Below are 115343 nucleotides of genomic sequence, written 5' to 3' on the forward strand. Positions count from 1 at the left end.
GTCGCAGGAGGAGCCATAAAGTCAACCCGATTGGCTGTACTGTCTTGTGCTTTCAGCTGGAAAAATCCGAGGGCGACACAGAATAGAGATAAGACGATGGTTCTCATTTTACTTTAATGGTCTTTATGACCGGTGACTGATATTTCAATAACCGTACCTACTAACCATTAAAATTCTTTCTACCTTTAAAACGTTCTTAAAATTTTGGTCCAAAGAACCGGAAGCCGGAGCGATTGAAAAGGAAAATGTATATGAACAAAGCGTGTAAAATTGCAATTATAGGTTTAGGGTATGTGGGATTGCCACTCGCTATTGAATTCGCCAAGAAGTATAGGGTACTTGGCTTCGACATTGATGAAGTCCGGATTCAAGAGCTTTCCAATGGAGAAGACCGAACCAGAGAGGCCGATTTGGAAGAATTGCAGCAAGTACTGCAATCACAAACGCTAAATGAAGGCTTGTCACCCAGCTCCGGATTGCAGTTTTCTTACGATCCCACAGATTTGACCTCTTGTCAGATTTACATTGTTACCGTTCCTACGCCTATCAACCGCTTTAAAGCACCAGATTTGCAACCTTTACTGAAAGCCTCCGCCATGATTGCTGCGGTGTTAAAAAAAGGTGACATTGTAATTTATGAATCCACCGTTTATCCCGGATGTACAGAAGAAGATTGTGTACCTGTGCTGGAGCAATATTCTGGACTGAAGTTCAATGAAGATTTCTTCTGTGGTTACTCTCCGGAAAGGATCAATCCCGGCGACCGCATCAATACCTTAACCAAGATAAAAAAGGTGACTTCAGGATCTACACCAGAAATAGCGGAACAAATAGATCAGCTATATGGACAGATCATCACTGCCGGTACACATAAAGCACCAAGTATCAAAGTAGCTGAAGCGTCGAAAGCCATAGAAAATGCACAAAGGGATGTCAACATCTCTTTTGTCAATGAGCTGGCCCTGATTTTCGACCGCATCGGGATTGACACCACAGATGTGATCGAAGCTGCAGGGACAAAATGGAACTTCCTGAAATATAAGCCAGGATTGGTAGGCGGCCATTGTATCGGGGTAGATCCCTATTATCTGGCCCATAAAGCAGAATCACTAGGTTATCATCCGCAAGTCATCCTGTCGGGGAGAAGGGTAAACGACAACATGGGCATGTTTGTGGCCAATAAAGTAGTCAAACTGATGATCGCTAAAGGCTACCCGGTAAAAGGAGAGAAGGTGCTGATACTCGGTTTTGCATTTAAAGAGAATTGTCCGGATGTCAGAAATACAAGAGTGATCGATATTTATCAGGAATTACAGCAGTTCGGGATGGAGATTAATGTCTATGATCCATGGGCAGATCCTCAGCTGGTGAAACAGGAATATGGTTTTCATCTTGATAAAACCTTAATAGATAAAAACTATAAGGCCATTATTGTGGCCGTTTCCCATCAGGAGTTTTTAGCTTTCGATTATGGAAAATACCAGCAGGATGGAGCGATTATTTTTGATACGAAATCATTTATTGACCGCAAATTTACTGATGCGCGACTTTAGTGAAAAACAAAATAACAATTCTTATATTGTGGCACGTTTTTAGTTAACTAGAATCAAAATAGATTATTCTTCAATGTTTTACCATGCGCTCCGGCCGTTTTTCCTTTCGGAAAACGTTTCTTCTAAATCATTAGTCAAGGGGTCATGCTCAGATTCCCGGAATAACGAAATCAATTTTTTATTTATTGCTTATCCTAAATATTGCTGTATTTTTATAGCTCAATTAAAATCCGTGGGGGAAAATTAATGAAAAAACACTTACTCATTTTAGTCCTGTTATTATCTGGAGGAACCGCGTTTTCTCAGATGAATGCAGACTACAATTACTCGATCACCTTAAGAGGTTATGGGTCAATGCAAATGCCGAAGCTCTTTAATGAGACTGATCCTGTTAAATATATCAATACCTATTTCTCGGGAATCACGGTGAAATTTAACGACAACCAGATCAATTACCGATTGAGTGGAAGTTACATTAAACAAGGGAAAAGCTTCCATAATAACTGTAACAATTGTGAGATTGTTTCCGGTGATGTGACCGATTATATGTTTAAAGTAGGTTTTGAAAAGAACATGAACTTCTCCAGAGTTCAGCCCTATATAGGTGCAGACATTGGCTATAGAGCCAATAGATTTGTTGGAACTTCAACGAATGCGAATCCTTTAAAAGCACAGGTTGTTGCAGACGCAACCCTATATCCTAATAAAATGGAAACCTCGAAAAATGGATTCCTGCTGTCTCCGGTAGTAGGTATTAAGTTTCATCCGGCTCCGCAGTTTACCATATTTGTAGAAAGCAGTCTCGACTTCTTCTATTCTTATGAAAGACAAGAAGCGGTAACGGAAGATGTAAATAATACCCGCTCTTTTACCAGAACTAATAAATCAGAATTTTTGCTGAATCCTGTTTCCGTTGGCCTAAGCTTTCATTTAGGAAGTAATAAATAGAATTAATTTTATACTTTTGCGCTTTATTTAGATTAATTTCAAATAGGGTGTTGGGGATGATAAAAAGAGTTTTACTACTGAGCCTATTGGTTTTGCCAATCGGTGTTTTTGCACAAAGCGTGGTTAAAGGACAAGTGACGAACCAAAAAGGTACGCCAGTTTCCAACATAATTATAACCCTTCAGGGGAAAAATAAAACCAGTCAGACAGACCTGACTGGTTTTTATGCATTTAATGGTTTAGACAGTGGAAAGTATAAATTAACTGCTTCCGGTGTCGGCTATCAGCCAGTCTCTAAATCTTTAGTGTTGAATGGTAATGAGGAGCAGATCGTTAATTTTTCCATCTTAAGCGATGCCGGCGATCTGAATGAGGTGATCGTAACCGCCTCCAGAACTGCAGAAACTTTAAAAGATGTGCCCTCTTCTGTAAAGATCTTAAACTCAAAACAGATCGAGATGCAAAGAGGAATCTCTACCGATCTGAACCAGATTTTAACCTATAATATTCCCGCATTAACCTTAGGGACCAATACCGTGGTGAACAAAGGGCAAACGCTAAGAGGTAGAAATGCCTTAGTGATGATCGATGGGATTCCACAATCCACACCGCTTAGAAATGGGGAGCGCGATTTCAGAAGTATCGATCCTTTTGTGATCGATAAGATAGAGGTGATTGAAGGTTCTACCGCCATTTATGGCAACGGTGCTGACGGCGGGATCATTAACTATATCACCAAAAAGGCTGATACCAGTAAAAAATTCAGCTCCCTTTCGGAACTTTCTTCGACAGGTTCCTTGGTCAGTCCAAGACATTCTTTTGGCACCCGTTTCTCGCAGTTATTTACGGGAAAAGTCAACAAATTAGACTATGTGCTGAGCGGAACCTATGAGCATACTGGAGTCAATAAAGACGCGGATGGAAAAGTGGTTTCTCCTTTTCAGTCGCTAAGTGAAACCAATAGTAAGAATATTTATGCCAAATTAGGCTATAACATCAACCCGAAGAACCGCATCGAGGTGATGTATAATTATTACCATACGCTGCAAAATAGTAGCTATGTGGATTCTGCGGGTATTTATGGTGAGCGCCCGATTACCGGAAAACCAGGTACACCCATTGGTGATAAACAAGGTACTCCTTACAACCACAATGCCTATATTCAGTACACCAATTCCGAAATTTTTAAAGGTACTTCCCTGAATGTGAACCTATACCTGCAGGATTTCTACTCTATTTTTGAGTACTCTGATTTTTATAAGCCAGCAGGAAATTCGGCAATCGCCTCCAGGAAAAAAGGGGCAAGGTTTAATTTCAATACCCAATACCATATCGTAGATCAGGTAAAAGGGGATGTGACTTATGGTTTAGATGTGTTGAACGACATCACCAAGCAAAACCTAACCGATGGGAGGGAGTTTGTGCCGGAGATGAACATGAAAAATTTTGCGCCTTATGCGCAGCTGCGGACTTTCCTATTCGAAAACCTCGTATTTAAAGCAGGAGCACGCTATGAAAATATCACACTCGGTGTACCTGATTATACCACCATTCCATTCGGAAATTATAAAGGTGGTGTAGCGGTTAAAGGAGCCGATTTAAGTTACCATACTTTAGTGTATAATGCAGGACTGAGATATAGTAAATGGAATTTGTTTAATCCTTTTGTGAGTTTCTCTCAAAGTTTTTCTCTGTACGACCTGGGCAGAACACTTCGCCTAAGTGCAGTGGATGATGTGAGCAAAATTGAAACAAAAGCGATCATCACCAATAATTATGAGGTAGGTTTTAGCAGCAGCTGGAAGCAACTAAATGTAACTGCTGCTTATTATGTGAGCACTTCCGCTTTAGGCTCCAGCTTAAAAGATGTGAACGGTGTGGCTGTTCCTGAAAGGGCACCAGAACGGGTAACAGGCTTTGAAGCTACTGCAAACTATACCTTCCTGCCAAACCTTTCTATGTCTGTGGGTTATTCTCATTTGGAGGGTACAAAGGAAGTAAATGGTAAGAAATTACCCTTACCTACCACTAGAATAGGTCCTGATAAATTTACCAGCAGTGTCAGCTATTCGCCTTTAAAAGCATGGGACCTGAGTGTGTTCTGGATCTACTCCGGTTCAAGAAAAGAATTTTTACCGGATGCCAAAGGGAATTATGCGCTTGGTGAAGGACCAGTAAATTCATTCAATTTCTTCAACCTATATACCGCTTATCATTTTACACCTAAAGCGACGCTGAAATTGGGAATTGATAATGTGTTGAACGCAGATTATTATCCGATATTGTCGCAAGGGAAGGTGCGTACAGAATCTTATATCAAAGCGAATGGCGCACGCTATAACCTAACCATGGCTTATGCTTTTTAAACGTTTCGCCGCTTTTATACACCTTTGGGGAGGTTTGTTAATCGGTTCCCTGATTGTGGTGATTTCGATCACCGGCTGTATCACCGTGTTCAGTGAGGAGTTGTTTGCTATTTTTCACAAGGAGTTGGTTTCGGTAAAATCAGCAGGTAAACCGCCTTTAAGCTTGTCAGTGCTTACAGAAAAAGCAGCTGCGGTATTGCCTGAAGGAAATAAGATCAGTAAAATCGAAATTCCAGCAGGAGAGAAAAGTTATGTGTTCATCGCACAGGAAGCGAAAAAGAAGGCGAAAGGCCTGACGTATTTTGACCAGGTCAAATATTTTAAAAAGGTATACGTAAATCCTTATACGGGTGCTGTACTCGGACAGCTGGACATGAAGTATGAGTTTTTTAATATGGTGTTACAGCTGCACAGATATCTGCTGCTGAAGAAGGATATTGGCAGCCTGATTACCGGAATTACCGTACTGATATTTCTGCTGATGCTGATCAGCGGTGTGGTCATCTGGCTTCCTAAAAAGTTCAAAAACGTAAGTAAAAAGCTGAAAATCGACTTTAAAGGTAAGTTCAAAAAGCTGAACCATCAGCTGCATACAGTTTTAGGGATGTATGTACTGCCTGTTGCGCTGGTCATTGTTTTTACCGGACTCAGCTGGTCATTTAAATGGTGGGAGTCTGGGATGCTGAAAGCGATGGGTGGCAACAAACGGGTGCTTCTGGCCAATGTACAGCCTACACCAGCTGCGGTACCATTACATGGCGCAGCATTAGATCAGGCTTTTTTTGCTTTGCAGCAACACGCGAGTGGGAATTATGAAATGATTGGTTTCACCATTCCTGCAGAAACAAAAAAATCTGCCTCCGGGTATATTACCATGCACGATAGCGGGGATGCCTGGCTGGGCATGAGCTATTTCTCTATCGACCACAATTCCGGAGCAATCTTTGACCAGATCATCCATAAAGATAAAGGTACGGCCATGAAATGGCGGAACTCTAACGAAGCAATTCATACCGGGAAAATATACGGCTGGCCAACGCAAGCGCTCGCGTTTTTTGCCAGCCTGATCTGTGCGACTTTGCCGGTAAGCGGGTTTTTAATCTGGCTTCGGAAAAGGAAAAAACAAAAGGTTCGGGTATCAACTTGATACTTCTTCCATAACTTCTTTTAGTATTTGTTCTAAGTCCCTTAATGGGGTAAAGATTTTTAACTGGTTTATATATTTATCAAGCGTAAGCTCTTCAGTTACGATTTCTTTAATTTCCAGGATTAGCGCTCTTATGACCTCTTTTGGATTTACAGCCGATAAATCTGCCAGCACAGCCAGCAATTTCATCTCGATCACCTCATGGTATAAAAAGAGCCTGTAATCTATCGTACTGATCGTTCTTACTTCATATTTAAACTTAAAATTTGTACTTTCAATACTGGTAGGCATGTTTAACCTTTCCTGCCCCAGATAGATCCTATACTGACTAACCGGAAGCCTATATTTCCTTTGCAGCATAATACCATACTCTGCCATTCGATAGGCCATATTCCGATCATTACTGCGTTGATATTCGATGTGTAAAATGAAAACCTGACCATTTTCATCCTGTACCTTTTTCAGCAGATCCGGCTTTCGTTCTTTCGTATGCTGCAAATCATCAGGCAGTTCTTCGGTAATGAAGATTTTCATGCTCAGTACCTGTTCAACAATCCCTTCCAGGTTGGCCTCCATATTCTCTTTAAATATCTTATCATATTCACTTCCCTGCCTTGGGTTTTTGAACTCCATATCTTTTATAGCTTATCTATCGAATATATATATCAATAAATTAACTAAAACAATACTTTGTGGTTTAATTGTTTCTTTTAGTGATTTTAAAATCAGGTTTTAAGTTTTGTCCTTCCTGCTTTTAAATCCGCTGCTGCGATGCGTTTCGGCTCATTTAATCTGTTATTATGATTTTATTTCAGTTTTATCAAGCCTAACTACTGCATTTTAATCCTAAATAACCAACGCTCTGCTCAAAATTATTTTACCAGTAATTAATATAACGAGCAGGGGATGTGATGCGGAACTAGTTGTCTCGTATTTGCGAATTTTTGAATCGATTTTCAGACAGATGTAACGTATTTCTATAGACAGATATTTTTATTAGGAATTTGATAATTATAAACGATTATTTGTATTGGCAATAATTTATTTATTAAGTTACTTAAATCATCATTATGATAAAGCATAATTTTCAAGACAGCTGGTCCATGAGTTTGAAGTCAGGTCTTAATCCAATTAAGGAAATCAGTTACGAACAGTTGATTGACCTGATTGCACAGGAGTATGGCAGAGAAAACTATCCAGATGATTTCATGATGCCTTCTGTGAGAAAACTGTCCATGTTTCTAGGCGTGAAACGGCATTTTGTGGAGCGTGCATATCGCCATTGGGTTAAAAGAGAGGAGATTCTTTATACTCAGAATCGGGTGGGTACATTTATGTTTGAACCTTCGATCAGTCTTCCTGTTGCCGATGTGGCTCGCCTCGCAGGATTTTCCTTCAACAAGAAATTAACTGGTTACTCAAAAACTATTGAACCTCAACCGATGAACATCCTCAGTCTGGGCAGCGCTTATCCTGTACAACTGGTAAATGTGATGGATTTAAGAGGGAACAGCAGGTCTGGAAATTCCAATGCTGCTGCACTGAATTCTGGGGATTGGGTTGCTAAAGATGCTTTAAGGGTGCTCAGAAGTAAAAAACTGATCAACAATCAATGGCAGTTTTGCATGATCCCAGATGGCAAGGCCGTGTATAAAGTGTTGAAAACGATGACTAGTCCGGGGGATGTGCTGGTCATCAACTCCAGAAACGATGCCGCATTGCTGGAAACGGCCGGAAAACTTCGGCTAAAGGTTGATTTCAGCGGTGCGGATGAACAGGGAATGTCGGTAGGAAAGCTGGAAGAAATTTGTATGCAGAAAATGGTAAAAGTGGTATTTGTACGTTTGGAAGCCGGTTTTCCTGTCCCACTCCGCATGGAGGAAAAACGATGGAATCAACTGATGCATTTATCGGAGCGATTTGGGTTTTGCCTCATCGTGCTGGATGACGACTATGAATTTCGCGACAAAGAAACTGCCGGACCAGGGCTTTCCTTAAGCGGCGGAAACTTGATTTATATTGCGCCATACAGCAAAGTTTATCCTATTCTTCATAAAACCAATATGGTTGCCGGACCTGAAAATTTCATTGCCGAACTTAAAGAACAGATAAAGAAGATCATTATTCGCTGGAACCACTCGACTGAAAAAGCATTAATGGCCGCCTTGTCTGCCTCCGAATTGAAAACCCAGTTGGAAAAAAGTAATCAATCTTGTCGAAAAGCTGCATTTATCCTGAAGGTAATGTTCGACAATTACCTCTCCGAATATGCCTCGCTGATCTTGCCAGGTGCAGGAACCTATGGCTTTATAAAGTTTAAAAAGCCGCTTATAGAATTGCGGGCCTCTAAATTCCTCCGTCACTCTTTATACCAGGAGCAGGAAAATTTCTCCTTTAATCCAAATGAACCGATCGATGGTTTCCGAATTAGTCTCTTTATCGGCGACTGGGTTTCCCTTGAAAATTCTATGAAAATGATTTCAGGAATATTGGGGAGAAAAAAGCGAGGAATTGGTCAGGTTGTGGTCGGGAAGTGTTCGGAAAGAGAAGGGCCTTATAATAGAGAGCGGGAGGGGTTCCGATAGGGGTCGCTTAGGTTTGAAATAGTCCTTGCTATTTATACCCCTACCGAACTCCTTCCTCCGGCTAAAAGCAAGCAGGTTTCTTCCCGACGAGTTGTAATCCCTTATACAATGCAAATTATTTATAAACAATTAATATACAATTATGGCAACATTTAAAAACGGTTACTGGTATGGTAAGCTAGGAAAAACGACCACTTACCCATTAAACGGCGTATTAGTTACACGGTTGATTGGTAAATCGACTAAACCTCCCACTGAATTGCAGAAAGCAGTTCGATTACGGACAAAATTGGTCTCCGCATTGCTCTTTCCGGTTAAGGAATTTATCGAGGTGGGCTATGAACGCGAGGCTCGGCGATTGAAGCTGGTCCCTCAAAATCCTGCTTTTTCTTATAACTGGAAGCATGCTGTTATTGGAAAGTTTCCGAAGTTGAAAATAGATTTTACAAAGCTGCGTCTTAGCTATGGCAATATGCCGCCACCGGTAAACCTGGAAGTTGTTGCCTCAGACAAAGGACTGGTCTTTAATTGGGGACCACAAGAAGGAGTGATGGGTACGCATTGGTCAGATCAGGTGATGTTGCTGGCCTATTTTCCGAAATTGAGAAAGTCTGCTTATATGACTGCTGGGGCTTCCCGTTATAAAGGGACAGATCTTCTGCTGGTATTTGATATTGAACATGGCCAGTTTGCCGAAACTTATATCGCCTTTGTTTCTAATGATAGAAAAAGCATTTCTGACAGTGTGTATGTCGGTAAAGTTCGCTGGTGATGAAAGAGGAATTAATGATTTTGAAAATACTGCGCCAGCTTTTGAAAGTACAGACCGATCAATTGCTTGCTTTATTGAAAATGCTGCCTGCGGATCTTCCAGTAAAAGAAGAAGAGATCTGGCTGCATACCAATGAGGTGATGCTGATCTTTCAGAAAACCCGGAAAACAATTTATAACTGGCGAAAATCAGGACACCTCAGGTTTAGGGTCAATGGTGGTACTTGCTATTATTTGAAGAAAGATGTATATGCCATCATGAAAGAAGAGCCTGGAGGCTGAAGGTAATCTGGTGTAATCTGAAAGTAAAGGCGAGTAAAGCTGGGTATAATGAGGCTGTTAATTAGTTGCTGGTGTTTTTTGAGGATACATTCGTTCAACAAATCCAAAGTACCGGTATACAGTTGATTTGAATTCACAGAATAATTAACCTTTTAAATTTTAAAATTATGGGAACCTATAAACCAGGTGCTTTTGGCCCCTTCAATGGGAGAATCGGCGATGTAGTCGCTGCAAGATGGAAGGAAATCAATGTCGTAAAAAATCGTCCGGCAAAATCGAGCAAGCCGGCAACAGCAACGCAGCTGGACCAGCGTTCAAGGTTTGGTCTGGTGACAGGCTTCGCAGGGAAAGTAGCCGAGATGATCGCTGTTGGATTTAGACAGATGAGCGGGAATTTTACCCCAACAAATGTGCTGACAAAGGCGATGATGAAAAATGCCATCATTGGCACTTATCCGGATTACAAACTGGATTACGCCAATATCAGTCTGAGTAAAGATGGAAATCTTGATCTGGGCAAAAATTTAACTGTTCAGGTGCTTCCGGGACAAACTGTTCAGGTGAGCTGGGTGCTGGATACGATGCCAGGCAAATTGCCGGAAGTGACAGACAAAGCCTATATCCTGCTTTACAATTCGGATAAGCATAAGGTCATTAAATCATGGGATGGCTTAGTGAGAGGTGATACGCCGATTACGATGTATGTACCGGGTGCTTTTGTTGGCGATGAAGTGCATTGCTGGCTATTTTTTGCCTCGGTAAAAAGCAAAGAAGTTTCTCCTACAGCCTACCTGGGCGTAGTGACGATTCTGGCCTAATTTCAAATTCCCCGGCAGGGTTTATGAGGCCCTGCCGGGTTTATTTAATCTTTAAAACCAAAAATAAGATGAATACAAAAAGAATAAAACTGTCGGTTTTCCGATGGGAGGAGCCTGTGCGGATTTTTGTGCTGCTCCTGCTGCTCTGGACTTTCGGTCCAATAGCGATTCGCTGGATGGATGATACTGCTGGAAGTGTGGATCAAAGTATCTGGCTGTTGATTTTACTCAGTTTAATTGGCTTTCTGCTGGTCACTGCCTTGAGCTGGTGGATCTTAAAGGTTTTCTGGCTGAATATGGGGCTTCCCCCAATTTTTATCATGGTTTCACGATTTAACAACTTAGAAATATGGCATCAAGTACTCTTTTTTCAGCTCTCCTTTGGCTTGCTTTTATTGGCAGCTACTGGCTGCCTGATCGCCCTTTGTTAAAATCTTTCAGGCATAATGGGCTTAAGGAACAGCAAGATGACTTTAAGTACCGCTTATTGCTGGTGAAAATCGCAAAGGGGGAATTGGGCTTAAGGGAAAAAACCGGTCGCAATGACGGGAAAAGAATTGGGGAGTTTTTAATCACGGTTGGCTTAAAGAAGCCTGAGCCCTGGTGTGCCGCTTTTATCAGCTGGGTATTTGCCGAAGCAGGTTTTGACCAGCCGAGGTCGGGATGGTCGCCAGACTTGTTTCCGGTTTCGCGATTGGCGAGGTCGGCATTGCCGGGAAATGTGATTGGAATTTATTTTCCGGAGAAGAAACGGATCGCTCATGTTGGATTGATCGAAAAGGAGGATGGTGATTGGTTGATTTCCTTAGAAGGCAATACCAATCTCACAGGAAGCATGGAGGGAGATGGGGTTTATCGGAAACGGAGACATCGGAAATCAATTGATAAGATTTCGGATTGGGTCAGTAAGGGGAGGAGGACGCCATGAACAACTTTTCCCTCTTGTTTTTATTGACTTTCATCTGCTTTATCACTAGCTGTGCGCTATTTAAAGACACGACGAAAAGCGCAAGTGAGGTATATGCAGATGCTAAGGTGATTCGCTTTTATAGTGATTCCAGCGGTTATGAAAAGGAGGTCCTGATCTGGCCGAAAGGTAATTTTAGTTATTCGCCAGGGACGGGTTTTTTTGGAGCGGCAGAAAAACTGCAGCTCAAAGAAAAAGGAGCAAGTAGAGTTGGAGGCTTAGAAATGAAATCTAAACAGTATTCAGCGGCAGAGAAAACGGTAGTTAGGGAATCCACGCTGGATGGGCTGCTATGGGTTTTGATTGCTGGAGCAGGTATTTATTTATCTTTTAAAATTTATAAAAAATGGCAATTCTGAAAAAAGGAATTTATAGCGAGATATCCGGAACACTCGGAGATTTTGTGTATTCTTCTCGAAAAGGGAGAACAGTGGTTAGCGCTAAGCCTGATCCTTTGGCTCCAAAAAAGCCTGCTACAGTAGCTCAGCAGGCTCAGCGGGAGAAATTTAAATTGATTACCCAGTTGCTGAAACCGTTTGGACCTGTTCTGGATGCAGGTTTTAAGCAGTATAAAGCTAAAATTGGCACAACAGCCAAAGCATTTAAGGAGAACTACAGTACCCTACTCAGCGGTGTTTATCCAAATCTAATCATCAACTACAAAGATTTACGGTTAAGTGCAGGAAATGCTTCCACTTTACATGATTTGAAAATAGAAGATCAGGGTGGAGGGCTTTATGCGCTCAGCTGGAAGTACTGCGCTGATGCACATAGGCGGGACGATCAGCTGGTGCTGGTGCTTTATGAAGAAGGGCAGAATAGGGTGGTTTTTACAATGGACTTGGCGAATGTTGGTCGGCAGCAAGCAGAATTTGAGGTCTGCAGCAGTCCTGGATGCAAGGTGCATGTCTATGTATTTACGCTGGGACAAAGCAAAGGAGGTAATTCTGAAAGTCGGTATTTGGGGCTGGTAGCCTAAATTTTATTTTTTAAATCGTATAAAAATGATAGCATCAAAGAATACATTGGTACGAAATAAGTTCATTTCTTGTCCGCCTTGTCCGCCGAAGAAAACGATGACAGCAAGGCAAATTGCCCATAGGAATAAGTTGAGGGCTGTAACCGCATCATTAAAAATCAGGAAGTCAGGACAGGAGAATAATATGGAGAACAAGGGGATTCAAACGGAAGCTGTTGAAATTAATCCTCCCAGGTTCTTTTCTGACCTGGATTCGAATCGGAAAATGAATTTTGAGGATGTTCAGCTGGTTGATGGATGTTCAGCCAAACTGGAAAATCTGCAATTGGAAGACAAAGGAGCTGGGCTTTTTGGTTTAAGCTGGGATGGATATGATCATCCCCTATGTAGGTATCATAATGTAGCACTAGTCTTGTTTGAGGAGGTCCGACAGCAGTTCTTTTATGAACTTGAATTTTCAAATACATGGGATCGAAAGGCGGAGTTCAGATTAGATATGTTAGCAGGATCCAAGGTGCATGTACATGTTTTTACGGTCAGATTGAAGTGGGGACGCAAAACTTCGAATTCGCCAAGTCAGTATTTGGGCGTGATTGTTTGATGTAGGAAACCATGGCGATTTAAGGGGCGCCATGGTTAATTTTTTAATTATAGGTTTTCAAGTTCTGCAATTGGAAGACCCGTTGTTTTGCAAATGATGTCTATAGGAATGTGTTCTTGAATCATGTTTTTTGCAATGCTGATGCTTTTCTTGATTGCGCCTGTAAATGCCGCATATTCTATGGTATTTTCATAGTCATTGTATGCTTTCCAATTGGAGTTATAAATCTCGCGTTCTGCTTTTGACATTTTGTTCAGTTCTGCCTGTTGAAAAACCCTAAAGAAAACTCCTTCCTGGAAGCTGACCGGTAATTGTGTTAGTTTACCCATGTTTTTAATTATATATAACCATTTATCTAAATCTGTATCTAATTCTTCTTCCTTCTTATTAAAGCAGGGTAATTCAATGGATTTAAATCCAAGCTTAATATAGAATAGCTTTCCAGTCTGCTTGTTCATTAGGGCAATGTCTTGCAGATAGGATTCCGGTTCGCTATCTGCTAGCTTAAAGTCAAGCAGTGAGATGATATATACCGATCCTAGCGGCTCTTGCCAGCGTTTGCCATTTACGATTTGTTCGTTGATCGATCTTGATAAGTAAAACACACATCTATCTCTGAAATACTTTGGCTTTTCCTGTTGCATCTCGATGATGAAATGCTCCCCATCGTCAGTTGTACATGCAATATCAAAAAAAAACCTTTTTAAAAATCTGGTGATTTCCAGCGTATTCTGTAGCGCCATATTTGACATTGATAATTTTCTTCTCTCCTTTAAAAAGCGCATTCAGGAAGGAAATCAATAATTCTGTGTTTCCATTGGTAGCAAATAGATGCTTAAAACCGAAATCAGTCAAAGGGTCTAGGAAAGGATTCGCAGCAGCAGGAGTCGTCATATACAAAAGGTTCTGGTCTAACTTCTGTATTTAAACTTCAAACAACCACTAAAAGTGAAATTATTTTTTTTTAAATTAACTTAAAGCCTGTATATGCTTTTGAAGAGGGGAATGAGCAGTGTTGTTTGTAAAGGAGGGTTGCTTAGAATAGCAATAAGAGATGAACTGGCAAATACAGTTTAAAAAGAAACGCCTATCGGAATACTGAAATCCGACAGGCGCTTTAAATTTCAAGGTTAATAACCTGGATTTTGTGCAATCAGATAATTATATTTTAATTCATCGAAGGGAAAAGGAAGTAACGTTTTATAGGCAGGGATGCCTAAAATGGTTTCTGCTTTTCCAAAACGCTTCAATGCCGAAAAGTATACACCTTCCATGCCCAAGTCTTCTTTATATTCTTCTAATATGAATTTGATGAGTTCTTCTTTGGTGCTTTGGGCAATATTGCTTTTGCCATTTCTTACCCTCACTTTGTTTAGGTAGCTGACTGCAGCTGTCAGATTACCCAATTGCATTTCTACTTCTGCTTGCAGCAGTACGACCTCGGTGGCGCGCATAATAGATGGATATACTCCTTTCTTTGCAATTGCAACAAAGGCAGAGCTGGCGAAAGCAGGTCCTGAATTGGTGTCGTATCCGGCAAGTGTTTCATTGTCTGTAGAATTGACGAATTTGTTTCCTGGCAGGGCTAGTTTGAACAAGCCTGCATTCTCCAATTTGGCTAAATGCTGTTTGGCGGAAGCATACTGGCCAGTCAGTATTTCATACTTGGCTAGCAGAGCAAAGCCTAATGCAGTCATGTTTCCTAAGGTACTCTTCAGCGGGTTAGAGAGGCTTTCCGGTGCCAACAACGCACTCAGGGCAGCCATATTTTCGGTACGAGTCTCTTCTTTAGCTTGTGGCTTTGGGATAGGCTCTAATATCATGTCAAATTTTGGGACTGGTACGTTACCCCAGGTATCGGTCAGTAAGTAATAAACATGCGCGCGTAAAATAGTCATACCTTTTCTCAGCTCCTGGACTTTAGCATTGCTCTGATTTTCGGATTTCTTCATTACTTCGTTTAGGGCAGCAAGTGTTTGGTAAGCTTGTACCCAAAGGTTATATACCTCAAGGTTTTGCACGCCGACACTGTGGTTGTAGAATTGAGTAAAACTAGGGCTTAGGTTTGTATGTGTTTTATTGGGCGCATATAAGGCATCGTAAAGGTCATATTTCTCTATGAACAGCGCATATCTGTTTAGCACCACAGTTGCAAAAGTGATAATTTCTGCTTCATTCAGTTCTGGTACAATCACTGGAACATCAATTGCGCCAATAATGCTTTTGAGGTCGTCCAATACATTCACTTCCTTTCCTAATGTTTTATAGCGGGCAATCAAGTTGGCCTTGATCCTTTCCGGGTCGATACGGGAAGCATAGGATTTGAAAGTGGTTTTGGTGCTTTCATCTAAAGTGCCTGTGTTTTCCAACTGTGTACTGATTTTACTCAGGTATTCTGACAGACTCGCATCTGTATGGACTGGATTATTGAGCATTACTGCCGAGATGGCCATTAGTACTGCTGCATCTTTAGTTCCATCAGTCAGGCTCAATTCGTCTGTTTCCTTAGTCAGGTTTTGTTTGATGTCTAATCCGGCCAATAATTCAGTAGTTGCTTGTTTTTTCGCTGCAGCGAAATCTAACTTGTCAGTTTTAACAAGTTTCACAATCCTATTGCTTTCCAAGTGTGTCAAGAGGTTGACGTTTACCTTTGCAATTTCGCCGATTTTTGCGATGGAAGTCAGGATGATTCTTGAAGTAGACAGTGTGTTTCTTACTTCATCAAAATAGAAACCGTCAATTGAAAACTTCGCATAATCAGAGCTGAGTACGATGTCTTTGAATTCGAAAGCACCCATGTCGTTGGTAGTGGTGGTTTCGTAGGTTTTTCCGGTTGGAGCAAGGTTATTGTCTAATTCTATCAAAGTTACTTTTGAACCTTGTAGAAACGGTCCTTTTTCGACAAAACCAGTTACCTGATGTTTTTTTTGAGGAGTTGGCTCTGGGTTTGGCTCGACTTTGCTTTTGCTGCAGCCTAAAATGAGGAGGGAGAGGATAATCAGTAAATATTTATTCATAATTTTAAAAATATTCGGCGTTTTTTCAAATTTGTACATTTTTTTTACGAGAACAAAATTCTGACAGCTAATGTACTGTCCATTAACGTATGAATTTCTCGACTTCCATTGTCACGAAAGTCTAACAATTCAAATATATTCCTATATATTTGCTATTTAAACCAAGACTATACTAATACTGAATGAAAGTTGCATTAATCACAGGCGTTACAGGACAAGATGGAGCATATCTTGCCGAGTTTTTATTGAAAAAAGGATATTTTGTCCATGGATTGAAAAGACGCTCTTCTTCTTTTAATACGGAACGTATAGACCATTTATACCAGGATCAGCATGAGAAAAATCTGAACTTTAAATTGCATTATGGCGATTTAACGGATTCTACTAATTTGATTAGGATCATTCAGGAGGTTCAGCCAGATGAGATTTATAATCTTGCGGCAATGAGCCATGTGAAAGTAAGTTTTGAAACACCTGAATATACAGCGAATGCCGATGGTATTGGTCCACTAAGATTACTGGAAGCCATCAGAATTTTAGGACTTGTAGAGAAAACTAAGATTTACCAGGCTTCGACCTCTGAATTATATGGATTAGTTCAGGCCGTTCCACAAAGTGAAACCACGCCTTTCTACCCTCGTTCCCCTTATGCAGTCGCAAAAATGTATGGTTATTGGATCACTGTAAATTACAGAGAGGCGTATCACATGTATGCTTGTAACGGGATTTTATTTAACCATGAGAGTCCAGTAAGAGGGGAAACTTTTGTAACACGTAAGATTACACGTGCCGCTTGTAAGATTGCTTTAGGCTTGCAAAGTTGCTTATATCTCGGTAACTTATCTGCTCAGAGAGATTGGGGACATGCGAAAGATTACGTTGAGGCCATGTGGTTGATCCTTCAACAGGAAAAACCTGAAGATTATGTGATCGCAACTGGCGTGACGACTACCGTTCGTGATTTTGTGAAAATGAGTTTTGCAGAGTTGGGAATAGAGGTCGAATTTAGCGGAAAAGATCAGTATGAACGCGGTGTGATCATTGATGTTGATCAGGATGTTATAAAAAAATTAGGATTAAACGACGAATTTTTAAAACCGGGTACGGTTGTTGTTCAGGTGGACGAAAAATACTTCAGACCAACAGAGGTTGATTTGCTGTTAGGAGATCCAACAAAGGCGAATACGCAATTGGGATGGATCCCGAAATATGATTTACCTGCATTGGTTCAGGATATGGTTCAGTCAGATCTTCATTTGATGAAGAAAGATGAATACCTGAAGCAAGGGGGTTTAAGACCTTGAATTATTTTGAATAGAATATAAAATTACAATATAATATTAAAGGGGGCGGCTTCCGCTCCTTAGTAAAAGTTCTGAGATGATCGGAACGGGGGCCACAAATTTTACTATATGAACGTTAGAAATATCTTTACCGCTGTTCTTTTTTTTGTTACGGTGTTAGTTGCACAAAGTGCGTTTTCGCAAACTAATTATGCGGATGTTAAGGTTGATGATTTGACTGATGCACAGATTAGACAGATGATTCAACGTGCCGAATCGGTTGGGTATAGTGAAGCTCAATTAGAGCAAATGGCCGCTGCACAAGGAATGAAGCCAGCTGAAGCTCAAAAATTACGTGCCAGAGTGGATAAATTAAAAGGTGCTTCTGGAGCCACAGTTACTGATGAATCTACTGATAGGCAGGCAGATATCAATACCAGTAAAATAACTAAAAACAAGAGTGTGCCTAGCACGAAAACTACAAAAGTAGATTTGGATGCTGGACCGAAAATATTTGGAGCAGAACTGTTTGCAAATAGCAGTATTTCCTTTGAGCCTAATTTAAGAATGGCTACCCCTAAAAATTATGTAATTGGTCCCGATGATGAGTTGTTAATCGATTTGAGTGGAGACAATGAGGCCAGCTATAAGTTAAAGGTAAATCCGGAGGGAGTTATTACCTTACAGTATGTAGGCCCTGTTGCTGTTGGCGGCTTATCAATTGAGCAAGCAAGTTCAAAAATTAGAGCTAAAATGGCTGGAACCTATCCAGCTCTGAGAAGTGGAAGAACTAATCTTTCACTTAACCTTGGAAATATTAGAAGTATTAAAATTACCTTATTAGGTGAGGTGGTTAAACCAGGTTCCTATACATTGTCTTCTCTATCTACAGTATTCAATGCCTTAAATGCATCTGGAGGACCTAATTTTAACGGTTCCTTCCGTCAAATACAAGTAATTAGAGGGAATAAGGTGATTTCAACTATTGATGTGTATGACTTTTTATTAAATGGGATCCAAAAAAATAACATCAGATTACAAGACCAGGATGTAATTAATATTCCAGTTTATCAAAGTCGTGTGGAGATGTCAGGAGAAGTAAAACGCCCTGCTCTATTTGAGGTACTGAGTAATGAAAGTCTAGAAGATGTGATCAGATTTGCTGGTGGTTTCTCTAATAAAGCCTATACTGCGCAGATCAAAGTATTACAAAACACGAATAAGGAACGTAAGATTACCGATGTAAGGGCAGAACAGTTTGCTACTTATGGCCCATTAAATGGGGATAAATATATTGTAGAAGGCATTCTTGATCGTTTTGAAAACAGAGTCGAAATTGCTGGAGCTGTTTTTCGTCCTGGACAGTTTGAATTGGATAAAGGATTAACCTTAAAAGGATTAATTGCTAAAGCAGATGGAATTACTGAAGACGCATTCTTGAATAGAGGATATATCTCCCGGTTGAACCCAGATAATAGTCTTTCTTTAATATCATTTGATTTAGGTAAACTAATGGACGGTACTCAAGACGACCTACCATTATTTAGAGAAGATAAAGTAACCATTTCATCAATTTTTGCCTTACGAGATGAGTATAAGGTGACTATCCAAGGTGAAGTGAGAGCCCCAGGCGTATTTGATTATGCAGATAATATGAAGCTGGAAGATGTGATTCAAATGGCAGGAGGTTTTAAAGAAGGTGCTACTCCAAACCGTATTGAGATCTCCAGAAGGATAAAGAATAGCGATGCAATGTCTGCTTCCGCATTAACGGCTGAAGTTTTTAATCTAAGTGTGGATCCGAATCTTAAGATCGTAGATACAGATTTCGTATTAAAGCCTTTTGATGTGGTTTCAATTCGAAGTTCAGAAGGGTATCAGATTCAGAAGCAGGTGAAATTAGAGGGAGAAGTTTTGTATCCTGGTACTTATACTATTATGCAAAAAAATGAAAGGATATCTGATATCATTAAGAGAGCTGGTGGTTTAACCCATACTGCTTATCCTGATGGTGCCTCGCTGAAAAGACCAGGTGCAGAGAAAGTAAATTCTAATGATAAAAATGCGATTAACAACAAGGAAGAAGACGATAAGAAATTATTAAACTTGAAACGTGCCCAGGAAGTGGGTACAAAGGATACTATTAAAACTGATATTGAACAGAAATTAATTCAATCAGATTTAGTGGGAATTGATTTAATGCAAATCTTGAAGAAGCCTCAGTCAAGATATGATTTAATCGTGGAGGATGGGGATATTATCCGTGTACCTAGGCAGTTGCAAATTGTTAAAGTTACTGGAGAAGTACTTAATCCTAATGGAATTGTTTACTTGCCAAGCAAAAATTTCAAACAATATATTAATGGTGCCGGAGGCTTTACAGCTTATGCCCATAAAAAAGGTGCTTATATTAAATATGCTAATGGTTCAGTAGAGGCAGCAAGGAAGTTTTTATTTTTTAATAACTATCCGAAAGTGAAACCTGGGGCAGAGATTTTGGTGCCAAAAAAGGCAGAACGTGAAAGAATGACTGCACAAAGTTGGATAGGATTGGGCACTGCTCTAGCTTCTATGGGGGCCATAATTGTATCATTACTAAGATAAAATTTATTTTACCACGTTTTTAACAGAAATGGATTCAAAAAATATAAATCAAGATTTACCTCCGTCTGATGAAATGTCATTAAAAGAACTTGTTCTAAAAATTATAGAATGGTGGCGTTTCCTATTGTCCAAGTGGATAATAATACTAATTTTAGGGATTATTGGGGGAACATTAGGGTTCTATTATGCCAAGTCAAAAAAAAAATCATATACAGCAGTGACTACTTTTGTATTACAGGAGGAAGGTTCTGGAAATGGGATGGGTTCTTTAGCAAGCATTGCCTCAATAGCTGGTGTTGACATCGGAGGAGGAGGAGGGGGGATTTTTCAAGGAGATAATATTATCGAATTGTATAAATCTAGAACCATGATTGAAAAGACTTTGTTGACCAAGGTTAATTTTAATGGTAAGGATCAACTTTTGTTAGATCATTATATAGATTTCAATAAACTGAGAGATATCTGGGCAGATAACCCGGATTTAAAAAAGCTCAAGTTTTCGACAGATGGAACAACTCTCCCCGTAAAGGACTTACGTCTTAGGGATAGTGTGTTGGGGACTATAGTTGCTGATATTAATACAAACTACCTTATAGTTGGTAAGCTTGATAAAAAATTAAGCCTTATTAAGGCTGAAGTTAAAGCAACGGACGAGTATTTTGCCAAAGTTTTTAATGAACAAATTGTGAAAAATGTAAATGATTTTTACACTCAAACAAAGACAAAGAAGACACAAGATAATATAACGATACTACAGCATAAGACTGATTCTGTTCGCTCGGTGATGAATGGGGCGATCTATGCAGCGGCCGTAGTTGCCGATGCAACACCTAATCTTAACCCAGTTCGTCAAGTTCAAAGAGCCGCGCCAATTCAGCGTTCCCAGTTCTCGGCGGAAACAAATAAAGCAATGTTAAGTACTTTGGTGCAAAACCTTGAAATGTCTAAGATGTCATTATTAAAAGAAACACCATTAATTCAAGTTATTGACATACCTGTGTATCCTTTGGCAATGGAGCGCCCAAGTAAATTAAAGGGAATAATAATTGGAGGTTTTATAAGTGTTGTTTTGTGCTGTCTTTATTTAGTTGTAAAGAGATTTTTTAAAATTATTTTAAGTTAAAGGATGAATATTTTAAAATTAATAGGTCGAAAAAATGAGCTATTTGAAGTTGATATAAAGAATTATACTGAACAATTATATCAAGCTGTCTCTAAATCAAGTTTCCTAGTTATCGGTGGAGCTGGGTCTATAGGCCAGGCGGTGGTCAAAGAAATTTTTAGGAGAAGCCCCTTGAAGTTACATGTTGTTGATATTAGTGAGAACAATATGGTAGAATTGGTTCGTGATATTAGAAGTTCTTTCGGATATATAGATGGAGATTTTCAGACGTTTGCGCTAGATATTGGTTCGATTGAATATGATGCATTTATTGAGGCAGATGGAAAGTATGATTATGTATTAAATCTTTCCGCATTGAAACATGTAAGGAGTGAAAAGGATCCTTTTACATTAATGAGGATGATTGATGTAAATATTTTTAATACCATAAAGACCATTAATCAAGCGATTAGTAAAGGAAGTAAGAAATATTTTTGTGTTTCTACTGATAAGGCAGCTAATCCTGTGAATATGATGGGTGCATCAAAAAGGATTATGGAGATGTTTTTAATGCGAAAAAGTGAAGAAATTAGTATTTCAACTGCACGTTTTGCAAATGTTGCATTTTCAGATGGGTCATTATTATACGGATTTAATCAACGAATTCAAAAATTACAACCTATTGTAGCTCCAAACGATATTAAAAGATATTTTGTCATCCCGAAAGAATCGGGTGAACTTTGCTTGATGTCCTGTATTTTTGGTGAAAATAGAGACGTGTTTTTTCCAAAATTAAGTGAGGAGCTACATTTAGTTACTTTCGCTGCCATTGCTGAAAAATACTTAGAAGAATTGGGGTATGAATCCCACCTTTGCGAAACTGAAGATGAAGCACGATCATTGATGAACTTATTACCTCCAGCGCACAAATGGCCATGCCTTTTCACCGCAAGTGATACTACAGGTGAAAAAGATTTTGAAGAATTTTTTACCGATAATGAAGTTCTGGATATGGAAAGGTTTCAAAATTTAGGTGTCATCAAAAATGAGGCTAATTATGATGATGAGAAATTGGATTTTTTCAGCTCCTCTATCTCTGCACTTAAATCAAATAGAAAATGGGATAAGGAAGATATTGTGAGACTTTTTCATACAATGATTCCAGATTTCGGACATAAAGAAACAGGAAAGTACTTAGATGCCAAAATGTAAATCCCAATGGTAGAAAAATTTCAAAAAACAGTTGACTTTGTTAAAAGTCAGTATCCGGATAAAAATTTTATTGCACTTCATGAACCAGCTTTCTTTGGGAATGAGCGTAATTATGTATTGGATGCTATAGATTCTACATTTGTCTCTTCTGTTGGAGCTTATGTGAACCGATTTGAAGAAATGATGGCTGAACTCACAGGAGCCAAATATGCGATTGCAATAGTAAATGGTACAAATGCTTTACATATAGGTTTAGTCCTTGCAGGAGTAAAATCTAATGAAGAGGTTCTGTCTCAGGCATTGACATTTATAGCTACAGCAAATGCCATCAGCTATATCAATGCTATCCCTGTTTTTGTTGATGTAGATCAGGAGACTTTAGGAATGTCTCCTCAGTCTTTAAGAGATTTCTTAGTTCATCATGCCGAAAAAAGAGCGGATGGGGTTTATAATAAAACTAGCGGTAGAAGAATTGCTGCTTGTGTGCCTATGCATACTTTTGGTTTGCCATGTAAAATAGACGAAATAGCTGCGATATGTGAGGAATGGGGTATCTTTTTAGTGGAGGATGCTGCTGAATCTTTAGGTAGTTATTATAAAGATAAACATACAGGTGTATTTGGAAAGATAGGTGTATTCAGCTTTAATGGAAATAAGACTGTAACCTGTGGTGGTGGTGGCGCGTTAATTACTGATGATGAAGAAATTGCTAAAAGAGCTAAGCATTTAACCACCCAAGCTAAAGTACCGCATAAATGGGAATTTGTCCATGACGAAATTGGTTATAACTACAGAATGCCAAATCTTAACGCAGCGTTAGCATGTGCACAATTGGAACAACTTCCTTTGTTTATTGAGAACAAAAGAGTACTTGCAGAGAGATATCTTGATTTTTTTAGCAAGATGGGCATTCAATTTATGCATGAACCGCAAAGCTCAAGATCTAATTATTGGCTAAATGCTTTAATAATGGACGATCTAGAAGAAAGGAATGCTCTTTTAACGTTTACAAATGATAATGGTGTAATGACCCGACCAGTATGGGAGCTCATGAATAGATTGCCTATGTTTAAGCATTGCCAGACAGATGGGTTAGAGAATAGCATATGGTTAGCAGATCGAATTGTTAATATTCCTAGTGGATTTAGACCATAATTTATGAAAAGGAAAAAATTGATTTTAATTGGAGGTGGTGGTCATTGTAAATCATGCATTGACGTGATCGAACAAAATAATCAATTTGATATTATGGGCATTTTAGATCATGAAAATTTATTTGGAACTGATGTTCTAGGCTATAAAGTTATCGGATCGGATATAGATATCCCTAAATACGTGAATCTTTCCTATTCCTTTATGATTGCTGTTGGACAGATCAGATCTTCCACTGTTCGACAAAGGGTATTTAATGAATTATCAAAATATAATGCTGATATAGCGACAATTGTCTCCCCAAGAGCATATGTGTCAAAACATGCCGTAATAGGGCGAGGTACAATAATTATGCATAATGTAATCGTAAACTCCAGTGCTATTGTTGGTGCTAACTGTATCTTAAATACTGGGTCCAATATTGAGCATGATACAGTAATTGGTAATCATAGCCATATCTCTACTTTTGCCGTAATTAATGGAGATTGTAAAATAGGGGAAGGTGTTTTTATTGGCAGTAATGCCACAATTTCTAATAATATTCATCTTGGGAACAATATTGTAATTGGAACTGGATCAGTTGTAGTAAAAAATATAAAAGCCCAAGGGGTTTATGTAGGAAATCCTGCATTAAAATTAAAAATATGAAGTCAACAATTATTATTGCAGAGGCAGGAGTAAACCATAATGGCGTTTTGGATAATGCAATTAAACTTGTTGACGTTGCTGTAGCAGCAGGAGTTGATTATGTGAAATTTCAGACTTTTAAAGCAGATAAGCTAGTTTCGAATAAGGCTAAAAAGGCTGATTATCAAGTAGAGAATACAGCCGATAAGGTCGAATCTCAGCTTGATATGCTCAAGAAGCTTGAGCTTTCTAAAGAAGATCATGAAGTTATAATTGCATACTGCAAATCTAAAGATATCAAATTTTTCTCTACGGCTTTCGACTTGGAATCATTAGATTATCTTGCATCAATAGGTTTAGATATGGTTAAAATTCCATCTGGAGAAATTACTAATCTTCCCTATTTGAGAAAAGCAGCAATGTTATTTTCTAAGGTGATTCTTTCTACTGGTATGGCTACTATGAAAGAGATAAAAGCTGCACTTGATGTTTTTACCTATCATGGAATTGAACTATCAAGTATTTCAATATTACATTGTAATACCGAGTATCCAACACCGATGCATGATGTGAACTTAACAGCAATGCTACATATTGGAAGTACTTTTCATACAACTATTGGTTATTCAGATCATACCCTAGGTATTGAAGTTCCAATCGCAGCAGTTGCTTTAGGGGCTAAAATCATAGAAAAACACTATACCTTGGATCGCAGTATGCCTGGACCTGACCATGCGGCTTCACTTGAACCATTTGAATTAAAGGCGATGGTAAGTGCCATAAGAAATATAGAAAGCGCAATTTCGGGGTCTGGACAAAAAGAACCATCAGCCTCAGAGATGAAAAATATTAGTATAGCTAGAAAAAGTCTTCATTTGGCTGTTGATAAAAAAAGCGGTGAAACCTTAAGTGCTGAGGATTTGATGATGCTAAGACCTGGTGATGGTATTTCACCAATGCAGATGGATGAATTCCTTGGGAGGGTGCTAAGTCAAAATTTAGAAGCCGGACATAAACTGTCATTAACAGACTTTAAGGTATGAGGATAGGTGTTTTAACGAGCTCAAGAGCCGATTTCGGGATTTACCTTCCGCTATTAAAGGCATTAAAGAGTGATGTTTTTTTTGAATTGAAAATTATTGTTTTTGGGACACATCTATCTTCTTTCCATGGGGAAACGGTAAACCAAATTATAAATGAAGGGTTTGAAGTAAATTTTAGGATAGAGTCATTGCTTTTAAATGATAGCGCTGAATCTATTTCTACAGCGATTGGGTTGACTACTATTAAATTCGGTAATTTCTGGGAAACACACCGTTCTGAATTTGATCTTGTATTTTGTTTAGGAGATCGATACGAAATGTTTGCTGCAGTTACTGCAGGAATAGCTTTCAATATTCCTTTTGCCCATTTACATGGAGGAGAGACCACACTTGGTGCTATAGACAATGTTTTCCGACATGCAATTACTTTAGCTTCAAAATATCATTTTGTTTCAACTGAAGCTTATGCACAAAGAGTAAAAGAGGTAACAGGTTCGAATGAAAATATTTACTACGTTGGGGCATTGAGTTTGGATAATTTAAAAGGACTGAATCTTTTGACAATCGAACAGTTTCGAGAGAAATGGAACATTGACTTGTCAAACAAGACTGTGTTAGTAACCTTTCATCCTGAAACTATTATGGCTGAGGAGAATATTCACCATACCGAACAGTTGGTAAAAGTTATTCTTGAGCATCCTGATTTCCAATATTTGATTACCATGCCTAATGCAGACACTAGCGGGAATGCAATAAGAAAGATCCTCGAGAATAAATTAAGCGCTCTTGAATATGTATATTTAATTGAAAACTTAGGCTCTCAAAGTTATTTTACTGCAATGAAGTATTGTAGCTTCCTATTGGGGAACACTTCCAGTGGAATCATTGAAGCAGCTTCTTTTGGAAAGTACGTAATTAATTTAGGAGATCGCCAAAAAGGCCGTGCCTCTGGTGGGAATGTAATACATGTTCCTATAGATCATCTAGCCATACGAAATGTGATAAATACATTATCAATAGATACTTCTTTTAAAGGAGGTAACATTTATTTCAAGGACAATACTGCGGAGCAGATTATAGAAAAATTGAAGCAAATCGAATATTATGCAAGGTAATAACCAACATATTGTTAATGAAAATCAGCAAGCGCGAGTAGCATTAAAGGCTATTGACGTACTTGAAGAATATGCTAGTCGAACGTTATTTGTTATAAATGATGAAAATAGGTTAGTGGGCTCATTAACTGATGGAGATATCCGTAGAGGGCTACTAAATGGTCTGGAGATTTCAGAGCCCATTGAAGTCTTTATGAATACTCAGTTTAAGTTTCTAAAACAATCTGAAAATAATCTAATTTTGATTAAGGAGTATGGCAATGCAGGTATTAACTTAATTCCTCTATTAGATGATAATTTTCAATTATTAGAGATTCTAGATTTAAAAAAAACACGGACTAAACTGCCAGTAATTGCCTTAATCATGGCGGGTGGAAGAGGAGAACGCTTGCGGCCTTTAACTGAAGTGACGCCAAAACCAATGTTAAAAGTAGGTGGAAAGCCTATTATTGAACATAATATTGATAGATTAATTAATTATGGAATAAAGGACATTTATATTAGTGTCAAATATCTTAAGGAACAAATAATTGCTCATTTCGGAAATGGTGAATCGAAAGGAGTTAATATTTCTTATATTGAAGAAGACGAAGCTTTAGGGACAATTGGTGCGTTAGGCTTTATTGATGAAGATCAATACGATGATATACTCGTTATGAATTCTGATTTACTGACTAATATAGATTTTGAAGATTTTTATAACTTCTATAAGGAGAATGATGCAAATATGGCACTCGCAAGTGTTCCGTATCATGTAAACATTCCTTACGCTGTTTTACAAACAACGGGTCATCTTATCTCTTCTTTTTCTGAAAAACCAAGCTATACTTATTACTCTAACGGTGGTATCTATTTAATGAAGTTAGCCCTAAAGCACTTTTTTGAGAAAGGAGCTTTTTTCAATGCTACGGACCTTATGGATAAAGTAATTGCTAATAATGATACGAGTTTAATTCATTATCCTTTACTGGGTTACTGGTTGGATATTGGTAAACATCAAGATTTTTTGAAAGCCCAGGAAGATATAAAACATATTAATTTTTAGCATGAAAACACTATATCTTATTCCTGCTCGTGGAGGTTCAAAGGGGGTGCCAAAAAAAAACATTAAAAATTTAAACGGAAAACCTTTAATTAACTACACTATTGATGTAGCTAGGTTATTAGCTCAAGATAATGATATATGTGTTTCAACTGATTGCGATGAAATCATTTCTTTTGTAAATGATTATGGTTTAGTTGTACCATTTAAACGACCTGAATATTTATCTGATGATAAATCAGGGACATATGAAGTACTATTGCATGCTGTTAATTATTTTGCGGACAGAGGAAAGTATTATGATAATATAATGTTATTACAACCAACATCTCCTTTTAGAACGGAACAACACTTAAAAGATGTTTTCTCAGCATATACTTCTGACTTAGATATGGTGGTTTCAGTTAGCCAGTCTCATCAGAATCCTTATTTCAATCTTTTTGAAGAAAACTTGTCGGGTTTCTTGGAAAAATCAAAGGATGGATATTTTGAAAGCCGACAAGAAGCTCCAAAAGTTTATGCTTATAATGGCTCTATGTACCTCATTAATGTCAATTCACTAATTTTAAGGCCCCTGCATAAGTTTGAAAAGATTAAAAAATATGTCATGGATGATATTCATTCTTTAGATATAGACACGCCACTAGATTGGGCGATTTGTGAAACAATAATAAGAGAAGGTTATATAAAACATGAAAACAGTTAGAATTATACCAAGGCTTGATGTTAAAGGCCCAAACCTTGTTAAAGGTATTCATTTGGAAGGATTGAGAGTATTAGGGAAGCCTTCCGACTTTGCAAAGTATTACTATGAGCAGGGGGCAGATGAAGTTATGTTTATGGATGTCGTAGCGTCTCTATATGAGCGAAATAGTTTACATGACATTATTTCTGAAACCGCTAAAAGTATTTTTATCCCGATTACTGTAGGAGGAGGCCTTAGGTCAATATCTGATATTAAAGCAGTATTAAGGGCTGGGGCAGATAAAGTTTGCCTTAATACCGCTGCCATTAATAATCATCAGTTGATTAAAGATGCAACAAGGATGTTTGGATCATCCACTATAGTGGTCGCTATTGAAGCAATTAAGGAGACCAATGGGACTTACTTAGCCTATACTGACAATGGTAGAGAGTATACCGGTGTTGACGTTTTTGAATGGGCCCAAAAATTAGAGGAGCTTCGTGTAGGTGAAATAGTGATTACTTCAGTTGATAAAGAAGGTACTGGAGAGGGATTTGATCTAGAGCTGATTTCTAAAATCAGTGCTTTGGTTTCTGTTCCTGTTATTGCTCATGGAGGAGCTGGACAAAAAGAGCACCTTCCTGCAGTCTTTAATGATGCGAAAGCAGATGCAGTGGCGCTGGGTTCTTTGTTGCATTATCAATTTATTAAAGATAATGAATCAGTTAATTCTAAAGAAGAAGGTAACACGGAATTTTTAAAGCAGAAAAGAGATTTTCATACTTTTAAGCCTTGTAGAATTAAGGATGTTAAAGAGTATCTAGTTGAAAACGGGATTGAGTGTAGATTATAATAGGAATTATGCAAAAAAAGGTTGTTATAATAGATTACAATTTAGGAAATCTATTTAGTGTTAAGCAAGCATGTGATACTGTTGGGATTAATTCGAAAATTAGTTCTAGTAAATCCGAAATAGAAGATGCTGACGCATTGATTTTACCTGGAGTCGGTGCATTTATTGAAGCAATGCAAAATCTTGAAAATTTAGATCTTGTAGATACAATAAAAAGAAATGTTATAGATGGTAAACCAATATTTGGAGTTTGTTTGGGCTTGCAATTACTATTTAGTAAAAGCGAGGAGTTTGGTTCTGGTGAAGGACTAAATCTGATTCCCGGAGTTATCAGAAGGTTTCCTAGCTCGGTTGATGATAGAAAAATAAAGGTTCCTCAGATTGCTTGGAATAAGATATACTCACATAACCAGGATTGGGCTAATACTCCTTTATCGGGTCTTTCAGAAGAGGATTACATGTATTTTGTACATTCTTATTATGTCGATCCAGCAGATGAATTCTGTATTTTAACTAAAACTAATTATGAAGGGTTGGAATATTGTTCTGGGGTTTTAAAAGATAATATTTTTGCTACCCAATTTCATCCTGAAAAAAGTGCACAAAAAGGTGTTTCAATTTATAAGAACTGGGCTACTTTAAATAATTTAATATAATGTCTGAAAAAAAATTAGAGGCCTATTATGGCTTACCTGAGGAGGTTAAATTCTGTACTAAATGTGTAATGTCAAATCAGCGACCGGCGTCTGCAGTAGAGTTTAAGCATACTAAAGATAGCAAGAAGGTTACTATGCAATTTGATGAAAATGGCGTTTGCGATGCTTGTCGAACTGCAGAAGTTAAAAACAACATCAATTGGGGGATGCGTGAAGAAGAATTGATCGCACTACTCGATAAGCATAGGAAAAATGATGGCTCTTATGATTGTTTAGTACCCGGAAGCGGAGGAAAAGATAGTGCCTATCAGGCCCATGTTTTGAAGTATAAATATGGTATGAACCCCCTGACGGTTACTTGGCCTCCTATTTTATATACTGATTATGGTTTGAAAAACTGGAAAAATTGGCTTGATGCTGGTTTTGATAACATTTCTTTTTACAGAAATGGAAAAGTAATGAAGTTATTGACAAAATTATCAATTGAGAACTTACTTCATCCTTTCCAGACTTTTATTCTTGGACAAAAGAACTTAGCGCCTAAAATTGCTGCTGCTCATGGTATTAACCTGATTTTTTATGGGGAAAATGAAGCGGAATATGGCAATCCTATTGCGGATAATATGACTTCTTTAAGAGATAAATCTTACTATAGTTTTGAACATCTTAATGAAATCTATTTAGGTGGAGTTTCAGTACCGGAATTGATAGAAAAATATGATGTGAGGTTATCTGATATCATGGCATTTTTACCACCTAAGGCTGAAGAATTAGAAAAGGCGAATATAGAAGTCCATTATTTAGGGTATTATTTAAAATGGACTCCTCAAGAAGTTTATTATTATGCTGTTGAAAATACGGGGTTTAAGGCAAGACCATTTAGAACACAGGGTACTTATAGTAAGTACAGTGGCATAGATGATAAAATTGATGATTTACATTTCTACACTACTTTTATTAAATTTGGAATAGGCAGAGCATCGTATGATGCTTCGCAAGAAATTAGAAATATGCACCTAACAAGGGAAGAAGGAGTTGCATTGGTTAGACGTTTTGATGGAGAGTTTCCTGACCGTTATTTCAATGATGTAATGGAATATATTGGGATGGAACCATCGCAATTCCATGAACTCTGCGATAAATTTAGATCGCCGCATTTATGGGCCAAAGATGAAAATAATAATTGGAAGTTAAGGCATGATGTTGCTGGTACCGGACTTGACGATAAATAGTTCATATATGACTTGTTTTTGTACCTATATACTCGAATATATAAAAAAGGATTTTGATTTAAATCAAATTAAGGCATCTAAGGATGCCTTAATTTTAATTTCGAATACTTTAACTGAGGTGTTTCCTGTTTTCATGACAGACGTGAAATCTAAATATCCTGGCATGGATGAAAAAATAGATGATGATAGTTTAATTAAGCTTGTTCAATCCGATTGTACATTAATCGCTTGCCTGTTATATAGGGTTGAACGAAGATTATTTCTAGAAGATTCTTCTTCCCCCATTCTTTCTAATCTCGCGAATTTGATGAGAACGAGAACTGGAATTGAATTATATTATAGTACAGAAATAGGACCGGGATTGAATATACAACATGGTAGTGGTATAGTAGTCGGGCCTAGATATTTTATAGGTAAAAATTTCATGATTCACCAAGGTGTAACCTTAGGTCAGAGGAAGGCGCCTACTGAAACTATAATTATTGGAGATAATGTGAAAATATTTGCAGGAGCAAAGGTGTTGGGAAATATTACTATAGGAGATAATGTTAAAATTGCAGCAAATGCTGTTTTATTAACGGACGCGTTGAGTGATTCAACTTACATAGGTATTCCCGCAAAGCGGCTGGAAATAACACAATTATGATAGCGATAAAAAAGTACCTTTTTAGAAAGGAAGTCCTTAATTTTGTTAACTATTATATTTTTACTATTATAAACGCTGGAATTGCAATTATTTCGATTTCCTATTTAACTAAACACATCCCTCCAGAGGATTACGGAAGAATAGGTATTTTTTCTAGTATACTTTTTTTTATGCCATCATTAGTCGCATTCTGTGCGAATGGTTTACAGGCAATTGAAATTGTTGATCTGGGACAAGAAGAATATTTGAAATTTAGAAATCAGTACATTTCTTTTGTATTGTTAAATACATTGTTTTTTAGTGCACTTGCGGGATTGTTATCTTTTCTTATTCCAGAGTTTAGTTTTGTGATTATTACAGCGACCTTAATGGGGCTGGTACAAACGTTTTCCAATGTACATAACACTGAGTTGTTCCAGCATTCTCAAGCGACTCGCTTTGGTTTAATATCAAGCGCAACAGTTTTGTTAAGTTTTTTATTGACGTTTATTTTTATTTCTGGCTTTAAATTAGACTGGAAATATAGGATTCTTGCATTACTTTTTTCAGAATTTATAATTGTTATATTTCGATTTTACGGACTTAGTTCAATAGGGGCAAACTTTAAATTCAGTTTAAATAAATCTCAGTTTAAATATTTTTTATACTACGGTGCTCCACTGATCTTTTCCATGTTTGCTGGTTGGGTAATAAATCAATCCGATCGTTTTTTTCTATTACATTTTTTTAGTTTGAGAGAAGTAGGTATTTATGCCGCTGCTGCGAGTATTGCATCTTTTATAGCACTTATAAACGGTAATATGTCGAAAGTTATTTATCCTGTCGTTTTTCAAAAGTTGAATAAGAGAGAGGGTAAACGATTTATTCTAAAGATAACTTTTTTGTATTCTATAATCATCCTCGTAATCACAGCTTTCTTTTGTTTAGGTATACATCTATTTGGGGGCCTTTTTTTAGGTAAGAAATATGTGGATGCTTTTCCAATCATATATATCATGTGTTTTGGTCAAGCCTTCTTTGGCATCTATACGACAACAGGAATGGTAATAGATTATTTCAAGAAGACAAAACTTAAAACAATGCTAATTACGATTGGTGCTGTTTTAATAATTATATTGTCATTTGTGATGACACCTATAATAGGGATTTCTGGTCCAGCACTTGCTGCGCTGATCTCTTTTATCTTTTTAGCCTTTGGATCTTTCGTTATTACAAGAAACTTATTTAACACGTATAAAGTAATCTAATCTATGAGGATTTTTATTTTGAAATTGATTCTTTTGCTAAGAATAGACCTGATTATTAACTCTTTTAGAAACTTCATCAATTTAGCTGGAATAGAGCGATTACGGAAGAAAACAGGCCTTCAAGTGAATTATGTTATGCAAGGAGGAGAGGGGATTGTAGTCACTAGCATGAGCGGAAACTTATCTGGTTTTTTTATTGATGATACAAGTCATCTTAAAAGTGGAACATTTATTGATTGTACCGGGGGAGTAAGAATTGGGAGGTATATGCATCCAGGTAGAAATCTAACTATTTTTTCTGCAAACCATAATTATTTAAATCCTAATAAGATTCCATACGATGAAAAAGTTTTACTTAGACCCGTTGTTATAGAGGATTTTGTTTGGATAGGGGCTAATGTAACGATTTCCCCGGGAGTAACTATTGGAGAGGGGAGTATTATTGCTACAGGAGCAGTAGTTACGAAAGACGTTCCTTTCTGTGCTGTGGTAGGAGGAAATCCTGCTAAAATTATAAAATATAGAGATCAGGGTGAGTTCATTAAGTTAAAAAATGAGAATGCTTTTTATTAGAATCATAAATAAAATTGGGTCTATTTATAGAAGATTAAATAATAGATATCTTTTTTCTAAAGTTAACTCTAATATCGATACCCTAATTATTGGGCCAGATGTAGACAGTGATTTTCTTTTAAATCACCCTGAGAAGATTACGATTGGGGATCACGTTGCTATTAATGGGAATTGTTATATAAATGCTGAAGGAGGCGTAGAAATAATGAGGTATTGCCATATCGGTAAAGGATTGACCATATTCTCCTCAAACCACAATTATATGAGCGATAAATTCATCCCATACGATGATGAAATCATTTTAAAGCCGGTATTGATAAAAGAATTCGTCTGGATTGGTTCAAATGTAACAATTATTCCAGGTGTTACAGTTGGGGAAGGTGCAGTTATTGGTAGTGGCTCAGTGGTTACTAAAGACGTACCGAATTTTGCAGTTGTTGGTGGAAACCCAGCCCGAGTGATTAAACTAAGAGATGTGGAAACTTTTTTAAGACTAAAAGGAGAGTGCAAATTTAAATAAGATGACTAATAAACATGAGCGTGTGGTGATATTCTGCCAGGCTCCTTCCGATATCCCTTTTTTTTTAGCGTTATATGAAAAATTTAAGGCTTCTAAGACTATAGTTGTTTATGTTATTAATGTATACAATAATTATAAATTCTTAGAAAGTTTAAATTTGGATTTAGGGGGCTTATTTTTTATTCCTTACGAATATGCTTCGTTAAGTAAACCCTGGACATTATTTAAAGAGAGAAAAAGGATATCATCATTGAATGCCAAGCATTTTCTTTCCTTAAAGGATGCGACCGTTTATTTTTGTTCTTGTTTTGAAGATTGGCTGACTGCATATTTTGTTAGTAGTTTAGCAAAAAATAACAATGTTTATTATCTTGGAAATTATGACTTTATTGAAGGTGATTATAGTGAGCGTAAAAGCTTAAACTTTAGGAGATTTTTACTCAAATCGGTTTATTTGTTTTTGACAGGCATAAATTTCAAGGTGGAAATAGTTGAGAAAATTCCCGAATTTCCTTATCAAAAATTTAGAATTGAAAAAGCAGATCTTAAGGTGGATAATTCTATTTTTGTTAAATACGGTCTTAAACTATCCGATTCATTTAATAATAAGCCTGTAGCCCTGTTTTTTGTTACTCCTTGTCAAGGTAATATCTTCTGTGAGGAGAGCTATGATATCAATCAACTCAAGGTAATAAAATTCCTTAAATCATGTGGTTGGTGTATAATTGTAAAAGGTCATCCAAGACTAGGAATACCAGAGAATATTTTAAGCTTAGTTGATCTGGAGATTCCACAACATATTCCTGCAGAGTTTATACAAAATGATAATATCTCGATTTGTTTAGGGATTGTTACTACTGCAATCGTTTCTTTTGCAAAAGGAACTAATATTCCAACATATTCATTAATAAATTTATTTGAATTTGTTGAATCGAGTCTGCCAGATCAATTCAAGGATTATCTTGCCGGTTATTCCGATAACAAGGTGAAGTATTTCTCTGATTTTGAGCAGTTTAATGAAGTAATAGTTAATTATGATCAAAAAAAAGACTAGCCAAGTTAGTGTTATAACTGTAGTTTATAATGGGGCTGAAATAATTGAAGGAACTATTCTAAGTGTACTGGGACAAACCTACAAAGATGTAGAATACATAATCATTGATGGTGGATCAAGTGATAGTACCTTCGAAATTCTAGACCGTTATAATGATAAGCTATCTCATTGGGTTTCTGAACCAGATAAAGGGATTTATGATGCAATGAATAAAGGGGTGGCCATATGTTCGGGTGAATGGGTGATTTTTATGAATGCTGGGGATAGTTTTTATGATGAGAATGTCCTTTCAAATATATTTGATTACAATCATGAGAATTCAGATGTTATATATGGGGCAGTAAATTGTTTTGATAAGTTTAAAGAGGTTATAATCAAACCAGATAATCTACTAAAAATAACTCATAAAATGATTTTTTGCCACCAGTCTTCGTTGGTGAGAAGAGAACTATTGCTAAATAATAGATTTGATATGAGGTATAAAATTGCAGCGGACTATAATTTGTTTTATAACTTATATGCCAATGGGTTCAAATTTGTTGAAATGCCTGTTTGTATTGCGAATTATGAGGTTGGAACAGGTTTGTCTTCAAAAAATGGATATCAGGGGGCGAAAGATAATTTAATGATTAATAAAAATTGGGGTAAGCCATCGCACATGGTTGGCTTTTACTATGGTTGTTTGTCTTTCTATACAAGGTTTTATTTAAAAAAGATCCTCCCATACCGACTGGTTAGGAAATTACTTTTAATTAAATATAATAAAGTAAAGACTTCTTGATAGCCTCTTTTTAATATGATATATCTATTACTAGGGATTTTAATTTCTATGTTAGCATACATAGAAGTAATAGTGAAGGATAAAGAATTTTCCAGAAATTCTTTATCCTTTGTTTGCATAGTAATGTGGCTTTTGGCAGGCTTAAGGTATAAAGTTGGCGCGGATTGGAATTCATATTTCGAATTTTATCAAGAGACGACTGATGCAGTTGAGATAGGGTATGCTACATTAAATAATGTATTTAGTAAACTGTCAGTTCCATATAATGTGTTTCTGCTATTTATTAACGGAATTTCATTAATTTTAATGTACATCTTTCTGCGAAAGCATTCCCTTGTATTAGTTATAGGAATGTTAATTTTTTACTCGGATTTATTTTTGTATTTTAATTTAAGTGGAATACGTCAGGCAATAGCAACGGCTATAACGTGTTATAGTATCACTTATGCAATTAATAGACAATTCGTAAAATTTTCTCTCCTTGTAGTATTAGCCAGTTGCTTTCATCTTACTGCCCTTGTTTTTTTTGCTGCGTATTTTTTACCAAGGAAAAAGTTCAGTACATTTCAACTCTTATTTTTTGCCGGCGGATTTTTGTCATTCTCATTTTTTATTAACTATTTCTCTGAATTGATTACTCTTTATACTATGAAAAATGCAGAATTCTATTTGACCCAACAGGTTAAATCAGAGAATTTATTGGGTTTGTTTTACGTGGGTATAGCTAAAAGATTAATTATTGTTGGGCTAATCTTTGGATTTGGGAGAAAGATCATAAACAATGGTAACTTCCGTTATTTTTTTAATATCTATCTATTTGGATTGGCGATTTACTTGACTTCTTACATGATTTCTCCTGATATTGGTGTGAGGTTGAGTAGTTACTTTATCACATTTGAAATGGTGATAGCTGGTAATCTGCTTTATTTCACTAAAAGCAGGAATACTCGACTTTTAATTGTAACTATCTTTTTTGCAGTAGTCATGTATAAACTTTTAGGTTATTCTAAGGATGAAACATATGTTTATCATTCGATAATTGATCTATTTTAAACGTAATTAAGAATGAAAATACTATTTTATTTCAATTCAATGGGACCAGCTGGAGGGATTGAAAGGGTCATTTCTAAGCATATAAAATTTTTGGAGAGTCAACACGAAGTTGTTCTTATAACTAAGGATTCAGCACCATCATTTTATCCACTTCCAAAATCAGTAGTCCATCAGTCGCTGAATATGAATGTTCAGCTTGATATGAGCTCTAAGTTGAAGCGAATATTTCAAATAGTTTCAACATTTTACAAAACGACTATTGAATTAAAAAAGAAAAAGGCTATTTATAAGCCTGATCTAATCTATGTTGCCTCACCATTGGGGCTTCTGGAAGTTTTCATTTCACAATGGAACTGTAAGAATATTATGGTGACGGAACATTCCTCATTTTCCGCCTATAATCGAGTTTACAAGACTATAGCAAGACTGCTTTATAAAAAAGTCACACTGCTAACAGTACCAACTACTGATGATTCTAAATTTTATTCATCTATTGGAATTATTAATACCTACCTCCCAAATCCCTTATCTTTTTTTCCTGACCAACCTTCAGCTTTAACCAATAAAATTGTTTTAAATGTTGGTAGGCTTACAAATGATAAAAGGCATGATTTGTTAATTAAATTATGGTCACGCACAGCATTTAAAAATAACGGCTGGAAACTTCACATAATTGGAGAAGGAGAGAATGAACCTCAGTTAAAAACATTAATACGAAATCTTGGATTGGGTGAGAGCGTTTTAATGCTGCCGAAGACTAAAGAAATTGCCCATGAATTCTGTAAGGCCTCAATTTTTGTACTTACATCAAGTGCCGAAGGATTTGGGCTTGTTTTAGCTGAGGCCATGGCAAGTGGTGTACCATGTGTTGCGTTTAATTGCCCAAGTGGGCCTAAAGATATAATATCAGACGCCCAAAGTGGATTTCTGGTAAAGGAAGGCGATCATGACTCTTATATTAAACATCTTAACCACTTAATGAGCGATTTCGAATTGAGAAAAGCTCTGGGCACCCAGGCACGTCTTGATGTGCAAAAATTTAATGAAGATGTTATCGGCGAAAAAATGAAAAAGCTTGTTAATGAGCAGTTTAAAAGTGGGGGTATATAGGAGATGAATAAAGTTACAGTAATAATACCAGTTTACAATGCTGAAAAAACAATAGGCCGAGCTTTGGCTTCGGTTTTAAATCAAACAATTGCTCCCTATGAAATCATTATAATAGATGATGGAAGCCACGATAATTCTAGTCTAATTGTGCAAGAGCATATTGATCTAAACCCAATGTTTAAATTTCATTTGATTAAGAAGTCAAATGGTGGTGTCTCTTCTGCTCGAAATGTTGGATTGAAAAAAGCAACAGGTAATTATATTGCATTTTTGGATAGTGATGATGAGTGGTTTTTAGATAAACTCGAAAAACAACTAACCATTTTTGATGGATTCACTAATTTTGGTTTTATCGGAGGATTAATTTATAGGCCAAAGGAAAATATTCAAGGTAGCTTATTAGAAATTAGCCTATCGGATTTAATTTTCAAAAACTATTTTCAACCATCGACAGTGCTTTTCAAAAAGAGATCGTTGATTTGGTCGGTTTTTTTGATGAAACACAGCGATATGCAGAAGAAGGTAATTTTTTTATGAGGATTGCCAATAAATTCAAATGTGGGCTATTAATGGAGCAAGTAGTTTTATATGATCAGGGGAAGAACGGATTTGGTGAAAGTGGTTTGAGCTCGAATCTAGAGGAAATGGAGAAAGGAGAATTAAAAAATCTAAAATTCGCCTATAATGAAAAATATATTACACCGGTTAAATATGGTTTTGCCGTGGTTTTTTCAATTCTCAAATATTTTAGAAGAGTACTAATCGTTAAAGGGCGCAGGTTATGATCTCAAAATATGGATTAATCGGCAGTTTTAAATTATTTCTGTCTTTTTTTTATACTAAGTTATTTCATCCCAAATCCAGGATAATTAGACTCCCATTTGATATTAGGAATAAGAAATATATCAACTTAGGTCGTAATTTAACCACTGGAGTTGGGTGTCGATTGGAGGCATATCCTATTGATAATAGCGTTACCTTGCATTTTGGTGATAATGTTCAAGTTAATGACTATGTCCATATAACAGCTATGGAACATGTTTATATCGGAAATAATGTGCTTTTAGCAAGTAAAATTTATATTTCTGATTGTTCACACGGGAGTTATATTGGTGATACAAATGATAGTAATCCTAATACGCTACCGGTAGATAGAAAATTAATAGCTAAGCCAGTAATAATTGAAGATAATGTTTGGATTGGTGAATTTGTCAGCGTTCTCCCCGGCGTCACAATTGGTAAAGGAACAATTGTTGGTGCAAATTCAGTAGTTACAAAAAGCTTACCGCCTTATGTAATCGCTGTTGGTAGCCCTGCAATACCAATGAAAGAATTTAATTTTATAACAGGAAGGTGGGAAAAAATAAAAACATAAGGATTATGAAAAATATATTAATAACTGGAGGAGCAGGTTTTATCGGTTCTAATCTATCATTGAAATTGATAGAAAAGGGGTACAGTGTTACTGTACTTGATAACTTGTCACCTCAAATACATGGGGATAACCCAGTGGAGACTTCACCCCTTTATAAAAGTATAAAAGATAAAGTGAAGTTTATTTTTGGAACAGTTACCTCTAAAGAAGATTGGAAAAGAGCATTAGACGGCCAAAATGTCATCGTTCATTATGCTGCTGAAACAGGTACAGGACAATCTATGTATGAAATTCAAAAGTATGTAGATGTTAATATTAATGGCACTGCAATATTATTAGATATTTTAGCTAATGAATCTCATCAAATTGAGAAAGTTATTGTAGCCTCGTCCAGATCTATTTATGGTGAAGGAAAATACAAAAATGAAGAATTTGGCTTTGTATACCCAGAACATAGAACTTCTGCTAAAATGGATAATGGGGATTTTGAAGTGAAATATTCTGGATGTAATAAACCTTTAACTCTAGTTGGAACAGACGAAGAATCAAAAATCCATCCATCATCTGTTTATGGAATAACTAAACAGAACCAGGAACAAATGATTATGACCGTGTGTCCTACCTTGGGTATAGAGCCGGTTGCCTTTCGTTACCAAAATGTATATGGCCCCGGCCAATCTTTAAAGAATCCTTATACTGGAATCCTGTCTATATTCTCAACCCAAATTAAAAATGGAAATGCAATTAACATTTTTGAAGATGGCAAGGAATCAAGAGACTTTGTATTTATTGATGATGTAGTAGATGCAACAATACTAGGAATTGAAAAGGCAGAAAGTAATGGTGAGATTTTTAATGTTGGTTCAGGAATTGCTACAGATGTATTAACTGTTGCAGAATCCTTAGTTAATAGTTATAATATATCTGTACCAATTACAATTAGTGGAAATTACAGGTTAGGTGATATTAGACATAATTTTGCCGATCTGACTAAAATTAAAGAAAAACTTGGTTTTGAACCAAAAGTTTCTTTTGAAGAGGGAATATATCTTTTTGCTAAATGGGTTGATAGTCAGGAGGTTGAAAGTGATATGTACGAGAGATCAATAGAAGAGTTAAAAGTAAGAGGTTTATATAAGTAATAATGGCTGACCTAACTGGAAAAAATGTACTTTTTTTTTCCCCAAGATTTTTCAATTATGAAGTTGAAATTCAGAATGCCTTAATTCAGGCAGGAGCGAATGTAATGTGGTTTGATGAAAGACCTTCAAATAGTTTTACAACAAAAGTAATTATCCGTCTGTACAAGAAGCTTATTAAGCAGAAGATTGCCCGCTATTTTGAGTCAGTCTTAAAGCAAGTGCTCGATTCTGGAGTGTGTATAGATTTCATATTAATTATTAGTCCAGAAACCATAACTCCAAAGCAATTGAAGGATTTTAAAATGAAATTTAAAAATGCAAAGATCATTTTATATATGTGGGATTCCCTTAAGAATAAAGGAGCAATAGATCTACTCTCTATAGTAGACTCTGCTATAACTTTTGACCCTAGGGATGCAGAAAAATTCAATTTAAAATTACATCCACTTTTTTACATTGATCAGTATAAGTTTAAAAATTGTGAGCAGTACTATGAGTTACTATTTATAGGTACTGCTCACAGTGACAGATATAATTTTGTGAAAGGGATAACTGCAAATTTGCCTGATTCAAAAACGAAGTTGTTCTTTTTTTTGAGTAGTAAAAAGCTTTATTGGAGCAAAAGGTTTTTCGATAAGGATTTTAAGAACGTGAAGTTGGAGGATATTTCTTTTGATTCTTTAACACATATTGAAACAGTAGAATTGATGCAAAGGTCTCAAGTGATTTTAGATGTAAATCATCCTGAACAAATTGGATTGACTATGAGAACCTTTGAAACCTTAGGTGCGCAAAAGAAGTTGATTACAACAAATCAAGATATTGTTAGGTATGATTTTTATGATGAGAATAATATTATGGTTATTGATAGAGTAAAGCCATTCATCTGCTCAGAGTTTATTATGAAGCCATTTAAACCATCTAGTAAAGATATTTTAGAAAAATACAGTATCCATGGATGGCTAAATGAATTATTTAAGGGTAGTTAAAAAGACTTTATTTCGCAGTAATAATCTGCTTATTGAAGATAATAGAACATTAAAGAGAAAAAATATAAAATGAAAAAAGCACTTATTACGGGTATTACAGGACAAGACGGTGCATATCTGGCTGATTTGTTATTAAAAAAAGGTTACGAAGTTCATGGGATTAAACGACGTAGTTCGCTATTTAATACAGACCGTATTGATCATCTATATCAAGATCCTCATGATACCAATGTGCGATTCAAATTGCATTACGGTGATTTAAGTGACTCCACAAATTTGATAAGGATTGTTCAAGAAGTCCAACCCGATGAAATTTACAACTTAGGGGCAATGAGCCATGTTAAGGTGAGCTTTGATACACCTGAGTATACTGCAAATGCAGATGGTATTGGAACATTACGTCTATTGGAAGCTTTGAGAATTCTTGGTTTAGAGAAAAAAACCAGGATTTATCAGGCTTCTACATCGGAACTTTATGGATTAGTACAAGCAGTCCCTCAGTCTGAAACCACGCCATTCTATCCAAGATCTCCTTACGCTGTGGCAAAAATGTATGCCTATTGGATTACGGTTAACTACAGAGAAGCTTATGGGATGTTTGCCTGCAATGGAATATTATTTAACCATGAAAGTCCACTTCGCGGGGAAACTTTTGTAACCCGTAAAATAACCAGAGGGGTTTCAAAAATCGCCCTTGGTTTACAAGATAAGTTATACTTAGGAAATCTAGATGCTAGAAGGGATTGGGGGCACGCTAAAGACTATGTAGAAGCGATGTGGTTGATTCTACAACAGGATACACCAGAAGATTATGTAATTGCGACTGGAGTTACCACCACTGTTCGCGATTTCGTAAAGATGTCTTTTGCGGAAGTAGGGGTGGAAATTGAATTTAAGGGAGAAGGAGCAGAAGAGAAGGGCTATATTAAATCATGTTCGAATGTAGATTTCAATATTGAAATTGGAAAAGAAGTCGTTTCTGTTGACCCTGCTTATTTTAGACCAACTGAGGTGGACTTGTTAATCGGTGACCCTACCAAATCTAAAACCAAATTAGGTTGGAAGCCACAATATGACCTAACTGCATTAGTAAAAGAAATGATGGAGTCTGATGTTGATCATTTCCGTAAAGAATTGATGTTAAAAGCTGCAGGTTATAAGGTCAAAAATCAATTTGAATAATGAATAAAGAAGACAAAATTTATGTGGCTGGTCATCGTGGAATGGTTGGATCTGCAATTCTGCGTCAACTGAAATTAGAAGGATTTCACAATTTAATTCATAGGAGCTCCTCAGATTTAGATTTACGCGAAAGTAATGCAGTTGGAGATTTTTTTTTGGCTGAAAAACCCGACTATATCTTTCTAGCTGCAGCAAAAGTTGGGGGGATCGTTGCTAATAATACTTATAAGGCGGACTTTATATATGAAAATCTGATGATTCAAAATCATGTGATTCATCAGTCTTATTTACATGGGGTCAAAAAACTAATGTTTCTTGGATCTTCATGTATCTATCCTAAGTTAGCGACACAACCACTTAAAGAAGAATATCTATTGACTGGTGAGTTAGAACCTACTAATGAACCTTATGCTATTGCTAAGATTGCAGGTATAAAAATGTGTGATGCATATCGTGCACAATATGGATGTAATTTTATTTCGGTAATGCCAACAAATTTGTATGGACCAAATGATAATTATGATCTAAATAACTCACATGTTCTTCCAGCCATGTTGAGGAAGTTTATTACAGCCAAGCGAAATGGAGATAAATCGGTCACCATTTGGGGAACAGGTAGTCCAAAACGTGAATTCTTGCATGCCGATGATTTAGCTGAGGCCTGTGTTTATTTGATGAATACCTTTGACGAACCTGGTTTGGTGAACATTGGAGTAGGTGAGGATATTTCTATACTCGAATTGGCAATTTTGGTGAAAAGAATTACGGGATTTGCAGGAGAGATTTTAACTGATACGAGCAAACCAAATGGCACACCCCGGAAATTGATGGATGTGACTAAATTGAATGGTTTAGGATGGCGTGCTAAAATTTCCCTAGAAGAAGGAATTGAAAAAGTTTATAACGAAATAAAAGATTCAGATTGGAACTAGAAATACATAAAAACAATTATGTCTTGATCATGGCTGGCGGAGTTGGTTCTCGCTTTTGGCCCAAAAGCCGTAATCATTTTCCTAAGCAGTTTATTGATGTTCTAGGTGTTGGAAAATCACTGTTGCAATTAACCTATGATCGTTTTTTAAAGATCTGTCCAGCGGAAAATATCTACATCCTAACTAATGAGCAATATAGTGAATTGGTTAAAATACAAATTCCTGCTCTCTCTGATGATCAGGTTTTACTTGAACCTAGTCGTAATAATACGGCGCCTTGCATTGCTTATGCTAGTTATAAAATCTTACAGAATAATAAGGATGCTAATATTGTGGTTGCACCCTCAGATCATTTGATCTTAAAGGAACAAGAATTTCTGAATAAAATAGATCAGGCATTGAGTTTTACCTCCTCAAATAATGCGTTATTAACCTTAGGAATCAATCCAACAAGACCTGATACTGGTTATGGTTATATTAATTTTAAGAGCGAAGCAAAAAGTGAAATCTGCCCTGTACTACGTTTTATGGAGAAACCAGATGTTGAAGTAGCTAAAGGCTTTCTGAAAACCGGCAGGTACCTTTGGAATGCTGGTATTTTTATTTGGTCAGCCCAATCTATAACTGAGGCTTTTCAGAAACATGCAACCGAAATCCATGAGTTATTTAGTGCTGGCAATGCTTTCTATAATACGGATCAGGAAGCGCAATTTATAACAGATAATTACCCTTCTACACCGAATATTTCAATCGACTACGCAATTTTGGAAAAAGCAGATAATGTATTTACTATTCCAGCAGATATAGGTTGGTCTGATTTGGGTACTTGGGCCTCATTACATGCTGTTGCTGAAAAGGATGTGCATCAAAATGTTGTGAATTGTAAAGCTGCTAGTCTTGAAGATACCAATAATTGTATGATACATTTACCTGATGGTAAGGCTGCAGTTATTAAAGGATTGAAAAACTTTATTGTGGTAGATGATGGAAAAGTTCTTTTAATTTATCCTAAGTCAGATGAACAAGAGATTAAACGTGTAGCAGGGGTGATGGTTGAAAAATTCGGTCCGAATTACTTATAGGATACCTACTGATTCTGCATTATTATTTTTATTAAAAGAAGAAGATGAAAAATAAAATTCTCGTATTTGGTGGCATTGGTCAATTGGGAACTTGCATAGAAAAAGTGAGCATGGAAAGGGGCTTGAGCTCCTTATTATATCTGGATGAAATTCATGGTAACATATTAGACCTTGATTTACTACATCAATTATTTCAGAAAGAATCCCCTCAGTTTGTAATTAACTGCGCCGCTTATACGGCTGTAGATAAGGCTGAAGATGATTTCCAACTTTGTAAAAAGATAAATCAAGATGGTGCCGAGAACTTAGCTGGTCTTTGTGCTGAATATAATGCTACGCTTATCCATGTTTCAACAGACTTCGTTTTTGAAGGCAATCTGCCGAAGCTGTTGAATGAACAGGATATTGCTAATCCAATAAATGTTTATGGTATAACTAAGCTGGATGGGGAACTGGGAATAGCTAGGCTTTTAGAGGCACATTATATCATAAGAACCAGTTGGTTATATTCAGAGTTTGCAAGTAATTTTGTAAAAACCATGCGTAAGCTAGGAACTGATCGTGATGAACTTGGTGTTATCGTTGATCAGGTTGGTACGCCAACTTATGCAATTGATTTAGCAGGTGTCATCTTGGATATTATAACCATTGATAATGAAAAGTATGGAACCTATCATTATAGCAATGAGGGGGTAACATCCTGGTACGATTTTGCTAAAGGTATTTTTGATATAAGCGAGATTGAGGTTAAATTAAATCCGATTCCCGGATCAGCCTATCCGACTAAAGCGGTAAGACCTGCATTCTCGGTAATGGATAAATCAAAAATTAAAACCACATTTGGTATTGTTATCCCGTATTGGAGAGATAGTTTGGTGAAATGTATAAATGAATTGAATAAATAAGGAATGCTATACCTCGTAATGTTGCCGCTTTTTTTTATAGGAATGCTCTTTTACTTCAAAGTTGCAGACCATTTTAACATTATTGATCATCCGAATGAGCGTAGTTCTCATTCGGAGATTACCATTCGTGGAGGTGGAATTATCTATCTTTTCGCAGCCTTGGTAGCATTAGTCTTACATCCTGAGTTCTGGATGCCAATACTGGGATTATTCATTATTGGTATTATTAGTTTTGTGGACGACCGGATTACCTTATCAGGCAAGATTCGCATTGTTTTTCATCTGGCCGCAGTTACACTACTTTTTCTTTCCTTAGGGATTTTTCAATTGTTACCCTTCTGGGCCAGTATTCTTCTTTATATTTTGGTCATCGGTGTGATCAATGCCTATAACTTCATGGATGGAATTAATGGGATTACAGGTGCCTATAGCATTGTTGTTCTTGCTGGATTACAATATGTAAACTACGAAGTGGTTAATTTTATCCAGCCCGATCTGATTTGGTTGTCTATTTTAGCTTCTTTGGTTTTCTTGTTTTTTAATTTTAGAAAGAGAGCAAAGTGTTTTGCTGGTGATGTAGGGAGTGTAACCGTCGCTTTTTGGATTATATTCCTATTGTTAAAATTGATTCTATTGACTCAAAACTATTCGTTTATATTGTTCTTAGCAGTTTATGGCATAGACACTGTCTTAACAATTATACATCGTTTAAAATTAAAACAAAATATCTTCGATGCACATCGTCTACACTTTTATCAGATTTTAGCCAATGAACAAAAGTGGCCACATTTAATTGTATCATCTGTATATGCCTTATTACAATTGGGCATTATTGTTGCTGTGATTTTTTTACCGTGGAGCTTTGTGTATGTTTTTTTGATTACAACGGTCCCCTTGGTTTTGATCTATTGCTTGATTAAACCTCGAATAATTGTGGTAACGGAAATGTAATTTATAGCTTGGATTATCCATTACTTTATGGTTTATTTTTTATTAAATTTGGCAAGAAGTATTAATTATGCTCTATGTTCACTAAACTTGAAATTGTATCCCGTTGGATCATATTTACCATTGATATTTGTTTAAGCTTACTTGCTTTACTGTTTGCTGTTATTTTACAGCACAACTTTATCATTGATAAAATTAATTTTATCGGATTCTATAAGTCAGTACTGCTCGTAATCGCAGTGAATACTATGGTCTTCTATAGTGTGAAAACCTTTGCTGGAATAGTAAGATATACTTCCGCTCAGGATTCTTTCCGAATTTTATTTTCCGTTATTTTAAGTTCTTTAGTTATTTTCTTTACGAATGCGGTCATCATTGTCGGCACAGGGTCCTCAGTAGTAAGTAATGTTGCCATTGTAATATACACGCTGTTTAGCTTCTTAATGCTGATTACCTATAGAATTATTGTGAAATACTTCTTTATGTACTTAAAGAATGCCAAGCTCGATAAGATTAGAGTGATTATTTATGGCGCTGGTGAAGCTGGAGTAGCAACAAAAAGAACTTTTGATCATGATGCTAAAGTAAATAAGACAATTATTGCTTTTGTAGATGATGATTTAAGAAAAGTAGGAAAAACAATTGATGGAGTAAAGATTTTAGACGCTTCTCAATTGGAGCACCTAATTATAAAACATGAAGTTGATGAAATCATCTTTGCTTCTTATACGATTCCTACCGATAGGAAAAATCAGGTAGTAGATGTATGTTTAGAACATAATGTCAAAATACTGAACATTCCTTCTCCAGATGTATGGGCAAGAGGACAGGTAACTACTGCTCAAATTCAAAACCTGAATATCGAGGACCTTTTAAATAGGAAGGCAATTGAAATTGATATTGAAGGGATCCAAAATCAGTTAAAAGACAAAAGGATTCTCATTACAGGTGCTGCGGGATCTATAGGAAGTGAAATCGTTAGACAACTATTGAAGTTCGAAACAGGATTAATTATTCTTTGTGATCAGAGTGAAACAGCCCTGCACAATATCTATTTAGAATTAGAGGAAACTCATGCCAATACTAATTTCCATGCTTTTATAGGAGATGTAAAAGATGAGAAGCGGATGGAGTTTCTTTTCGAGACTTATAAGCCACACTATGTTTATCATGCTGCAGCATATAAGCATGTTCCTTTAATGGAAGATAACCCTGCAGAGGCCATTAAAACAAACGTAATGGGTACTAAAATGATTGCTGATAAATCAGTGAAGCATGGTGTTCAGAAATTTGTAATGATTTCTACAGATAAAGCAGTAAATCCTACTAATGTAATGGGGGCTTCTAAAAGAATTGCCGAAATCTATGTGCAATCTTTGAATAATTCATTGCACCATACCAATCATATCTTTAGTAACGGGCTAAGTTATATCAATGATTTAAATGCTAAACCGATTACTAAATTCATTACTACGCGTTTTGGAAATGTTCTAGGTTCTAACGGATCAGTAATCCCTCGTTTCAAACAACAGATCGAGAGGGGGGGGCCTGTTACTGTAACCCATCCTGAAATTACACGTTATTTTATGACCATCCCGGAGGCATGCCGTTTGGTATTAGAAGCAGGTTGTATGGGAAAAGGAGGAGAGATCTTTGTTTTTGACATGGGTAAATCTGTTAAGATTGTTGAACTGGCTAAAAAGATGATTCGATTAGCTGGCTTAGTGCCAAATGAAGATATAAAAATTGCTTTTTCGGGATTACGCCCTGGTGAAAAGTTATTTGAAGAGTTATTAAACGATAATGAAAATACTATGCCTACCCACCATGAAAAAATCATGATCGGTAAAGTAAGAGAATATGATTTTAATGAGGTGCAAATGCAATTGGTTAAACTGGCAGGTTATGCTGTAACAGACCATACCACTAAAGTAGTTCAGCAAATGAAAGTCATTGTTCCAGAATTTAAAAGTAAAAATTCCATCTTTGAAGAGTTAGATGTGGAACGCCAGGAAGCTCCTGGAATACCTCAGAACTAGAGCCCCCTACATGAATTTTAAAATCAAACACATCTCCTGGATAGGAGCCTTAGTTTTCGGCAGTTTTACTGCTCAAGCACAAACGCCGAATGTCAATATCCCATATTCTTACCAATTCTATCAAAAACTGAATAAGTCTGTTTACGATGTAGAAAATCGTTCACATTCTTCCATCAAAGGATATTATGCCGACGATTCATTATTGGTTCATCGTTATAATGAATTGATGAAGATGGGAACAGATTCTTTAAACCACCGTTCATGGGTAAGAAGAAAGATCACAGAAGAGCATTTACTGAATTTTAAAGGAGAGGACTATGAGGTTTACGCCGATTTTCTGCCAGACTTTCAGATTGGAAGAGAGTTTTCTGAAGGTAAGACAACTTGGATCAATACAAGAGGTGTTCAAGTTGGAGGAAAAGTAGGTAAGGAGTTTTCTTTCTATACTAATGTTTATGAGAATCAGGGTGTGTTTGCCAATTACCTGACAGACTTCATTAACACCAATCAAGTCGTACCAAGTCAGATGTCTGGTAAATTATCCGGTACAACCAAAGACTGGTCTTACGCAACAGCATTACTCTCTTATACACCAAATAAGCATTTAAACCTTGCAGTAGGTTATGATAAAAACTTTATTGGAGATGGATATCGTTCCATGTTACTTTCCGACGTAGCAGCAAACTATTCTTTTGTAAGATTACGGGCGAGTCTAGGTAATGTACAATACCAAACGATTTTTGGTTATATGCTGGATCCTGGAGCACAAAAGCTGACTGCCGATAGACGTTTAGGAGATCGTGGGAAATGGGCAGCAATGCATTATGTAGATTGGAACGCCACAAAACGTTTTTCTATTGGATTCTTCCAGGCAGTAACCTGGGCTGATGCAGAGCCTGAAGGCAAAAGAGGTTTTGATTTTAATTACATCCATCCTTTCATCTTCCTTCGTTCTGTGGAAGGTGCCAATACCACTTCACCAGATAAGATGCGTTTAGGTATCAATACTAAATACGAGATCTTAGATAAAACAACGGTTTATGGTCAGTTTATGATTGATGAGTTCACCGCTAAAGAATTTTTTAGTAATAAAGGATATTGGGCAAATAAATGGGCTTTACAAATTGGCTTCAGGGGTTCTGACCTGTTCAAAGTAGAGGGCTTAAACTATCTTGCGGAGTTCAACACTGCAAGACCTTATACTTATGCTCACTTTGATAGGGTATCAAATTATGCAGCAATGAATCAGCCTTTAGCGCACCCACTAGGTGCGAACTTTAGAGAAGTCTTGGGATTGATGAACTATACTTATAAACGATTCGACTTTCAAGGGCAGTTAATGTATGCGAGATACGGTCTGGATCCAGAAGGAAAGAATTATGGGAAAGACATTTTTAAAAGCTATACGACCGTTAATTCTATTTATGGCAATTACATCGGCCAAGGTATTAAAACTAACTTATACTTCGCCGAAGGACGCGTAGCCTACCTTTTAAATCCAAAGTATAACCTTCGCCTGGAAGTAGGAGGAGTTTATAGAAAAGAAAGTAATAGCCTTGGTAATAAAAACACTGGCTTAATCACTTTTGGACTGAGAAGTACATTCAGAAACTTATATCAGGATATGTAATTCTGTTCAAATAAATATTTACCACGGAGGTCAGCGACAAAAACGCTGGCCTTTTTTTGTTTCTATTTAGCTCTGTATAAGTGCTTTCTTGTTACGGATGTAGTTTCTGTTTTATGAATTAAATAGATTCCATTTAGTATTTACTTAAGGTCTACTTTATAAATTACATAGGTTCCATTTTGGAATTACATAAAAAACACTCTTTTCTCCTTTTCCCGTTTCTTCATTTTTTACATAATAAACCCTACTTTTGCCTTTAATTGGATTTCTTCTAAATAAGAGGAGCGAAATACTGGCAATCATTCTCCAGGATAGATTGCGCTTTAAAATTTTATAATGAACAGAATATTTATCATCCTTTCTTTTCTTTTGATCTTCGTGGTCGGATCCGCTTTTTACGCAGAAGATGAACAGGATTCATTAAGAGCACAATACAGTAAACCGGTAAGTCAATGGCCAAAGCCTACAATTGATAGTGGTTTAAAATGGACGGAAATGAGTTCCTTGCCAGCTATCGACAGCAATTATTTTAAGATAATGGCGGAACCAAAAGTGATGCTGGGACAACTCTTGTTTTTTGATCCATTACTTTCTGGTTCCAATCAGGTTTCCTGCAGCAGCTGTCACGACCCGGAAATCTCCTGGGGGGATAAACGTGCGGTAGCACTTGGAAACGATCATTTACAGGGAAATAGGAATACACCTTCGCTGCTCAATGTAGCGGAACGCAAAACCTTGTTCTGGGATGGCAGAGCGGCAACATTAGAGTCTCAGGTAGATGGCCCGATTACGGCGCACCATGAGATGAATATGAAACCTGAGGCTTTGCCTAAGAAATTAGGAAAGATCAAAGGTTATAGAGAACTTTTTGTAAAAGCTTATGGAAAAGATAAGATCACTTACCCACAGATTGTAGAATCTTTAGGTGCCTTTGAAAGAACCATTAGAAGCAGAAGAAGTAAGTTTGACCGTTTCCTGGATGGAGAAACTAAAGTTTTAGACGATCAGGAGCTTCAAGGACTGCACCTTTTCCGCACTAAAGCGAGGTGTATGAATTGTCACAATGGAAAGTACCTGACGGATGAAGAGTTTCATAATATCGGCTTGACTTACTACAAACGTAAGTATCAGGATTTGGGAAGACATCTGATCACTGGCAAAAAGGAAGATGTAGGGAAATTTAGAACACCTTCATTAAGAGATGTGATGCATACCGGTCCATGGATGCACAATGGTATGTTCGACAGCATTACCGGAGTGGTTAATATCTATAATAGCGGCATGCACATGATCGATCCAACAGAAGCTCAAGCCAAAGCAGATCCTTTATATCCGAAAACCGATCCACTGTTGAAACCATTGAAATTAACCAGTGCAGAGGTGAAGGCTGTAGTTGCGTTTATGAACGCCATTACCGCAACACAATACCACATGAGAAGACCGGAATTGCCAAGGTAATTTCTTCATTTCAGGCTTTTTCCTCAAAAAAATTAGCGGCAATCCTCCTGGATTTCTCGCAAGCTGTCTGATAGACAGTTCTTTCTATTGTCCTCATCCAGAGCTTTTAGGAGCTCTGGAATGCCAGGAATTCAATAGCTTAATTCTTTAAAATATCAGCGCAAAATGGCCCTTTAGGTAGGATTTTGCGTACTTTTGCGGTCTTTTTAACTTATGCCGATGATAGACAGCGCCAGGATTCTTGAAGTACTCAATAGCTCAGCAAGTGTGAATTTGCTGAAGCTGAGGAACAGGGATATTGTGATAGAATTTCTAATCAATACTTTTATAAATGAGGAAGCTACCGTTTCCTCTGATCATGTTCATTCTTTATTGGCTGACTTCCTGGAGCTTAAACAGGTAGACAATGATGAGGAGTATGAAATTGAAAGTTTTGACTCCTATGAGGTAAAGGCCAGAAAATATGTGAGGAAGTGGACGGACAGCGGTTTTTTAACCAATTACCAGGACGACCAGGGGGAGATATTTTACGAGATTTCTGCACATTCCAGTAAAACCATCGACTGGTTACTGAGCCTTCAGAAAAAAGAATTTGTAGGTACAGAATCCAGGTTCAAAGATATTTTCAATCAATTGAAAGACTTGGTGGAGTTCACCAATGGTGATCGCGACAATCGTCTGGCCATTTTAGAAGAGAAACGCCTGGAAATTGAACACCAGATCGAACAGCTGAAAGCCGGTAAAAAGGTGAAGATCTACCAGGACTATGAGGTGATTCCACGTTATAACCAATTGACACAAGCGGCAAAAGAACTGTTGTCGGACTTTAAAGAGGTGGAAGATAACTTTAAAGACATCACCAGACAAATTTACCAGAAACATGCAGAAGGGAGCTTAACGAAAGACCATATCCTGGAATTTACGTTCGATGCCCTGGATCAGATTAAAGACAGTCAGCAGGGCAAGAGTTTTTACGCCTTCTGGTCTTTCCTGCTTGATCCGGTTTTACAAGAGGAATGGACCACGCTGAGCAATACGCTATTCGAAAGATTAGACGAAAGAGAGATTGTAGTCGGCGATTTTTTCCTGAAAGGAATGAAGAAATACCTGCATGCCTCCGGTCAGAAAGTATATAAGGCAAATGATAAGATGGCGGAGAAGTTGGGCCGTATCATTAGAGAATCTGAAGGTTCTAAAATCCAGGTGACACACAACGTAATCCAGGAGATTAAAACGATGCTGATCGAAGTAGGTAAGCAGGAAAACCGTCCGGATATCGGATTGGTATTAGAATCAAGTCTGGAGATTTATCCGTTTTTTGAACAGCGCTTAATGCTGGAGCAGCCGGAAGAACTGCTTTACAATACAAGGCCTAAGTTAGCAGACAAAGACATCTTAAGTTCGAGGCAGCTTGGTAAGTTATTCGGTCAGACGAAGATCGATAAAGAAGTGCTGCGGAAGAAGATCAGAACGGTATTGTCAGGGAGAGCCCGCGTTTCCCTATTTGAAATCATTGAAGCCGATGGTGGTATCGCGGATGGTCTTCCAGAGCTGTTTGGGTATTTATCCGTGGCCAAAGAGTTCAAGCATACCATCAACCCAGAAAACACACAGCGTATTTTATTTGATGCCCAAGGGCAGAAGTCAATCAACGTACCTGAAGTAATCCTATTAAAGAATGAGTAATTTTGAAGATAAAACAAAGCCTTATTCCAAGGCCATCATCAGGCTGCTGAAAGGCCCGGTGTACTCCCAATCCAGTGTTTGGGAAGATATTATTCATTACCAGCGAGAGATTCAACACTATCTGAATGTGATTGGTCTGGAGCTGATCTTGAAAAAAGAAGAAGGTCTGGCTTTCTTTAAACAGTTTGAAAATAATGAAGGCCATACGATGGGATTGATCTCCCGTCGCCAGATTGGCTTTGAAACCTCTATCGTGCTGGTGATTTTGCGCCAGATGCTCGAAGATTTCGACAACAATCCTACGTTAATCGATGGCAATGAGAAATTTATCAGCCATAAAGAGATCCGTGAAGAGATTGAACTGTTCCTGCCAGAAAAATATAACCGCGTGAAATTCCTGAAAGAACTGGACAGCTATATCCGCAAAGTTGTGGAGCTGGGCTATTTGAAAGAGCAGCAGGAAACCGATGCAGAGCCGATTTACAAGATTCAACGCATCATTAAGGAAAAAGTAACATTGGATGTTTTAAAAGATTTTAAACTGAAACTGGAGGAATATGTATAGTTTATTTAGCACGAGTTCCGACAAAGCAGGCTACCGTCTGCAATACATGGAAGTGTACAATTGGGGAACATTTGATGGGGAGATTTTCAAGATTTCGCCTAAAGGAAACAATTCCCTGCTGACAGGTGCAAATGCCTCCGGTAAAAGTACATTTATTGATGCTTTGCTCACTTTGCTGGTTCCAGTGAAAGGAGATCGATTTTATAACCAAAGTTCTGGAGTAGAGAAAAAAGGAGATAGGACGGAAGAGACCTATGTATATGGTCATTATGGTAATATTCAGAACGAAGGGGAGCTAAAAGCAACGACTCAAAAGCTGAGAGACCATACCGCTTACTCCGTATTATTAGCCTCATTTGAAAATACAGAAGGACAGGTGATCACGCTGTTCCAGGTGCGCTGGTTTAGCAATGGAGAGCTGAAAAGAAGTTTCGGAATTGCCCATGTGCCCCTGGAAATTGAAAAAGACTTTGGCCAGTTTGATGGTAAAGGGATTTGGAAGAGACGCCTGGATAAAATATACAACTATGCGGTTTCTAAAAAGCGGGTAGAGTTTTTGGATGGACCAACGAAGTATGCGGAGAGATTGGCATACTTGTTCGGAATGCGTTCCGTAAATGCCTTAAGCCTGTTCAATCAGGTGGTAGGGGTGAAGGTGCTGGAAGACCTGGATGAATTTATCCGCATGAACATGCTGGAATATCAGGATGCAGAAGCGGAATTTATCCAGCTGAAAGAGAGTTTTATCACCCTGATGGATGCGAAAACAAACATCGAAAAGGCGAAAGAACAGATTGCACAATTGATACCAATAAATGACATGGCTACTCAGCTTGCTGAAATTGAAGCCAAACTGGAAGTGCTGCAGAAAGACAAGGATACTGCGGTATTCTGGTTCGCCGGAAAAGGAGTAGAGCTGATCACTGCCAAGCTGGATAAAAACAAAGAGGTGCTGCAGCAATTAAAAGCAGACCTGATCCAGCTGAAGGAAAAGGATGAAGCTGCAAGGAAGCAGGAAAGAGCGCTTTCTATGTCCATTGAAAATGAAGAGGTTTGGAAACAAATTGAAAAGATTGAAGAGGAGATCAAGCAGGCGGAGAAACTAAGGAACCACCGTCAGCATAAACTAGAAAGCTACAACCGTTTGGTGGCAGCGCTAGATCTCCCTCAAAATCCAGATGCAATTGTATTTGCCGATTCCAGAGCTTTAACACAAGAAAAGCGATCGGAAGGTGATGCACAGCGCGAACTGGAAGAAGAAAAGAAAAGACAAATTAAGAATGAGATCGACCGTCTGCAGGAAGAAGTAGATAACTTGCTGGCAGTAGTAGGTTCTCTTCAAAAAAATAAAAACAACATCTCCGGTAGAGAAGCAGACATCAGGGAGGATATCCTGGCTCATGTAGGCGCTACTAAAGACGAATTGCCATTTATTGGGGAGTTGATTCGCGTAAGGGAAGAAGACCTGGAATGGGAGCCAGCGATAGAAAAAGTGCTCCATAATTTCGCTTTGAGGCTGATTGTTCCTGAAAAGTATTACAATGAGGTCAATGCGTATGTGAATCGTACGAACTTGAAAGGGCGGATTACTTACCAGCGCTACAAAGGATTTACTTCGATGGGCAGCCTGAAAAGAAGGTCTTATGAGGGAGACTTATTGGTCAACAAACTGGAATTTAAAGATGGTTCTGTGTATGCAGAATGGTTAGAAGATGCGATTGCCGGACAATACAATTACAGCTGTGCCGAAAGTCTGGAAGAATTTAACCGCTATGAAGAAAAAGCACTGACGAAAGAAGGACTGATCAATGCGGTAAAAGGAAAACATGAAAAAGACGACCGTCCGCATATTGCCAGAAGAGAGAACTTTGTACTCGGATGGGACAATAAGGATAAAATCAACCTCCTGAAACAGGAGTTGTCAGTTTTCCAGGAAAAGCAAAAAGAAAATCAGCAGCAGCTGGAATTCATCAACCAATCCATCAAAAAGATCGATGAGCTGAAAGAGAAATTCTACCAGCTGTATTCTGATTATGCGGTGTTTGAAGACCTGAACTGGGCGGTTTATGCCACAGAAATTGAAGAGAAAAAGACGGTAAAAGAAAGCCTGGAGAAAACTAATGATAAGGTTAGGGAGCTGCAGAAACAACTGGAAATCGTAAAAGGGCAGTTAGATGCCATTGATAAGGAAAAAGAGCGCAGCGTGAAGCTAAAGCACGATACGGAATGGATGAAGCAGAGCCTGGAGAAGGAACTGACCGCGAACAAGGAAACTCTGGTCTTGTTTGAAGGACACCATCCGGAAGTGGCCGAATTTGAAGCGACTCATGAACATTTATTGAACATTCAGCATGTCAACTTTAAGGCAGTACAGGATACTTTCAGGGAGCAGAATATGAACCTTGGAAATGACCTTCGCTCTGAAAAGCATAAGAAAGAAAATGCGGCGAGAATTAAAATCAATAACTTCAAGCAGCCCAGTGAACAGCTGACCCAGAAGTTTAAAGATTGGCGTTCTGATGTGAATGGATTGCCGGATTCTACGAACCTGGAGTTTATTGCGGAGTATCAAAAACGTTTGCAGCAGCTCAAAGAAGACAATCTGCCGAAATATGAGCAGAAGTTTGAAGCTTACCTGCAGGAAACCATCATCAATAAGATTGGTGATTTCAGGATGTTCTTCGAAAACTGGGCGGAATCCATCAAGGAAAACGTAAAAGTATTGAACGAAGCGCTATTCGAGATTGATTTTAAAAGCACGCCGAAAACCTATATTCAGTTGGTCGCCCCAGATCGGATTTATGAAGATGTGAAAACTTTTAGAGCACTGCTAAATAACGCAATTCCTAACGGACAAGAAGGGGAAGATTTGATTGAAGGTAAGAAGTTGCATTTCGACAGACATATTGAGCCGCTAATTGAGAAGTTAGAAAAAGAAGAATGGCGCAAAAAAGTGATGGACGTGCGTTCCTGGTATAGCTATAAAGCAGAAGAGTTTTATAAAGAAACCGGCCAGAAGTATAAGACTTATGAAAACATGGGCCAGCTTTCTGGTGGAGAAAAAGCACAGCTGACCTATACGATTTTGGGTTCTGCGATTGCCTACCAATTCGGACTCACGAAAGAAGGATTGCAAAATAATTCCTTCCGTTTTATCGCCATCGATGAAGCTTTTAAAGCCCAGGATGAGGATAAAGCACGTTATCTGATCACTTTATGCAGACAGCTTCATTTACAGCTGCTGGTGGTAACGCCTAGTGATAACATCCATATTGTGGAAAATGACATCTCATTTGTCCACTTCGTGGAGCGTAAAGATGAAAGACATTCCTGGTTGTATGACATGCCAATTGAACAGTTTAAAGCAGAAAGAGCGCATTTTGTGAAAGATTAGCTCCAATGCATATTTGCAGTACAATTTGTAATTGGCTACATTAAAGCTGATTACAAATTGCTTGCTGCTCATGAAAATCGGCCTCCAAAAGGTTAAGCCCAGCTCGATAAAAGATACTTTAAGAAAAGACCTGTATCGGTATGGAGGAAGATCCGGCTTTTGGGGATTCCTGTCCGGTTTAAAAATTTCTGGCTTCCGCTATACTTATTTTCTCAGAAAAGCAGGTCTTGCTCCTAAATACTCATGCTCTGGTCTCTTTTACCGGTTGATGCTCCGCAGATATACCTATAAATATGGGATTCAAATCCCAATCGATACGCAGATAGACGATGGTTTTATATTGGCCATTTCGGCAATATTGTAGTCAACAAAGCGGCAAAGATTGGTCGTAATTGTAACCTGGCGCAGGGCGTTACCATCGGTCAGGTAAACAGAGGTGCGTTATCCGGTTGCCCGGTAATTGGGGATAACGTGTGAGATAGGGGCTAATGCAGTGATTGTTGGTGCCATTCACATCGGAAATGATGTCCTGATTGCGCATAATTCTTTTGTGAATTTTGATGTGCCCGCGAATTCTTTTTGATCAGCAATAAGTGTGAATGTAAAGCTATGAAAACCCAACTGCTGGTTATATCAATAATGTGATGAGATATGAGTAATACACTCGTTTGCTAAAATGGAACAGTCAAACTATTTAATGAGTTTTGTTAAAAATATATTAATTTGTTTATTATTGTATTAATTAATCATATTATTATTTTTAATGTCATTAAAGTATTTATATGTTTGTGTTATGAGAATTAATTAGAAGGTCAGTAGTCCATTTAGGTGTGGGAAAGGCATTGTTAATAGAATGACTAGATAAGAATATTTTCTATGGGTTATGCCCGAATTTGATGATAAAGTTCAATTAGTATCATATGATCAAGGAAATCAATGCTCAATTATTTTCATCAATAAATGAATTAATTGAACTTAGTAAACAACAAATAGCAATATCGGTAAATTCTACAATGACGATGTTGTACTGGCAAATCGGTAAAATCATTAATGATGAATTGCTGCAACATAAGAGGGCTGAATATGGTAAGCAAATCGTCGCTACGCTGTCGCGACAATTACAAGTAGAATATGGAAGCTCATTTTCAGAAAAGAATATACGCAGAATGCTACAATTTAGGATAGTTTTCCCTGAAAATGAAATTGTCGCTACACTGTCGCGACAATTGAGCTGGTCACATATTAAAGAGCTTATTCCAATTGATGAACTTCTAAAAAGAATTCTACACTCAAATATGCATTCACGAAAATTGGAGTGTACGTGTTTTTAGAGAACGTATACAATCAATGTTATATGAACGTACTGCCATTAGTAAAAAACCTGAGGAAATAATTCAGAATGATTTGGAGAAACTACGGGCTGAACAAACAATTAGCCCTGATCTGGTTTTTAGAGATCCCTACTTTCTTGATTTTTTGGGTCTGACCGACACCTATTCCGAAAAGGATTTAGAGGCATCTATAATTGCAGAATTACAGAGTTCATTGCAGAAATGGGAAGTGACTTCGCTTTTCTTGCCCGACAAAAGCGAATCACAATAGATAATCGGGATTATTACATTGATTTACTCTTTTATCATAGAAGATTGAAATGTTTGGTGGTGATCGATTTGAAGATGGGAGAATTTGAAGCAAGTTACAAAGGGCAGATGGAATTATATTTACGCTATCTGGAAAAGTATGAAAAAGTAGATGGTGAGAATACACCAATAGGCTTAATTCTATGCACAGGTAAAAATGAAGAGCATATTGAGTTAATGCAATTAGATCATAGTAATATTAGAGTAGCTGATTATTTGACAGCATTGCCATCTCAAAAAGTATTGCAGGAAAAACTTCATAGGGCAGTTGAAATTGCAAAAAGAAAAATTGCAGGGAAAACAGGAATCCCTAAGAATTAATTGGGGAAAATAAAGAGCCTCCTATCGGGATCGAACCAATGACCTACTGATTACAAGTCAGTTGCTCTACCAGCTGAGCTAAGGAGGCTTTTATTATGGATCAAGAGTCAATAAATGCCCTTGATTTCCTGGTGAGGCCACAAAAGTAGGGTTTTCTTTCATTTTGCCAAATTATTTCACCCGGTTTTTATTTAAATCGCTAAAAATCAGGAATTTTAATTTCCGCCTTTTTTGAGGGATCACTTTTCAGAAGTTTAAAAATCAAAAAAGGCGGAGAAATTTGAATTAGGGAAGCTGGTAAGTAGCCATGACAGGAAGGTGGTCCGAAGCATCGATATTTGGGAATACCTGATGCGAAATGACTTTTATCTTAGTTCCTTTTTTCAACAGGATAAAGTCGATCTCTTCTTTAGGGTCGTCCTGAGGAATGGTTGGCGCACAATTGTCTGTACAGCTGCGGGTAAAATATTGTTCCAATAGTTTCATTGCCGGGGTGCTGGAAGTCAGGTTTAAATCTCCTGCTAGGATGACATCAGCTTTCTTTCTACCGATGAGGTTATTGATTTCCTTGATCTGTAACATTCGATGTTCATTATTCAAATCCAGGTGGGTACAGGCAAAATGTAAGCCTTCACCATTTGGGAGCGTGACATGGATGACTGCCAGGCTGCGCGCTTCGGCTTCTATTCCTGCTTTAGAAGGTAAAGGATAACGGTTTGAGCTGTTGATCGGATATTTAGAAAGGATGCCCACCCCATATTCACCACCTTCAAAATCTATCCCTTTTGAAAAGAAATAAAACATTCCGGTAAGTTCTGCCAGTTGTTTCAATTGATCCACTTGTCCGGTTCTTTTGGTGATCTTATCTACTTCCTGTAAGGCCACCAGGTCTGGAGTATGTTGTTTAATAACCGCTGCAATAGCAGGAAGGTCAATGACTCCGGGACGCTCCGGCGGATTTCCATGATGAATGTTGTAGGTCATCACTTTGATGGTTTTAGGTTTGGATTGTGCCATGCTGGTTATGCTCAGTAGGTTGCAGAGGAGGAAAATGGTGCTAAAAGCTGAGAGAAAATGAAAAGTTCTTTTTTGCATACGATTTGAGGTTTGATTTGTGGTTGTTATTGAGTTTAATTTGAATTTTTATTGGTGTTAAACGTCAGATTTTGAGCTGTGATACCTATTCGCTATTGACTGCTGCTTAATGTTGGATTTCAGTTTTATAACAGAATCGCTGCTGGCATGAAATATCAAACGTTTGCGCAGTACCTCCTTAAAATTAACAGGGAATGTCTGTTATATTCGGACTAAGATATTTAATTAAACGACATGGAAAGAAGGAAATTTTTAGCTGCGGTATCGCTGGTTGGAGTAGCTGGAGCAGTACAGCCAGCTAAACTTTTAGCAACAGAAAAACAAGTGATTTCTGCAGGAAATAAACCTAAAAATGATCGGGAATACTGGTGGAAACTGTTGTATAAAATTGCCAATCCCGTAACGGAAAATCTTGCCAATGGTACCTTAAAGCAAAACATGCTGGTAGAGAAATCTCCTAAATTTGACAACAGGTCTATCCAGGTGACTTATCTGGAGGCGGTAGGCAGAACCTTTGCTGGTATCGCCCCTTGGCTATCCCTGCCTGATGATGCGTCGGAGGAGAGCACTTTCAGAAAAAAGATGAGAAATGAGGTGCTGCAAGGATTGACGCGTTGTTTTGACCCTTCCAGTCCGGATTTACTGAACTTTACCACCGATCACCAGCCGATTGTGGATGCTGCTTATCTTGCACAAACTTTCATCAGGGCACCAAAAGCAATATGGGAGCCCCTGGATGCGACAACCAAAACACGAATCATTGCTTCATTTAAATCTTTAAGAAACCGCAAGCCTTTCAACAGCAACTGGCTGTTATTTGGTGCCATCACAGAAGCATTCTTATTATCTGTAGGGGAAGAGCCTGACAGCGAGAGACTAAATAAAGGGCCCAAGAAATTAAATGAATGGTATAAAGGTGATGGTTGTTATGGTGACGGACCGAACTTCGCTTTTGATTACTATAATTCTTTTGTGATCCACCCGATGATGGTTGACACCATGAAAATCATGATGGATAAAGGTTTGGTTACGCAAAAAGAATATGAATTGGCTTTGTCGAGGATGGTTAGGTATGCGGTTGGACAGGAGCGGATGATTTCCCCGGAAGGCACGTTTCCACCCATCGGCCGATCGATCACCTATCGTACCGGTGCTTTTCAAGCCTTGGCTCAGGTGGCCTTAATAGGAAAACTACCTGAAACAATTGAGCCCTCGCAGGTGCGTGCTGCACTTTCACTAGTTAAAAAGAACATGTATGAGGCCCCTGGAACCTTCGATAAAAACGGCTGGTTGTTACTCGGTTTTGTAGGTCATGACCCTAATATCGCTGATTATTATACTTCTACCGGAAGTTTATACATGGCCACGCTTTCTTTCCTGCCTTTGGGTTTACCTGCGGAAAACGAGTTCTGGTCGGCACCAGCAGCAGATTGGACGGCTAAAAAGGCCTGGAGCAGTCAGAAATTCCCTAAAGATTATCATGTAGATTATTAAGATTATCATTTAGATTACGGATCTTCCGCTCTTTTCATTTATAAAATTCTGATATTTAGAATTCCCTAATGAAAAGCTTATGTTCAAGAGTGTTATCTGCTGCTTATCGTTGTTATTTTACTTGTGCTGCTCCAGTAGCAACCAGGTATTTGCTCAAGAGAAAAGTAAAGATGGCAGTCGGCCGAAAATCGGTTTGGCGCTAAGCGGAGGTGGCGCAAAGGGAATGGCGCATATCGGTTTATTGAAATTAATTGACTCCTTAGGAATAAAGATCGACTACATTTCGGGAACCAGTGCCGGAGGGATTTTCGGAGGTTTATATGCGATCGGCTACCACCCTGATACCTTAAAAAAGATTGCCTTGAGGATCAATTGGCGCCGCGTATTGAGTAATAAAGTGCCTTTACGACAAATCAATATCGAGGAAAAAGACGAGTACGACAATTATATGATCGAGTTTCCGGTATTGGGCGGCAGGCCAAGGTTACCCGGAGCCCTGATCGAAGGACAATACATATCAGAAGTCCTGAATACTTTAACATACTCTGCTAAACACATCAATGATTTTAATAAACTCCCGATTCCGATCACCATTACCTCCTCAGACATTGTAAACGGTGGACTGGTTTTGCAGCATAAAGGATCTTTGCCTTTAGCAATACGGGCTACATTGGCTATTCCGGCAGCTTTTGCGCCTGTTTACATCGATGGACATTTATTGGTAGATGGTGGTTTGGACCGCAATTTTCCGGTGCAGGAAGTCAAGGATATGGGTGCTGATATCGTGATCGGAGGGTATACAGGCTTTCGTCTGTTCACGGAGAAAGAAATTGAGAACCCAATGAAACTCATCTATCAGACTCATGCCTTCCGTTCTGTGGAAGATTCGAAAAAACAGGAGGCATTGGCAGATGTAGTCGTAGATTTCACCCAGGCGCTCAGTGATTTTTCTGCGGCTGATTTTTATAGAAATAAGCGGATTATAGAGATTGGAGAGCAGGAAGCTCGAAAATACCTGCCTCAGCTGATCAAAATCGCGGAAGACCAGAAAAAATATAAACTGGACACGACCTCCAGAAAGGTGAAAGATCCTAATCTGCCCGTGACTAAAATCTCCTTCCAAAATGACAAAGGCCTTCCTTTGGACTTGCCGGTTATGGAACAGTTTGCCAATTCTCGCCTCGGATTGAAAACCGGACGCCCAATAAAAGTAAAAGCCTTAAATGATGGCATAGCAGATATTTTCGGCACTCAGTTTTTTGATAAGGTATATTATACTTTTGAAAACAACGCCGATACCGGATTGACACTCAATGTGAGGTTGAAACAAGGAAAACCTGGTGTTTTTAAAGCCGCAGTTCATTATGATACGGAACAGAGTGCTGGTTTGATCATTAATTATACCTACCGGAACATCTTTCTGCGAAAATCGAGGTTATTGGCTACCGTAGATCTTTCAGAGCGATTTAAAGCACGTTTCGATTATTATAAATTCATTAACAGCAACAACAGATTGTGGCTGAAAGCATCCTTCAACTACCAGGCATTACAGAACAATTCCATCCTCTATCGCTTGATTTCCGATGAAAACTATTTCAATAACACGCTGAACTCAGAACTCGCATTGGGCTATAGTCTTGGCCGTTCAAGTTCGATCGCTTTGAGTCTTAGCAATGAAAATGAAACGATCAAAAGAGGGCCAAATCTTTTCAAAAGACTATTTGGAGAAGGAAATGATATTCGTACCCTATACCGCCATAGCAATGAAGCGATTGCGCTGTTGTTCAGGCAGCATACCTTAGACAACTTATATTTCCCCAAACGAGGAAATGCCCTTACCGTCCAGACAAAATACTTAGTCAACAATCGCATCAGCACTAAGGTGCCAGATTCAGCAGATTTGAAAGGTCAGTTGATTTATGATTTCCTCAATCCGCCTCCTGGTGGCCTGCCAGGAAATGTTTTCCGTTTTTTTCTGAATGAAAACTATGTAGCACAGCTGAGCAGGCGGATTTCCCTGAATGCAACAGCTACCTGGGGCTTTAATTATTCAGATAAATACGGCTTTGATTCCACTTACATGTATGAAAACGCCAATTTTTCTATGGGTGGCATTGATCCGCGTCAGGACATTGGACAAGGTAATTTTATCGGATTGAAAAGAGGAGAATTCGGCATCGCCAATGTAACGAGTTTTGGCCTTGCCCTGCAATATAACCTTCGCGGGAACCTTTATCTGACACCACAAGTAAACCTGGCTTGGGAGAATGAGGGCTTAAATCCATTTGAAGTGGCTTTCAACAACGATTATCTTTTTGGATACGGTGCAAAACTGGGCTATATGTCCTTCATCGGGCCCATTAACTTCGCGATTGCCAAAACGAATGGCTTTGATCACAATCCCTGGAGAATGTACCTTTCTATTGGCTTTAAATTTTAATGAACAGGAAGAACGTTTGGTTGGCTAAGTATTCAGCAGTTGATGTCACAAATCAGCAGAATCTTCCTGACACAGGTTAACCATCATTTTATTTTGCTAAAACTATTTATATATTCGTCTACGGGCTTTTATTAAGGATTCTGATTTGGAATCTTTATGCTATATTGCCTTTTTAAAATAGCATCATTACACCAAATATTTTCGAAATGAGAAGAAGATCATTTATTCAAAAAGCGGGCCTCCTTGGGGCAGGATTAGTAGCCAGCGACCTGGTATCCTTTGCAGCACCTGCTTTTTCTGGACCATCATCAACGTTTCCGACGGTAAGAACTCCCCTTGCTTCGCGCCATTTCAGCAGTAAAGCTGTAGAAACTGCGATTACGGAATTCTCTGCCAAAGTGAAAAACAAAGAAATGGCCTGGTTATTCAATAACTGTTTCCCGAATACTTTAGATACTACCGTGACTTATACGGAAAATGCAGGAAAGCCTGATACTTATGTAATTACTGGAGATATTGATGCCATGTGGCTTCGCGACAGTACTGCACAGGTTTGGCCTTACTTACCTTTCCTTAAAAAGGATAAACCTTTGAAAAACCTGGTGAATGGCGTCATCAACCATCAGGTGAAATGTATCCTTAAAGATCCGTATGCGAACGCATTTTATAACGATCCAAATAAAGTTGGAGAGTGGAAAAATGATGTGACCGATATGAAACCAGGCTTACATGAGCGTAAATGGGAGATCGATTCCCTGTGTTACCCAATCCGTTTAGCCTACCGTTACTGGAAAGAAACCAATGATACCACTCCATTTGATGCGGATTGGCAATCTTCAGTAAAGCTGACTTTAAAAACCTTCAAAGAGCAGCAGCGTAAAGAAAACGATGGGCCTTATACTTTTCAGCGTCACACTTCCTGGGCTACAGATGGCGTTCCTATGATGGGATATGGCTACCCTGTGAAGCCGGTAGGACTGATTTGTTCTACTTTCCGTCCAAGTGATGATGCAACCGTTTACTCTTTCCTGGTACCTTCAAATTTTTTCGCAGTAGTGAGTTTAAAACAAGCTGCAGAGATTTTTAGAGCAATCAAAGCAGACGAACAAACAGCGAAAGACCTGGATGCACTGGCGATTGAAGTACAAGATGCCTTGCAGAAATATGCAGTATTCAACCATGAGAAATATGGTAAAGTATATGCGTTTGAAGTGAATGGTATGGGCAGTTACAACATGATGGACGATGCGAATATCCCAAGTTTATTGGCATTGCCTTACCTGGGCGCAGTTGCTGCGGATGATCCTATTTACCAGAATACCCGTAAAATGATCCATTCATTGGATGATAACCCATTCTTCTTTAAAGGAACGGCTGCAGAAGGAATCGGTGGTCCGCATATCGGTAAAGACATGATCTGGCCAATGAGTATCATTGCCAGAGGATTGACCAGCTCTGATGATAAAGAGATCAAACTTTGTCTGGATATGCTGCAGAAATGCCATGGCGATACTGGTTTCATGCATGAATCTTTTCATAAAAACGATCCTAAGAAGTTTACCAGAGCATGGTTCGCCTGGACAAATACCATTTTCGGAGAGTTTCTTTGGAAAACATATAAAGAAAGACCGCATTTATTGGCTTAAAGCCCGGATTTTAAATACAAATCGCCTCCCGATATCAAATTCAGGAGGCGATTTTTTTATAGCAGGGATTCATTTTTAGGATTCACACGAAAACTAAATTATCCTGCTTATACCCATAAAATAGGCCTTAATGTAGTTTAAAGCGTTTTAGCATTGCCAAAATTGCTGAACGTTTTGCAACTATCACTCAACAAAGCCGATCCTTAATTTCTTTTCTTAAGGAAATGAAACCTTTGTTAAAAACTACCTTTTTCCTTTCTCTTTTCTGCTTCAGTTTCAATGGGTATGCCCAATTGGAACTACAAAAGCCTAGCATCATTCCACAGCCGGTCAGCCTGCGTTTGGGTAATGATCATTTCCTGATCAATAATGAAACAGCGCTGGAGCTGGCAGGAGATCAAAAAGAGCTGAAACCTGCTGCTGATTTTTTCATCAGTTATATCAAAGGAATTTCTGACTATACTTTAGCCATTAAAAAGGCAAAAACCAATGTCATCACCTTAAAAAAGATCAATAATCCATTACTTGGGGAAGAAGGTTATACCCTGCTGGTCAACAAAGAGGGAATTCAGATTGCTGCAAATGGACGGGCGGGAATCGTTTATGGAATGCAAAGCATCTTTCAGACCTTGCCACAAATACAAACGAATGCGAAACTGCAAATTCCGGGAATGGAAATCACCGATTATCCGCGTTTTAAATGGCGCGGAATGCACCTGGATGTGGCCCGTCATTTTTTCTCTGCAGATATGGTCAAGGAATACATTGACCTCATGGCTGCCTATAAAATCAATACTTTTCACTGGCACCTGGTAGACGACCAGGGCTGGCGGATTGAAATCAAGAAATACCCGGCATTAACCGATGTTGGGGCCTGGCGTGTGGACCAGAATAAGCGTGTTTGGAGCAGCAGGCCATTGGCAAAACCAGGAGAAACGGCTACTTACGGCGGTTATTATACCCAGAAACAGATCAAAGAGATCATCGAATATGCGGCCATAAGAAATGTAACTATAGTGCCGGAAATAGAGATGCCAGGGCATGTGGCTTCTGCAATTGCCGCGTATCCGCAGTTAAGCTGCAATCAGCATCCGCAATTGCCTTTAACCGGGGGGATTACGGTCCAGTTTCCGCTAACTATTGTGCAGGGAACGAAGAAGTATATACTTTCTTAGAGGATGTGCTGACAGAAGTATTGGCGCTATTCCCTTCAAAATACATCCATATCGGCGGGGATGAAGTCAACAAAACAGCTTGGAAAAATTGCCCTAAATGTCAGGCAAGAATGAAAACTTCGGGATTAAAAGATGAGCATGAATTGCAGAGCTATTTCATCACCAGAATGGAGAAATTCCTGATCAGTAAACAGCGACGCATGGTTGGCTGGGATGAAATCCTGGAAGGTGGATTGGCACCGGAAGCCACCGTAATGAGCTGGAGAGGGGAAGCTGGTGGTATTGAAGCCGCAAAAATGAAACATCAGGTGATCATGACGCCAAGTAATCCTGTTTATTTCGACCAATATCAGGCAGGTCCGGAAGGAGAACCGATGGCGATAGGCGGTTTTAACTCGCTGAAGGAAGTTTACCATTATGAGCCTGTTCCGGAAGAAATGACTGCGGAAGATGCCAAATACTTATTGGGTGCGCAGGCCAATGTATGGACAGAATATATAGTGACCAAATCACACCTGGAATATATGGTATTGCCAAGAATGCTGGCATTGGGAGAAGTATTATGGTCGCCGGCAGCCAGGAAAAACTGGGTCGATTTCTCCGATAGACTTAAATATCATTTTAACGGCTTTGATCAGAAAGGATATCATTATTCACCGGGAAACTATACCGTAGCGATTAAACCGCTGATTAATCAGGGTAGATTGTCTGCAGAATTACTGGTAGAAGCGACAAAAGGTGATATTTTTTATACCCTGAACGGAGATCAGCCAAGTACTGCAAGCTTGAAATATAATGGACCGATCAGCATTGACAGCACTGCAACATTAAAAGCGATGTATGCTTTAGATGGTGTATTAATGGGATTGGTACCTGCAAAACAGTCTTTCGTCTTCGATCTCGCGACCGCCAAAAAAGTAAACTATGTCCACCCACAGGCGAAATTATACAGTGCGGACGGGCCAAATTCCCTGACGGATGGCATCCGTGGAACGACCAGCTTACAGCAGTACTGGCATGGTTTCAATGGTAAAGATTTAATCGCTACCATAGACCTTGGCCAGCAAAGCACTATTGGAACCGCCACGCTAGGTTGTTTACAGAATTACGACGAATGGGTGATCTTGCCGCAATGGGTAAAATTTGAAGCTTCTACGGACGGTGTAAATTTCAAAGAACTGAAAACGGTAAACCATACGATTCCCGTAGCTGAAAAATATACCTTACTCCATGATTTTAAGGCTATTTTTAAGCCGGTAAACGCCCGTTATGTAAGGGTAACTGCAAAAGTTTTGGATGCACTTCCGAAAGGACATAGCGGCGCCGGGTTACCTGCATGGATTTTTGCGGATGAAATTATACTGACTAAATAACCAGTTTTTGAGTGTTTTTCCCGTATGCATCTTTAAGTGTAAATGTTATATTTGTTTTAAGGCATTAGCGCTGCCCTGAATTTTCGCTTATAGATTGATCATCCCCATGAAAATACCCAGTCTACCATTTGATGAAAAGGAACGCTTACTGGCCTTAAAACGCTACCGGATCCTGGATTCTCCCGCAGAAACCGAGTTTGACAGAATTACAGAGCTGGCCTCTTTGATTTGTGATGCTCCGGTTTCGCTCATTGCATTATTGGATGAGCAGCGACAGTGGTTTAAGTCTAAAAAGGGAATTACTGAGGAAGAAACGACAAAGGAAATCGCTTTTTGCCAATACACCATTCTTTCCGAAGCCATCTTTGAGATAGAAGATGCGACGAAAGATGATCGTTTTAAAAACAGCATACTGGTTACTGGAGCGCCAAATATCAGGTTTTATGCCGGGCACCCACTTGTAGACCCGAAAGGTTATGCGATTGGTTCCCTATGCGTACTGGGGCCGGAGCCAAAAGTGCTCAGTGATGCACAAAGAAAAGCCCTAACATTGCTGTCTAAACAGGCTATTGAGCTGATTGTAAACCGCAGGGAAAAAGCGGAACATCAGTATTTTGACCAGTTATATGAATTGTCAAATGACCTGATCTGTATTGCCGGCCTGGATGGTTATTTTAAAAAGATCAACCCGGCTTTTGAAAGAATGCTGGGTTGGACACCTTCAGAATTAATGGCACATAGCTTTTTAAGCCTTGTTCATCCGGACGACCTGATCAATAGCTTTGGACAAATGCAGCAGCTCAGTGCCGGAATGAATACCACCAATTTCGTCTGTCGTTTCTTAATGGCTGGCGGGGAGTATAAAGTGCTCCAATGGACGGCAACGCCAGAGCCTGGAACAGATCACGTATTTGCGATTGCCAGAGACATCAGTGTCGAAAATGAGCGCGATGAGAAGATCCGCCTGAGTGAAAACAACATGCGTTCTTTCTTCGAGAACTCTCAGGGATTGATGTGTACACATGATATGAAGGGTGTTTTAATCTCTGTAAATATCGCCGGGGCATCAATTTTGGGTTATAAACCAGCGGCACTCTACGGGAAGACTTTATTCGAACTTGCCCTTCCAAAACATCAGGGTTATATTGAAGAATATCTGCTGGAGATGGCACAGAATGGGAAATCATCGGGCTTGATGACCATCCTGCACAAAAATAGTTCTTCAAGGGTCTTGTTCTATAATAATGTGGTGGAACATGACCTTTCCGGACAAAAATATGTAATCGTGAATGCGATTGATGTGACCGAAAAACACCGTCTGGAAAGAGAATTGGAGCGGACCACGAAGATGCTGGAACAAACCAATGAAGTGGCACAGATTGGCGGCTGGGATTTTGACCTGATTCATCAGAAATTAAGCTGGACCGCCATTACCAGACAGATTCATGAGGTGTCAGTAAATTATGAACCTAATTTAAAAAAAGCACTGTTGTTTTATAAAGCCGGTGAAAATCGACGTAAAATGGCCTTTGCTGTACAATCGGCCGTAGAAACAGGAGGGGCCTGGGATCTGGAATTGCTGATTCAGACTAAGAAAGGAAGAGAAATCTGGGTTCGGGTATTGGGGCATGCCGATTTTAGTGGGCAGCTTTGTAAGCGCCTCTATGGAACATTCCAGAATATTGATGAAAAGAAACGCGCGGAGATTGCCTTATCTGAGGAAAAGGCAAGGCTTTCCGCTTTTGTGACCCATGCTCCTGCTGCGGTAGCGATGCTGGATAGCAAACTTTGTTATATCGCCGCAAGTAACCGTTGGCTGGAAGAGTATCAATTGCAGGGGACTGACCTATATGGGCAATCTCATTACCGAGTGCTGCCAGGGATGAGCCAGCATTGGAAAGACATTCACCAGCGTTGTCTGCAGGGAGAAGTCATTAAGAAAGAAGTCGATATCTGGCGACCGGAAGGCTGGGATCATGACCAGTATCTCCGATGGGAGCTTCGGCCATGGTATCAGTTTGATGGGAAGATTGGCGGTATTATGATCTTTAGTCAGGACATTACCGAAAGCAGCAGACAAGGACTAGAGCTCAACAAGGCGAAAGAACAGGCAGAACATGCCAGTCTGGCGAAGTCTGAGTTTTTAGCAAATATGAGCCATGAAATCCGGACACCACTCAATGGGGTCATTGGATTTACAGACCTGGTCTTAAAAACGGAACTGAGCCCAAGTCAGGAGCAATACCTAAATATTGTCAATGAATCGGCCAATGCCTTATTGGGCATCATCAATGACATTCTCGACTTCTCAAAGATTGAATCAGGGAAGCTGGAACTGGAGATTGAAAAGTTCGACCTATATGAACTAGGAAATCAGGCTTTAGACATCAATGCTTATCAGGCGCAGCGCAAAGCTTTGGAAATTAAATTAAACACTGCTGATACACTGCCCAGGTTTATTTGGGCAGATTCGGTACGTCTCCGACAAGTATTGATCAACCTCCTCAGTAATGCGGTTAAATTTACGGAGACAGGAGAAATAGAGCTCCTGATCCTGCCACTCTCCCCAATAGTGAACAACAGGATGGACATCCGTTTCCAGGTAAAGGATACCGGAATTGGTATCAAATCGGATAAACAGGGAAAAGTATTTGAGGCCTTCTCACAGGAAGACGGCTCTACCACCAAAAGATACGGTGGAACCGGACTGGGACTCAGTATTTCAAACCAGCTTTTAGGCCTGATGAACAGTAAACTGGAGTTGATCAGCAGTCCCGGCTTAGGCAGTACTTTCTTTTTTGATATCCAGCTTCAGGTAGAACATGGCGGCACAGAAGACTGGAATACGGTTGATGCCCTAACCAAGAAATCAGTGCATAAAGATCATTTAAAAACAGGTATGGTGAGAAGCTTGCGTCCTATAAAGGTTTTGATTGCAGAAGACAACCTGATCAATATGCTGCTGGCCAAGACCATTGTGAAAAGGATTGCCCCAATGGCGCAGATTCAGGAAGCCGCAAACGGATTAGAGTGTTTAGCGCACTGTAAAGCGGAATTGCCTGATTTGATTTTGATGGATGTACAAATGCCAGAAATGAATGGTTATGAAGCTACACAATGCATCAGGAATGAATTGGAGCTGGTTCATGTACCAATTATCGCCTTAACTGCCGGAAATGTGAAAGGAGAAAAGGAAAAGTGTATCCTTTCAGGAATGAACGACTTTCTCTCCAAACCGGTTCTGGAAGAAGAAATTGCCCAGGTATTCAAAAAATGGCTGAAATAAGGAAGGCGGTTTAAGCAAGATGAATGCACCTTGTTTAAACCGCCTCCGGTATAAAAACTGATCAGATCAGCGTTTTATTTAGAATGCAAAACCTACACGTAGACCAGTGATTACACTTGGGCTGATCGTGTTAGTGCTTCCTGCTGAATCAAATTTAGTAGTAGTAGTTGTGTTTCCAACTCTAGTTGTAGTTTCTGATTTACCTTGTTTTTCGTATGCGAAACCTAGACCTGCTTCAACACCTAAGAATAAGCGTTTTGCGATATAGTAATCCGCACCGATCACACCACGAAGACCGATAGAAGTATAGCTAGGAGCTTTAGCATCTATGAAAGTATCATTAGCGTAAGCACCAGTTGCAGGGCTACCAGCAAGGATAGCGTTTTCAGTTTTCACTTTAGAAGATCCTGTACCGAAAAGAAGGTCAGCACCTACATAAGGAGATAAACGTGCAGTACCTGCAAAGTGTTTCTCCACACCTAAGTTGATCAATACTTTAGTAGCAGATTCAGTGATGGTACCTTTGTTTCCATTAGGGCCGAAAACATTAGTTTTGTCATTTGTAGACTCTACGTTGAAACCTAAACGGAAAGCGATATCTTCTTTCTGGAAATAACGGAAACGTAACATTCCAGCGCCATCATTCAGTTTGAAGTTAGTTCTGTTTACACCACCAGTTAAACCAAACTCAGTAGTAACGTCACCTGCAACAGGTTTAAGATCTTGTGCTTGTGCTGCAGCTCCGAAAAGTGCAAGACCTGCAATAAGTAGTCCTTTTTTCATAATGTGTCTTTGTTGTTAAATAGATGTTAATTAACTAAAAAATTAAGAGGGCAAAAGTAGGCTTAATAGAATAATTTATGTCAATTTAGTGTCATTAGAGTGTTTGAGCTAGGTAACTGTCTGAAAGCCTGATTGCTATTTTTACACAAAACATCATTTTTGAAGCTTTGAATATCTGACCAATTAATTTAATACGTCAGTATTTGAGGGAAGAATAACTTTCAGAGATATAGGAATTTATTTGCTGGAAATTAGGTGTTTAAACGCAGTTTTTTAATTTTAGCCCTCCACAATAATCTGCCTGTTATCCACGTTTTGCAAATATTTTATTAAGAAAATAAAAAAGAAATGTAACGTTTTCAAAACACTCCCGAATCCCATTTCAAGGAAGACACAACCGTTTGCGCGGAAGGATCCAGATCCTTTCCGGTGATTATCGTTTAATGAAAATTAGAATGGGCGTATTCTAATTGGCTGCTTGTTTCTTAGTGTGCGCTAAGTGCTATAAACTAAATAGTTAGCTATACGATCTGAAAATGCAGTTTTTGTGATTTCGGAAATGATTGCTGCTAATTTCTTTATACGGCTGTATTCTACACAACCGTTTGCGTAAACCAAAGGCCTTTAAAGTACTTTAAATCGTGATTACTATACGTAACATTGATTTAATTTTTCTTTAACAACCAAATTCTATAATGAACAAAAACCAAATCTTTAAAACCACAGGGATTTGGGTTTTAATGGCAGTGATGCTCCTGTGTATGCAGGATGTATTAGCTGTGGTTAATCCCCAGTCTCAGAAAAACAACCTCAGGACTAACCTTGCTGATATCGTTGTGAAAGGAACCGTGAAAGACAGTCAAGGCCCCTTACCAGGTGTAACGGTAAGTCTAAAATCGGCACCTGGTCGTGGAACCAGTACTGATGCAAATGGAAATTATTCGATCAGCGTACCCGAAGATGGGGTGTTGGTTTTCAAGATGCTCAGCTATGCAGCGCAAGAAATTCCAGTAAATAAGCAAACGTCCATCAATGTTACTTTGGCTACGGAGTCAAATAACCTGGACGAAGTAGTGGTGGTAGCTTATGGTACACAGAAAAAAACCAGCTTAACTGGTGCTGTGGCCACGATCAGCCCAAAAACACTAGCCAATAGACCGGTAACTTCGGTTCAAAATGCATTACAGGGGGTAACTCCTGGATTGACCATCTTACAGCGCCCTGGCGATGTGGGTCGTCGTGATAATGGTACCTCAAGTGGTACCGGTACGATCAGTATTCGTGGTAGAAGCAGCTTGGCAGGATCTAGCAGTCCTTTTTATATTATTGACGGAATTCCTGCTACTGAACAGGAGTTTGCTTCCTTGAATCCTAACGACATTTCTGCAATGTCTGTATTGAAAGATGCGGCTTCGGCTTCTCTTTACGGAGCTAGAGCGGCGAATGGCGTGATTTTGGTCATGACAAAAAGAGGTACAGGAGAAAGAACAACGGTGAGCCTGAATGCAAATTATGGATGGCAGACGGCCGCTTATCTTCCGGAATTCGTGAACTCAGCAACCTATGCTACGCTATATAATGAAGCGCTGGTAAACGGCGGCGGTAAACCAACTTTTACAGCCAATCAAATTGAATTGTATAAAAATGGATCTCAACCAGACCTATATCCAAATACGGATTGGTTTGACCTGGCACTTAAAAAATCTGCACCTCAAAGAGACATTAACCTGAATATAAACTCTCCTGGTAAAGTAACAAGCACCTATTTAGGGCTTACCTATCTAGATCAGGAATCACTGATTCCGGGTAAAAAGCAAGACCGTATGGTGGGCAAGTTGAATACAGACAGTAAGATCGTTCCAGGTTTGCTGACTGTTGGAACCAATGTCTCTCTGATCAATCAAAACTATTCGCGTCAGGGTGGTGATCTGTCCTTCACAGAGTTGAGTCGTGCTTTGCCAATTACGGTAGCACGTCAGTCTGATGGCCAATGGGGATCAATCAGTAATGGTATCGCTTCTCCAAATATTGCCAAAAACAACCAATTGCGCAAAGTGGCAGAAGGGGGGCGTTCATGGGATAAAGACAATTACCTGCAGACAGCGGTAAATGCAAGTTTAACACCATTGAAAGGACTTTCGATTAATGGTTTGGCTTCCTTAAAATATTTCAACTCTAATTCCTGGAGCTTTGAAAATACCATGGCACCGGTGAATGATTTCTTAACGGGTAAGCCAATGGCAACTACTGCTCAGCCAATCAATGAAATGAAGGAATACTGGCGCAAGCGACAGGAGGTATTGCTGCAGGGTACCGTGGATTATCAGCGTACTTTTGGTGATCATTTTGGTAAAATTACTGCTGGTGCGAGTCAGGAAAGTAACGTAACCAGAAATGCTTTTATTGGTAGGAAAAACTTCCCTAACAATGAAATGACTACTGTAGGCAGCGGATCAACTAATCCTGAAGACATCAGTTCTGATGATAAAGGGCAGGCAAACCGCAGTTTACAGGAGGAATGGGCTATGCGCTCTCTTTTTGGTCGTTTCAACTATGTTTACGATGATAAATACCTTTTTGAAGCAAACATCAGGTTTGATTACTCTTCAAGATTTGCTGAACAAAAACGTAAGGCCGTTTTCCCTTCCTTCTCTGCAGGCTGGAATGTGAACAAAGAAGATTTCATGAAAGATATCAGCTGGATCAGTAACCTGAAACTTCGTGGCTCTTACGGTTCATTAGGAAATCAGGAAGTAGCGGGTATTGGAAACTATTACAATAAACTGCAAACGGGTTACGCTTATAGTTTTGAAGGCAATCCTCAGACAGGTGTTTATCAAAATAAATTACCTGATCCAAATACGACATGGGAAAGAGTATACATGACTGATTTCGGAATTGATGCGACTTTCTTTGGAGGAAAGCTGGACCTGGTTACGGATTATTACATTAAAGACACCAAAGATCTGTTGATGAGAATTCCTCGCCTGGCTACAATCGGTGTGGAGCTTGGTGGAACTAATACCGGATTACCATTGTCTAACGGTGCCTCCACCAGAAACAAAGGTTTTGAGATTGGCCTGACTTACAATGATAAGATTGGTGATGATTTCAGATTCAGCATTGGTGGTAACTTCTCTGTGATTAAAAATACAATTACTACACTAGGAAACGGAGAAGAATTTATTGAAGGCAGGTATATCCAAAGAATAGGCAATTCAATCGGTTCATTCTACGGTTATGAAGCGGAAGGTTTATTCGTGGATCAGGCAGATATTGACAACCATCCTTTCCAGACTGCGAATACCAAACCTGGTGACATCAAATATAAAGATGTGAATGGCGATGGTTTATGGACTCCAGCAGATCGTACTGTGATTGGTAATGATGTACCCTGGTTAAACTATGGTTTTAACCTAAGTGCAAACTACAAAAGCTTTGATTTTAACGTGATGACTTATGGTGTTGGTAATGTACAAACCTATTTCTCTGAAGAAGCGGCTTATCCTTTCTTCAATGGTGCTGGTGTGAAAACAGCTTGGGAAAATAGATGGACTCCGGAAAATCCTGATGCAAATGCAGATTTCCCTCGCATATTAACTTCTGGAGATGGTAAGCATAACTACAATGAAACATCTTCATTTTGGTTGTTTAATGCTTCTTATTTCAGAATCAGAGCCATCACATTGGGTTATACTTTCCCTCAGTTAGCGGTTAAAAAACTAGGTATGACTAACCTTAGGGTGTATGCCAGTGCAAACAATCCATTCACTTTTATGGCAGATAAACGCCTGAAGGATTTTGATCCTGAATCGGCTTCACAGAGAGCCGCTTATCCTGGTCTTAAAACCTGGTCAGTTGGTTTAAGTGCAGCGTTTTAATGGACCTATTAATATTAAGAAAAATGAAGAAAAGATCATCAATATATTTACTTACAGGTTTGTTGACATTGACGTCAATTACCGCCTGTCAAAAAGATTTCCTGGAAAGACCTCCATTGAACGAATTGTCGGAAGCTACCTTTTGGAAGAGCGAGAATGATGTTTATCAGGCAGTAATGGGTGTTTATGCTAAAATGCCTGGTGACGGAATTATTTACGATGATGGTGCGACAGACAATGCCCATGTGCAAAATGCCTGGGAAAGTACTGCAAGCAGTGTTTCTGCCGGAACCATGTCTTCTACAGAAGATGCGGGATGGAATTATCAAGACATCCGTCGTCAGAATTATTTTCTTGAAAATGCAGATAAAGTAACTGTCATCTCTGCAGAATTACTGGAAAGATATACAGCAGAAGTTCGTTTCATGCGCGCTTATGCTTATTTCAGACTGATGAGCACTTTTGGTGATGTGCCATTAGTGACCAAAGTTTTAGCTTTAGGAGCAGAGAACCTTCCAAGAACACCTAAGAAACAGGTATTGGATTTCATCCTTTCTGAGTTGGAAGCCGTATCAAAAGTGCTTCCTGCTCAATATGGTGGTGGTAAACCAAATGAAAAAGGCAGGATCACTAAGGGCGCTGCTTTAGCATTGAAAGCCCGTGCTTACTTATATGATGGACAATACCAGCAGGCAGCTGATGCAGCTGCAGCTGTAATGGGTCTGGGTTATGATTTGTTTAGCACCACAGACGTAGAGAAAAATGATGCCTTAGATGATTACAGCAAATGGGTAGATTTTGCCGATGACAAAGACAAGACTAATTTCCTTAAAGGATTGCGTAATTATGAACGTCTTTTCTACCAGAAGAGCGAAGGTAACATCGAAGTGATTTTAGACCGTCAGCAAATTCCACAAATTGATGCCAATAGCTTAAATACTTATTTGCCTCCTGCAACATTGGGTGGCTGGAGTTCTGTAACGCCAACACAGTCGATGGTAGACGCCTATGGTAATTACAAAACAGGAGAAGCAATTGTTCCTGTAGACCCTGTTCAACGTGCAGCTTGGTATGAAAATGATAAAGCAGCATTTGCTCAGGAATACAAAAACCGCGATCCCCGTTTTTATGCAAGTATCTTATTTGATGGTGCAGAATGGAATGGGATAGAAGCCGACTTCACCTTTAACTGGGTTGCGGGAAATAACTTCTCCAGGACAGGCTATAATTTCCGTAAAATGGTAGATCCTTCGGTTTATGAAGCACAGATTGACAACCATGCCAACGTAATCTTAATCCGCTACGCAGAGATCTTATTGACCTATGCTGAGGCTAAGAATGAGGTTTCTGGTCCGGATAATACCATCTATGAAGCTTTAGATAAGATCAGAACCCGTGCAGGAATGCCATTGGTAAACCGTACTAAATATGCGTCGAAAGAAACATTAAGAGCGTTTATCAGAGCAGAGCGTAGAGTAGAACTTGCTCTGGAAGGTCAGCGTTATATGGACATCAGAAGGTGGAAAATTGCACCAGATGTGATGAAAAGCATAAAAGATGTTAAAAATAGTCAGATTCAACAACGCGTATGGTCTGATAAATTATACCAGATGCCGGTTCCTCAAGCCGAAATCGACAAGTCAAAAGGGGTATTGGCACAAACCCCTGGATACTAATCCAAACTGTTGTTCCGAAAAATAAATCAGCTGAAGGCCGTTCCTCGAAAGAGGTAAACGGCCTTCTAAATTATAGACAAAATTATTGTATCAGCTTATAAGATGATGTTCCTTTTGAAGGCACAGCCCAGCTCAATGATAGAATCGGTTTTGGCGATTCCAGGGATGTTGTCTATTTTTTCATAAAGTACTTTTCTCATGTGCTCATGATTTTTCGCCATAATCTTGATATACAGGGTGTACACGCCAGTGATGTAATAACATTCTGTGACCTCCGGGATTTTCTTTAATTCTTCAATAATCCGGTCTGAATCATGGTCTTTTTCCAGTGCAATGCCTGTGAAAGCGCCCCAATCATAGCCGATCTTTTTCTCATCCAATACCGGTTTAATTCCAGTGAGGATGCCATGCTCGGTTAGCCGGGATATGCGTTGATGCACCATCGTATTTGATACGCCTAAGGCAGTGGCAATAGCGGAATAGGCCATGCGTCCATCCTTTTCCAATTGTTTTAAGATCTGAATATCAAATTCATCAATAGCCTCCATTAATGTGTGTTTTTTAGATTTCGTTTATGCTTCGAATATCGAATTTTTAATTTAAATAGAATTTTTTAGGCGTATAATAAGTCAAATTATCCTTTTTTTAGTGTTAAATAATAAATATCACTACCTTAGTCGTCTACCCAATAATATAGTAAATAATGAGTATTGCAGCAAATTTAAGTAAAGCCGAAGCGCTAATCGAAAAAGAAAACAAATACGGTGCCCATAACTACCATCCTTTACCAGTGGTGCTGGAAAGAGGAGAAGGAGTTTTCCTTTGGGACGTAGCAGGTAAGAAATATTACGATTTCCTTTCGGCTTATTCGGCTGTAAACCAAGGTCATTGTCACCCAAGGATTATTGAAGCATTAAAACGTCAGGCAGAAAAATTAACGCTGACTTCCCGTGCTTTCTACAATGATAAATTAGGTGATTTTGAAGAATTTCTTAGCCAGCTGTTCGGTTATGATAAAGCATTGATCATGAATTCTGGTGTGGAAGCGGTAGAAAGTGCCATGAAGCTGTGCCGAAAATGGGCCTATCAGGTGAAAGGTATTCCTGCTGATCAGGCAACGATCGTTTTTGCCAATGGGAACTTCCATGGCCGTACAATTTCTGTGATCTCTGCATCTGATGATGAAAGTGCAAGAAACAATTTTGGTCCTTTTGTGGGTGGAATTGCACGTGTTCCTTATAACGATGCAGATGCTTTCGAAGCACTTTTGAAACAAAATAAAAATATTGCAGGGTTTATTGTGGAACCCATTCAGGGGGAAGCAGGGGTAGTGGTACCCGATGCGACTTACTTGCCACGCATCAAAGCTTTATGTAAAGCATATAATGTGCTTTTTATTGTAGATGAAATTCAGACCGGTATTGCCCGTACGGGTAGCATGCTGGCCTCTTATGAGGTGAATCCAATAGATAAAAGCAGTCAGCCGGACATGATCATCCTGGGTAAAGCGATTTCAGGTGGAGTATTGCCAGTTTCAGCAGTTTTAGCGAACGATGAAGTGATGCTGACCATCAAACCGGGTGAACATGGTTCTACTTATGGCGGGAATCCATTAGCATGTGCAGTGGCACGTGAAGCCATGCAGGTGGTGATAGACGAGAATCTGGCTGAAAATGCCGCTAAGTTAGGACAGGTATTGAGAAATGGCCTGGAAGATATTGCCAAAAGAATAGGTATCATTGAACTGGTGAGAGGAAAAGGATTGCTGAATGCCATCGTGATCTATTGTCCGGAAGATTCTAATATGGCATGGGACATCTGTGTTAAATTCCAGGAGCATGGATTGTTGGCAAAACCTACTCAGGGTAATAAGATCCGTTTGGCGCCTCCATTGGTGATCACCGAAGCGCAGATCAAAGAATGCCTGGTCATCATTGAAAAATCATTAATGGAATTTGCTCACAAAGCCAATTAAACGGGCGAGAAAAAACGGTTAAAACCATATTGGTCCACATAAATCTTGATCATTAATCAAGCGATAAAGAAAAAGGCCTGTTCATCTAAAAATGAACAGGCCTTTCTTGTAGCGTATAGATCCTGAAACAGGAAAAAAATGTTATTCTTCTAAGAGGCGATCGTTGCCGTTGTTCTCCTCACAGCGTTTTTTTTTACCACAGTAATGATGCCTGCTTTATCATAACCACAAAGTGCCCATAATTCCTGTTGCTCACCATGGTCAATAAACTCATCAGGGATACCTAAGCGGGTTACATTGGCATTGTACTGGTGATCTGCCATAAACTCTAATACCGCGCTTCCCAGGCCGCCTTGCAGACAACCATCTTCTACGGTGATGATATTTTTATAGCGTTTAAACACATCATGCAATAAAGCCTCATCTAATGGTTTCACAAAACGCATATCGTAATGTGCCGGATGAATGCCTTCGCTGTTTAGTTCTTTGCAAGCTTCCACAGCAAAATTACCCACATGACCGATGGTCAGTATGGCCACATCTTCACCATCACATATTTTGCGGCCTTTACCAATTTCTAATGCTTTGAAAGGACGTTTCCAATCTGTCAGCACCCCATTTCCTCTCGGATAACGGATAGAAAACGGACCTTGATTCTCCAATTGTGCGGTATACATGAGGTTTCTGAGTTCTTCCTCATTCATTGGAGCTGCAACGGTCATATTTGGAATACAGCGCATGTAAGCTAAATCATAAGCGCCATGGTGTGTAGCCCCATCAGAACCTGCAAATCCTGCGCGGTCTAAACAGAACACCACATTCAGATTTTGAATGGCCACATCGTGGATGACCTGATCGTAAGCCCTTTGCATAAAGCTGGAATAGATATTACAGAAAGGAACCAGTCCTTGTGTAGCTAGTCCGGCAGAAAAAGTAACGGCATGCTGCTCTGCAATACCGACATCAAATGCACGGTTAGGCATGGCTTTCATCATGATGTTCATCGAAGAACCTGATGGCATTGCAGGGGTGATGCCCACAATCTTTTTATTCTCTTCCGCAAGTTCTACCAGGGTATGCCCGAAAACATCCTGATATTTTGGTGGCTGAGGTTTATCTACTGCTGCTTTCTTGATTTCACCGGTAATCTTATCGAATAATCCTGGTGCATGCCATTTGGTCTGGTCTTTTTCCGCAAGGGCGAAACCTTTTCCTTTAACCGTCACACAATGCAACAGTTTCGGGCCTGGAATGTCCTTTAAATCGCGGATCACCTGTGCCAGACGCACCACATCATGACCATCTACCGGACCAAAATACCTGAAGTTTAACGATTCAAATAGATTGCTTTGGTTTAATAAAGTGCCTTTAATGCTTTTTTCAATTTTCTTCACAAACTTATGGGCATTTGGTCCCAGTTCAGAAAGCTTAATTAAAACATTAGAAATGTCATCGCGGAAGCGATTGTATGATTTAGAAGTCGTAATATTCGTTAAATATTCCTTTAAAGCGCCAACATTGGGATCGATAGACATACAATTGTCGTTCAGGATCACTAGGAGGTTGGAGTCTTCAATGCCGGCATGGTTCAAGCCTTCGAAGGCCAGACCTGCGGTCATCGCACCATCGCCGATTACGGCTACGTGCTGGCGGTCAGTTTCTCCCTTATAATGAGAGGCAACGGCCATACCTAGTGCTGCGGAAATAGAGGTAGAAGAGTGGCCAACACCGAAGGTATCGTATTCACTTTCACTGATTTTCGGAAATCCGCTGATCCCATCAAGGATGCGGTTGGTATGGAATACTGACTTCCTTCCGGTCAGGATTTTGTGTCCGTAAGCCTGGTGGCCAACGTCCCAAACCAGCCTGTCATAAGGCGTATTTAACACGTAATGTAAGGCTACAGTGAGTTCCACTACACCCAGACTTGCGCCAAAATGCCCTCCGTTTACACTCACTACATCAATGATGTACTGGCGTAGTTCCTGACAAATTTGTTCGAGATCTTCTTCTTTATACTGCTTTAAATCAGCAGGATAATTTATGTTTGGTAATAATGGACGGGTGATATCTTCCATGCAGTGTTTTATAGAATAGAACTACAAAGTAAGGTATTTTGTTACCAAACTAAGAAGGAAAATCGTTAATTTTACAAATTAATACTTCAATAAATGACTAGAGATACTTTAATTTTTGATTTGATTGACAGGGAATTGGACCGTCAGGAAAATGGCTTGGAGCTGATTGCTTCTGAAAACTTTGTGAGCAAGCAAGTAATGGAGGCCGCAGGATCATGTTTAACCAATAAATATGCTGAAGGCCTTCCAGGAAAAAGATACTATGGCGGCTGCCAGGTAGTGGATGAGGTAGAAACCATCGCTATTGAGCGTGCAAAGCAACTTTTTGGAGCTGAATGGGTGAACGTACAACCGCACTCAGGCGCACAGGCAAATGCAGCAGTAATGCTTGCTGTGATCCAGCCGGGAGATAAAATCTTAGGATTTGACCTTTCTCATGGCGGGCACTTAACACACGGTTCTCCGGTTAACTTTTCAGGAAAATTGTATCAGCCATTGTTTTATGGAGTAAAGAAAGAAGATGGTTTAATCGACTATGCTAAACTGGAAGAAATCGCGCTAGCGGAACGTCCTAAGTTGATTATTTGCGGTGCTTCTGCTTATTCAAGAGAGTGGGACTATGCTTTTATCCGCAGTGTAGCTGATAAAATCGGCGCATTGGTATTGGCAGATATCTCTCACCCGGCAGGTATGATTGCCCGCGGTTTATTGGCCAATCCACTTCCTCATTGCCATATCGTAACGACAACTACTCACAAAACCCTTCGCGGTCCTCGTGGTGGTATGATCATGATGGGCAAAGATTTCGAAAATCCTTTCGGAATTAAAACTCCTAAAGGTGAAACCAGAATGATGTCCTCTGTTTTAGATATGGCGGTATTCCCAGGAACACAGGGTGGACCATTGGAGCACATCATTGCAGCCAAAGCAATTGCTTTCGGTGAGGCATTGAGCGATGAATATCTGACTTATATCACACAGGTGAAAGCCAATGCTCAGGCGATGGCTAAAGCTTTCGTATCCAGAGGTTACGGAATTATTTCGGGTGGTACAGATAATCATTTAATGCTGATCGACCTGCGCAACAAAAATATAACTGGTAAAGCAGCGGAGAATGCGCTTGAAAAAGCAGATATTACCGTGAATAAAAATATGGTTCCTTTTGACGATAAGTCGCCTTTTGTAACTTCAGGTATCCGTGTAGGCACTGCAGCCATCACCACCAGAGGTTTTAAAGAAAAAGATATGGAAACCATTGTTGATCTGATTGATCAGGTGATTACGAATTCTGAGGATGAGAATAATTTAAGCGCGGTAAAAGAAAAAGTAATTCAGCTGGTAAGTCAGTTTCCCTTGTACAAATAAACAGGAAGAACTTGCTTAAATGCTAACGAATAACCCTACTTCATCAACTTATGAAATGGAACGCTTAAGGGCGTTGCAGGACTGTGATATATTGGATACTCCTCCAGAACAGGAGTTCGATAACATTACCAAGCTGGCCAGCTTGATCTGCAATACTCCTATAGCCATCATTGCATTGGTTGATGAAGATCGGTTATGGTTTAAATCTGTGATTGGCCTGAACTGTAAACAGCTGCCAAGAAGCTTTTCATTCGCTGAGCAAGCGATTCAATCTGATCATATTTTTGAAGTTTGTGATGCCACCGAGGATGAACGCTTTAGTTTGCATCCTTCAGTAATCGACGACCATCACCTGAGGTATTATGCTGCGGCACCCTTAATTGATGAAGATGGCTACCGCTTAGGCACCATCTGCGTATTTGATCAGCTGCCTAGGGCAATGACTCCCGCACAAAAAGAAGGTCTTGAGATCCTCGCCAAAGAAGTCATCACCCATATTTCCCTTCGAAAAAAAGCAAAAGAACTGAGCCTTAAAGCCCAGCGCTTTGAAGAACTGCTCAACATCTCTACCGTATCCCCCGAAATTCATTGCATCCTGGACGATAAGGGCGAACTGCTGTTTGTCAACAATGCCGTCACTACGGTGCTGGAATATGAAGTGGAGGAAGCAATTGGCTTAACTGTCTGGACATTCTGCTACCCTGAAGATATTGATCGCGTGGTCGAAGCCCTGGAATCAGGACTTGCTGATGGCACAAAACAATTCAATATTGATTTCAGGATTGTCACCAAAAGCGGTTTAATCCGTTGGTTGAGCTGGAATATGGTTTGTAAAAACAAACGTTGGTACGCTTACGGAAGAGACATTACGGAGAATAAAAGAGTAGAAAATGAACTGATGAAACTCTCTTTCGTGGCGAGTAAAGTGAACAATGCTGTGGTGATCAATGATTCGGATAACCATGTGACCTGGGTGAATGCAGCCTTTGAGAAAATTACCGGTTTTACGCTGGAAGATATGAAAGGGAAACGCCTTGGCGATTTAATCCAGGGCCCGGGAACGGATCTGGAATTGATTGAACAGGCAAGAGAGCTCACCAATAGACATCAGTCTTTTACGGTTGATCTGCTGGCTTACCGTAAAGATAAACAGCCCATCTGGCTGTCCATCTATAATACCGTAGTCTTCAATGACGAAGGTAAGGTAGAAATAGAAGTGGAAATTATCCTCGACATTACAGAAAAAAGAAAGCGGAAGAAGAATTACAGCTGCTTTCTCTGGTGGCCAGTAAAACGGATACCGGTGTAAATATTTCGGATGGCGAAGGTTTTACTACCTGGATCAACCATTCTATGGAAAAGTTGACCGGTTATACGTTGAACGAATTACAGGGACGCCGTTTAGGAGATATTCTTTCCAAAGATGAAGCACAGCGGGAACTCATTGTGGCTTCCAGAAAGAAAGCCAACAACAGAGAGTCCTATTCCATCGAAGTACAGGCAAAAACGAAATCCGGAGAGCCCATCTGGCTTTCTGTTTCTAATACGCCAATCGTAAATGAGAAAGGAAAAGTAGAACGCCAGATCGACCTGATTACCGATATTTCCCAAAGGAAGCAGGTAGAAAAGGAAATGGTAGAAGCCAAAGAACAGGCCCTGCAGCTGAGTGCCGCAAAAGAAATGTTCCTGTCGGTGATGAGCCATGAAATCAGAACGCCCTTAAATGCGGTGATCGGAATGGCGCACCTGTTACTGGACAATGATCCTAAAGAATCACAATTACCTGATTTAAACTTGCTGCGCTTTTCGGCAGAGAACCTGTTGAATATCATTAATGATATCCTGGATCTCACCAAAATGGAAACCGGAAATGTACAGCTGGAAACCATTCCATTTAGCATTAAAACCCTTGCCTCTGATGTGATCAATTCTTTACAGATGAATGTGATCGCCAGAAATAATAAGCTGGAGCTGAGTTGTGATGAAAATATCCCGCAATATGTTAAAGGGGATAAAACACGTTTGTATCAGGTACTGATGAACCTCCTGGGTAATGCTATTAAATTTACTCAGGACGGAAAAATTCTATTGGAAATCAAAATGCTTTCCGAAGAAAAAGATCGGGTGTTGCTTCATTTTGAAGTGAGAGATACAGGTATTGGCATTGCACAGGAAAAGCTGGCTTATATCTTTCAGCCTTTTATTCAGGCAAGAACTGATATTTCCAGAAAATATGGAGGTACCGGATTGGGCTTAACGATCACCAAAAAAATGCTGGAACTATATGGTTCAGATATACAGGTAGAAAGTGAAGAAGGGAAGGGGACGGCTTTCCATTTCAACATCTCTTTTGAAAAAGCGAATGATTATGTGCCTCAGGTAAAAGTATTCACCGAGCCGAATATGTTTACGGATAAACGGATTCTTGTGGTAGACGATAATGAGATCAATGCCTTAATCGCCAAACGTATTTTTGGTAAATGGGGACTCAATCTTGATTTTGCCATTACCGGAGAAGAAGCCCTGGATAAAGTACGCGATAATGTATACGACCTGATCTTTATGGACATTAAAATGCCCGGAATTGATGGTTTCGAAGCCACTACGCTGATCAGAGCGATGGATGGTGATTATTTTAAGCAAGTGCCTATTCTTGCTTTAACCGCTTCTACCTTACACGATGAACACAATAAGTTTTCAGAGTCTGGAATGAACGGACATATCTTAAAGCCTTTCAAACCGGAAGACATGAGGAATATTCTTTCAGAATACCTGAGCTAAACACCGCATTCTTCAAAACACCGTAGCAGATTTCAAGAAAATTTTAAGGAGTAAAAGCAGATTTATTAGAAATGATAAAGGGCCGATATTTCACGAGTGTGAAGCTATCGACCCTTAAATTAACGCTCTCAAGGTCAAAGTAACGGAATATATTTGAGTATTCAAAATATTTATAGAATAATTTATAAATAAAAGTAAAAGGCCGGCATTCCTATTCGGAAATGTCGGCCTTTACCATCTAAATTAACGCTCTCAATTATAATAACGACTGATAAAGAAGAATGTTTTAGAAAGCCTCTGTTTTTTATGTCACAAAGGCTAAGGCGGCGATACTGATTTTTTCAGGCCTGGCTTTAAGCAATGCGATGGCGCAGGCTTCCAGAGTAGCGCCGGTAGTGAGTACATCATCAATCAATAATAAATGCTGGTCTGCTAATTCTTCCGGATGCTGAAGGTCAAAGGCGGCCGACATATTTTCAAAGCGTAGTAATCTGCCTTTGTTGGTCTGGCTGTCTGTAGCCGCTTTACGTAAAAGGTGCTTAGTGCTGATTGGCGTTTTGAGTACCAGCGAGATGCCCTGTGCAATATGATAACTTTGGTTGTATCCGCGTTTTTTTAATCTTTTGTTGTGAAGTGGGACAGGGATCAGGAAGTCTATGCCTTGATAAAAGGGGGAACTGAGCAGCCTTTCTCCAAGCAGGATGCCCATACGGATCCCCAGTTCCGGTTGATTGCTGTATTTTAAATGATGGATGAGTTGCTGTACGGTTCCGGCCTTTTTGAAAAATAGCATCGCCATTGCGGCATTACAGGGGATGCGTCCCCAGAATTGCCTGGCCACTAAATTTTCGGGATGCAGGTGGTGATCCGTATAGGGCAAGCCATGCAGACAGGTACTGCAGATGTAAATTTCACCAGCAACTAAAGGCAGGGCACAGCCCAAGCATGTTGCCGGAAAGAGCAAATGTAATAAGTCTAGAAAACTGTTTTTTAGAAAGGGCATGGGCTAATCTATGAGAATTAGCCATTGCCTGGTTGAAATCCGGTGTTTAGTTCTGCTCCTTTACGGCCAGCTGACCACAAGCGGCATCAATATCCTTACCTCTGCTTCTTCTGATATTGGTGTTTACCCCCTGGCTTTTCAGGTAAGCAGAGAAAGCATCGATCTTGTCGCCTTCCGCATTCAGGAATGCCGCAAACTGAATCGGGTTGTACTCGATTAAGTTTACTTTACAAGGCACGTGTTTACAGAATTTAGCGAGCTCCATGGCATCCTCAATCTCATCATTGAAGTTATTGAAGACAATGTATTCGTAAGTAATCGGGTTCTTCGTTTTAGAGAAATAGTATTTTAAAGCTTCTTCCAATGCTTTCAATGAATTCTGCTCATTGATCGGCATGATTTCATTTCTTTTCTTGTCATTGGCAGCATGCAGTGAGATGGCAAGGTTAAATTTAACCCCATCATCACCTAATTTCTTGATCATCTTGGCAATACCGGCAGTAGATACTGTAATGCGCTTGTACGACATATTAAGTCCGTCTGGAGCAGTAATGCGGTCGATAGATTTCAATACATTGGCATAGTTCAGCAATGGTTCGCCCATGCCCATATAAACGATATTCGTTAAGGGCGCATTGTAGTTTTTCTTCGCCTGCTGATCAATCAGAACCACCTGATCGTAGATTTCATCTGCATTCAGGTTACGTTTACGGTCCATATATCCTGTAGCACAGAATTTACAGGTTAAACTGCAGCCTACCTGTGAACTCACACAGGCGGTCATACGTTCTTCCATAGGAATCAGTACACCTTCTACAATATTGCCATCGTACAGTCGGAATGAACTTTTGATGGTGTGGTCATTACTAAATTGTGAGTTATTTACTTCAACTACATTGATCGCATAGTTTTCATCTAGTTTCTTTCTAAGGTCTTTAGAAAGGTTACTCATTTCCTCAAAGGAACGCGCAGATTTCTCCCATAGCCATTGGTAAACCTGTTTGGCACGGTAAGAAGGTTCCTGCATGTTTGTAAAGTGTTGTTGCAGCTGAGGAAGGTCCAGTGAACGTATGTCTGTTTTTTTTGTAGTAAGCATTTGATGCAAAGTTACCTAAAAAAAGAATAAGCGAGCAAAAATTGATTTTGCCCGCTTAAAATGTATGGGTTTACTGCCGGATTATGACAGTCAAATTATGTTTAACGCTTTGGTCCTCTGCTTTTTCCAGGTGCGCCAGAGTTTCCTCTTGAAGGTCTGACTGGTCTTTTGCTTGGGCCATTGGTTTTGTTCCAATCGGTTGTACTTGAAGCACCGCGGTAAGGAGTACCAGTTTTTTTATCTGCTCTTGGTTTACCGGAAGCTGCTCTTGGTCTGCCTTCTGATTCTGATCTTGGATCTGCTGATCTCGCTCCAGCTGATCTAGGACCGCCCGATCTTGGGCCGCCTGGTCTGCCAGAAGAATTTTTTCTTGGCGCAACTAATTCTTCGAAATCTGGGTTTACTGGTTTCTTACTTGCTTTTTTCGCTGCTGATGCGGCTTCTAAAGAACTTGATTTCGCCACAAGATTGAATATCTCTGTTTGCTCTGCTGGGCTAAGCTCTCTCCATTCGCCAACAGGAATGCCTTTAAGCGTGATGTTCATGATTCTGGTACGCTCCAGTTTGGTCACCTCAAATCCGAAATGTTCACACATTCTTCTGATCTGACGGTTTAATCCCTGAACAAGCACAATCTTGAAAGTAAATGTACTTTCTTTAGTCACTTTACACTTTTTGGTCATCATGCCCAATACAGGAACACCTTTGCCCATTCCAGCGATAAACTGCTCAGTAACCGGTTTATTAACGGTGACTACATATTCTTTCTCATGGTTATTTCCAGCACGAAGAATCTTGTTGACGATGTCTCCGTTATTGGTTAGGAAAATCAATCCTTGTGAATCTTTGTCCAAACGACCAATCGGGAAAACCCGCTCGCTATGGTTTACATGATCCACCATATTGCTTTTTACACCGGCTTCAGTAGTACTGGTAATGCCTACAGGTTTATTATAAGCGATCAAGATAGAGTTTTCAACTTCTTTTGGTTCAATGGTCTGGCCATTCACCGTAACGATATCCCCGAAAAATACCTGGTCGCCTACCTTGGCTTTCCGGCCATTGATAAATACATTTCCTTGTTCTATGTATCTGTCTGCGGCTCTTCTGGAGCACAGACCGCTCTCACTAATGTATTTATTTAATCGGGTGGTAGAATCAGACATGGGTATGGGTATAAATTGTTTCAGTTTACAAAGAAATCAAAATATACCCACATAAACTATCAAAATATTGTAAAGCTGTGGCTTTTAAAAATTAGTATCGTCCGCACTAGGGCCGTAACTGCCCGGAATTGGGATGTCTAATAACCTTAGAAAGACGCCTAGCTGTGCCCTGTGGTGGATAATTTGAGATAAGGTGTGTCTGATCAGGCTTCCCTTTGTGAACGTAGAATAAATTTGCTCCCCATTTCGCAAAACCCAGGGTTCCGGCAAGATTTCTTCTTTTGCTGTTGCTAAGTGTGAACGTCCGTCTTCCAGAGAGGTTTCAAAAAATGCCATCAGCTCGGTATTGGTTTTCAATTCTTTTGGCGTGTAAGGTTCAGTGCCAAAGTCCAGTTCGTCTGTCGTTACGGCATAGGTAATCCAGGTTGGCAATTCTGCAATATGACTGGCAAGTGCTTTAACGGTCATGCTTTTTGGGTGTGGCTGCCAATCGAATTTTTCCGTTGGTACAATAGCCAGCATTTTACGTGTAGTTTGAGCCTCCTGCTCGAATTCTTCCAGAAACATTTTAATGATATCCATGTTGTTTTGTTTTAACGGTTTTAATTATAAAACAAAGAAAAGAGGGGAGAGTGACAGCCCTATGTCAGGAGCTTTTTTATTTTTCTTCTTCAGCAAAGGAGCCCGCATGTACACTGTTCGAAATCTCCTGTCCATCTTTTCTTTTTCCAGCTTGGCAGGACAGGAACTGGGGTTATTTGCAGGAATAAGCGTACCTATACTCAGCAAAGCTTTAGGATAATCCAGGCTGATGTTTGGATATTCACCTGTTAAGGCATGCTTTTTATGATAAGCAAGCGCTTCATTGTACGCATTTCTATTCGTGTTTGCTACCCGGATCGATGCTGCAGACAAGCTATATTTCAAGAAAAATATCTTTCCTTTGTGGGTATGACTACCCACATCTCTGCCACTTATATATACCCTGTAAATTCGGAACCTTTGAAAGAAGGGGTCATTTCATTTGATGATCATGGTCTGATTCTGGAAATCCTAACGGCTGCGGAAGCGGAATTGAGAGGAATTAAAGACATTAAGTTCTATGAAGGTATTTTGGTTCCCGGATTTGTCAACACGCATTGCCATCTGGAGCTCTCCCACCTGAAAGGAAAAATTGCGAAACATACCGGACTGCCGGGATTTGTAGAACAGGTGATCCGACAAAGACAGGCGGGTGATGAGGAAGTGATTGATGCCATGGCAATCGCAGATAGCGCAATGTATGCCCAGGGAATTGTTGCCGTAGGCGATATTTCAAACAAGCTGATCTCTAAGGAAGTCAAAGAAATCAGTGGGATCTACTACCATACTTTTATAGAAGCAATGGGTTTTAACCCGGAAAAGGCGGTCGATATTATGGAGGCAGCAAAGGTCATGAAAAAAGCTTATCAGCCTTTAAAAGCGTCGATCGTTCCCCATGCTCCCTATTCGGTATCCGATAATTTATTTGCGGAGATCAGGAAAGTAGCCGAAGAAAATCAGGACCTGATCAGTATTCATAATCAGGAGACCCTCGAAGAAAATGAATTCTTTGAACATAAATCGGGCAGTTTTTTAAAGCTGTATGAATTCCTGGGATTAAATATTGACTTTTTCAAAGCCACAGGGAAAACCTCGCTGCAGTCTTATTTGCCAAAGCTTTCTCCTGCTTTAAAAACACTATTGGTACACAATACCATGAGCAAGCGGGCTGATCTGGACTTTGCAAAAGCGAATCACCCTGCTTTGTATTGGTGCTTATGCCCGAATGCCAACCTATATATAGAAGATAAATTGCCGGAGCTGCCGCTCTTTCTGGAAGCCGGACTAAAGATTACGCTGGGTACAGACAGTCTGGCCAGTAACGATCAGCTGAGTATCGTAGAAGAAATGAAAACTTTACAGCAGAATTTCCAAATTCCTTTATCAACTTTGCTGAGCTGGGCTACCATAAATGGCGCCGAATTTTTAGAAGTTGAGGATCGTTTTGGTAGTTTAGCCATTGGAAAAAGTCCGGGGATTAATCTCCTTGAATTTGTGGATAAAGATGGGGAAATGTGGATTACTGGCAAGATTAAAAGATTAGCATAGATGGAAAACAGAATCAGCAGCTTATTTAAAATTAAATATCCGATTATTCAGGCAGGAATGGTTTGGTGCAGTGGATGGCGATTGGCTGCTGCGGTGTCAAATGCAGGAGGCTTGGGGATCATCGGCGCTGGTTCCATGTACCCGGAAGTACTAAAAGAACATATTCAGAAATGTAAACAGGCAACTGCGCATCCTTTTGCAGTCAACGTACCTTTACTGTATCCCAATGTGGAAGAGATCCTGCAGATCATTGTGGAGGAAGGCCTGAAAATTGTGTTTACCTCGGCAGGAAATCCAGCTACCTGGACCAGTTTTCTGAAAGAAAAAGGCATCCTTGTAGTACACGTAATTGCCAATACCAAGTTCGCTTTAAAAGCGGAAGCTTGCGGCGTTGATGCCATCGTGGCTGAGGGCTTTGAAGCTGGCGGACACAATGGAAGAGAAGAAACGACGACGCTGTGTTTAATCCCAATGGTTGCTAAAGCGGTAACCATCCCGGTAATCGCTGCCGGTGGAATTGGAAGCGGTGCTGCGATGCTTGCTGCATTTGCCTTAGGCGCGGAAGCGGTTCAGATTGGATCAGCCTTTGCTATTGCAGAAGAATCTTCTGCCCACCCGAATTTTAAATCGGAAATCCTTGCCGCCACAGAAGGAGATACAAAACTTCGCATGAAAAAACTGGTTCCTGTGCGCCTGCTAAAAAATTCTTTTGCCGAAGCGGTGGCTCAGGCAGAAGCGGAAGGTGCAGATACAGAAAAGCTGCAGCAACTTTTAGGTCGCGCAAGGGCGAAATTAGGTATGTTTGAAGGAAATATGGAGGAAGGAGAACTGGAAATCGGACAGGTATCGGCCATGTTAAAGGAAATTAGACCAGCAGCAGAGATCCTGCAAAGCATCTGGCAGGAGTTTTTAACAGAAAAAGAAAGAATCAATAGGTTAGATTTTAGATCAATATAATAATGAAACACATCAACATAAGAGTTACCGGAAAGGTGCAGGGGGTATCCTTTAGAGAGACCACAAAAGCAATCGCAGATCAAATGGGCGTCCGCGGAATAGTTAAAAATGAGAAAGATGGTACCTTATACCTGGAAGCTGAAGGCGATGATGCTTCTTTAGAAGTTTTTGAAGAATGGTGTAATGAGGGACCTGACAGGGCAAAAATTGAAACGGTAGAAGTAACTCCTGGAGAACTGAAGGGCTACCGTAATTTCGAAATCATCAAGAAGTAACGCGTGTCTGTCATCAAGAAATTCCTCAGTCAGACTGCCATCTACGGTTTAAGTACTGTATTTTCCAGGCTGTTTAACTTTATCCTGACCCCGATTTATACCAGCAAATTTGCTGCGGGAACGTATGGTATTTTCACCACAATGTATGCCTATGCCTCAATGATCAATGCAGTATTGGCATTCGGGATGGAGAGTACCTATTTCAGGTACCTCAATAAACATGAGGATAGAAAACAGGAGGTATACAACAACTCCTTCCTGGTGATCGCTTTTATTTCCACGCTGTTTTTAATTACAGGTTTTGTCTTATCAAACCCGATCGCGGCCTTTTTAACAGATGATCCTAAACAACTTGCAGATTATAAACATTATGTGCAGTTCTTTATTGGTATCCTGTATATCGATGCGATTTGTGTGATTCCATTTGCCAAATTGAGAGCAGATGAAAAAGCATTTAAGTACAGTCTGATCAAGTTCCTGAATATTGGCTGCTTCGTAGGTTTCAACTTATTATTTATCTATGTCATCCCATTGATGATTAAAAATCAATGGCCAATGGCCGAATGGCTTTCATCCTGGTACCGCGGTGTATGGGTAGGTTATGTATTTATGGCCAATCTAATTGCTAGTGTGGTCACTTTTCTGATGCTGCTACCGGAGTTTTTGAAACTTCAGTTGAAGTTCGATAAAGAACTTTTCGGAAAAATGTTTTCTTATTCATGGCCGGTATTGATCGCCAATCTTTCCTTTATTGTGAATGAAAACCTGGATAAGATTGTATTGAGCAGGTTATTGCCGGATGCTATTGCGGATTACGAAGTCGGCATTTATGGTGCGGTTTGTAAACTGGCCATCTTCATCAGTATCTTCGTAACCGCCTTTCGTTTAGGGGCAGAACCTTTCTTTTTCAGTCATGCTAAAAAGGAAAATGCAAGACAGACTTACGCCATCATCCTGCATTATTTTGTGATCGCATTGGTGGTGTTATTTGTGGGCTTAATTGCCAATATTGAAATCTTGAAACACTTTATCACCAATCCGGAATACTGGGTGGGCTTACCTGCGGTGCCTTATTTACTATTCGGTTATGTCTGTTTGGGCATATATTCCAACCTTTCTATCTGGTACCGCTTATCGGATCAAACCCGTTTTGGCTTATATATTTCCCTGGTTGGCGCATTGATTACCATTGTGTTCAACTTTGTGCTGATTCCAAAATTCAGCTATATGGGCTCTGCATGGGTTTCCATGCTGGCGTATTTTGTAATGATGGTGATCTCCTATATATTAGGCCAGAAATATTATCCGATACCCTACAATTTGAAAAGAATCCTTTCTTACTTAATCATATCGGTGGTACTGGTGGTATTATCTTTCTGGGTATTCAATAGAAATATTTACATTGGAAATCTGCTGCTGCTTGCATTTATAGGCGGCATCACCTATTTGGAAAAAGACCAGCTGAAGGCTATATTATTTAAAAAGTAAAAACAATTATAATGAAGGTGAGCGCTTCCTGTAAAGATCGCTTCATCAAGAAAAACAAATAAATGACCATGAAAATCAATATCATTAATCACTCAGGACACGCTTTACCTCAATATGAAACTGCTCATGCGGCAGGAATGGACATGCGTGCGTTTGTAGAAACTGAAATCACAATTAAACCTTTACAGCGCATTTTGATCCCAACAGGACTGCACATTGAGTTGCCTGTAGGTTTTGAGGCACAAATTCGTCCACGCAGTGGATTGGCTTATAAACATGGCATTAGTATTGTGAATTCGCCGGGAACGATCGATGCAGATTACCGCGGAGAGATTAAAGTGCTATTGGTCAATCTATCTGATACTGATTTTGTAGTGAACAATGGCGATCGCATCGCACAAATGGTGATTGCGAAACATGAAACCATTTCATGGGAAGCGGTAGAAGAATTGTCGGACACTGCACGTGGTGCTGGTGGTTACGGCCATACTGGTAAATAAAAAATATAACAACGATGAAGCAAAGGTCTCTTTTACTGTCATTACTTCTTGCAGGCGCTGCTGCTGCGGCACAACAGCCTGTAAATCCAAAATTGGATAGTACTGAAGTGAAGACCCTTTTCTTCGCCGGACTGCGGGAAAAGCTAAATGAAAATTACAGCAAGGCAGGGGAGAGCTTTCAGAAAATTCTGACGCTGGATCCAAACAATGCCGCAGTTTACTATGAAATTGCAAGTCTCAATTACCGCCAGAACAAATTGCAGGAAGCTGAGGCGGCCATCAAAAAATCAGTTGCACTGGATGCCAATAACCTCTGGTATTGGAAAATGATGGCGGAGCTGTATAAGCGCAAAGGCGATATGGGTGGACTGATCAACGTTTTTAACGAATTGATTCGCCTTTCGCCCGACAATGATGCTTTCTATTATGACAAAGGAAACGCTTATCTGTTGCTGGGGAAAACCACGGAAGCCTTCAGAACGTATGATGAGCTGGAAAAGAAATTTGGGGTCTCCAAGGCGCTGATCCAGGCGAGACAGCGGATCGACCTGGGCAACAAGAAAACGGCCACCAAGGCCGAAATGGAAAATATGCTTTCCGCAGGAGCTGATGATGTACCGGGAATGCTGGACCTGAGCCAGACGATGGTGGAGAAAGGGCAAATGGAAAATGCCGTCCTGCTGCTTAAAAAAGCAAAAAGTATCAGCCCGGAAAATTATGAAATCGACCTGGCACTAGCCGATTATTACCAAAATACAAAAAATAGTAACGAAGCCGGATTAGCGCTAAGAACAGCTTTCGCCAATCCGGAAATGCCGACCCAAAGGAAGGGGAAAATCATCCTGATGATTGCGGGTACTGCAAAAAACAATGCACACTTAGAAGAGGCCATTACCTTAACAAAGTTAGCCCTGGAAAGCTCAGCCAATGATCCAAATATGATGGCACTTTATGGCGATCTACTGTATCAAAAGGGAGATTTATCCGACGCGTTACAGCAATATCAGGAAGTGCTGAAAGTAAGTGATCAGCTGTATCCGGTTTGGGAACGCGTATTGACGATTCAAAATAACTTAGGAAAATATAAGGATGCTGCCAAAAGTGGGGAAGAGGCCCTGGGCATTTTTCCGAATCAGGGAATCCTTTATTATTACCTGGCTTTCGCCCTGCATCGCGATCAGCAGAATGTGGAAGCGATGACCAACATCAAGGCTGCTTTGCAGATGGATGGTGACAATCCCGCGCTTCAAGCCCTTATTTTTGCGCTGCAAGGGGAGATCTTTCTCGATGAACAAAAGTTTTCTGAAGCCAATACGGCTTTTGATAAGGCGGTGAAGCTGGCCCCAAAAAATTACCTGCTGTTAAATAACTATGCTTTTTATCTGGCCCTGAGCAACCAGGATCTGGCAAAAGCAGAAGATTTGGTGGCAAAGGCGGCAGCGGCGATGCCCGGAAATACTTCTGTAGCGGATACTTATGCACTGGTACTGTTAAAGCGAGGAAAATATGAGGCCGCGAAACCTTGGGCAGAAATTGCCATACAGCATGATGGTGCCGGCAATGGACTGTACCTGGAGCATTATGGCGACATCCTGTTTTTAACAGGAGAGCGCGAGGCGGCACTGGTACAATGGCAGAAAGCAAAGGCTGCAGGAAATGATTCTCCCAACTTAAACAGAAAAATTAATGAGAAGAAATATATTAAATAGCTTAGTTTTTTTGGCGTTGTTATCGCTGAGTACGGCTTGTAAAACGAAGAAAAAGATCGTCGTTGTGGCACCTCCGGTAACTGGAGTGGCCCCGGTAAATTCGGAAAAACTGGAAACGTTAAACCTGCTGCAAAGCAAGGATATTTCTTATACTACTTTGTCGCTGAAGGGAAAGGCAAAGTTGGAGATGAATGGAAACTCCAATAATGTAAGTATTAACATCCGCATCCGTAAAGATGAAGGGATCTGGGTATCCATTACCGGTGCATTCGGAATCGAAGGAGCCAGAGCATTGATTACTCCAGATAGCATCAAAGTGCTGAATAAACTACAAAGCGTTTATCTAGCGAAGCCTTTTAGCTATGTGCACCGATATACAAATCCACAGGTCACTTATAAATTATTACAGGCAATTTTATCAGGCAATACCATTCCTGAATTCATGACTGCCAATGCGGATTTGAAGGATAAAAATGGCCTTTGGCAAATCAATGGCGAAGATGCAGATCTTGCCTACCGTGCCTTGTTCAATACCTTGTTTAAAGTTTCGGAGTATGAGTTGAACGATCTGAAATCTGCGAAAGCGATGAAGGTAGTTTATGGGGATTATCAAAATATGAATGGTACGCTCTTTCCTACAGCCCTTCAGATCAATTCTATGTCAGGAAAGCAAAATATCGCGCTGAATATTGATTTTTCAAAGGTTGAAAGCAATCTTCCGGTGGAGTTTCCGTTTAATGTTCCAGGGAAGTATGAAGTAATAGACTGATTTTTTTTATACTTTTGATGCAATGAAGCTAAATAAACTATTATTCCTCTTCTTATTTTTATTATCCGCCAACATCGCCGTTGCGCAGAACAGTTCAGAGCTTAAAAGAAAAAAAGAAGCCATACAACGGGAAATAGAACTGCTTCAGAGAAATCTGACGAAGACGGCTAAAAACAAGAAATTGACACAAAGCCAGATCAATGCTTTAAACACGCAGATTAGTTTAATGCAGGAGAAGATTTCGGTCATCAACTCTGAGATTAAGAACCTGGACAACCAGATTCACGAAAATACCAACACGGTTATCAATTTAAAAGGACAGCTGTCGCAGCTTAAAAAAGAGTATGCGGGTATGATCCGTTTCGCACAGCGCAACCAGAACGCTTACGACAAGATGATGTTCGTGTTTGCAGCCAGTGACTTCAATCAGGCTTATAAAAGAATCAAATACCTGCAGCAGTTTGGTCAGTACCGTAAAAAACAAGCGGGATATATTCAAGGGACGCAAAAAGACCTGAACTATAAGATTGTTGTACTCGATAAAAACTTAAAGCAAAAAAGCAGCTTGCTGCATGAGCAGGAGACTGAAAAGGATAAACTGGGCAAGAACAAAAATGAACAGGCCCAGGTATTGAACAAAATCAGCAAGCAGGAAAAGCAATATAAACAAGACATTGTAGCCCGTAAAAAACAACAGGCACAAATTGACAGAAACATCCGTGCGGCAATTGCGCGTGAGATTGCGATCGCCAAGAAGAAAGCGGAAGAAGAAGCAAGGGCTGCGGAACGCGCCAGATTAGCAGCTATTGCAGCTGCAGAGCGTGCCAGAGCAGCGGCTGTAGCCAAAGCAAAAGCAGAAAACAAACCGGTTCCTGTTGCCGCCGCTGCTCCGGTAGCGAAGGCAAAAGCGGCCACGGCAAACAGCAGCAACAACTACCTGACGGCAACGCCGGAAGCCGCAAGACTATCTGCAGCTTTTGAAAGTAACAGGGGATCTTTACCCTGGCCGGTCGCTGCCGGAACCACCACGGAGAGTTTTGGTAAACATAAAGAAGGACAAGCGAGTTACGATAATGCTGGTATTACCATCCAAACCGCTGAAGGTGCTGCGGTAAGAGCGGTATTTAACGGAAAAGTTACTAAGGTTGGAAATGCGCTGGGCAGGTATTATGTACTGATCAAACACGGACAGTTTTTTACGGTGTATCAGAACCTTAAATCGGTTAGTGTAGGCCAGGGAGACGATGTGAGTACCAAACAAACCATTGGCAGCGTGGCTTCCTCGGGAGATATCCCAGAGCTTCAATTCCAGATCTATAGAGGAACCGTTGCGCAGAATCCTGCAGGATGGCTATCTGCAAAATAGAGGATTGCGCGAGAAATGTTTATATTTGTATATTGATTTAATAAATAGAGCTTAAAATGTATTCAGGAACAGTATTGGAATTCTTAAACATGGGCAGCGGTGAGATTATGCTGATCCTGGTTGTGGTTCTTTTGTTATTTGGAGGTAAAAAACTTCCGGAATTGGCAAGAGGCCTGGGAAAAGGGATCCGCGATTTTAAAGATGCCTCAGATGGCGTGAAAAGAGAAATCCATCGCAACATAAATTCCGTAGGTATTGTGGACGACATTAATGATGTTATTAATGACAACAGCCGTCACCATCCAAAAGAAACTAGCCTGGAAGAGCAAATGTATCCTGGCAGCACTACTGCTGCTGTAGAAACTACGCCTGCTACTTCTGAAGGAATTGACTTAGAAAAAAAGGAAACAGTTGCTGCAACCAGTACTGAAAATCCTAAAATAGAAACAGATAAAACACAACTTTAACTAATCATATCATGTTAAACACACCAATATTAGCCGCATTAGGAGGCATGGAAATCGCCGTTATCCTTGTAATTGTTTTATTACTTTTCGGTGGTAAAAAAATTCCAGAACTAATGCGTGGCTTAGGTAAAGGCATTAAAGAATTTAAAGACGGAAAAGACGGGATGGATGATGCTGCTGATAAAGTAGAACAAAACCGCAGCAACAAACCACTATAGGTTTCAATCCGATTTTTAAATTTAACCTATTCTTGAAATTTGAAGAAGTATAACTCCTTATCAGAGATACAAACCCTTATTGCTCAAAAAAAACTTAGTTTAACTGAGCTGCTGGATCACTATTTTAAGCAAATAGAAACTCATGAACACCTCAATGCTTTTAATGAGGTGTTTTTTTATTCTGCGGCCGCTCAGGCTAAAGTAGTACAAGAGAAAATAGACAATGGTACTGCCGGTAAACTGGCAGGAATGGTGATTGGTATTAAAGACAATATCTGTTATAAAGACCACATCGTTACCGCCTCTTCCAAAATGCTGGAAGGTTTTGTCTCTCCTTATTCTGCTACCGTAGTAGAGCGTCTATTGGCCGAAGATGCCATCATTATCGGAAGACTCAATTGTGATGAGTTTGCCATGGGTGGCTCCAATGAAACTTCTTATTATGGCGTGGTAAAAAACGCGGCAGATGCAGAACGCGTTGCCGGAGGCTCTTCAGGAGGCTCGGCAGTAGCGGTACAGGCAGACCTCTGCTTATCAGCATTGGGAACAGATACCGGCGGTTCTGTCAGACAACCCGCTGCTTTTTGCGGATGTATAGGAATGAAGCCTACTTATGGCCGCATTTCCAGATATGGCGTGATCGCTTACGCTTCTTCCTTTGATCAGGTAGGTACCATCACTTCTTCTATCTCTGATGCCGCCCTATTGCTGGAAATTCTAGCGGGTGCGGATGATTATGACAGTACGGTTTCTAAACAGGAAGTACCGGATTATACTTCCGGATTATCAGCAGGAGGATCGAAAAAGATTGCGGTATTAAAGGAAACACTGGAAAGTGAAGTCCTGGATCCTGCAATTAAAGCATCCATTCTAAGCGCAATCGAGCGTTTTAAAAGTCAGGGGCATACCGTTGAATATGTGTCTTTTGATCTGCTGGATTACCTGGTTCCTGCTTATTACGTATTGACCACTGCAGAAGCTTCTTCTAATTTATCCCGATATGATGGGGTTCATTATGGGCACCGCAATATGGATGCGGTCACTTTGAACGACTTATACAAGACTTCCAGAGCGGAAGGTTTTGGAGAAGAAGTGAAAAAAAGAATCCTGATTGGTACGTTTGTTTTGAGCGCAGGCTATTATGATGCTTACTATCAAAAAGCACAGCAGGTGAGAAGACTGATCCGCGAAAAAATGGAAGAAATGCTGGTAGATTTTGATGTTATTCTAAGTCCTGTAGCACCAACTCCTGCTTTCAAAATCGGCGAAAATACAGAAGATCCATTGGTCATGTACATGGCAGATATCTTTACAGTATTGGCATCGCTGACAGGAATTCCAGCAATTGCAATTCCTTTGGGCAATAATAATGAAGGATTACCGTTAAGCTTACAGCTTATGGCAAAGCACTTTAAGGAACAGGAACTGTTGTCACTGTCCCATACATTTTTAACCTAGAACCATGTCACCAAACATTGCCTATGAAAATAAATGTACTTTTTGCATCCTGTATTATAGCATTAACCAGCTTTTCAGCAGCAGCTCAGCAACCGCAAGGGTCTCTACAAATTATTGATACACTTGCTTTACCGGTTTTACCAGAAACGCCAACTTTTCATAACCATAATTACGTGTTTAAGGCACGCCTGGACTCGATCCAGAAAATGGTGCCCCTCAGTTATAATGAACATGTACAAAAGTACATTGACGTGTATAGCAGTCGGAAAGATATGATGGGGAAGATGATCGGCCTGTCCGATTATTACTTCCCCGTTTTTGAAAAAGCACTGAAGTTTTATAATATCCCCGAAGAAATAAAATACCTGCCCATTATAGAATCTTCTATGAATGCCCATGCAGTTTCCAGGGTAGGGGCCACAGGTTTATGGCAGTTCATGTTTGCTACGGCAAAAGATTATGGATTGAATATGGACAATTTCGTGGATGAAAGAAAAGATCCGATCCAAGCCAGTTATGCAGCAGCAGCTTATTTTAAAGATGCTTACCAGGAATTGGGGGACTGGCTGTTGGCCATCGCCGCTTACAACTGTGGAATGGGCAATGTAAAAAGGGCCATCATCAAAGCAGATTCTCACGATTTCTGGGAAATCAGACCTTATCTCCCTTTAGAAACACGGAATTATGTGCCTGCATTTATTGCTGCTCTGTACGTGATGAAGTGTTCCGGACAACACCAGATTAAAGCACAAGCCTCCCCATTTGTTAAAAATACGGATACGATTCATGTGAATCGCTTTGTGTCTCTGCCGCAATTGGCTATGGCACTCAGCATAGAAGAAGATGCACTTTGCAGTTTAAACCCAAGTTATAAGAAGAAGATTGTGAATGGGACGGAATTAGAGCCCAAGCGCATCGTGATTCCTAAGGTAAACATGGCGCAGTTTGCGGAAATCTATGAAGTATTGAATAATGCAGAGCTGGATGTGAACCAGAATGTATATCTTGCTTCCAATGATGATCGCCGTGTGAAAAAGAAAATCACAGCAAAACCCGCTGCTGCGGTCAGTTACCATAAGGTGACTCCCGGACAAACACTCAGCGCTATTGCGAATAAATACAATGTAGAAGTCCAGGATTTAAAAGTATGGAACGGCCTTAAAAGTTCCTCTATTGTACCTGGACAAAAATTGAAAATCCATAACCCAGAACCTGCCAAGCGAAAAAAATCCGCCATTCATGGATAAAGCCTGCCTCTCAAGACTGATTCCTTTTTTATTTCAGGGCTAATTAAAAGATTGTAACTTTGGCCCTTTATAAATGACTGATTTATGAGTAAAATTAACAGGAAGCAAGATGCTTTGGATTACCACTCGCAAGGGCGACCGGGAAAAATACAAGTTATACCCACGAAACCAACGAACTCTCAAAGAGATCTGGCGCTGGCGTATTCTCCAGGGGTAGCTGAACCTTGTTTAAAAATTGCAGAAAACACTGAAGATGTATATAAATATACCGCTAAAGGAAACCTGGTAGCTGTAATTAGTAATGGTACAGCAGTATTAGGTCTTGGCGATATAGGTCCGGAAGCGGGTAAGCCGGTGATGGAAGGTAAAGGTCTTCTTTTTAAGATCTTCGCTGATATTGACGTTTTTGATCTGGAACTGGATACTAAAAATGTTGATGATTTTGTTAAAATCGTAAAAGCCCTGGAGCCAACGTTTGGTGGGGTGAACTTAGAAGATATTAAAGCACCAGAATGCTTTGAAATTGAACGTCGCTTAAAAGAGGAGATGAATATCCCTGTGATGCACGACGATCAGCATGGTACCGCCATTATCTCGGCTGCAGCATTAATCAATGCCTGCGAACTGCAGAAAAAGAAAATGGATAAGATTAAGATTGTGGTGAATGGTGCCGGTGCTGCCGCGATTTCATGTACGCGTCTTTATGTTTCTTTAGGTGCTAAAAAAGAAAACATCGTGATGTGCGACCGTACTGGCGTCATCAGAGCCGACAGAGAAAAACTGGATGACATCAAAGCTGAATTTGCAACTACAAGAGACCTTCGTACTTTGGAAGAAGCCATGAAAGATTCTGATGTATTCATCGGTCTTTCTTCTGCCGATTGCGTAACGGTAGACATGTTGAAATCTATGGCTAAGCATCCTATTGTTTTTGCAATGGCGAATCCTAATCCAGAGATTGCTTACGAACTGGCCATCAGTTCCCGTAAAGATTTAATTATGGCTACAGGACGTTCTGATTATCCTAATCAGGTGAATAACGTACTGGGCTTCCCATATATTTTTAGAGGTGCATTAGATGTTAGGGCAACCAGCATCAATGAGGAAATGAAAATTGCCGCAGTGAAAGCAATTGCTGAACTGGCTAAAAAATCTGTTCCTGAGGCTGTAAACATGGCCTACAATGAGAAAAATATCAAATTTGGTAAAGACTATATCATTCCTAAGCCGGTAGATTTGCGACTGATGACCAATGTTTCTTCGGCAGTAGCCAAAGCAGCAATTGAATCAGGTGTAGCTCGTAAAATCATCACCGATTGGGATGCGTATACCGAAGAATTGAAAACCAGATTGGGAATGGATGATGCCATCATGCGTGCCATCACCAACAAAGCGAAATCTGATCCCAAACGTGTGGTATTCACCGAAGCGGATAATTATAAAATTCTGAAAGCGGCACAGATCGTTAAAGACGAAAATATTGCCATTCCAATCTTACTAGGCAAAAGGACGGTTATCGAGCAGATCATTGAAGAAAATGCACTGGAATTAGAAGGTGTAGAGATCATTGATCCAATGTTAGAGCCGGAACGCATGAAAAAATATGCGGATAATCTATACCAAAAAAGACAAAGAAGAGGGGTAACCTTGTTCGAAGCCAACAAATTCTTACGCGATAGAAATTACTTCGGTGCTTCTATGGTGGAATTCGGCGAAGCAGATGCCATGATCTCTGGTCTGACCAAAAACTATGTATCTACGATCAAGCCTGCACTACAGGTAATCGGTACGGAGCCAGGTGTAAACCGTGTGGCTGGAATGTACATGATGATGACCAAAAAAGGTCCGGTATTCTTTGGCGATACTACCGTAAATGTAGATCCTACAGTAGAAGAATTAGTAGACATTACCTTGTTACTAGACTCTGCTGTACGTAAATTCAATATTCAGCCACGTATTGCGCTACTTTCTTACTCCAATTTTGGGTCAAATGAAGGTGTCGTGCCTGAAAAAGTGAGAAAAGCAGTGAAAATTCTTCACGAAAAGCACCCTGAAATTATCGTAGACGGCGAAATGCAAGGAAATTTTGCAATTAACAATGAGTTATTGAAAGATAACTTTCCTTTTAGTAGCTTAGTAGATGCCCCTGCAAATACACTGGTATTCCCTAATTTGGAGTCTGGAAATATTGCCTACAAATTGTTACAGGAACTAGGTGGAGCAGAAGCAGTAGGTCCTATTCTATTGGGATTGAACAAACCTGTTCACATTGTACAGTTGGGTAGTTCAGTTCGTGAAATTGTGAACATGGTCACTTTAGCTGTTTTAGATGTACAGTCTAAAGAACAAGAAGCCCTGGCTAAAAAGGGTGGTTTATTAAAAAGAATAATTAAGAAATAAGATATGTTTGAATATATTGATGGTAAGCTCACCTTTAAATGCCCCGCTTATATTGTTGTGGAGGCCGGAGGAATTGGTTACCATATCAATATTTCACTAAATACTTATAGCAGCCTGGCAGATGCAGAAAGATGTAAAGTTTACCTCTGGACGCATATAAAGGAAGATGCACATACCTTATATGGATTTGCAGAGGAGGGAGAGCGCAGGCTCTTCCTTCATCTGATTTCCGTTTCTGGAATCGGTCCGAATACCGGTAGGATGATGCTCTCTTCCATTACTCCGATAGAAATTCAAGCTGCTATCGTAAATGGTGATTTACCTTTGATCCAGCGGATTAAAGGGATTGGCACGAAAACGGCTCAGCGTCTTGTGCTGGAATTACAGGATAAATTGAAAAAAGAAGGTACAGGATCGTTGATCGCTGCACCGCTTAATAATACTGCTAGAGAAGAAGCTTTATCCGCCTTGATGATGCTTGGTTTTGCAAAACAACCCGCAGAGAAATCAATCGATAATGCAGTGAAAAATGGAGGCGCAGATTTAACAGTAGAACAAATGATAAAAATAGCTTTGAAGAACTTATAGAATTTTACCTTGAAAACCCTATTAACGCTCCTCTTTACCTTATTTCTCTGCCTTGGCGGACAACTAGCTTTTTCGCAAACCGTGAGGCCGCAGGTAAGAAATTCCGATACGACAAAGAATTCCTTCAGTTTAAAGGAAAAACAACGACTAGGTCTTAGAAATCTCAACAACTCCTTCAAACCACTTCCCGACAATGTGAAACGGGAGGTTGAGTATGATGCGAAAAATAAAAGGTACATCATTCGCCAGTTAATTGGCAACCAGCTTTTCTCCGCTCCGCAGTACCTCACCATTGAAGAGTACCAGCGTTTGGTGAATTCTGAAATGAAGCGCGACAACTGGCGCATGTATTCCAACGAAGAAATTAATGAAGTCAGAAAGAACGGGCTAATTCCTAGCCTGAAAGTCAATAACAAGGCTTTTGAAAAGATTTTTGGCGGAACAACGATAGACATACAGCCTCGTGGTGAGGCCGAACTGACTTTCCTGGGAAGGATCAATAAAAATGAAAACCCGCTGTTCAACGAGCGTCAGCGCGTACAGGGCAATTTTGATTTTAACCAGCGCATCCAGATGGATGTGATCGGTAATATTGGTACCCGCATGAAGGTCAATATGAATTACAATACCGAAGCACAATTTGATTTTGAAAATCAGGTGAAGCTCGATTATGTAGGAGGAAAGGACGACATTATCCAGAAGATTGAAGCAGGTAACGTGAGCCTGCCCCTAAGCACCTCACTGATCAACGGTACCCAAGCGCTTTTTGGGATAAAAACACAGCTGCAATTCGGGAAGCTGAATGTGAGCACCGTTTTCTCTCAGCAGAAATCACAATCGCGGGAAATCCGCATCAATAATGGGGCACAGCAGAATGAATTCAGACTCAGTGCAGATAATTATGAAGCCAACAAACACTATTTCTTAGCGCAGTATTTTAGACAGAATTATAATAAAACCTTAGCTACGCCTCCAACGCTTACTTCAGGAATATTGATTACCAGGGTAGAAGCCTGGATTACCAATAAAACAGGAAATACACAAGGCTCCAGAGATGTGATGGCCTTGATGGATTTAGGAGAGAATACACCCTACAATCAAACACTTGTTGGTGGTGGATCAGCGCTGCCTTCTGGATTTGACAATCCACAGTTTCCAAGACAATCCAATAATTTATTGTCGCAATTGCCGCCAGATGCCAGGTTAACAAACTCTAATGCAATCATTCCCTTCTTTGCAGGGAGCGGAGGTACAGATAACTATGCCAAGCTAACTTATGCCAGAAAACTGGCGGATAGAGAGTTTACTTTTCATCCGCAGCTGGGTTATATTTCCCTGAATAATGCGCTGAATACCGATGAGGTGTTGACGGTCGCTTACCGATATACTTATCGTGGGGTAGAATATCAGGTTGGGGAGTTCTCCACCGACATTTCATTTGACCCTGGCAGCCCAAAGGTCTTGTTTACAAAGATGCTGAAAAATGAAACTTTGAAAACTAAATTGCCGATCTGGAACCTGATGATGAAAAACATCTATTCTATCGGTGGATACCAGATCAGCCCAATGAACTTCAGATTAGACATTTTCCGCATCGATGACAAATCGGGCGTAGAAAAACCATACATCGAAGAAGGAGAAAAACTGGATGCCGACCGCAGGCCGCTGAAGAACAAACAATGGATTCAGGTAACTGGTTTAGACCGTTTGAACCAACAGCAGGAACGAAGTCCAGATGGAGTATTCGATTTTCAAGCAGAAAATAAACCCTTCGGAACCAATGACAATATCGCATTTAATACCCCGATAAACAGCAATAACAACCCGGGAAATACCAATGCTTCCAATACCAACCTGACCAATTTCTCTACCAATACGATGAGCGGTTACATTACGATCGACCCATTGAATGGAAGAATCATCTTCCCTTTGATCGAGCCATTTGGTCGGGATCTTGCCGATCAGTTTGAGGCTTCAGAGCTGCCATTGATCCAAAAATATACGTATCCCGCTTTATATGACTCCACAAAAGTGGTGGCACAGCAGCTGTTCAGCAACCAGAACCGCTATTTCATTAAAGGTGCTTACCAAAGTCAGGTGGCTTCAGAATTTAGCTTAAACTCTATCAATGTTCCTGAAGGATCAGTAAAGGTATTTGCCGGTACCATTCCTTTGCAGGAAGGTGTGGATTTTACAGTGGATTACCAGGGTGGAAGGGTGAGAATCCTCAATACCGCAATCTTGATTTCTGGACAGCCGATCAGAATTTCTACAGAAAATAATGAACTATTTGGTTTGCAGCAGCGTTCGTTGTTCGGAACCAGATTTGATTATAAAGTAAACAATAAACTGAATCTTGGGGCTACCTTGATGAACCTAACGGAGAAACCATTGACACCAAAGGTGAATGTGGGGGAAGAGCCGATTTCCAATACCATGTGGGGAGTAGATTTGAACTATAGTACACCATCCAGATTCCTGACGAAATTGGTGGATAAACTGCCTTTCATTTCTACAAAAGTACCTTCCAGTCTGACCTTCTCCGGAGAGTTTGCACAATTGATTCCGGGCCACCCGAAAGCCTTGAACTTCGGCGGACAAAAAGGTGGCGTGAGTTATCTGGATGATTTTGAAGCGTCACGTTCCGTGATTGATTTGAAAAGCTCTATGGCCTGGCAGTTGTCGGGAACACCACAGCTTTTCTCTGAATCCAGTAGGATTGACGATTTGAGCTACGGTTTCAACAGGGCCTTAATCGCTTTCTACAACATCGACCCAATTTTTTACAATCGAAATGATGCCAGTCTACCGGCAGGTTTGAGAAATAACAAAAATGAGTTGTCTAACCATTATGTTCGTCAGATTATCGAACAGGAGGTGTTTCCTTTCAAAGAAACCGGTACAGGACAGCCTTTCGCCCTGCCAACTTTAGATGTGGCTTTTTATCCGACTGTTCGTGGTCCTTACAATTATACGCCTACCGGATTTAACCAGGCTGGTATGCTGAATAACCCGCGTTCCCGCTGGGGAGGTTTATTCAGAAGAATTGAAACCAATGATTTTGAAGCTTTGAACATTGAGTTCATCGAACTTTGGGTAATGGACCCGAACATTTATAAACCGAACAGTTTGGGCGGTGATCTGTATTTCAACTTGGGTAACATCTCGGAAGACATTTTGAAAGACGGAAGAAAGTCTTTGGAGAATGGACTTCCTGCTGATGGCGATCCTTCTAAATACGATGAAACCAATTGGGGAAGGGTGCCGAAATTGCAGCCGGTAGTTCAGGCTTTCGACAATGATCCGAATGCCAGAAAAGCACAGGATGTGGGATTAGATGGATTGGCCAATAAAGATGAGCAGGTGAAATTCTCTACTTTGATCAACCAGATCAAAGGACAGTTAAACCCTGATGCAGCCAATGCTTTAGAAAATGACCCTTCTTCTGATGATTATAGTTATTTCAGAGGTCCGGATTTAGACCGTGAAAATGCAGGAATTTTAAAACGTTACCAACGCTACAACGGAACGGAAGGAAACTCTAAAACTGCTGAGCAATCGCGTGCAGAATTGGGCGTAGAAAACTCGGCTTCGACCTCTTTACCAGATGGGGAAGACATCAACAGAGATAACAATATGACGCAATCTGATGAGTACTTCCAATACAAAGTTTCCATGCGTCCGGGCGACCTGATGGTGGGGCAAAACTTTGTAACGGATAAAGTAACTTCTCAGGTGAAACTGGCAAACGGAAGTACACAACCTGTAACCTGGTACCAGATCCGTATTCCTCTGGCACAATACCAGGACCGTATTGGTGGAATCCAGGATTTTAAATCTATCCGTTTCATCAGGATGTTCCTGACCAATTTTGCCGATACTACGGTATTGAGGTTTGGAAAAATCCAGTTGGTAAGAGGTGAATGGAGACAATATAATCCAAATGATGATCCTTCACAAACGATCGTAGATCCTGCTTTAGGAACGATTGCTTCTGATAAATCGACGATAGAAGTCGCTACCGTGAATATTGAGGAGAATGGTAAACGTACCCCGATTCCTTACGTGATTCCTCCTGGTATTGAAAGAGAGCGTGATTTCAGCAATTACCGAGGTGATACCCGTCAAAATGAGCAATCCTTATCAGTAACCATTAAAAACCTGAAAGATGGTTATGGAAGGGCAGCATTTAAAACCGGTTTCAACGATTTCAGGTCTTATAAACACCTGGAAATGTACATCCATGCGGAGGCTTTAGGAACCAGTACATTAAAAGATAACGACCTGAGTGCTTTCCTGAGGATCGGCACAGACAACCAGGACAATTACTATGAATATTCACAGCCTTTAAAGGTGACGCTTCCAGGCACCAGTGATCCGAATGCGATCTGGCCGGAGCAGAATAAGATGGACATTACCCTCGAGTTTTTCCAGAAAGCGAAACTAGAAAGAAACAACGCGAAAACCAGTACCGGTGCACCATGGCCAATCAATATTCCCTACATCTATACGGTGGATGGCAAAACGATTACCATCAAAGGGCAGCCGGATATGAGTAAAGTAAGGGTCTACATGCTGGGGGTTAAAAACCCTTACCGTGCAAATGGCAATGACGATGGGATGGAGAAAAATGCAATTATCTGGTTCAATGAGCTTCGTTTAACGGAATTTGATGAGCGAGGCGGATGGGCAGCTACAGCGAGAATGAATGCTAAACTGGCCGATTTTGCGGATGTTAACGTATCCGGAAGTAAATCGACCATCGGTTTCGGGTCCTTAGAAACCAGAGTGAGCGAGAGAAACAGAGCAGACAATGTGTTCTTTGACATCTCTTCGAGCATGGAACTGGGCAAGTTTTTCCCTAAGAAAACAGGGATTAAGGTGCCGATGTTTGTGAGTTATTCCAGTCAGGTAGCTACTCCTCAATACAACCCGAGTATGCCGGATATTGAGTTGAAAAATGCATTGGATGCCGCGTCAAAACCACAGCGCGATTCTATCCTGAACTTTGCACAGGACTATACCACCAGAAGCAGTATCAACTTCACGAATGTGAGAAAAGAAAGAACAGACCCCGAAGCAAAACCCAGGGTTTGGGATATTGAAAACTTCAACGTCAGCTATGCTTATACGAAGTATTCACACCGTGATTTTATCATAGAAAATAATTTCCAAAAGACTTACAGGGCTTCCCTGGGGTATAACTATGCCGGACTGGCGAAAACTTATGAGCCTTTCAAAAAGATCATCAAGAACAATACACTGGCCTTGCTGAAAGATTTCAACTTTAGCCTGATGCCTTCTGCGATTAACTTCAGAATAGATGTAGATCGCTTCTATTCTGAAAACAGTTTGAGAAACAATGATCCGATGAATTCTATTCCGGTCAACACCACGTTTAATAAAAATTTCCTGGTGTCGAGGGTGTATGGAATTTCCTGGAACCTGAGTAAATCTTTAACCATGGACATTGATGCAACCAATTATTCCATCATCGATGAGCCTTTCGGCAGAATTCAGGGATTGAAAAGAGATACGTTATGGCAGAATATGCTGAGGTTGGGCCGTACTACCGACTACAGTCACAACCTGAACTTCACCTATAATTTGCCGATCAGTAAGATCCCAGGATTGGACTGGGTGAATGTGGCCACGCGTTATGGTACCAATTTCAACTGGCAGACAGAACCGCTTTCTACCTTGAGAGATCCAAATATCAACCTTGGAAATACGATTCAAAACTCCAGAACAATTCAGGTAAACCCTAACTTAAACCTGGCTTCCCTCTACAACAAATTCGGATTTGTACGTAAAGGAAACGGAGCCGGCGGACAAAATGTTTGGGTAGGCTTATTAACAAGTGTGAAAAATGTGGTGGGTGCTTACACGCAGACCAAGGGGATTTTCTTACCGGGTTATTTGCCTAAAACAAACTTCTTCGGAATTGACCAGGCTACCGGTGCACCGGGCTTAGGTTTCGTATTGGGTAGTCAGCGCGACATCAGGACGGAAGCCTTATTGAAAGGCTGGATCACCACCGATACCCTGCAATCGCAGCTGTACATCAATACGATGCGGGAAGATTTAAGTTTTACCAGTTTAGTAGAGCCGATCAAAGATTTGTCGATCACACTAACCGCCAACAGAAATCAAACTAAAAACTACTCTACCAATTTCAGGTATGATGAAGAATCAAAAGGTTTTGAAAACTTCAGCCCATTTACAACGGGTGATTATAGCATTTCCTATATCAGTTTAGGTACTGCTTTCTCGGAGAAATCCGGCAGCACGATGTCTAAGCTATTCGCTAATTTCATGAACAATAGGGTGATCATTTCCCAGCGTTTAGGTTTAACAAACCCGAACTCTGCAGGCGTTAGAAATGGCCTGTATGCCGATGGTTATGGTGCAGAATCTCAGGATGTACTGACGGCTGCTTTCCTGGCTGCTTATTCCGGGAAAGATGCAAAAACATCCAGCCTGAGTTCCATGCCTAAGATTCCATTGCCAAACTGGCGCTTGAATTACCGTGGCCTGATCGGAATTCCTTTCCTGGCAGAGCGTTTCAGCTCGATTGATTTGAGGCATTCTTACCGCTCTATTTACAGCATCAGCAGTTTCAACTCGCTATTAAAATACCAGGAAAATAATGGAGGAGTCATCAGCAGAGACTTAAATGACAACTTCCTTCCGGAGTTCCAATATGCACAGGTAACGATCGCCGAGCAGTTCTCGCCATTGATCGGAATTGATACCCGTTTGAAAAACAACCTGACCGCTAATTTTGAGATCGGAAGATCGAGGATGCTGGGATTAAATATGGCCAATAGCCAGCTGGCACAATTAACGGAAAGCAATATGGTGTTCGGACTGGGCTATCGCACAACGAAGTTCAGGTTCCCTTTTGGCTTGTTCAAAGGACTGAAAATGGACAACAATATGGACTTTAAACTGGATGTTGCAGTGAGGGATAATAAAACCGTGATTTATCGTGCAGACATTCTGGAGGCAGAAGTTTCTTCCGGTGCGAAAAACATTACCTTAAGGCCAAGTGTAGATTATATCCTGAACCAGCGTTTTAATGTGCGCCTGTTCTACGACAGTAACATCACCAAACCATACACCTCGCAAACGTTCAATACCTCATTCAGTAATTTCGGATTTAGTTTAAGAGTTACCCTGAATTAGGCATTGTGATAAATACTTATATTAATTACCTTTGAACCAACAAAAAATTATACACATGAATTTTCCATCAGAATTAAAGTACACTAAAGACCACGAATGGGTTAAAATTGAAGGTAACGAAGCCTATATCGGTATTACTGATTTTGCACAACGTGAATTAGGTGATATTGTATACATCGATATTAATACCGTGGGTGATGAAGTAAGTAAAGACGATGTTTTCGGTACAGTAGAAGCTGTTAAGACTGTTTCTGATTTGTTTATGCCAGTAACTGCTACAGTAACTGAGACTAATCCTGAATTGAATGACAACCCGGAATTAGTAAATTCTGACCCTTATGGAAAAGGATGGATGGTTAAAGTAACACTTTCTGACGCTGCTGAAGTTGCAGGTTTATTAGATGCAGATGCTTATAAAGCTCTTGTAGGAGCTTAATCAATGAATACTAAAGCATTAAAATATCAGATCTGGGCCATTCTATGGACCGTGGTGATTTTAGTCCTTTGTAATATGAAAATGCCTGACACTTCTGGGTCAGGCATTTTTTTTGAAGGATTTGATAAGCTGGTACACTTGGGTTTTTTCTTTGTACTGACGATTCTACTGTTCTATGGCAGGATCAATTACCAGCACAGCTATAGCTTCCGTTCCCTGACCATCTTTAAAGTGATCCTGATTACCGCAGGTATCGGTGCAGGAATTGAGTTTCTGCAATGGAAGGTGTTCACCTACAGGTCTGCAGAATGGTGGGATTTCGGCTGCGATATGATCGGTGTGTTTATGGGGGTATTCAGTTTTGTTCTTCTGCACAAATCGGATTATCATAAATCTCTGCACAATGAAAAAAATAAAGGTTAAACTGCTGCTTTTATTTGTCGCTGCAGCATTGAGTAGCTGCAGTATTTTTAAGCCTGGATGTAAGTGCCCTCCGGTGAGTTACAACAGCTATCCAAACGGGGTAAAACTCGCGGGTATCTAAATAGTTACCCTACTGTGACCTTAGGATTATTTAATAGCGCGTTATACGTCGTTAAACCTGATTTCAGGCAGGCTGATCTAGGTTCCAGTATTTGGAATTATTATAAATTAAGGCTAAATTGCGCCTGGTTCAGGAAAGGAAATCATGTCCGATCCGAACATAAATAACCTATAGAAAGATGAAGCTATCACAATTGAATCCAGGGGAAAGAGGTACTATAGTTGAGTTTACAGATCTTGAAATGTCCGTAAAACTTATGGAAATGGGCTGTTTGCCTGGGGAGGTTGTTGAGGTAGAAAGATTTGCTCCACTTGGTGATCCAATCGCGATCCGTGTGGCCGGCTATCAACTTTGTTTGCGTAAGAACGAAGCATCTGTTATCATAATTCAGTAATACTATATTGGCTAAGGATTTGAAAATAGCGCTGGTTGGGAATCCCAATACAGGCAAGTCTACTCTTTTTAACCTGCTGACAGGTTTAAATCAAAAGATCGGTAATTTTCCGGGTATCACCGTCGACAAGAAGGTGGGATATTGTAAGCTTGCAGATGGCAAGGTTGCAGAAATCATTGACCTTCCAGGAACATATAGCTTATATCCGAAGAGTAAGGATGAAAGTATCGTGTTCCAGGTACTGGCCGATAAAACGAATTCGAGTTATCCGGATGTAGTAGTTTTGGTAGCTGATGCGACCAATTTAAGAAGGAACTTATTGCTGTATTCGCAGGTTGCGGATCTGGAAGTGCCGATGGTATTGGCGCTCAATATGACTGATATGGCCCAGAAGGAAGGGATTGACGTCAATGTCAATAGGCTTTCGGAAAGATTGGGAATACAGGTGGTGGCCATCTCGGCAAGAAGCAAAACCGGATTAAAAGAATTAAAACAAGCCATAGAAAATACCACCAAAATTGCCACTCAGGCAAAAGGTGCAGATATATTAGCCTTAGCACCGGAAGCGATTTCCGAGGCAAAAGCAAAATTAAAAACAGACAATGACTATTATGCTTTGCAGGTGTTACACCAGCACCAGCATTTAGACCTGTTTTCTGTAGAAGACCATGCGGCATTTGAAAAGATTAAAAAAGCCCATGCTTTTGAAACTTCAGCGCTCCAGGCTGCAGAAACCATTGCCCGTTACCGTCATTTGGGAACCATACTTTCCGGCGTAATTCAGGATACTGGTGCGGCCAAAAAGTTTGCATTCAGTGATAAAATCGATGCGGTACTGACCAACAAATTTTGGGGCTTCCTGATCTTTATCGGGATTCTGTTCTTCATCTTTAACTCTATTTTCTCCTGGTCTGCGTACCCGATGGAGATGATTGAAGCCGGATTTATGAAGCTGACAGAACTCGGTCATGAGTATTTACCAGATGGTATATTAACCAATTTATTACTTGATGGGGTCCTGGCAGGTTTAGGTGGTGTAATCGTCTTTATTCCGCAAATCGCGATTCTCTTTGCTTTCATCTCCATATTGGAGGATACCGGATATATGTCCAGGGTGACCTTTATGATGGATAAAATCATGAGGAAATTCGGACTAAGCGGTAAATCTGTCGTACCTATGATTGGTAGTCTGGCCTGTGCCGTACCTTCGATCATGAGTGCCAGAAATATCGAAAGCTGGAAAGATAGGATCATCACCATTATGGTGGCTCCTTTAGTCAGCTGCTCGGCAAGGTTACCAGTATATACCTTGTTAATCGGCCTTGTTGTTCCGGAAAAGATGGTCTGGGGATTCATTAACCTGCAAGGTTTAACCTTAATGGGAATGTACCTGATCAGTATTGTAGCGGCAATATTGGTGGCTTTTGTAATGAAGTTTATCATCAAAGCGAAAGAGAAGTCTTACTTCATCATGGAATTGCCGGTATATAGAATGCCGCGATGGAGCAACGTCCTTTACACGATGTACGAGAAGTCTAAAACCTTTGTTTTCGAAGCGGGTAAGGTGATTATTGCAATTTCTATTATTCTATGGGTGATGGCATCTTATGGTCCTTCGGACAGATTTGCCATGATTGACAAGAAATATGACGCCATAGAGGCTCAAAAAGATAGCGTACAGATTTCTACGCTGGAAAGAGATAAGTCGGCAGAGAAGCTGGAAAACTCCTATGCGGGGATATTAGGGCATGCGATAGAACCAGCGATCAAGCCATTAGGTTTCGACTGGAAAATAGGTATTGCATTGATCACTTCATTTGCAGCAAGAGAAGCTTTTGTAGGTACTATGGCCACTATTTATAGTGTAGATGGGGGTGATGAAGCCGTAGGGACGATTCGTGATAAAATGAGAGCAGCTGTAAATCCAGATACGGGTTTACCAGTCTTCACTTTTGCCACTGCATTTTCACTGATGCTGTTTTAT

98 protein-coding genes, 1 tRNA gene and 1 pseudogene (2 of these 100 only partly in view) are annotated in these 115343 nt (G+C 39.8%); 85 read left to right on the forward strand and 15 right to left on the reverse strand.

The genetic code is table 11. The annotated features are described in order from the left end of the window. Positions 1-107: the 5' end (the start) of an LCP family protein gene (locus tag AQ505_RS01935; RefSeq protein ID WP_062546628.1), read on the reverse strand. Its footprint begins 892 nt before the window's first position; the window shows 107 of its 999 coding nt (coding positions 1-107); it begins with the start codon at positions 105-107; its stop codon lies beyond the left edge, outside the window. Between the two features lie 144 nt (positions 108-251). Here AQ505_RS01935 and AQ505_RS01940 point away from each other — a divergent pair, with 144 nt between their 5' ends. From AQ505_RS01940 to AQ505_RS01955, 4 genes are all read left to right on the forward strand, one after another. Beyond that, on the forward strand, positions 252-1553 hold the full coding sequence (locus AQ505_RS01940) for a nucleotide sugar dehydrogenase (RefSeq protein WP_062546629.1): 1302 nt from the start codon (positions 252-254) through the stop codon (positions 1551-1553). Positions 1554-1799: 246 nt separating this feature from the next. Next, on the forward strand, positions 1800-2501 hold the full coding sequence (locus tag AQ505_RS01945) for an outer membrane beta-barrel protein (protein ID WP_062546630.1): 702 nt from the start codon (positions 1800-1802) through the stop codon (positions 2499-2501). A 56-nt stretch (positions 2502-2557) separates the two neighbouring features. Continuing rightward, entirely contained in the window at positions 2558-4867 is a 2310-nt protein-coding gene (locus AQ505_RS01950) for a TonB-dependent receptor (RefSeq protein ID WP_062546631.1), read from the forward strand. After that, positions 4857-6014, forward strand: a complete 1158-nt coding sequence (locus tag AQ505_RS01955) for a PepSY-associated TM helix domain-containing protein (RefSeq protein WP_062546632.1) — start codon at positions 4857-4859, stop codon at positions 6012-6014. The genes AQ505_RS01950 and AQ505_RS01955 overlap by 11 nt, the downstream gene beginning before the upstream one ends. Here AQ505_RS01955 and AQ505_RS01960 read toward each other — a convergent pair. After that, a complete protein-coding gene (locus AQ505_RS01960) occupies positions 6006-6647 on the reverse strand; it encodes a hypothetical protein (protein WP_062546633.1) in 642 nt (213 codons plus the stop codon). The genes AQ505_RS01955 and AQ505_RS01960 overlap by 9 nt on opposite strands. 437 nt (positions 6648-7084) lie before the next feature. On the opposite strand from AQ505_RS01960, the gene AQ505_RS01965 reads away from it, so the two are divergent. The 9 genes from AQ505_RS01965 to AQ505_RS02005 all read left to right on the forward strand — a co-directional run bounded on the left by AQ505_RS01965 (position 7085) and on the right by AQ505_RS02005 (position 13017). Beyond that, on the forward strand, positions 7085-8599 hold the full coding sequence (locus AQ505_RS01965) for a hypothetical protein (protein WP_062546634.1): 1515 nt from the start codon (positions 7085-7087) through the stop codon (positions 8597-8599). Between the two features lie 142 nt (positions 8600-8741). Continuing rightward, positions 8742-9371: a DUF6266 family protein gene (locus AQ505_RS01970; RefSeq protein WP_062546635.1), complete on the forward strand. Its 630-nt coding sequence runs from the start codon at positions 8742-8744 to the stop codon at positions 9369-9371. After that, the gene (locus AQ505_RS01975; protein ID WP_062546636.1) at positions 9371-9652 is read left to right on the forward strand and encodes a helix-turn-helix domain-containing protein; all 282 of its coding nucleotides are present in this window, start codon (positions 9371-9373) and stop codon (positions 9650-9652) included. Before AQ505_RS01970 ends, AQ505_RS01975 begins: the two co-directional genes overlap by 1 nt. Before the next feature lie 167 nt (positions 9653-9819). Continuing rightward, complete coding sequence (locus AQ505_RS01980) at positions 9820-10470, forward strand: DUF6266 family protein (protein ID WP_062546637.1); 651 nt, start codon at positions 9820-9822, stop codon at positions 10468-10470. 68 nt (positions 10471-10538) lie between these two features. Beyond that, positions 10539-10901 carry a hypothetical protein gene (locus tag AQ505_RS01985; protein ID WP_082461727.1) on the forward strand — a complete coding sequence of 121 codons (363 nt, stop codon included), beginning with the start codon at positions 10539-10541 and terminating at the stop codon, positions 10899-10901. Next, positions 10820-11398, forward strand: coding sequence for a peptidoglycan-binding protein (locus AQ505_RS01990; protein WP_231635008.1), 579 nt, complete (start codon positions 10820-10822; stop codon positions 11396-11398). The genes AQ505_RS01985 and AQ505_RS01990 overlap by 82 nt, the downstream gene beginning before the upstream one ends. Further along, positions 11395-11796 carry a hypothetical protein gene (locus AQ505_RS01995; RefSeq protein ID WP_062546639.1) on the forward strand — a complete coding sequence of 134 codons (402 nt, stop codon included), beginning with the start codon at positions 11395-11397 and terminating at the stop codon, positions 11794-11796. Before AQ505_RS01990 ends, AQ505_RS01995 begins: the two co-directional genes overlap by 4 nt. Next, positions 11784-12416 carry a DUF6266 family protein gene (locus AQ505_RS02000; protein WP_062546640.1) on the forward strand — a complete coding sequence of 211 codons (633 nt, stop codon included), beginning with the start codon at positions 11784-11786 and terminating at the stop codon, positions 12414-12416. The genes AQ505_RS01995 and AQ505_RS02000 overlap by 13 nt, the downstream gene beginning before the upstream one ends. Before the next feature lie 25 nt (positions 12417-12441). Next, a complete protein-coding gene (locus AQ505_RS02005) occupies positions 12442-13017 on the forward strand; it encodes a hypothetical protein (protein ID WP_062546641.1) in 576 nt (191 codons plus the stop codon). A 47-nt stretch (positions 13018-13064) separates the two neighbouring features. Here the strand turns inward: AQ505_RS02005 and AQ505_RS02010 are convergent, their stop codons facing one another. The 3 genes from AQ505_RS02010 to AQ505_RS02020 all read right to left on the reverse strand — a co-directional run bounded on the left by AQ505_RS02010 (position 13065) and on the right by AQ505_RS02020 (position 16034). Then, complete coding sequence (locus tag AQ505_RS02010; protein WP_197286277.1) at positions 13065-13760, reverse strand: Rpn family recombination-promoting nuclease/putative transposase; 696 nt, start codon at positions 13758-13760, stop codon at positions 13065-13067. Beyond that, positions 13705-13911, reverse strand: coding sequence for a PD-(D/E)XK nuclease family transposase (locus AQ505_RS02015; RefSeq protein WP_062546643.1), 207 nt, complete (start codon positions 13909-13911; stop codon positions 13705-13707). The genes AQ505_RS02010 and AQ505_RS02015 overlap by 56 nt, the downstream gene beginning before the upstream one ends. Before the next feature lie 236 nt (positions 13912-14147). Continuing rightward, on the reverse strand, positions 14148-16034 hold the full coding sequence (locus AQ505_RS02020; protein WP_197286278.1) for a RagB/SusD family nutrient uptake outer membrane protein: 1887 nt from the start codon (positions 16032-16034) through the stop codon (positions 14148-14150). A 182-nt stretch (positions 16035-16216) separates the two neighbouring features. Between AQ505_RS02020 and gmd (AQ505_RS02025) the strand changes: the two genes are divergently transcribed. The 41 genes and pseudogenes from gmd (AQ505_RS02025) (at position 16217) to AQ505_RS26565 (ending at position 58912) form a co-directional block, all read left to right on the forward strand. Then, positions 16217-17338: a GDP-mannose 4,6-dehydratase gene (gene gmd, locus AQ505_RS02025; RefSeq protein ID WP_157262169.1), complete on the forward strand. Its 1122-nt coding sequence runs from the start codon at positions 16217-16219 to the stop codon at positions 17336-17338. A 108-nt stretch (positions 17339-17446) separates the two neighbouring features. Then, a complete protein-coding gene (locus tag AQ505_RS02030; protein ID WP_062546645.1) occupies positions 17447-19921 on the forward strand; it encodes an SLBB domain-containing protein in 2475 nt (824 codons plus the stop codon). A gap of 28 nt (positions 19922-19949) precedes the next feature. After that, entirely contained in the window at positions 19950-21044 is a 1095-nt protein-coding gene (locus AQ505_RS02035; RefSeq protein ID WP_062546646.1) for a lipopolysaccharide biosynthesis protein, read from the forward strand. A gap of 3 nt (positions 21045-21047) precedes the next feature. Then, the gene (locus AQ505_RS02040; RefSeq protein WP_062546647.1) at positions 21048-22235 is read left to right on the forward strand and encodes a UDP-N-acetylglucosamine 4,6-dehydratase; all 1188 of its coding nucleotides are present in this window, start codon (positions 21048-21050) and stop codon (positions 22233-22235) included. A gap of 6 nt (positions 22236-22241) precedes the next feature. Further along, positions 22242-23390 (forward strand): LegC family aminotransferase, encoded by a 1149-nt coding sequence (locus tag AQ505_RS02045; protein ID WP_062546648.1) that lies wholly within the window; start codon positions 22242-22244, stop codon positions 23388-23390. 3 nt (positions 23391-23393) lie between these two features. Further along, positions 23394-24035 (forward strand): acetyltransferase, encoded by a 642-nt coding sequence (locus tag AQ505_RS02050; RefSeq protein ID WP_062546649.1) that lies wholly within the window; start codon positions 23394-23396, stop codon positions 24033-24035. Beyond that, complete coding sequence (gene neuB / locus AQ505_RS02055; RefSeq protein WP_062546650.1) at positions 24032-25057, forward strand: N-acetylneuraminate synthase; 1026 nt, start codon at positions 24032-24034, stop codon at positions 25055-25057. Before AQ505_RS02050 ends, neuB begins: the two co-directional genes overlap by 4 nt. After that, entirely contained in the window at positions 25054-26172 is a 1119-nt protein-coding gene (neuC, locus tag AQ505_RS02060) for a UDP-N-acetylglucosamine 2-epimerase (protein ID WP_062546651.1), read from the forward strand. The genes neuB and neuC overlap by 4 nt, the downstream gene beginning before the upstream one ends. Beyond that, entirely contained in the window at positions 26162-27217 is a 1056-nt protein-coding gene (locus tag AQ505_RS02065) for a nucleotidyltransferase family protein (RefSeq protein ID WP_062546652.1), read from the forward strand. The genes neuC and AQ505_RS02065 overlap by 11 nt, the downstream gene beginning before the upstream one ends. A gap of 1 nt (position 27218) precedes the next feature. Further along, positions 27219-27920: an acylneuraminate cytidylyltransferase family protein gene (locus tag AQ505_RS02070; RefSeq protein ID WP_062546653.1), complete on the forward strand. Its 702-nt coding sequence runs from the start codon at positions 27219-27221 to the stop codon at positions 27918-27920. Beyond that, complete coding sequence (gene hisF / locus AQ505_RS02075) at positions 27907-28752, forward strand: imidazole glycerol phosphate synthase subunit HisF (protein WP_062546654.1); 846 nt, start codon at positions 27907-27909, stop codon at positions 28750-28752. The genes AQ505_RS02070 and hisF overlap by 14 nt, the downstream gene beginning before the upstream one ends. An 8-nt stretch (positions 28753-28760) precedes the next feature. Beyond that, a complete protein-coding gene (hisH, locus tag AQ505_RS02080) occupies positions 28761-29408 on the forward strand; it encodes an imidazole glycerol phosphate synthase subunit HisH (RefSeq protein ID WP_062546655.1) in 648 nt (215 codons plus the stop codon). Next, on the forward strand, positions 29408-30640 hold the full coding sequence (locus AQ505_RS02085; protein WP_062546656.1) for an N-acetyl sugar amidotransferase: 1233 nt from the start codon (positions 29408-29410) through the stop codon (positions 30638-30640). The genes hisH and AQ505_RS02085 overlap by 1 nt, the downstream gene beginning before the upstream one ends. Positions 30641-30647: 7 nt before the next feature. Then, positions 30648-31286, forward strand: a complete 639-nt coding sequence (locus AQ505_RS02090; protein ID WP_062546657.1) for a serine O-acetyltransferase — start codon at positions 30648-30650, stop codon at positions 31284-31286. After that, positions 31283-32533, forward strand: coding sequence for an oligosaccharide flippase family protein (locus AQ505_RS02095; RefSeq protein ID WP_062546658.1), 1251 nt, complete (start codon positions 31283-31285; stop codon positions 32531-32533). Before AQ505_RS02090 ends, AQ505_RS02095 begins: the two co-directional genes overlap by 4 nt. 3 nt (positions 32534-32536) lie before the next feature. Then, positions 32537-33106 carry an acyltransferase gene (locus AQ505_RS02100; protein WP_157262171.1) on the forward strand — a complete coding sequence of 190 codons (570 nt, stop codon included), beginning with the start codon at positions 32537-32539 and terminating at the stop codon, positions 33104-33106. A 328-nt stretch (positions 33107-33434) separates the two neighbouring features. After that, positions 33435-33578: pseudogene (locus AQ505_RS27310) on the forward strand (DapH/DapD/GlmU-related protein); the annotation flags it as partial. Between the two features lie 49 nt (positions 33579-33627). Continuing rightward, positions 33628-34680 (forward strand): polysialyltransferase family glycosyltransferase, encoded by a 1053-nt coding sequence (locus AQ505_RS02110; protein WP_062546660.1) that lies wholly within the window; start codon positions 33628-33630, stop codon positions 34678-34680. Continuing rightward, positions 34661-35461: a glycosyltransferase family 2 protein gene (locus tag AQ505_RS02115; protein ID WP_062546661.1), complete on the forward strand. Its 801-nt coding sequence runs from the start codon at positions 34661-34663 to the stop codon at positions 35459-35461. Before AQ505_RS02110 ends, AQ505_RS02115 begins: the two co-directional genes overlap by 20 nt. A gap of 48 nt (positions 35462-35509) precedes the next feature. Continuing rightward, complete coding sequence (locus AQ505_RS02120) at positions 35510-36514, forward strand: EpsG family protein (RefSeq protein WP_197286279.1); 1005 nt, start codon at positions 35510-35512, stop codon at positions 36512-36514. A gap of 12 nt (positions 36515-36526) precedes the next feature. Then, positions 36527-37624, forward strand: coding sequence for a glycosyltransferase family 4 protein (locus AQ505_RS02125; protein WP_062546663.1), 1098 nt, complete (start codon positions 36527-36529; stop codon positions 37622-37624). 3 nt (positions 37625-37627) lie between these two features. Then, entirely contained in the window at positions 37628-38161 is a 534-nt protein-coding gene (locus AQ505_RS02130; protein WP_197286280.1) for a glycosyltransferase family 2 protein, read from the forward strand. A 32-nt stretch (positions 38162-38193) separates the two neighbouring features. Beyond that, the gene (locus AQ505_RS26540) at positions 38194-38409 is read left to right on the forward strand and encodes a hypothetical protein (RefSeq protein WP_197286281.1); all 216 of its coding nucleotides are present in this window, start codon (positions 38194-38196) and stop codon (positions 38407-38409) included. After that, on the forward strand, positions 38406-38999 hold the full coding sequence (locus tag AQ505_RS02135; RefSeq protein WP_062546664.1) for a DapH/DapD/GlmU-related protein: 594 nt from the start codon (positions 38406-38408) through the stop codon (positions 38997-38999). The genes AQ505_RS26540 and AQ505_RS02135 overlap by 4 nt, the downstream gene beginning before the upstream one ends. Before the next feature lie 5 nt (positions 39000-39004). Then, a complete protein-coding gene (locus AQ505_RS02140; RefSeq protein ID WP_062550853.1) occupies positions 39005-40141 on the forward strand; it encodes an NAD-dependent epimerase/dehydratase family protein in 1137 nt (378 codons plus the stop codon). A 2-nt stretch (positions 40142-40143) separates the two neighbouring features. After that, the gene (locus AQ505_RS02145) at positions 40144-41130 is read left to right on the forward strand and encodes a hypothetical protein (protein WP_062546665.1); all 987 of its coding nucleotides are present in this window, start codon (positions 40144-40146) and stop codon (positions 41128-41130) included. 69 nt (positions 41131-41199) lie between these two features. Then, the gene (gene gmd, locus AQ505_RS02150; protein ID WP_062546666.1) at positions 41200-42312 is read left to right on the forward strand and encodes a GDP-mannose 4,6-dehydratase; all 1113 of its coding nucleotides are present in this window, start codon (positions 41200-41202) and stop codon (positions 42310-42312) included. After that, the gene (locus tag AQ505_RS02155; protein WP_062546667.1) at positions 42312-43244 is read left to right on the forward strand and encodes a GDP-L-fucose synthase family protein; all 933 of its coding nucleotides are present in this window, start codon (positions 42312-42314) and stop codon (positions 43242-43244) included. Before gmd (AQ505_RS02150) ends, AQ505_RS02155 begins: the two co-directional genes overlap by 1 nt. Beyond that, the gene (locus tag AQ505_RS02160; RefSeq protein ID WP_335337987.1) at positions 43235-44326 is read left to right on the forward strand and encodes a mannose-1-phosphate guanylyltransferase; all 1092 of its coding nucleotides are present in this window, start codon (positions 43235-43237) and stop codon (positions 44324-44326) included. Before AQ505_RS02155 ends, AQ505_RS02160 begins: the two co-directional genes overlap by 10 nt. Before the next feature lie 44 nt (positions 44327-44370). Next, positions 44371-45231, forward strand: a complete 861-nt coding sequence (gene rfbD / locus AQ505_RS02165) for a dTDP-4-dehydrorhamnose reductase (protein WP_062546668.1) — start codon at positions 44371-44373, stop codon at positions 45229-45231. Positions 45232-45234: 3 nt separating this feature from the next. Then, complete coding sequence (locus AQ505_RS02170) at positions 45235-46182, forward strand: MraY family glycosyltransferase (protein ID WP_062546669.1); 948 nt, start codon at positions 45235-45237, stop codon at positions 46180-46182. Positions 46183-46256: 74 nt separating this feature from the next. Continuing rightward, positions 46257-48218 (forward strand): polysaccharide biosynthesis protein, encoded by a 1962-nt coding sequence (locus AQ505_RS02175; protein ID WP_062546670.1) that lies wholly within the window; start codon positions 46257-46259, stop codon positions 48216-48218. A 10-nt stretch (positions 48219-48228) separates the two neighbouring features. Further along, entirely contained in the window at positions 48229-49848 is a 1620-nt protein-coding gene (locus AQ505_RS02180; RefSeq protein ID WP_062550855.1) for a hypothetical protein, read from the forward strand. A 336-nt stretch (positions 49849-50184) separates the two neighbouring features. Beyond that, a complete protein-coding gene (locus AQ505_RS02185) occupies positions 50185-51306 on the forward strand; it encodes a cytochrome-c peroxidase (protein ID WP_062546671.1) in 1122 nt (373 codons plus the stop codon). 213 nt (positions 51307-51519) lie between these two features. After that, entirely contained in the window at positions 51520-52992 is a 1473-nt protein-coding gene (locus tag AQ505_RS02190) for a DUF3375 domain-containing protein (protein WP_062546672.1), read from the forward strand. Next, positions 52985-53557, forward strand: coding sequence for a DUF4194 domain-containing protein (locus AQ505_RS02195; RefSeq protein WP_062546673.1), 573 nt, complete (start codon positions 52985-52987; stop codon positions 53555-53557). Before AQ505_RS02190 ends, AQ505_RS02195 begins: the two co-directional genes overlap by 8 nt. Continuing rightward, a complete protein-coding gene (locus AQ505_RS02200) occupies positions 53550-56951 on the forward strand; it encodes an ATP-binding protein (protein WP_062546674.1) in 3402 nt (1133 codons plus the stop codon). Before AQ505_RS02195 ends, AQ505_RS02200 begins: the two co-directional genes overlap by 8 nt. Before the next feature lie 70 nt (positions 56952-57021). Further along, complete coding sequence (locus tag AQ505_RS26545; protein WP_197286282.1) at positions 57022-57315, forward strand: hypothetical protein; 294 nt, start codon at positions 57022-57024, stop codon at positions 57313-57315. 556 nt (positions 57316-57871) lie between these two features. Beyond that, positions 57872-58282, forward strand: coding sequence for a DUF1016 N-terminal domain-containing protein (locus AQ505_RS26555; protein WP_197286284.1), 411 nt, complete (start codon positions 57872-57874; stop codon positions 58280-58282). 16 nt (positions 58283-58298) lie between these two features. Then, positions 58299-58553: a PDDEXK nuclease domain-containing protein gene (locus tag AQ505_RS26560; protein WP_197286285.1), complete on the forward strand. Its 255-nt coding sequence runs from the start codon at positions 58299-58301 to the stop codon at positions 58551-58553. Continuing rightward, the gene (locus tag AQ505_RS26565) at positions 58505-58912 is read left to right on the forward strand and encodes a PDDEXK nuclease domain-containing protein (RefSeq protein WP_197286286.1); all 408 of its coding nucleotides are present in this window, start codon (positions 58505-58507) and stop codon (positions 58910-58912) included. Before AQ505_RS26560 ends, AQ505_RS26565 begins: the two co-directional genes overlap by 49 nt. A 15-nt stretch (positions 58913-58927) precedes the next feature. On the opposite strand, the gene AQ505_RS02215 is transcribed toward AQ505_RS26565, so the two are convergent. After that, positions 58928-59000 (reverse strand) — tRNA-Thr (locus AQ505_RS02215). Between the two features lie 197 nt (positions 59001-59197). After that, positions 59198-60007, reverse strand: coding sequence for an endonuclease/exonuclease/phosphatase family protein (locus tag AQ505_RS02220; RefSeq protein ID WP_062546676.1), 810 nt, complete (start codon positions 60005-60007; stop codon positions 59198-59200). A gap of 234 nt (positions 60008-60241) precedes the next feature. On the opposite strand from AQ505_RS02220, the gene AQ505_RS02225 reads away from it, so the two are divergent. The 6 genes from AQ505_RS02225 to AQ505_RS02245 all read left to right on the forward strand — a co-directional run bounded on the left by AQ505_RS02225 (position 60242) and on the right by AQ505_RS02245 (position 71421). Next, on the forward strand, positions 60242-61501 hold the full coding sequence (locus AQ505_RS02225; protein WP_082461383.1) for a DUF2264 domain-containing protein: 1260 nt from the start codon (positions 60242-60244) through the stop codon (positions 61499-61501). A gap of 79 nt (positions 61502-61580) precedes the next feature. Next, positions 61581-63941, forward strand: coding sequence for a patatin-like phospholipase family protein (locus tag AQ505_RS02230; RefSeq protein ID WP_082461385.1), 2361 nt, complete (start codon positions 61581-61583; stop codon positions 63939-63941). A 206-nt stretch (positions 63942-64147) separates the two neighbouring features. Further along, positions 64148-65587 carry a glycoside hydrolase family 125 protein gene (locus tag AQ505_RS02235; protein WP_062546678.1) on the forward strand — a complete coding sequence of 480 codons (1440 nt, stop codon included), beginning with the start codon at positions 64148-64150 and terminating at the stop codon, positions 65585-65587. Positions 65588-65811: 224 nt separating this feature from the next. After that, a complete protein-coding gene (locus AQ505_RS27060; RefSeq protein ID WP_250636625.1) occupies positions 65812-66762 on the forward strand; it encodes a beta-N-acetylhexosaminidase in 951 nt (316 codons plus the stop codon). Further along, complete coding sequence (locus AQ505_RS27065; protein WP_250636628.1) at positions 66684-68135, forward strand: glycoside hydrolase family 20 protein; 1452 nt, start codon at positions 66684-66686, stop codon at positions 68133-68135. Before AQ505_RS27060 ends, AQ505_RS27065 begins: the two co-directional genes overlap by 79 nt. Positions 68136-68241: 106 nt before the next feature. After that, positions 68242-71421, forward strand: a complete 3180-nt coding sequence (locus AQ505_RS02245; protein WP_062546679.1) for a PAS domain S-box protein — start codon at positions 68242-68244, stop codon at positions 71419-71421. A 78-nt stretch (positions 71422-71499) separates the two neighbouring features. Here AQ505_RS02245 and AQ505_RS02250 read toward each other — a convergent pair whose 3' ends face one another. Further along, on the reverse strand, positions 71500-72204 hold the full coding sequence (locus AQ505_RS02250; protein ID WP_062546680.1) for a hypothetical protein: 705 nt from the start codon (positions 72202-72204) through the stop codon (positions 71500-71502). A 695-nt stretch (positions 72205-72899) separates the two neighbouring features. On the opposite strand from AQ505_RS02250, the gene AQ505_RS02255 reads away from it, so the two are divergent. Together AQ505_RS02255 and AQ505_RS02260 are read left to right on the forward strand one after the other, a co-directional pair. Beyond that, positions 72900-76085 (forward strand): SusC/RagA family TonB-linked outer membrane protein, encoded by a 3186-nt coding sequence (locus AQ505_RS02255; protein ID WP_062546681.1) that lies wholly within the window; start codon positions 72900-72902, stop codon positions 76083-76085. Between the two features lie 23 nt (positions 76086-76108). Further along, positions 76109-77761, forward strand: a complete 1653-nt coding sequence (locus AQ505_RS02260) for a RagB/SusD family nutrient uptake outer membrane protein (RefSeq protein WP_197286287.1) — start codon at positions 76109-76111, stop codon at positions 77759-77761. 95 nt (positions 77762-77856) lie between these two features. Here the strand turns inward: AQ505_RS02260 and AQ505_RS02265 are convergent, their stop codons facing one another. Continuing rightward, positions 77857-78309 carry an Lrp/AsnC family transcriptional regulator gene (locus tag AQ505_RS02265; protein WP_062546683.1) on the reverse strand — a complete coding sequence of 151 codons (453 nt, stop codon included), beginning with the start codon at positions 78307-78309 and terminating at the stop codon, positions 77857-77859. 155 nt (positions 78310-78464) lie between these two features. On the opposite strand from AQ505_RS02265, the gene rocD reads away from it, so the two are divergent. Then, positions 78465-79736, forward strand: a complete 1272-nt coding sequence (gene rocD / locus AQ505_RS02270; protein WP_062546684.1) for an ornithine--oxo-acid transaminase — start codon at positions 78465-78467, stop codon at positions 79734-79736. 149 nt (positions 79737-79885) lie between these two features. Here the strand turns inward: rocD and dxs are convergent, their stop codons facing one another. After that, positions 79886-81814 carry a 1-deoxy-D-xylulose-5-phosphate synthase gene (gene dxs, locus AQ505_RS02275; RefSeq protein ID WP_062546685.1) on the reverse strand — a complete coding sequence of 643 codons (1929 nt, stop codon included), beginning with the start codon at positions 81812-81814 and terminating at the stop codon, positions 79886-79888. Between the two features lie 93 nt (positions 81815-81907). Here dxs and glyA point away from each other — a divergent pair, with 93 nt between their 5' ends. Genes glyA through AQ505_RS02290 form a run of 3 tightly spaced genes read left to right on the forward strand, consistent with a single transcriptional unit; the run spans position 81908 to position 85960 of the window. Further along, positions 81908-83179 (forward strand): serine hydroxymethyltransferase, encoded by a 1272-nt coding sequence (glyA, locus tag AQ505_RS02280; RefSeq protein WP_062546686.1) that lies wholly within the window; start codon positions 81908-81910, stop codon positions 83177-83179. A gap of 19 nt (positions 83180-83198) precedes the next feature. Continuing rightward, positions 83199-84488, forward strand: a complete 1290-nt coding sequence (locus AQ505_RS02285; protein ID WP_062546687.1) for a PAS domain-containing protein — start codon at positions 83199-83201, stop codon at positions 84486-84488. Next, positions 84461-85960: a PAS domain-containing hybrid sensor histidine kinase/response regulator gene (locus tag AQ505_RS02290; RefSeq protein ID WP_062546688.1), complete on the forward strand. Its 1500-nt coding sequence runs from the start codon at positions 84461-84463 to the stop codon at positions 85958-85960. Before AQ505_RS02285 ends, AQ505_RS02290 begins: the two co-directional genes overlap by 28 nt. Positions 85961-86264: 304 nt before the next feature. Here the strand turns inward: AQ505_RS02290 and AQ505_RS02295 are convergent, their stop codons facing one another. From AQ505_RS02295 to AQ505_RS02315, 5 genes are all read right to left on the reverse strand, one after another. Beyond that, positions 86265-86963 (reverse strand): ComF family protein, encoded by a 699-nt coding sequence (locus tag AQ505_RS02295; RefSeq protein WP_062546689.1) that lies wholly within the window; start codon positions 86961-86963, stop codon positions 86265-86267. A gap of 46 nt (positions 86964-87009) precedes the next feature. Then, positions 87010-88059: a 23S rRNA (adenine(2503)-C(2))-methyltransferase RlmN gene (gene rlmN, locus AQ505_RS02300; protein ID WP_062546690.1), complete on the reverse strand. Its 1050-nt coding sequence runs from the start codon at positions 88057-88059 to the stop codon at positions 87010-87012. Positions 88060-88160: 101 nt separating this feature from the next. Beyond that, positions 88161-89225, reverse strand: coding sequence for a 23S rRNA pseudouridine(2604) synthase RluF (gene rluF / locus AQ505_RS02305; RefSeq protein ID WP_062546691.1), 1065 nt, complete (start codon positions 89223-89225; stop codon positions 88161-88163). Positions 89226-89309: 84 nt separating this feature from the next. Beyond that, positions 89310-89807: a DinB family protein gene (locus AQ505_RS02310; protein ID WP_062546692.1), complete on the reverse strand. Its 498-nt coding sequence runs from the start codon at positions 89805-89807 to the stop codon at positions 89310-89312. Between the two features lie 24 nt (positions 89808-89831). Next, complete coding sequence (locus AQ505_RS02315) at positions 89832-90152, reverse strand: DUF6266 family protein (protein WP_157262173.1); 321 nt, start codon at positions 90150-90152, stop codon at positions 89832-89834. 24 nt (positions 90153-90176) lie between these two features. Between AQ505_RS02315 and AQ505_RS02320 the strand changes: the two genes are divergently transcribed. From AQ505_RS02320 to feoB, 19 genes are all read left to right on the forward strand, one after another. Then, the gene (locus AQ505_RS02320) at positions 90177-91355 is read left to right on the forward strand and encodes an amidohydrolase family protein (RefSeq protein ID WP_062546694.1); all 1179 of its coding nucleotides are present in this window, start codon (positions 90177-90179) and stop codon (positions 91353-91355) included. Beyond that, positions 91356-92312, forward strand: coding sequence for an NAD(P)H-dependent flavin oxidoreductase (locus AQ505_RS02325; RefSeq protein WP_062546695.1), 957 nt, complete (start codon positions 91356-91358; stop codon positions 92310-92312). 2 nt (positions 92313-92314) lie between these two features. Next, positions 92315-92587 (forward strand): acylphosphatase, encoded by a 273-nt coding sequence (locus tag AQ505_RS02330; protein WP_062546696.1) that lies wholly within the window; start codon positions 92315-92317, stop codon positions 92585-92587. Positions 92588-92590: 3 nt separating this feature from the next. Continuing rightward, on the forward strand, positions 92591-94075 hold the full coding sequence (locus tag AQ505_RS02335; RefSeq protein WP_082461386.1) for an oligosaccharide flippase family protein: 1485 nt from the start codon (positions 92591-92593) through the stop codon (positions 94073-94075). A 68-nt stretch (positions 94076-94143) separates the two neighbouring features. After that, a complete protein-coding gene (gene dut / locus AQ505_RS02340) occupies positions 94144-94575 on the forward strand; it encodes a dUTP diphosphatase (protein ID WP_062546697.1) in 432 nt (143 codons plus the stop codon). 14 nt (positions 94576-94589) lie between these two features. Then, the gene (locus AQ505_RS02345; RefSeq protein WP_062546698.1) at positions 94590-96284 is read left to right on the forward strand and encodes a tetratricopeptide repeat protein; all 1695 of its coding nucleotides are present in this window, start codon (positions 94590-94592) and stop codon (positions 96282-96284) included. Beyond that, positions 96262-97053, forward strand: a complete 792-nt coding sequence (locus tag AQ505_RS02350) for a DUF4292 domain-containing protein (RefSeq protein ID WP_062546699.1) — start codon at positions 96262-96264, stop codon at positions 97051-97053. The genes AQ505_RS02345 and AQ505_RS02350 overlap by 23 nt, the downstream gene beginning before the upstream one ends. A 22-nt stretch (positions 97054-97075) precedes the next feature. Beyond that, positions 97076-98419 (forward strand): murein hydrolase activator EnvC family protein, encoded by a 1344-nt coding sequence (locus AQ505_RS02355; RefSeq protein WP_062546700.1) that lies wholly within the window; start codon positions 97076-97078, stop codon positions 98417-98419. A gap of 56 nt (positions 98420-98475) precedes the next feature. Further along, on the forward strand, positions 98476-98886 hold the full coding sequence (tatA, locus tag AQ505_RS02360; RefSeq protein ID WP_082461388.1) for a twin-arginine translocase TatA/TatE family subunit: 411 nt from the start codon (positions 98476-98478) through the stop codon (positions 98884-98886). Positions 98887-98897: 11 nt separating this feature from the next. Next, positions 98898-99104: a Sec-independent protein translocase subunit TatA/TatB gene (locus AQ505_RS02365; RefSeq protein ID WP_062546701.1), complete on the forward strand. Its 207-nt coding sequence runs from the start codon at positions 98898-98900 to the stop codon at positions 99102-99104. A gap of 39 nt (positions 99105-99143) precedes the next feature. After that, positions 99144-100562 (forward strand): Asp-tRNA(Asn)/Glu-tRNA(Gln) amidotransferase subunit GatA, encoded by a 1419-nt coding sequence (gene gatA / locus AQ505_RS02370; RefSeq protein WP_062546702.1) that lies wholly within the window; start codon positions 99144-99146, stop codon positions 100560-100562. 23 nt (positions 100563-100585) lie between these two features. Next, entirely contained in the window at positions 100586-101809 is a 1224-nt protein-coding gene (locus AQ505_RS02375) for a lytic transglycosylase domain-containing protein (RefSeq protein ID WP_062546703.1), read from the forward strand. 84 nt (positions 101810-101893) lie between these two features. Then, positions 101894-104209 (forward strand): NADP-dependent malic enzyme, encoded by a 2316-nt coding sequence (locus AQ505_RS02380; RefSeq protein ID WP_062546704.1) that lies wholly within the window; start codon positions 101894-101896, stop codon positions 104207-104209. A gap of 3 nt (positions 104210-104212) precedes the next feature. Beyond that, on the forward strand, positions 104213-104797 hold the full coding sequence (ruvA, locus tag AQ505_RS02385; protein WP_062546705.1) for a Holliday junction branch migration protein RuvA: 585 nt from the start codon (positions 104213-104215) through the stop codon (positions 104795-104797). Between the two features lie 9 nt (positions 104798-104806). After that, on the forward strand, positions 104807-111985 hold the full coding sequence (gene sprA, locus AQ505_RS02390) for a T9SS outer membrane translocon Sov/SprA (protein WP_062546706.1): 7179 nt from the start codon (positions 104807-104809) through the stop codon (positions 111983-111985). Positions 111986-112040: 55 nt separating this feature from the next. Then, the gene (gene gcvH, locus AQ505_RS02395) at positions 112041-112421 is read left to right on the forward strand and encodes a glycine cleavage system protein GcvH (protein ID WP_062546707.1); all 381 of its coding nucleotides are present in this window, start codon (positions 112041-112043) and stop codon (positions 112419-112421) included. Positions 112422-112424: 3 nt separating this feature from the next. Beyond that, positions 112425-112844, forward strand: a complete 420-nt coding sequence (locus tag AQ505_RS02400) for a VanZ family protein (RefSeq protein WP_062546708.1) — start codon at positions 112425-112427, stop codon at positions 112842-112844. 299 nt (positions 112845-113143) lie between these two features. Continuing rightward, positions 113144-113359, forward strand: coding sequence for a FeoA family protein (locus AQ505_RS02405; RefSeq protein ID WP_062546709.1), 216 nt, complete (start codon positions 113144-113146; stop codon positions 113357-113359). 19 nt (positions 113360-113378) lie between these two features. Beyond that, positions 113379-115343: the 5' portion of a ferrous iron transport protein B gene (gene feoB / locus AQ505_RS02410; protein WP_231635009.1), read on the forward strand. The gene runs 141 nt beyond the window's last position; only the first 1965 of its 2106 coding nucleotides appear in the window; its start codon is at positions 113379-113381; its stop codon lies beyond the right edge, outside the window.

The sequence above is a fragment of the Pedobacter sp. PACM 27299 genome (assembly GCF_001412655.1).
Classification (GTDB): Bacteria; Bacteroidota; Bacteroidia; order Sphingobacteriales; family Sphingobacteriaceae; genus Pedobacter.

Excerpts from the sequence above, each read along its gene's own strand:
- AQ505_RS01940 (WP_062546629.1), top strand. The coding sequence starts at position 252 with ATGAACAAAGCGTGTAAAATTGCAATTATAGGTTTAGGGTATGTGGGA.
- AQ505_RS01945 (WP_062546630.1), top strand. The coding sequence starts at position 1,800 with ATGAAAAAACACTTACTCATTTTAGTCCTGTTATTATCTGGAGGAACC.
- AQ505_RS01950 (WP_062546631.1), top strand. The coding sequence starts at position 2,558 with ATGATAAAAAGAGTTTTACTACTGAGCCTATTGGTTTTGCCAATCGGT.
- AQ505_RS01955 (WP_062546632.1), top strand. The coding sequence starts at position 4,857 with ATGCTTTTTAAACGTTTCGCCGCTTTTATACACCTTTGGGGAGGTTTG.
- AQ505_RS01960 (WP_062546633.1), bottom strand. The coding sequence starts at position 6,647 with ATGGAGTTCAAAAACCCAAGGCAGGGAAGTGAATATGATAAGATATTT.
- AQ505_RS01965 (WP_062546634.1), top strand. The coding sequence starts at position 7,085 with ATGATAAAGCATAATTTTCAAGACAGCTGGTCCATGAGTTTGAAGTCA.
- AQ505_RS01970 (WP_062546635.1), top strand. The coding sequence starts at position 8,742 with ATGGCAACATTTAAAAACGGTTACTGGTATGGTAAGCTAGGAAAAACG.
- AQ505_RS01975 (WP_062546636.1), top strand. The coding sequence starts at position 9,371 with ATGAAAGAGGAATTAATGATTTTGAAAATACTGCGCCAGCTTTTGAAA.
- AQ505_RS01980 (WP_062546637.1), top strand. The coding sequence starts at position 9,820 with ATGGGAACCTATAAACCAGGTGCTTTTGGCCCCTTCAATGGGAGAATC.
- AQ505_RS01985 (WP_082461727.1), top strand. The coding sequence starts at position 10,539 with ATGAATACAAAAAGAATAAAACTGTCGGTTTTCCGATGGGAGGAGCCT.
- AQ505_RS01990 (WP_231635008.1), top strand. The coding sequence starts at position 10,820 with ATGGCATCAAGTACTCTTTTTTCAGCTCTCCTTTGGCTTGCTTTTATT.
- AQ505_RS01995 (WP_062546639.1), top strand. The coding sequence starts at position 11,395 with ATGAACAACTTTTCCCTCTTGTTTTTATTGACTTTCATCTGCTTTATC.
- AQ505_RS02000 (WP_062546640.1), top strand. The coding sequence starts at position 11,784 with ATGGCAATTCTGAAAAAAGGAATTTATAGCGAGATATCCGGAACACTC.
- AQ505_RS02005 (WP_062546641.1), top strand. The coding sequence starts at position 12,442 with ATGATAGCATCAAAGAATACATTGGTACGAAATAAGTTCATTTCTTGT.
- AQ505_RS02010 (WP_197286277.1), bottom strand. The coding sequence starts at position 13,760 with ATGGCGCTACAGAATACGCTGGAAATCACCAGATTTTTAAAAAGGTTT.
- AQ505_RS02015 (WP_062546643.1), bottom strand. The coding sequence starts at position 13,911 with ATGACGACTCCTGCTGCTGCGAATCCTTTCCTAGACCCTTTGACTGAT.
- AQ505_RS02020 (WP_197286278.1), bottom strand. The coding sequence starts at position 16,034 with ATGAATAAATATTTACTGATTATCCTCTCCCTCCTCATTTTAGGCTGC.
- gmd (WP_157262169.1), top strand. The coding sequence starts at position 16,217 with ATGAAAGTTGCATTAATCACAGGCGTTACAGGACAAGATGGAGCATAT.
- AQ505_RS02030 (WP_062546645.1), top strand. The coding sequence starts at position 17,447 with ATGAACGTTAGAAATATCTTTACCGCTGTTCTTTTTTTTGTTACGGTG.
- AQ505_RS02035 (WP_062546646.1), top strand. The coding sequence starts at position 19,950 with ATGGATTCAAAAAATATAAATCAAGATTTACCTCCGTCTGATGAAATG.
- AQ505_RS02040 (WP_062546647.1), top strand. The coding sequence starts at position 21,048 with ATGAATATTTTAAAATTAATAGGTCGAAAAAATGAGCTATTTGAAGTT.
- AQ505_RS02045 (WP_062546648.1), top strand. The coding sequence starts at position 22,242 with ATGGTAGAAAAATTTCAAAAAACAGTTGACTTTGTTAAAAGTCAGTAT.
- AQ505_RS02050 (WP_062546649.1), top strand. The coding sequence starts at position 23,394 with ATGAAAAGGAAAAAATTGATTTTAATTGGAGGTGGTGGTCATTGTAAA.
- neuB (WP_062546650.1), top strand. The coding sequence starts at position 24,032 with ATGAAGTCAACAATTATTATTGCAGAGGCAGGAGTAAACCATAATGGC.
- neuC (WP_062546651.1), top strand. The coding sequence starts at position 25,054 with ATGAGGATAGGTGTTTTAACGAGCTCAAGAGCCGATTTCGGGATTTAC.
- AQ505_RS02065 (WP_062546652.1), top strand. The coding sequence starts at position 26,162 with ATGCAAGGTAATAACCAACATATTGTTAATGAAAATCAGCAAGCGCGA.
- AQ505_RS02070 (WP_062546653.1), top strand. The coding sequence starts at position 27,219 with ATGAAAACACTATATCTTATTCCTGCTCGTGGAGGTTCAAAGGGGGTG.
- hisF (WP_062546654.1), top strand. The coding sequence starts at position 27,907 with ATGAAAACAGTTAGAATTATACCAAGGCTTGATGTTAAAGGCCCAAAC.
- hisH (WP_062546655.1), top strand. The coding sequence starts at position 28,761 with ATGCAAAAAAAGGTTGTTATAATAGATTACAATTTAGGAAATCTATTT.
- AQ505_RS02085 (WP_062546656.1), top strand. The coding sequence starts at position 29,408 with ATGTCTGAAAAAAAATTAGAGGCCTATTATGGCTTACCTGAGGAGGTT.
- AQ505_RS02090 (WP_062546657.1), top strand. The coding sequence starts at position 30,648 with ATGACTTGTTTTTGTACCTATATACTCGAATATATAAAAAAGGATTTT.
- AQ505_RS02095 (WP_062546658.1), top strand. The coding sequence starts at position 31,283 with ATGATAGCGATAAAAAAGTACCTTTTTAGAAAGGAAGTCCTTAATTTT.
- AQ505_RS02100 (WP_157262171.1), top strand. The coding sequence starts at position 32,537 with ATGAGGATTTTTATTTTGAAATTGATTCTTTTGCTAAGAATAGACCTG.
- AQ505_RS02110 (WP_062546660.1), top strand. The coding sequence starts at position 33,628 with ATGACTAATAAACATGAGCGTGTGGTGATATTCTGCCAGGCTCCTTCC.
- AQ505_RS02115 (WP_062546661.1), top strand. The coding sequence starts at position 34,661 with ATGATCAAAAAAAAGACTAGCCAAGTTAGTGTTATAACTGTAGTTTAT.
- AQ505_RS02120 (WP_197286279.1), top strand. The coding sequence starts at position 35,510 with ATGTTAGCATACATAGAAGTAATAGTGAAGGATAAAGAATTTTCCAGA.
- AQ505_RS02125 (WP_062546663.1), top strand. The coding sequence starts at position 36,527 with ATGAAAATACTATTTTATTTCAATTCAATGGGACCAGCTGGAGGGATT.
- AQ505_RS02130 (WP_197286280.1), top strand. The coding sequence starts at position 37,628 with ATGAATAAAGTTACAGTAATAATACCAGTTTACAATGCTGAAAAAACA.
- AQ505_RS26540 (WP_197286281.1), top strand. The coding sequence starts at position 38,194 with ATGGAGCAAGTAGTTTTATATGATCAGGGGAAGAACGGATTTGGTGAA.
- AQ505_RS02135 (WP_062546664.1), top strand. The coding sequence starts at position 38,406 with ATGATCTCAAAATATGGATTAATCGGCAGTTTTAAATTATTTCTGTCT.
- AQ505_RS02140 (WP_062550853.1), top strand. The coding sequence starts at position 39,005 with ATGAAAAATATATTAATAACTGGAGGAGCAGGTTTTATCGGTTCTAAT.
- AQ505_RS02145 (WP_062546665.1), top strand. The coding sequence starts at position 40,144 with ATGGCTGACCTAACTGGAAAAAATGTACTTTTTTTTTCCCCAAGATTT.
- gmd (WP_062546666.1), top strand. The coding sequence starts at position 41,200 with ATGAAAAAAGCACTTATTACGGGTATTACAGGACAAGACGGTGCATAT.
- AQ505_RS02155 (WP_062546667.1), top strand. The coding sequence starts at position 42,312 with ATGAATAAAGAAGACAAAATTTATGTGGCTGGTCATCGTGGAATGGTT.
- rfbD (WP_062546668.1), top strand. The coding sequence starts at position 44,371 with ATGAAAAATAAAATTCTCGTATTTGGTGGCATTGGTCAATTGGGAACT.
- AQ505_RS02170 (WP_062546669.1), top strand. The coding sequence starts at position 45,235 with ATGCTATACCTCGTAATGTTGCCGCTTTTTTTTATAGGAATGCTCTTT.
- AQ505_RS02175 (WP_062546670.1), top strand. The coding sequence starts at position 46,257 with ATGTTCACTAAACTTGAAATTGTATCCCGTTGGATCATATTTACCATT.
- AQ505_RS02180 (WP_062550855.1), top strand. The coding sequence starts at position 48,229 with ATGAATTTTAAAATCAAACACATCTCCTGGATAGGAGCCTTAGTTTTC.
- AQ505_RS02185 (WP_062546671.1), top strand. The coding sequence starts at position 50,185 with ATGAACAGAATATTTATCATCCTTTCTTTTCTTTTGATCTTCGTGGTC.
- AQ505_RS02190 (WP_062546672.1), top strand. The coding sequence starts at position 51,520 with ATGCCGATGATAGACAGCGCCAGGATTCTTGAAGTACTCAATAGCTCA.
- AQ505_RS02195 (WP_062546673.1), top strand. The coding sequence starts at position 52,985 with ATGAGTAATTTTGAAGATAAAACAAAGCCTTATTCCAAGGCCATCATC.
- AQ505_RS02200 (WP_062546674.1), top strand. The coding sequence starts at position 53,550 with ATGTATAGTTTATTTAGCACGAGTTCCGACAAAGCAGGCTACCGTCTG.
- AQ505_RS26545 (WP_197286282.1), top strand. The coding sequence starts at position 57,022 with ATGAAAATCGGCCTCCAAAAGGTTAAGCCCAGCTCGATAAAAGATACT.
- AQ505_RS26555 (WP_197286284.1), top strand. The coding sequence starts at position 57,872 with ATGATCAAGGAAATCAATGCTCAATTATTTTCATCAATAAATGAATTA.
- AQ505_RS26560 (WP_197286285.1), top strand. The coding sequence starts at position 58,299 with ATGTTATATGAACGTACTGCCATTAGTAAAAAACCTGAGGAAATAATT.
- AQ505_RS26565 (WP_197286286.1), top strand. The coding sequence starts at position 58,505 with ATGGGAAGTGACTTCGCTTTTCTTGCCCGACAAAAGCGAATCACAATA.
- AQ505_RS02220 (WP_062546676.1), bottom strand. The coding sequence starts at position 60,007 with ATGCAAAAAAGAACTTTTCATTTTCTCTCAGCTTTTAGCACCATTTTC.
- AQ505_RS02225 (WP_082461383.1), top strand. The coding sequence starts at position 60,242 with ATGGAAAGAAGGAAATTTTTAGCTGCGGTATCGCTGGTTGGAGTAGCT.
- AQ505_RS02230 (WP_082461385.1), top strand. The coding sequence starts at position 61,581 with ATGTTCAAGAGTGTTATCTGCTGCTTATCGTTGTTATTTTACTTGTGC.
- AQ505_RS02235 (WP_062546678.1), top strand. The coding sequence starts at position 64,148 with ATGAGAAGAAGATCATTTATTCAAAAAGCGGGCCTCCTTGGGGCAGGA.
- AQ505_RS27060 (WP_250636625.1), top strand. The coding sequence starts at position 65,812 with ATGAAACCTTTGTTAAAAACTACCTTTTTCCTTTCTCTTTTCTGCTTC.
- AQ505_RS02245 (WP_062546679.1), top strand. The coding sequence starts at position 68,242 with ATGAAAATACCCAGTCTACCATTTGATGAAAAGGAACGCTTACTGGCC.
- AQ505_RS02250 (WP_062546680.1), bottom strand. The coding sequence starts at position 72,204 with ATGAAAAAAGGACTACTTATTGCAGGTCTTGCACTTTTCGGAGCTGCA.
- AQ505_RS02255 (WP_062546681.1), top strand. The coding sequence starts at position 72,900 with ATGAACAAAAACCAAATCTTTAAAACCACAGGGATTTGGGTTTTAATG.
- AQ505_RS02260 (WP_197286287.1), top strand. The coding sequence starts at position 76,109 with ATGAAGAAAAGATCATCAATATATTTACTTACAGGTTTGTTGACATTG.
- AQ505_RS02265 (WP_062546683.1), bottom strand. The coding sequence starts at position 78,309 with ATGGAGGCTATTGATGAATTTGATATTCAGATCTTAAAACAATTGGAA.
- rocD (WP_062546684.1), top strand. The coding sequence starts at position 78,465 with ATGAGTATTGCAGCAAATTTAAGTAAAGCCGAAGCGCTAATCGAAAAA.
- dxs (WP_062546685.1), bottom strand. The coding sequence starts at position 81,814 with ATGGAAGATATCACCCGTCCATTATTACCAAACATAAATTATCCTGCT.
- glyA (WP_062546686.1), top strand. The coding sequence starts at position 81,908 with ATGACTAGAGATACTTTAATTTTTGATTTGATTGACAGGGAATTGGAC.
- AQ505_RS02285 (WP_062546687.1), top strand. The coding sequence starts at position 83,199 with ATGCTAACGAATAACCCTACTTCATCAACTTATGAAATGGAACGCTTA.
- AQ505_RS02295 (WP_062546689.1), bottom strand. The coding sequence starts at position 86,963 with ATGCCCTTTCTAAAAAACAGTTTTCTAGACTTATTACATTTGCTCTTT.
- rlmN (WP_062546690.1), bottom strand. The coding sequence starts at position 88,059 with ATGCTTACTACAAAAAAAACAGACATACGTTCACTGGACCTTCCTCAG.
- rluF (WP_062546691.1), bottom strand. The coding sequence starts at position 89,225 with ATGTCTGATTCTACCACCCGATTAAATAAATACATTAGTGAGAGCGGT.
- AQ505_RS02310 (WP_062546692.1), bottom strand. The coding sequence starts at position 89,807 with ATGGATATCATTAAAATGTTTCTGGAAGAATTCGAGCAGGAGGCTCAA.
- AQ505_RS02320 (WP_062546694.1), top strand. The coding sequence starts at position 90,177 with ATGACTACCCACATCTCTGCCACTTATATATACCCTGTAAATTCGGAA.
- AQ505_RS02325 (WP_062546695.1), top strand. The coding sequence starts at position 91,356 with ATGGAAAACAGAATCAGCAGCTTATTTAAAATTAAATATCCGATTATT.
- AQ505_RS02330 (WP_062546696.1), top strand. The coding sequence starts at position 92,315 with ATGAAACACATCAACATAAGAGTTACCGGAAAGGTGCAGGGGGTATCC.
- dut (WP_062546697.1), top strand. The coding sequence starts at position 94,144 with ATGAAAATCAATATCATTAATCACTCAGGACACGCTTTACCTCAATAT.
- AQ505_RS02345 (WP_062546698.1), top strand. The coding sequence starts at position 94,590 with ATGAAGCAAAGGTCTCTTTTACTGTCATTACTTCTTGCAGGCGCTGCT.
- AQ505_RS02350 (WP_062546699.1), top strand. The coding sequence starts at position 96,262 with ATGAGAAGAAATATATTAAATAGCTTAGTTTTTTTGGCGTTGTTATCG.
- AQ505_RS02355 (WP_062546700.1), top strand. The coding sequence starts at position 97,076 with ATGAAGCTAAATAAACTATTATTCCTCTTCTTATTTTTATTATCCGCC.
- tatA (WP_082461388.1), top strand. The coding sequence starts at position 98,476 with ATGTATTCAGGAACAGTATTGGAATTCTTAAACATGGGCAGCGGTGAG.
- AQ505_RS02365 (WP_062546701.1), top strand. The coding sequence starts at position 98,898 with ATGTTAAACACACCAATATTAGCCGCATTAGGAGGCATGGAAATCGCC.
- AQ505_RS02375 (WP_062546703.1), top strand. The coding sequence starts at position 100,586 with ATGAAAATAAATGTACTTTTTGCATCCTGTATTATAGCATTAACCAGC.
- AQ505_RS02380 (WP_062546704.1), top strand. The coding sequence starts at position 101,894 with ATGAGTAAAATTAACAGGAAGCAAGATGCTTTGGATTACCACTCGCAA.
- ruvA (WP_062546705.1), top strand. The coding sequence starts at position 104,213 with ATGTTTGAATATATTGATGGTAAGCTCACCTTTAAATGCCCCGCTTAT.
- gcvH (WP_062546707.1), top strand. The coding sequence starts at position 112,041 with ATGAATTTTCCATCAGAATTAAAGTACACTAAAGACCACGAATGGGTT.
- AQ505_RS02400 (WP_062546708.1), top strand. The coding sequence starts at position 112,425 with ATGAATACTAAAGCATTAAAATATCAGATCTGGGCCATTCTATGGACC.
- AQ505_RS02405 (WP_062546709.1), top strand. The coding sequence starts at position 113,144 with ATGAAGCTATCACAATTGAATCCAGGGGAAAGAGGTACTATAGTTGAG.